This window comes from Streptomyces sp. NPDC001770 (genome assembly GCF_053596135.1).
The window spans coordinates 1-88,205 of record NZ_JBSFFN010000038.1; the positions used below are offsets into that span (position 1 = coordinate 1).

Sequence of the window (88,205 nt, forward strand, 5' to 3'; positions counted from 1 at the left end):
CGCATCGCCCGCAACACGCAGCTGCTCCTCCAGCAGGAGTCCGGCACCGGGCGGGTCATCGACCCGTGGGGCGGCAGCGCGTACGTGGAGAAGCTCACCCACGACCTGGCACGGCGGGCCTGGCAGCACATCGAGGAGGTCGAGGCGGCCGGCGGCATGGCGAAGGCCATCGACGCGGGCATCCCCAAGCTCCGCATCGAGGAGGCCGCCGCCCGGACCCAGGCGCGCATCGACTCGGGCCGCCAGCCCGTCATCGGCGTCAACAAGTACCGCGTGGCCACCGACGAGAAGATCGACGTCCTCAAGGTCGACAACTCCTCCGTACGCACCCAGCAGATCGAGAAGCTGCGCCGCCTGCGGGCGGAGCGGGACGAGACCGCCTGCCAGGACGCGCTGCGCGCGCTGACCGAGGCGGCGGGCCGTGCCCCGGGTCCGGACCTGGAGGGCAACCTGCTGGCGCTGGCGGTGGACGCGGCGCGTGCCATGGCGACCGTGGGCGAGATCTCGGACGCGCTGGAGAAGGTGTACGGACGCCACGCCGGGCAGATCCGTACGATCTCCGGGGTGTACCGCAAAGAGGCAGGAGAGTCCCCGTCGGTGGACCGCACCCGCGCGCTGGTCGACGCCTTCGAGGAGGCGGAGGGCCGCCGCCCGCGCATCCTGGTCGCGAAGATGGGCCAGGACGGCCACGACCGCGGCCAGAAGGTGATCGCGTCGGCCTTCGCCGACCTGGGCTTCGACGTGGACGTCGGCCCGCTCTTCCAGACGCCCGCCGAGGTGGCGCGGCAGGCGGTCGAGGCGGACGTGCACATCGTGGGCGTCTCGTCGCTGGCCGCCGGTCACCTCACGCTCGTCCCCGCGCTCCGGGAGGAGCTGGCGGCCGAGGGGCGCGAGGACATCATGATCGTGGTCGGCGGGGTGATCCCGCCGCAGGACATCGAGGCCCTGCACGAGGCGGGCGCCGCCTCGGTCTTCCCGCCGGGCACGGTCATCCCGGACGCCGCGTACGACCTGGTGCGGCGGCTCGGTGCCGCACTCGGGCACGAGCTGTGAGCCGCTGACCCGATGGCGCCGACGATCGACATCGAGAGTTACGCCAAGGGGGTGCTCGACGGGAAGCGCGCGTTCGTCGCGCGCGCGATCACCCTCGTCGAGTCCTCCCGCCCCGACCACCGGGTGCTCGCCCAGGAGTTGCTGAGCAGGCTGCTGCCGCACGCGGGCCGGGCCCGGCGGGTCGGGATCAGCGGGGTGCCGGGGGTCGGCAAGTCGACCTTCATCGACGCGCTCGGCACCCTGCTGACGGGGCTGGGGCACCGGGTCGCGGTGCTCGCGGTGGACCCGTCGTCCACCCGTACCGGCGGCTCCATCCTGGGCGACAAGACGCGGATGGAGCGCCTCGCGGTGGACCCGCACGCGTTCGTCCGCCCGTCGCCCTCCGCGGGCACGCTGGGCGGGGTGGCGAAGGCGACCCGCGAGTCCATGGTGGTGATGGAGGCGGCGGGTTACGACGTGGTGCTCGTGGAGACGGTCGGGGTCGGCCAGTCGGAGACCGCGGTGGCCCGCATGGTCGACACCTTCCTGCTGCTCACCCTGGCGCGTACGGGTGACCAGCTCCAGGGCATCAAGAAGGGCGTCCTGGAGCTGGCGGACGTCATCACGGTGAACAAGGCGGACGGCCCGCACGAGCGCGAGGCGCGCTCGGCCGCGCGCGAACTGGCGGGTGCCCTGCGGCTGATGCACCCCGCCGACGCGGCGTGGACCCCTCCGGTCCTCACCTGCAGCGCCCGTGAGGCGACGGGCCTGGACACGGTGTGGGAGAGCCTGGAGCAGCACCGCACGCTGCTGGACTCGACGGGGCGGCTGACGGCGAAGCGCAGCGAGCAGCAGGTGGACTGGACGTGGAGCATGGTCCGGGACGAGCTGCTGGAGAGCCTGCGCTCCCATCCGGACGTACGGGCGCGTGCGCCGGAGCTGGAACGGCGGGTCCGCGAGGGTGAGCTGACGGCCACACTCGCCGCCGAGGAGATCCTCACGGCGTTCCGGGGCGGCTCCGGGGGCCGGTGACGGTGGCCGTCCGACCCCGGACGAAGATCTGACGGGCCTGCGGGGGCGGCCTTCCGAGCCGTCGTGCGGACATGTGTCCGTGCGACGGCCCGGCGTTCCGGCCCCGCGCGTTCCGGCCCCGTCCGGAGAACGACCCCGTTCCCTCCGGCCGCTCGTCGTGGTACTCTCCGGAAAAGCACTCGTGTACGTCCCCATCGGGACGCCGGTGCCGGTTCCCCCTCACCGCTGTCGCACCTGTCGATTCACGACCCGCGATTCAGCTCTTCCCGAGCAGCTCTTCTTCTTTCTCCCCGTGTGCGTCGATCCGGTCCGCCACATCCGTGGCCCGCCGCCGCTACGCGATCCCCTCGTCGGGACACCGGTGCACGCGGTGCACGTCGAGGCGTGTACGTACCGCCTCCCGCCGCCCGCACCGGGCCCGCACCCCCTTCCGTCCCCGAAAGGACACTCCCATGACCACCACACTCGAACGCCCCGTATCCGCCCAGCACGCACCCGTCGCCGCCGCCGGTGTCCTCGACACCTCACAGGGCGGGCACGGGCTGCTGCGCGGGCCGCACGGCCACCCCTCACCCGGCGACGTCCGCGTCCCGCCCGCGCTGATCGGCCGGTACGGGCTGCGCACGGGCGACTTCGTGAAGGGCGGCTGCGACCGGCCGGGCACGCTCACCGTCGTCGATCGCGTCAACGGGCTGCCCCCGCAGGCCCTTCGCTCACGGCCGCACTTCCACGAGCTGACGCCGCTGCACCCCCGGGACCGGCTTCGCCTGGAGACCCGTGCGGGCGGGCCCGCACCGCGCCTGGTCGATCTGATCGCGCCGGTCGGCAAGGGGCAGCGCGGTCTGATCGTCGCCCCGCCGAAGACCGGCAAGACGGTGCTGCTCCAGCAGCTCGCGGCCGCCGTCGCGACGAACCACCCGGAGTGCCATCTCATGGTGGTGCTGCTCGACGAACGCCCCGAGGAGGTCACGGACATGCGCCGCTCCGTGCGGGGCGACGTGCTCGCCTCCACCTTCGACCGCCCGGCGAAGGAGCACATCGCACTGGCCGACCTCGCCGTGGAGCGCGGCAAGCGGCTCGTCGAGCAGGGGCAGGACGTCGTCATCCTCCTCGACTCACTCACCCGGCTCTGCCGCGCCCACAACAACGCGGCGGGCCCCGGCGGGCGCACGCTGAGCGGGGGCGTCGACGCGGCGGCGCTCCAAGGACCCAAGAAGCTCTTCGGCGCGGCGCGGCTGACCGAGGAGGGCGGCTCGCTGACCATCCTGGCGACGGCGCTGGTGGAGACCGGTTCGCGCGCGGACGACTTCTTCTTCGAAGAACTCAAGGGCACCGGCAACATGGAGCTCCGTCTGGACCGCGCGCTCGCCGACCGCCGTATCTTCCCGGCGGTGGACATCGCGCCCTCCGGTACGCGGCGCGAGGAACTGCTCCTCTCCGAGGCGGAGTTGACGGCGGTACGCGGACTGCGGCGCGCCCTGCACGGCCGGGACAGCCGGTCCGCGCTCGAGGCCGTACTGGACAAGGTCCGCCGGACGCCCGACAACGCGGCCTTCCTCCGCCAGGTGCACCAGACGGTCCCCGGCGCCTGAACACGCCCCGGTGCACGCCCGCTCGACGGGCCCGCCCTGGACCTGCGGCTGGACCGGCTGGAGCGGCTGGAGCACGGGCCTGGATGCCGCCGCTGGATGCCTGCGGCCACTTGACCTCATGTTCGCTTGAGGTTCTACGCTCAATCCCACCTGGCGCGTTACCCGGATGGGGGCAGATCGATGGAGTACTCGCACAGCGACGCCGAACTGGTCGAGCAGCCGATCGGCTACTGGAGCTGGGCCGCTCACAAAGCGGTCGTCACGAACATCCGCGCGGGGCTTGCGGAGTTCGGTGTCACCCAGCCCCAGTGGTGGGTTCTGAACCAGGTCGCCGCCGACGAGAACGGCCGGACCCGCGCGCAGGTGACGGCCGTCCTGCAGGGCTATTTGGACGTGGGAGCCTCACTCGCGAACGAGATCGACGGCCTCCTCGGCCGGCACCTGCTCACGCTCGACGGTGAAGACCGTCTACGACCGACCTCCGAGGGGGACGCGGTCCGGCGCCGGTGCGCCCAGCGCCAGACGGAGATGCGGAAGCAGGCCCACGACGGCATTACCGATGAGGAGTACGTGATCACCCTGAAGGTGCTGCAGCGGATGATCCACAACGTCGGAGGCGAGGCGTGGCACCACTGAGGGGCCGGTCCGCCACCGCTGTACCGTGTCGCCGTGATCCCGTGCGCCGCGGCCTTGCCGGCCGGGGCTCCGTTCACGGCTCCGACGGCGGACTCGGGCGCGCCGGACGACCGGACGGCAGGGAAGCCGGCGGCCCACCGATGCTGGAGACGGTGAGAACGTGCCCGCCTCCCTGCGCCCTGAGCAGTGGCGGCACCGCCTGAACGGCCGACGGGCGCCAAGGACGTTCGCGCCGAATTCCACCTTCACCCCGTCGAGGTCCAGTTCCCCGACCGCGCCCGGCTCCGGAACACGCAAGTCCGGCTGACACCCGGCCGGGACCTCGGCACACTGGAGCCCATGCGGTACGAGGAGAAGGCCAAGACAGCCGCGGCGAGGGCCTTGGCCGCGGTGTCCATCGTCATCTGCTCACCCGCGCTGCTGATCGCCGGAGCGCCGATCCGCCGCCGCTACCGCCGCCGCATCCTCCGGGACGGGGCCCCGCCGGTCCTGGACAAGGAGCGGGGACAGGCCAGCGTCCACCGGTTCGTGGTCACCGGCCCGCTTCTCGACCGGCTGTGCCGGCCCACGGAGTCACTCGCCCGTCCCGTATCGCGCCGAGGCCGACCGGCATGCGCGAAGAGAGCAGCCGGTGGTTGAGATCCGCATGGGGGCGTCCATGGGGCGCGGCCGGGGCGCCCTCACGGCGTGTCCCCTTCTTCCATCGCGGTGGGTCGTCCCGGAAGCGGCCAGGACTCCGCCCGGCCGGCCCGCATCGTCACGTCCGGCCGGGGCACGTGGATCCGAACACCGTTCGCTGTCCACCCACCCGTCGAAGCCGGACGACGAATGACATCCTTGAGAATCGGCTTTCCGGGAAACCACTCCCCCGCAGGAGGCACCCACCCATGACCCACCGTTCCGCCGTCGCCCTGGCCGGTCTGCTGGCCGGCGCGGGAGCGCTGCATCTCGCGGTGCCCCGCCCCTTCGACTCGCTCGTCCCGAGCGCGCTGCCGGGAAGCCCCCGCACCTGGACGTACGCGAGCGCCGGCGTCGAACTCGCCCTCGCGGCGGGCGTTCTCGCCCCGCGCACCCGTCGCGCCGCAGCTCTCGGGGCCGCCGCCTTCTTCGTGGGCGTACTGCCGGGCAACGTGAAGATGGCGGTCGACTGGCGCCACCGCCCGGCTCCGCAGCGCGCCGTCGCCTACGCGCGCGTCCCGCTCCAGGTGCCCCTGGTGCTGTGGGCCCGCCGGGTCGCCCGGGAGGCGTGAACCACCCGCCGGGACACCGGCACACCCGGCCCGGCCGTCGTGCCTGTCACGCCGTCACATGGGCGAGGAAGGCGGCGAGGTTCGCCGTGGTACGCGCGATCTTCTCCTCCAGGGTGAGCGACTCGCTCAGCCGGGCGCCGGGGCCCGCGTCCTTCTTGCCCCGGACGTACAGGGAGCAGGAGAGGTCGCTGCAGAGGTAGGCGCCCACCGAGTTGCCCTGCTGCCCCGCCTTGCCCGCCTTCGGCGCGACCATCAGGGAGACGCCGCCCGTGTGGGTGGTCAGGCACACGGAGCACATGCTCCGCCGCTGCCGGCCGGGCACCGCGCCGGGACAGCGCAGCACGATGGCCTTGGGGCGGCCCTCCGACTCCGTGACGAGGTAGGCCCGGTCGGGCGCCTGGGGGTCGCGCCAGCCGAGGAAGTCCAGATCGGCCCATGCGCGGTCCGCCAGATCGCGCGGAACCGCCAGACGCTTCGCCTCGCCCTTGCTGCAGTTCACGAACGCGGCGCGGATCTCTTGCTCAGTCAGCGGATTCATGAACGACATGCTAATTTGCCTAAAGTCTATAGGCAAATGATTATGCCGTTCAGGCAGAGACGTACAGGCAGAGAGGGCAGGCCATGGCACGCGCGGGACTCACCACGGAACGACTGGTCCGGGCGGGTGCGGAGCTGGCCGACACCGCAGGCTTCGACCAGGTGACCCTTTCGGCGCTCGCCCGGCAGTTCGACGTCAAGGTCGCGAGCCTCTACTCACACCTGAAGAACTCCCAGGAGCTCAGGACACGGATCGCCCTGCTCGCACTGGAGGAGATGGCCGACCGGGTCGCCGCGGCCCTGGCGGGGCGCGCCGGGCGGGACGCACTGGCCGCCTTCGGCAACGCCTACCGCGACTACGCCCGCGAACATCCCGGCCGCTACGCGGCGGCACAGCTCAGGCTCGACCCGGAGACGGCAGCCGCGAGCGCGGGGCCCCGGCACGCGCGGATGACACGGGCCATCCTGCGGGGCTACGACCTGACGGAGCCGGACCAGACACATGCAGTCCGTCTGCTGGGCAGCGTGTTCCACGGTTACGTCGGCCTGGAGTCGACCGGGGGCTTCAGCCACTCCGCTCCCGACTCCCAGGAGAGCTGGAACTGGGCCCTGGACCGGCTCGACGTACTCCTGCGGAACTGGACCGCCCCCTGAGCCGCGTTCGGCACCCGCCGTCCACCACCGACCTTCACCGTCCGCCACCCGACCGACAGGCTGAGATCCTTGAGCACTCCACCGAGCACCTCGCACCGCTGGATCACCACACCCCTCACCGCCGCACTCCTGCGGGGCGCACTCGATCTGGAGCACACCGCGCACGGCGTCCTCCCGCACCGGCTGCCGGCGTGGGCCCGCGCCCAGTACGCCGACCCCCAGCTGGCCTCGGCCGAGTCCCAGCCCTCCGGGGTCCGGCTGGCCTTCCGTACCCCGGCCACCGCCCTGGAGCTGGACACCCTGCCCACCAAGCGGGCCTACGCGGGTGCGCCGCCGCGCCCGGACGGGGTGTACGACCTGCTCATCGACGGCCGCCCGGCGGGCCGGGCCACCGCGTCCAACGGCAACACCGTGATCGTCGACATGGCCACCGGATCGGCCGAGCACCGGCCGGGACCGGTCGCCACGATCCGCTTCGACGAACTGCCCGAGGGCGACAAGGACGTCGAGATCTGGCTCCCGCACAACGAGACCACCGAGCTGGTCGCCCTGCGCACCGACGCCCCCGTCGAGCCGGCGCCCGACCGGGGCCGGCGGGTGTGGCTGCACCACGGGAGCTCGATCAGCCACGGTTCCGACGCGGCGAGCCCCAGCGCCATCTGGCCGGCGCTCGCCGCGCGCCTCGGCGGTGCGGAGCTGATCAATCTGGGGCTGGCCGGCAGCGCCCTGCTCGACCCGTTCACCGCGCGCGCCCTGCGGGACACCCCGGCCGACCTGATCAGCCTCAAGATCGGCATCAATCTGGTCAACACCGATGCGATGCGTCTGCGTGCCTTCACCCCCGCCGTCCACGGGTTCCTCGACACGATCCGCGAGGGCCACCCCACGACCCCGCTGCTGCTGGTCTCGCCGATCCTCTGCCCGATCCACGAGGACACCCCGGGCCCGAGCGCACCGGACCTCTCCCAGCTGAGCACCGGCCGGCTGAGGTTCGTCGCCATGGGAAACGCCGCCGAGACCGCGGCCGGAAAGCTGACGCTCACCGTCGTACGGGAGGAGCTGGCCCGGATCGTCGAACAGCGGTCCGCCGACGACCCGCATCTGTACTACCTCGACGGCCGCGCGCTCTACGGCTCCGCCGACACGGACGAGATGCCGCTGCCGGACCAGCTGCACCCCGATGCCGCGACCCACCGCCTCATGGGCGAGCGGTTCGCGGCGCTGGCCTTCGCGGGTGACGGACCGTTCGCGGGGCCGCGCACCTGACACCGGGTTCGCCACCCGGGCGTCGCACGGGGGCACGCGGGATTCGCCACCCGCGTGCCCCCGTGCCCCGAGCGCCCGTCGGCGGTGCCGGAACACGCGGGTGCGGCCGGCCCCGCCACACCAGGACCGGCCGCTCCTGCGGGTTCAGCCCGCGGCGCCCAGGACCGTCGAGACGAGGGCGCGGGCCTCGTCCTGGACCCGGCTCAGGTGGTCGGGGCCCTGGAAGCTCTCCGCGTACACCTTGTACACGTCCTCCGTGCCGGAGGGGCGGGCGGCGAACCAGGCGCTGTCGGTGCAGACCTTGAGCCCGCCGATGGCCGCACCGTTGCCCGGCGCCTCGGTGAGGACCGCGGTGATGGCCTCGCCCGCGAGGGTGTCGGCGGTGACCTGCTCGGGCGAGAGCTTGGCCAGGACAGCCTTCTCCTGGCGGGTGGCGGGAGCATCGACGCGCGCGTAGGCGGGGTCGCCGAAGCGGGTGGTGAGTTCCGCGTAGTGCTGCGACGGGGTGGAGCCGGTGACGGCGGTGATCTCGGAGGCCAGCAGGGCGAGCAGGATGCCGTCCTTGTCGGTGGTCCACACCTGGCCGTCGCGCCGCAGGAACGAGGCACCGGCGGACTCCTCGCCGCCGAAGCCGAGGCTGCCGTCGAAAAGTCCGTCGACGAACCACTTGAAGCCGACCGGCACCTCCACCAGCGGACGGCCGAGGTCGGCGGCGACCCGGTCGATCATCGAGGAGGAGACCAGCGTCTTGCCGATGCCGGTCCCGGCGGGCCAGCCGTCGCGGTGGGTGTAGAGGTACTGGATGGCGACGGCCAGATAGTGGTTCGGGTTCATCAGCCCGCCGTCCGGGGTGACGATGCCGTGCCGGTCGGCGTCGGCGTCGTTGCCGGTGGAGATGGCGTACGTGTCGCGCTGGGCGATGAGCGAGGCCATGGCGTACGGCGACGAGCAGTCCATCCGGATCTTGCCGTCCCAGTCCAGCGTCATGAAGCGCCAGGTGGGGTCGGCGAGCGGGTTGACCACCGTGAGGTCGATGCGGTGGGTCTCCGCGATGCGGCCCCAGTAGCCGACGGACGCGCCGCCGAGCGGGTCGGCTCCGATCCGGATGCCCGCGTCACGGATCGCGTCCAGGTTCAGTACGGACGGCAGGTCGTCGACGTACCCGCCCAGGAAGTCGTGGCGTCCGGTCGTCCCGGCGGCCAGCGCGCGGGCGTAGGGAACACGGCGCACCTCCTTCAGCCCGCCCGCGATGAGCTCGTTGGCGCGGTCCTGGATCCAGGAGGTGGCGTCCGAGCCCGCCGGTCCGCCGTTCGGCGGGTTGTACTTGAACCCGCCGTCGGCGGGCGGGTTGTGCGACGGGGTGACGACGATCCCGTCGGCCAGTCCGTCCGTCCGGCCCCGGTTGTACGTCAGGATCGCGTGCGAGACCGCCGGGGTCGGGGTGTAGCCGTCCTCGGAGTCGATGAGGACGGTGGCGCCATTGGCGGCGAGCACCTCCAGGGCGGTGACCCGGGCGGGCTCCGACAGCGCGTGGGTGTCCACGCCGAGGAAGAGCGGCCCGTCCGTGCCCTGCCGGGTGCGGTACTCGCAGATCGCCTGGGTGGTGGCGGCGATGTGGTCCTCGTTGAACGCGGTCGCGAGCGCGGAGCCGCGGTGCCCGGACGTGCCGAAGGCCACCCGCTGGCCGGGCTCGGCCGGATCGGGGTGGAGAGCGTAATAGGCCGTCACCAGCTTTGCCACGTCGACCAGGTCGTCGGAAGCTGCCGGTTCGCCGGCCCGTGCGTGCACCATCGGTTCTCCTCGTTCGTCGGTGGTGGTCGTCCGCCCTCCGGCCGGGGCGGTGTCCCGGCCGGAGGGCGGACGATCACCACGATTTGTACCCGATGACCGCCCTTCCCTCCCGCACTGGCGTCCGGTTTCCGTCGCCGGCGAACGCGACGTTCCTCACGCCCGCTCCCCCGCCGGCGCCCGCAGGGACAGTTCCGTACCCGGCCACCGCGACCTCAGCCACCGGTCGTGGCTGGCAACCACGACGGTCCCGGGGCCGGTGCCCAGCGCTTCCTCCAACTCGTCGGCGAGCCGGGGCGAGAGATGGTTGGTCGGCTCGTCGAGCAGCAGCAGGTCCGGCGGGTCGGCGACGAGCAGCGCGAGGGCGAGCCGACGGCGCTGACCGGCCGACAGCTCGCCGACCCTGCTGTCGAGATCCCGCGCGGCGAAGAGCCCCAGGGCGGCGAGCGGGACGCGTGCGGACCGTTCCTCGCCGAGCCCGAGGGCGTACGTCTCGGCGACGGTACGGCCGGGGTGCTCGAACACCGTGTCCTGGGCGAGCAGTCCGGTCCGGAGCCCCTCCCGGCGCCGCACCCGGCCCGCGGGGGCCACGAGTGCGCCCGCCAGCACCGCGAGGAGGGTCGACTTGCCCGCGCCGTTCGGGCCGGTGACCAGCAGGCGGTGGCCGGGGTGGAGGTCCAGGCGGTCGAGGGTGAGGCGTCCCGGCACCCGGACCTCCCGGAGGGTGAGCAGCGGGGCGTCGTCCGCGGGCGGGGCGACGGGTTCGGCGGCCGGCTGCTCGGGGGTACGGAAGCGCAACGGCTCCGGTGGCGCGGGGACCCGCTGCCGCTCCAGTTCGCCGAGCCGGCGGGCGGCGTTGCGCACCCGCCGGGCGATCTGGTTCTGGACGCGGCCCCCGGAGTGGCCGTACCCCATCTTCTCGTTGTCGCGCGGCCCCCGGTCCGGGGCGACACGGTGGGCCGTGACCTCCACCGCGCCGCGCAGCTCGGCGAGTTCCTTCTCCTCCTCCTCGAAGCGGCGCTGCCAGCTCTCCCGGGCGGCCCGCCGCAGGCCCTGGTAGGCGGTGTAGCCGCCGCCGTAGTGGACCGGCCCCCGGACGGCGGGGTCGAGGTCGATGAGATCCGTGCAGACGGCGTCGAGGAACGCCCGGTCGTGCCCCGCCACCACGACGGTTCCGGGCATCTCGCACAGCCGCCGCTCCAGGAACGCGGCGGCCTCGTCGTCCAGGTGGTTGGTGGGCTCGTCGAGGAGGAGTGCGGTGGGCCGGCGGATCAGCAGCGCCGCCAGGGCGAGCCGTCCGCGCTGGCCGCCGGAGAGGGAGCCGAGGGTGCGGTCGCGGGCCAGGGTCCCGATGCCGAGTCCGTCGAGGACGAGCCCGGCGCGCCGGTCGGCGTCCCACGCCTCGTGCTCCTCGGCCTGTTCCAGGCACTGCGCGTACCGGGCGAGGAGGTCGGCGTGGCCGGGGGCGCCCTCCGGTGCGGCGGCGATCTCCTGGGAGAGCAGGTCGAGTCGGGCGAGGTCCGCGCGGGACTCGGCGAGGGCGTCGTCCAGCACCTCGGTGAGGGTCGCGCCGCCCCCGTACGGCATCTCCTGGTGGAGGTGACCGAGGCCGGCGGGGCGGACGACGGTGCCGGAGTCGGCTTCGACCACCCCGGCGAGGACTCGTAGCAGGGTGGATTTACCGGCGCCGTTCTCCCCGATCAGGCCGATGCGGCGGCCGGGGGCGGCGGTGAGGGAGACGCCGTCGAGCACCCGGCGTCTTCCGAGCGTGACGACGAGGTCGTGGGCGAGCAGGGCGGGTCGGCTCATGGGATCACCTGGGTTCGGTCGGTCGCGGGGCCCGCAGGGCATGGCCTCGTGCGAGAGGCCCTGGCGCGCGGACGGGGAAACACCGGGCGGTCAGTGCGCGCCGGGTGCGTCCGCCTCCGTGAGTCGTCCGCCGGCCAGGCGCAGCCGCCGGTTCACCCCGATCTCCGCGAGGAAGCGCTCGTCGTGGCTGACGACCACGAAGGCCCCCTGGTAGGCGTCGAGCGCGCTCTCCAGCTGGCCGACGCTCACCAGGTCGAGGTTGTTGGTGGGTTCGTCCAGCAGCAGGAGTTGCGGCGCGGGTTCGGCGTAGAGGACGCAGGCGAGGGTGGCGCGCAGCCGCTCGCCGCCCGAGAGCGCCGGGACGGGAAGATGGGCACGCGGGCCCCTGAAGAGGAAGCGGGCCAGCAGGTTCATCCGCTCCGCCTCCGGCAGCGCGGGCGCGAAGGCCGCGAAGTTCTCGGCGACGGTACGCCCGGAGTCGAGGAGATCGAGGCGCTGGGAGAGGTAGGCGATGCGGCCGTCGGCCCGCCGCAGGGTCCCGCCCTCCGGCGCCTGATCGCCCTGGACGATCCGCAACAGGGTCGATTTGCCAGACCCGTTGGAGCCGGTGAGCGCGATGCGCTCGGGCCCGCGGATCTCGAGGTCCACTCCGTCCCCGGCGAACAGCTCCCGGTCGCCCCGGCGGACCCGGACGCCCTCGCCGAGGAAGACGGTCCGTCCGGCGGGTACACGGGTCTCGGGGAGTTCCAGGGTGATCCGCTGGTCGTCCCGCAGGGCGCGGCCCGCCTCGTCGAGCCGGGTCCGGGCGTCCCCGACGCGGGCGGCGTGCATGCCGTCCGCCTTGGCCGCAGACACCTGGGCGCTGCGCTTCAGTCCGCCCGCCACGATCTTGGGCAGCCCGGCGCTCCTGATGTTCCGGGCGGCGTTGCTGGAGCGGCGCTGGGCACGCTCGCGGGCCTGCTGCATCTCCCGCTTCTCCCGCTTCACCTCCTGCTCGGCGCTGCGGACGTTCTTCTCGGCGACCTCCCGCTCGGCGCGCACCATCTCCTCGTAGGCCGTGAAGTTCCCTCCGTGGAAACGGACTTCGCCCCGGTCGAGTTCGGCGATGCGGTCCATGCGGTCGAGCAGTCCGCGGTCGTGGCTGACCACGAGGAGGCAGCCGTTCCACTCCTCGATCACGGTGTAGAGCTTCTGGCGCGCGTCGAGGTCGAGGTTGTTGCTCGGTTCGTCCAGGAGGAGCACGTCGGGGCGCCGCAGGAGCTGAGCCGCGATCCCGAGCGAGACGATCCGGCCGCCGCTGAGGGTGTCCAGAGGCTGCGTCAGGTCGACGTCTTCGAGGCCGAGGCGGTCGAGTTGCGCCCGTGTGCGCTCCTCGATGTCCCAGTCGTCGCCGATCACCGCGAAGAGTTCCTCGCTCGTGTCGCCGGACTCGATGGCGTCGAGGGCGCGGATCACCGGGGCGACGCCGAGCACCTCAGCCACGGTGAGGCCGCCGGTGAGCGGCAGGTCCTGCGGGAGGTGGCCGAGCACTCCGTTCACGGAGACGGAGCCCCGGGCCGGCCGGTACTCACCGGCGATCAGCTTCAGCAGGGTGCTCTTGCCCGCGCCGTTCGGCGCGACGAGTCCGGTACGGCCGGCGCCCACGGTGAAGGAGAGGTCCTGGAAGACGGGGGTGCCGTCGGGCCAGGCGAAGGTGAGGTCGGAGCAGGTGAGGAACGATGCGGACATGGAGAAGTCCTTGCGACGTGATGCGGGCGCGCGTCGACGGCGGCCGCCCGGCGGCGAACAGGGGTGGGGGTACGACAACGGGGACCATCACAGCGGCGCGGACGCGCGCCTGCCGGTGGCCGATCACCTTCGGGTGTCACCCGGAGATGTCGTCGTCACCCTTCACAGCTGCTCTCCTTCATCGGTGATCACATCGCTGATCACGTGCCTTTCACGATAACAGCCGAGCCCGGCCGGGTCTCGGGAATTGTCGGCGGAGCGGAAGGAGCACCGCCGCACCCACGCACCCGGCCGTCCCAACCCCCGCACCCGGGCCGTCTCAGCAGGTCAGCGCGTCGGTCACCGGGACGGCAGCCTCCCCGGTACGGGCCGCCCGGCGCCCGGCCATCCGGCATCCGAGGCAGTCCGGGTGCCCCGCCCGGGCCCGGGTGTCACGTACGCGCCAGCTCCATTCCTCCGCGGGCCGCGGGCCACCGGGTTTGCCCCAGCCCGCCAGATGCAGCAGCCAGGTGACGACACCCGCAGCGACGGTCACCGCCCCGGCCAGCAGCACACCGGACGGAGAGGCCACGCAGACGGCGGCCCCGGCACCCGCGGCACCGACGATCGCGAGCGCCGTTCCGGTCCACCCCGCCAGGGTGTGGCCGAGGTCGACATCACCGTGTGCGCTCATCGCTTTCTCCGTCCAGGAAAATGGCAGCAGCAGGCTCCGCAGAGATATCTCATCTCACGAGCTAAGTAACTTAGATGCTAAGGAGAATGCTCGTGGAGGGCAAGCCCCGCCCCGATGCCTCGGCCGAGCAGGCGCTTCAGCGCATGGACCGGTTCGTCGCGCTGAGCCTCGTGGGCCAGAGCGACGTCGCCCAGTCGCTGGGGCTCAACGTCACGGATCTGACCTGCCTCGGGCACATCCTCGGGGCGGGCCCCGAGGCTCTGACCGCGGGCGACCTCGCCGAACGCGCCGATCTCACGACCGGCGCCATCACGGGCGTGCTCAACCGGCTGGAGCGCGCGGGCTTCGCCCGCCGACAGCCCGATCCCGGCGACCGCCGCCGGGTCCGGATCGTCGCCGACGAGTCCGCGGCGGGCCGGGTGGTAGCGGTGTACGAACCCTTCTACCGGCGGCTGACGGCCCTCTTCGCCGACTACTCGCCCGCGGAGACCGCGGTGCTGGCGGACTGGTTCGCCCGTGCCGCCGACGAGATGCGCGCCCATCTCGCGGAATTGCGGGGCTGAGGGCCTCCCGGCAGCGACGGAGCGCCGCCCCTGCGGACTCCCCCGGCTACCCCGGATACGCGGATCGGGTACGACCCCGGCCGTGACCCGCCGGACACCACGCGAGCCGCCCGCCGGCGAAGCCGTGCCGGCCCCCGTGGTGGGGCGGCACCGCTTCGCCGGCGGGCACTGGCATTCGTACCGCGGTCGCCTACAGCTGCGGGTAGATGTCCCCGCTGCTCAGTCCGGACTGCTGCTCGCTGCGGTCGCGCATCTTGCGGGCCTTGTCCGCGAGTCGCTGCCGCTCCTCGGGGTCCTTCGCCTTCTCGGCGGCATCGCTCAGCTGCTGGGCCTTGTCCCGCATCTGGCGGGCCAGCTTGGCGGGTTCGTCCGCTCCGCTCATCACCACTCCTCGTCCGCTGGGCATCCGACGCCCCCAGCGAAGCAGCAGGACGGGGCGGACGCATCTCGGCGGGCCGGTGCGGACCGGCTGCCGCCCTGCCGGGGGCTACTCCCCGGCGGTTTCCTCGGTTCCGGGGATCTCGGCCCGGGGAAGCCTGGTGGCGGTGTAATCCGCCACGGCGGCCTTCAGGCCGATGTCGTGCTGGGCGCGCTCGGAGAGGAACCACCGGTGCTCCAGCAGCTCGTGGTAGAGCTCGGCCGGGTCCATCGAGCCCCGGAGGTCGAGCGGGACGGCACGGACCGTGGGCCTGAACTGGTCGCGGACCCAGCGGTGCGCGAGGACCTCGGTACGCGCCCCGAGCGGGTCGCCGGGGGCGTAGTCGTCCTGGGTCGCCATCCAGCTCTCCAGGTCGTTGAGGAGCCGCCGCGCCTGGTTCTCCTCGGTGTCGAGCCCGGTCAGCCGCAGCAGCTGGCGCTGGTGGTGGCCGGCGTCGACGACCTTGGGCACGAAGGTGACGGTGTCGCCGTCCGGCGAGTTGACGATCTGCATCTCGGCGACGTCGAAGCCCATCTCGTTGAGCCGGCGCACCCGTCGCTCGATGTAGTGGTACTTGCCCGCCGGGTAGACGGAGGTACGGGTCAGCTCCTGCCACAAGGCGGTGTACCGCCGGGAGATCTCGGCGCCGAACGCGATCGGGTCCACCGAGGGGTGGAGCGCTCCGGCGGCCTCCAGGTCGAGCATCTCGCCGCTGATGTTGACGCGGGCGAGGTCGATGTCGTACTCCCGCTGGCCGTCGCTCAGCCGCTCGTGGGTCTCGCCGGTCTCGGCGTCCACGAGGTAGGCGGCGTAGGCACCCGCGTCACGCCGGAAGAGGGTGTTCGAGAGCGAGCAGTCGCCCCACGCGAATCCGACGAGGTGCAGCCGGACGAGGAGGACCGCGAGTGCGTCCATCAGCCGGTGCACGGTGGACGGGCGCATCGTGGTCTCGAACATCGAGCGGTAGGGCAGCGAGCCGTTGAGGTGCCGGGTGATCAGTACGGGCTCCAGCGGCTCCCCGTCGGCGCCGACCCGCCCGGTGACCACGGCGAGCGGGTCGACCGCGGGTATCCCGAGCCGGTCGAGGGTGCGGAGCTGGTCGTACTCGCGTACGGCGGGGCGCTCGGCGAGTTCCTTGACGGCGATCACGTCGGCTCCGGCGCGGGCGTAGCGCACCACGTGCCGGGAGATGCCGCGCGGCAGCGGTACGAGGTACCTCTCCGGCCACTCCTCCAGCGGCAGGTGCCACGGCAGCTCCAGGAGGAGTGCCGGGTGTTCCGGGTTGGTGGCGCTGATCTGCAAAGCCATGGCTCGCCTCGCTCGTACGGGTGCGGGGCCACCAGTGTGCGGGACGGCTTCCGGCGTACCGAGGGGCGGGGTCGTACGGTGGCCGCTCTAACAGTCCCCGTCTTCGGCGCCCGGGTGTGCCGTGTGGTCGGGGTGGCCCCGGGTCCGGCGGGCCTCCTTCAGCTCCGCCTCGTACAAGTGGACCCGTCCGGCGGCGAGTTCGTCGACCAGGCGCCGCTCGATCTCGGCGAAGGGCCGGTAGTACGTGCGGTCGTACTCCTCGACGATCTGGAAGGTCCAGCGGCCGGGGACGACGTTGCGGCCCACGATCTCCCGCTCGACCAGGTCCGCCGCCGGGTCGTGGCCGGCCTCGCGGAGCAGGCGTACCGCTTCGTCGAGCTGGAAGTCGGCGCCGCCGGTGAGCTGGTGGAACGTGTAGAGGGCGCCCCGGGCGCGCTCGGTGGTCTCCAGCGCCTCGGACAGTGCGCCCAGGGCACGGACGGTTCCGTCGCTCACCCCTTGGGGCCGGGTGTGGGAGGGGTCGGGGCGGTCGGCTCGCTCGTCGCTCATGCACGGTACCTGCCCGCACGGCGGTGTCCCGGCAGGGCATCGGGCGGGGCCTCCACCCGATCGGGCGAGCGAGACGGTGCAGGCCCCGCGCCGGGGACCGGGCGGGGCGCGGACCGTACCGACAGGGTGCCGCCGGCCTGGATCAGAGGGCGGTCATGACGTGCTTGATCCGGGTGTAGTCCTCGAAGCCGTACGCGGAGAGGTCCTTGCCGTAACCGGACTTCTTGAACCCGCCGTGCGGCATCTCGGCGACCAGTGCCATGTGGCTGTTGATCCAGACGCAGCCGAAGTCGAGGTTCTTCGACATCCGCATCGCGCGGGCGTGGTCCTTGGTCCACACCGAGGAGGCGAGCGCGTACTCGACGCCGTTGGCGAACTCCAGCGCCTGTGCCTCGTCGGTGAAGGACTGCACCGTCATGACGGGGCCGAAGACCTCGTTCTGGATGATCTCGTCGTCCTGGCGCAGGCCGGAGACGACGGTCGGCGCCCAGAAGTAGCCCTGGTCGCCGACGCGGTGGCCGCCCGCCTCGACGGTGGCGTGCGCCGGGAGGCGGTCGATGAACCCGCTGACCTGGGCGAGCTGGTTGGCATTGTTGAGGGGGCCGTAGAGCACGTCCTCGTCGTCCGGCAGGCCGGTCCTGGTGCCCTTGGCCGCCGCTGCCAGGGCCTCGACGAACGCGTCGTGCACCGACTCGTGCACCAGCACCCGGGTCGCCGCCGTGCAGTCCTGGCCGGCGTTGAAGAAGCCGCCGACGATCAGGTCCTCCACGGCCTTCTCCAGGTCCGCGTCCTCGAAGACGACCGCGGGGGCCTTGCCGCCGAGCTCCAGGTGGACGCGCTTGACGTCCTTGGCCGCCGAGGCGGCGACCTGCATGCCGGCCCGTACGGAACCGGTGATCGAGGCCATCGCCGGGGTCGGGTGCTCCACCATCATGCGGCCGGTCTCGCGGTCGCCGCAGACGACGTTGAAGACACCGGGCGGCAGATCCATCTCCGCCAGCACGCCACCGATGATCTCGGCGATCAGCACGGTCGACGCGGGGGTGGTGTCGGAGGGCTTGATGACGACGGCGTTGCCCGCGGCCAGGGCCGGGGCGAACTTCCAGACCGCCATCAGCAGCGGGTAGTTCCAGGGGGCGACCTGGGCGCAGACGCCGACCGGCTCGCGCCGGATGATGGAGGTCATGCCCTCCATGTACTCGCCGGCCGAGCGGCCCTCCAGCATCCGGGCGGCGCCCGCGAAGAAGCGGATCTGGTCGATGGCGGGGGCGAGTTCCTCGCTCCGGGTCAGGTGGAGCGGCTTGCCGGTGTCGCGGCTCTCGGCGGCGACGAGCTCGTCGGCCCGTGCCTCCATCGCGTCGGCGATCCGGAGCAGGGCGCGCTGGCGCACGGCGGGGGTGGTGTCGCGCCACACCGGGAACGCCGCCGCGGCGGCGGCCATGGCGGCGTCGACGTCGGCCTGGCCGGAGAGCGGCGAAGTCGCGTAGACGTCACCGGTGGTGGGGTCCACCACGTCGAGGGTGCGACCGTCCGCGGCGTCCATGGACGCGCCGTCGATGTAGTTGCGGAACGTGGTGCTCATGGAACGGGTTCTCCTGGTCAGACGGTGGTACGGGCGGACAGGTGCTCGTGGACGGCGGGCCAGCCGCCGTCGGCCGCGCGGGCGAAGACGATCGTCTCGCGCTCCAGCAGCGTCTCCTCGCCCGAGGAGGTGGCGATACGGGTCTCCACGTCGTGGCTGAAGACCGCGGTGTCCCCGAAGTACTGGATCAGCTGCTCGGTGGAGGTGCAGGCCAGCACACGGAAGTCGTCCTCTTCCACCCAGCGCTGCCACAGGGCACGGTACTCGGCCGTGGAGGCCAGCCGTTGCGGGGTGGTGTGGAAGACGAAGACCGCGTCCGGGGCGAAGGCGCCGAAGTAGTCGTCGAGGCGGCCTTCCGCGAAGGCCGCGACGAGTGCGTCGGCGGCGGCCCGTACGTCCTCCTGTCCGGTCTCGTGTCCGTCCTCGGGTCCGGGGGTGTCGCTCATGGTCGGCTCCTTGCCGTGGGGGGAGGCTCGGGTGGTCGGGGTGCGTGCCCGTGCGGTCAGCCCGCGGCGGCCGCGGTCGCCATCCGCTCCTCGGGGCCGCCGGTGATGGGCGGGACCTCCGTGTCGGCGGCGCGGACGAAGCGGGGGCCTGCGGGGCCGTAGACCGCGCGGGGCTCGGGGAAGAGGGTGAGCAGCGCGAGGTAGATCACCGCGGCGAGGACGAGGCCGACCGGCAGGGAGATGTCCGCGCCGGAGGCGAGGTCACCCAGGGGGCCGACGAACTGGCCGGGCAGGTTGGTGAAGAGGAGGGCGACCACGGCGGAGACCAGCCAGGACGCCATGCCGCGCCAGTTCCAGCCGTGGGCGAACCAGTACCGCCCGCCGCGCTGGCGGCGGTTGAAGACCTGGAGCGCGTCGGGGTCGTACCAGCCGCGCCGGGTGACGTAGCCCAGCGCCATGACGACCATCCACGGGGCGGTGCAGGTGATGATCAGCGTGGCGAAGGTGGAGATGGACTGGGCGAGGTTCAGTGCGAACCGGCCGACGAAGATGAAGGCGATGGAGAGCACGCCGATGAAGAAGGTGGCCTGGACGCGGCTGAACCGCGGGAAGACGCTGGAGAAGTCGAGGCCGGTGCCGTAGAGCGAGGTGGTGCCGGTGGAGAGGCCGCCGATGAGGGCGATCAGGCAGAGCGGCAGGAAGTACCAGCCCGGCGAGACCGCGAGCAGTCCGCCGACGTAGTTCGGGGCGGCCGGGTCGACGTATTTGGCGGCCTTGGCGGCGATGATCGACGCGGTGGCCAGGCCGAAGAGGAACGGCAGCAGGGTGGCGGTCTGGGCGAGGAACGCGGCGCCCATCACCCGGCGGCGGGGCGCTCCGGCCGGGATGTAGCGGGACCAGTCGCCGAGGAAGGCGCCGAAGGAGACCGGGTTGGAGAGCACGATCAGCGCCGCGCCGATGAACGAGGGCCAGAACAGCGGATCGGCGGTCGAGGCGAAGGAGCCCGCGTAGCCGGGGTCGAAGTCGCCCCAGAAGGCGAAGGCGCCGAGCACGAAGAGCGCGGAGGCGGCCAGCACGGCGATCTTGTTGACGAGCAGCATGAAGCGGAAGCCGTAGACGCAGACGGCCAGGACGAGTACGGCGAAGATCGCGTAGGCGATGCCGTACGAGACGTCGGACTCGGGGACGTGGACGAGCCGGTGCGCTCCGCCCACGAGGGCGTCGCCGGAGGACCAGACCGAGATCGAGAAGAAGGCGACGGCGGTCAGCAGCGAGAGGAAGGAGCCGACGACGCGTCCGTGCACGCCCAGGTGGGCGGAGGAGGAGACGGCGTTGTTGGTTCCGTTCGCCGGGCCGAAGAGGGCCATGGGCGCCAGCAGCAGCGCCCCGGCGACCAGGCCGAGGACGGTGGCGGCGAGGCCCTGCCAGAAGGAGAGGCCGAAGAGGATGGGGAAGGTGCCGAGGACGCACGTCGCGAACGTGTTGGCGCCGCCGAAGGCGAGACGGAACAGGTCGATCGGGCGGGCCGTGCGGTCCCCGTCCGGGATCCGCTCGACCCCATGGGTCTCGATTTCGGTGATCGAGCTGGTCACGGGCGTGTCACCTTCCGTTCGTGTCGTGCAGCAGTGACGAGCCCACAGTCTGGCCTCCCGTGTGATCGGCGACAATTGTGTCAGTCACAGAGCGATAGGCTCTTTTCTGTGGCAAGCGACAAACTCACCGTGGAAGATCTCCTCTCATTCCCCGCACTCCAGCTCTCCGTGAAGGCGGGCGGCTCGGGGCTCGGGCGGTCCGTATCCTGGGCGCACGCCAGCGAGCTGGACGATCCGACACCCTGGCTGCTGGGGTCCGAGCTGATCATGACGGCGGGCCTCGCGGTCCCGGCCGCGGCCGCCGCACAGCGCGCGTACCTCGAACGCCTGGACGATGCCGGGGTCTCCGGGCTGGCGCTCTCCGCTCAGCTGCACATGCCCGTCCTGCACGACGACTTCTTCCGGGCGGCCGAGGAACGGGGCTTCCCGGTGCTGGAGGTCCCCCTCTCCGTTCCCTTCATCGCGGTCGCGCAGGAGGTCGCGGCGGCGGTGCAGGAGGACGCCCGGCACCGCCTCGGCGCCCAGCTCCAGGTCTTCGGCTCGTTGCGCTGGCTGGTCGCGGAGGACCTCGACACCCCCACCCTGCTCCGCCGGCTCGAACGTCTCTCCGGCTACGACGTGTACCTCTGCACGCCCCAGGGCCGCCCGCTGCTGCCGGGCGTCCCGGTGCCGGACCCCTCGGTGCTGCCGGACTCCGTGGACGCGCCGCCGACCGTGCCGGGCGGCTTCGTGCTGCCCGTCCCGGCGCCCGGCGGTCCGGCCGGTTTCCTCGTCGCGTACGAGCGTGAGGGCGCCCAGCCCGCCGGGCTCGCGGTGGCCCAGCACATCGCCACGGTGGCCGCACTGCGCCTGGCGATGGTCCGCAACGAGCGCGAGACGCTCCGCCGGGAGGGCGCGGAGACCCTCGCCGAGCTGCTGCAGGAGGTGCTGGACCCGGAGGCCGCCCGCCGCCGGCTCGCCCGGCACGCGATCGAGGGGGAGACCGTCCTGATGGTGGTGCGCCACACCACCGACGAGGCTCTGCTGCACGTCCTGGAGGACCGGCCGCACCTCCTGCTCACCCGGGGCGAGGACCGCTATGTGCTCGGTGCGCCGGAACTCGCCGAAGCGGTGGGCACGCTGCCCATGGCGGCGACCGGGATGAGCCGCCCCTTCCGGCCGGGCGCGGCGCTGAAGGTGGCGCAGCGGGAGGCGGTCTGGGCCGCGTCGAAGGCGGCCGAGTCGGGTCGGCCCGTGGTCCGCTACGGCGACGACCTGACGGGCCGGTGGCTGCCGGACGACCCGGCGGTGCTGTCCGCGCTGGTCGAGAACGTGCTCGGCGAGGTTCTCCGGTACGACGCCGCCCACGACTCCCAGTTGCTCGTCTCGGTCCGTACGTGGATGGAGCGGGACCGGCGGACCGAGGCCGCCGCCGCGGCGCTGCACATCCACCCGAACACCCTGGCGTACCGGCTCCGCCGCTTCGGGACGCTGGCCGAACGTGACCTGGCGTCCACCGGGGCGCTGTCGGAAGTCTGGCTGGCGATCCAGGCGGCGGGCACGCTGGGGCTCGCGGACCGGGTGGTGTGATCCTTCCGCCGGGCCGTGAGCGGCGTCCCGTGGTGACGCCCGGGGAGATCGCCGGCTTCGCGGCGCGCGCGGTACCGGAGGATCTGCGCCCCGACGGTCCGGTGCTCGCAGAGGCGTTCGCGTGCCGCGCGGTGTGGGCGGTGGGCCCGGCGGGAAAGGCCGGGCCCGCCGCCCGCGATCAGGCCGCCCCGGCGCTCCCCTCCGCGGCGATCGTGACACGGGCGCTCCGGGTGACGCCGTCGACGGTCACCGCGAGGGTGACCGTGCCCGGCCGCAGGGCGGTCAGCGTGCCGGTGTCCGGGTCGAGGAGCGCGACGGGGCGGCCGCGGGCTCCGGCGGTGTCCCCGATCCGGAGGTTCGGGGAACCGGTCCAGTCGGCGCTCACCGGGAAGGCGACCGGTACCGTGCGCGCTCCCTGGGTGATCCGGGCGGACACCCCCGCCCGGCCGCCCGGTGCGAGCGCGGCGGGGGCGTCGAGGGTGAGTCCGTCGACGTGTGCCCGGGTCTGTACGGAGATCCAGTCGGGTCCGCCCGCCCAGGGCCGCTGCCGGGCCGCCGCCTGTTCGGCGGGGGTGACCCGGTCCGTACCGACCAGGCTCCAGCCGGTGAACCCGCCCCCGTCGGCCGGACCGGAGGGAGTCTTTCCCGAGTTGCCGTTGACGAGGTAGGGCACGCCGTCGACGTGCGAGGCGTCGAACACCCCGACGTGACCGCCGATGAAGGCGGCCCCCTTGCCGGTCGTACGGCGGAATCCGGCGAGCCACTCCTCCAGGAGGGCCGCCTCCTTGCGGTCGCTCAGCTGGCTGGCCCGCTGCACCGTGGGGTCGCGCGGGGGCACGTGCTCGATCAGTACGACGGAGCCGATGCCCGGATCAGCGGCCGCCGCGTCCAGCTGCTCGCGGAGCTCCCGGATCTGCGCGTAGCCGCCGCCCCGCAGGCTGAGGCTGGAGGTGTCGAGCGTGATGAAGCGGGTGCCGGCATGGTCGAACGTACGGTGGGCCGGGCCGAACCGGTCGGTGAAGGCGCCGATCGAGCCGCCCATCACCTCGTGGTTGCCCGGCACGTAGTACCAGGGCAGGTCGTCGCCGAGTTCCTCGTCCAGCATCCGGCGGGCGAAGTCGAGGTCGGCGGGCGAGCCCTCGTCGACCAGGTCGCCGTCGATCACCAGGAAGTCCGGGTGCGCGGCCTTGATCTCGCGCAGGGTGCGCCGGGCCTGGGCGACGATCGCGCTGTCGGGGTCGCGGGCGACGAACTGGGCGTCGGACATCACCGCGAACCGTGAGTCCCGGCCTTCCGTGTCGGCCGCCGTGTCGATCAGCGGGTCGGGCGCCGGCTCCCGGGCGGGCAGGTCGGCTGCCGGGACGACCTGGGCGACGAGGTCGTCGATGACGATCCCTCCGGTGTACTGCGCGCCGGCGGCGGTCTCGGCCAGGTAGAACCGGTACACCGACAGGGGCGTCGGGGCTCCGGCGGGCACGGCGAAAGTGACCTTCCGCCAGCCGGTCCAGGTGACGTAGGGGCCGCGGAGCAGCTGGTCCGTTCCGGCGGCGTCCTTGAGGTGGAGCGTGGGCCAGGCGCCCTTGCCGTCCCCGTTGATCCAGAGGGTGAAGGACTGGGGCCGGCCGGGCACCGCGACGGGCTGCGGCGGGGCGGCGTAGGCGGCGCGGGTCGCGGTGGACCGGGTGAAGTCGTAGTCAAGCCTCAGTCCGGTTCCGGTGTGCCCGTCGTCGGTGGCGGCCAGCGAGCCGCTCGCGCGGGCCTGGCTGAACTTCCAGGCGTCCGCGTCGTCGAAGCCGGAGACCGCCTGGTCCGCGAGGCCGACCGTGACGGCCAGCACGGTGGTGGTGCCGTGGACGGAGGCGGTGATCAGGCCGGCCGTTCCGCTGCCGGCGCGGGCGGTGACGGTGAAGGAGCCCCGCCCGTCGTCGTGGACGCCGAAGAGGGCGCGGTCGTAGTCGAGGGTGATGTCGCGGGGTTCGACGGGGGCGCTGTCGCCGTGGGCGTCGAAGCCGACGACGCCGAAGGTGCCGGTGGCGCCTTCCCCGGAGAGGCCGAGGCGCTCGGTGGTGGGGCTCGTGCGGGTCAGCTCGTCGAGCACGGTGAGCCGGGCCGATCCCCGGGCTCTGCCACGCTCGGCGAGGACCTCGGCCGTGCCGCCGCGCCGGGCGGTGAACACACCGCGCGCGTCGACGGTGCCCACACCGGGAGCGGCGGTGCGCCAGTGCGGGCTGCCGGCCGCCGGGCCGTACGTCTCGTCGTAACCGGCTGCGGTCAGGGCGCGGGTGAGGCCGGGGAAGACCCGGTCGGGGTGACCGCCGGCGACGGGGTCGTCGCCCGGGGCGGCGGCCGGGGGCGTGCGGGTCTCCACCCAGTAACCGGTGAGGGTGCCGCTGCCGTCCGGCGCGGTGAGGGCGAGGCCGTTGGGGACGGTGCGTTCGCTGCCGTCGGAGGGGCTGTTCTCCACCTGGAGGGCATCGCTGCCGGGTTCGCGCACCACCAGGGTGGAGGAGCCGCCGCCGTCCAGGTTGAGCGCGCTCCAGGCTCCGGCCTCGCGCATCATCCGGCCGAGTTCGGTGAGGGTCGCCCCGCCGCTGTCGGCCTGCCTGCCGTCCACGGTGATGACGTGCATGGTGCGGCCGTCCCGGGAGAATCCGACCGCGGTGCGGGGTGCGGCGGTGTTGTTGCCCTCGCCGTCGTGGTTCTGTTCCACGCCGTCCACGACGAGCAGTTCGCGCCCGCCGACGGCGGTGCGCGGCAGTGGCCCGTCGTCCGTGCGCGCCCGGTACGTCAGCTCGACCGGGTCGCCCGGCCGCAGCGCGGTCAGGAGTTCCGCTCCGGCCTCGCGTCCGACGAGGACGGTGGTGTCCTCGGGAACGGGGCCGCTGCCGGGCGTCGCGGAGACGGAGACCACCCTGCCGTCCCGTACGACGGCCTCGGCGACCGGCCGCGCCGAGGAGTTGACGGTCAGCGCGCGGTCGGCGTCGCCCCAGGCGGAGGTGTACACGCCGATGGATCCGGCGGGGACGTCGGCCGCGTTGCAGGCGCCGAGCGGGTGGTCGCCCGAGGGCAGGGTGAGCGTGCCCTCGAAGTACAGGTCCAGGACCCGCCCCGCGCCCGCGGGGCCGATGCCGACGGCGTGGGAGGAGCCGGCGGCCGGCGAGTGGTCGAGGGCCCCGTCCCGGACACCGGGTCCTACCGGTGCACCGGTCTCGTTGATGTCGAAGAAGTCGGCGTTGACGGCGGCGACGGTGCGGCGGCCCGCTCCGGCGTCGTGGCCGGCCGCCAGCTCGGAGACCGTACGCCGGTCGCTGACCTTCCCGGTGGAGAGGTAGTCGGCGCGGACGTCCTCGCTCAGGTCCACGGTGAGCGCGTCGACACGGAGCCATGTGGCGGCTTCGAGCCGGTCGTACGAGGTGAGGCCGACGCCGGGTGCGACGGGCCGGGAGGTGCGGGCGGTCCGGATGCCGTGGTCGTCGATGACGGGGGCGTCGGTGGCGGAACGCCCGGCGCCTGCCGGGGCGCGCGCGCCGGGCGGGGCCACCGGTCTCAGGATCTCGGCGGCGGTGTGCGGGTGGGGGTCGGGTGTCGTGTCGGCCGCCGCGGGGGCGACTGTCCCCACTACGGCCCCGCATACGGTGGCGAACAGCACGAGCGCCCGCGCGGAGCGGACGGCGGGCCCTGGACGTCGACGCACAAGTCCTCCTGCTGAGAGGCGGGTTGGACGGTTCATCAGCGCTTGTGGCGGACAGCATGCCGGGGGTGTACGAGCGGCGCCAGGGGGCGGGAGTGGCGGCGGGGACAACAGAGTACGGCGGGCGCGCGTCGTCCCCGGGTGCACGACGCGGCGTCGGCCGCCGTCGTACGGACGCTGCGACCGGCCGGTTTTCGGGCCGCCCGGTATGCCCGAACCGGTGGCGCGGGTTTCGCGATGTACGGAGAATTGACGACATGTCGATGAGCAAGCGCAGTGCGGGGGTCCTTCTCTACCGGACCGGGACCGGAACGGACGACGACGGGGTCGAGGTGCTGCTCGGCCATATGGGAGGCCCGTTCTGGGCGGGGCGTGAGGACGCCGCGTGGTCGATCCCGAAGGGCGAGTACGAGCCGGGCGAGGCGGCCGAGACGGCGGCCCGCCGGGAGTTCGAGGAGGAGGTGGGCCTGCCTCTGCCGGACGGTTTCTGGGTGCCGCTGGGCCAGTCCCGGCAGGCGAGCGGCAAGACGGTGACCATCTGGGCGGTGGAGGGCGAGGTGGACACCGCGAAGGCGGTGTACGGCACCTTCGCCATGGAGTGGCCGAGGGGCTCCGGGGTGATCCAGGAGTTCCCCGAGATCGACCGGGTCGCCTGGTGCACCCCCGAGCAGGCGGCCTCCCGCCTGGTGACGGGTCAGCGGGTCTTCGTGGAACGGCTGCTGGCCCACCTGGAGGCGTAGGTTCCGCCGGGCGGGCCGGGTCCGGCGGACCGTCGCCGGGACCGCCGCGGTACTACGCTCCGGCCGTCGCCCGGGAAGCCCCGGCGGGGCGTCCGTCGCGCAGTTCCAGCACGTCCCCGGTGAACCGGCCGCGGAAGGCCCGGTCGTGGGAGACCACGACGACCGCCCCCTCGTACACGGCGAGCGCGGCTTCCAGCTCCTCGACCAGGTCGAGGGCGACGTGGTTGGTCGGTTCGTCCAGGACGAGTACGTCGGCGGGGCGGGTCACCAGCCGGGCGAGGGCGAGTCTGCGCTGCTGGCCGACGGAGAGGTCGCACACCGCGACACCGAGGTCCTCGGCGCGGAACAGTCCGAGGGCGATCAGGTCCCCGGCGTACTCCTCGGGCAAGCCCGGCCGGCCTGCCGCGTAGGTGGCGAGGAGCGAACGGCGGGTCAGCCTGGCCGGCAGCTCCTGGGGGAGGTAGCCGACGCGGCCGCGCCGGGCGACCGTCCCGGAGTCGGGGGCGAGGTCGCCCGCGAGCACCCTGAGCAGGGTGGTCTTGCCCGCGCCGTTCGGGCCGGTGACCAGAAGACGCTGCCCGGGCAGCACGTCGAGGGCGGGCAGGCGCAGCCGCTCCCCCACCGAGACGGACTCGAGCGAGAGAAGCGGTGCCGGGGCGCCGATGGGGTCGGCGCCGCCCCCGGCTTCGGCGGCTTCGGCGGCTTCGGCGGCTTCGGCGGCTTCGGCGGCTTCGGCGGCTTCGGCGGCTTCGGCGGCTTCGGTGGCTTCGGTGGCTTCGGTGGCTTCGGTGGCGAGGATGAGCCCCGCCGTGAAGCGCAGGGGCTCCGGCGGCGGGGGTACGGGGGCAGCACGCAGAGCGTCACGGCGCGTCCGCGCGGCCCTGACCCGGCCGGAGAGTTTGGCGTCGTGCGAGCGGCGGTGCTTGCCGAAGCCCTCCGCCGGGTCCTTGCCGGTGGACCGGAGCCGCCGGCCCGCGGCTTCCACCAGCTCTTCGGTGCGGGCGAGTTCGGTGAGCCACTCCTGGTGTTCCTGAGCCCACCGGCGCCGCGCCGCGGCCTTCGCCGTCCGGTAGCCCTCCCAGCCGTCGCCATGGCGGGTGACGGTGCGCCGGTCGCGGTCCACCTCCAGGATGACGTTGGTGGTGGCCTCCAGGAACGCGCGGTCGTGGGTGACCACCACGAGGGTTCCCCGGTGGGCGCGCAGGTGGTCCTCCAGCCAGCGCACGGCGGGCACGTCGAGGTGGTTGGTCGGCTCGTCGAGCAGCAGCGACTCCGGTGCGGCGGCCAGCACACAGGCGAGGGCCAGCCGGGACTGCTCGCCGCCGGAGAGGGTGGCCAGGGGGCGGTCGCGTGGCAGGTGCGCGAGTCCGAGACCGTGCAGCGCCGCGTCGGTGCGGGCGTCGGCCTCGTACCCGCCCCTATCCTGATAGGCCGTCAGCAGCTCTCCGTAGGCGTCGAGTTCGTCCGCCGTGGGGGCGGGGCCCGACAGCCGGGCCTCGGCTACGCGCATCCGGTGTTCCAGGTCGCGGAGTTCGGCGAGGGCGGTGTCGACGGCGTCCTGCACGGTGTGGTGCGGGGCGAGGGCGAGGGTCTGAGCGAGGTGGCCGACACCGTCGGGGAACCGGGTGACGACCTCTCCGACGTCCGGGGCCTCGGCGTCGGACATGAGCCGGAGCAGGGTCGATTTGCCGGAGCCGTTCTCGCCGATGACGGCGACGTGTTCGCCGGACTTGACGGTGAGGGAGACGCCTTCCAGGACCGTCCGGTCGCCGTAGGCCAGCGTGACGTCCTGGAGGGTGATCTGCGAGCGGTCGCGTGATGCGGACATGGGTGTCGTTCCTGTGCTTTCGCTGAGGGAGGGCCCGGTGCGCCGCCCGGGGGCGGGCGTGCGGGGGCGTGGATTCCGGTCGGCGGGAGGCACCCGGGCAGCGCGCGCGGCGCGCCGCGCGGAGCTGCGGCGGTCCTCGCCGGAACGGATCAGCGGAAGTAGTGGTACGAACCCATGGTGCGAGTCTAGAGGAACGCCCGGACGGGCGTCTCCCGTGGAGTCCGCGCTGTCATCCCCCAGCCGTCCGACCAGTCGGCCACCGTCTGCGGCGAGGCAGTGCCGGAGGCCGACCGCAGTCCTTCGACGCCGAGGCGTACAAGCAGCGCAACGCGGTCGAGCGTTGTGTCGACCGGCTGAAGCAGTGGCGCGGCCTGGCCATGCGCACGGACAAGCTCGCCATCGCCCACCAGGCCGCACTCCACCTCGCCGCCATCCTCATCCGGGCACGCGGATGACCACGGAACACGAACTCAGACTCGTTCCAGTGGGCGGTGGGGGCGTGGCGGGGGCTCGACCTGGATGGAATCGTCGGGGCGGACGGTCCCTCCGTGGCGGACCACAGCCATGACGCCGCACTTGAACGTGAACTCGCCGGACAAGGGGTCCATGGCGAAGACCTCACCAAGCAGTCCCTTGCGGAAGTCGTTGATCTTCGAGCACGGGTTGCGCAGTCCGGTCACCTCGAGCACCGCCTGCTCCCCGAGATGGAGCAGGGCGCCGGTGGGCAGGCCCAACAGGTCCATCCCGCGCGTGGTGATGTTTTCGCCGAGCTGGCCCGCAGAGACCCTGAAGCCCTTGAGCGCGAGTTCGTCGAAGAGTTCCTCGTGCATCAGGTGGACCTGGCGCAGGTTGGGCAGGTGCGGCTCGTAGGTCATGCGGAACTGGTGGCGGATCGTCTCACCCGCGTGCACGTCTCCTTCCACTCCGAGCCCTGTGAGCAACCTGATGGAATCGCGAGTGGGCTTGCTGAACGAGTACCCCCCGTTACGGCTCACTGCGACCACCTGACCAGGCATCACGCCCTCCACCTGTCGTCGTTCCGCGGCTGGTCGATCATAGAGGCCGTGCAAGCAGCCGCGCGAGGGAGGCGTGCAGTGGGCGGACCTCGTCGGGCGGATGGGACATGTCCGGCTCCTGATCGGTACCGTCCCGTCACCGAACGCCAAAGGGACGGCTCCTAGCCCTGCCGGACGCCGTTCCGCCCGGGCAGCACGCCGGGGCGGGAGGCGCGCAGCATCAGCTGGTCGGCGAGGGCGAGCGTGGTCGGACCGACCACCGGGGTGGGAAGGGTGAGCAGCGTGGCGAATCCCATGGCCGCGGTATGACCGCGTGTACGGCCCGGTGGGCCCCCTCGCGATGATGCCGAAGCGGACATGCCGACGCGGGCCGTCGCCGTGGTTCGGCGGCCCGCGTCGGGTGGCTCGGTGCCCGTACGGCAGGCGTACGGGCCACCAAGAGGCCGGGTCCCGCCCTCCCGGGGGGAGGACGGGCGGGACCCGGGGTCTGTGTCAGCCGTTGGGCAGGATGACCGCCCGGCCGTTGATCTTGCCGTCGTGCAGGCGCTCGTAGGCGAGCGGCGCCTCGTCGATCGAGAACGTTTCGACGTGGACGTCGACGGCGCCGGCGTGTGCCAGCTCGACGACCTCGGCGAGCTCCTTGCGGGAACCCCAGTACGGCGCGGTGACCGAGGTGGCGAACGGCAGCACCCCGAAGCCGACGGGCAGGAGACCGCCGCCGATGCCGACGATGGTGACGTCGCTGTCGACGGAGGCGACCGCTCCGGCCGTCTTCACGGTCGCGTCGACGCCGACGAAGTCCAGCACGACCTTGGCGCCGACGCCGCCGGTGAGCTCGCGGACCTTGGCGGCGGCGTTCTCGTCGGACAGCACGGTCTCGTGGGCGCCGACCTTGCGCGCCAGCTCCAGCTTGTCCTCGGTGACGTCGAGGGCGACGACCTTGACGGCGGTCATCGCGCGCAGCAGCTGGATGGCGACGTGGCCGAGGCCGCCGGTGCCGATGACGACGGCCGTGGCGCCGGGCGTCAGCTTCGGCAGCGAGCGCTTGATCGCGTGGTAGGGCGTGAGGCCGGCGTCGGTCAGGGAGACGGTCTTGACCGGGTCGAGGTCGCCGATCTGGACCAGGTGGCGGGCGTTGTCGACGATCATGTACTCGGCCATGGCGCCGGGGTTGCCGAGTCCGGGCGGCATGATGCCGAGCTCGTCCGCGCGCAGGCAGTAGTTCTCACGGCCCTCGGCGCAGTTCACGCAGGTGCCGCAGCCCCAGGGGCCGTAGACGGCGACGTTGTCCCCGACGGAGACACCCTCGGCGCCGTCGCCCAGCTCCACCACGGTGCCGACGCCCTCGTGGCCGAGGGTGAGCGGCAGCGGGTAGGTGAGCTGGTCGGCGGGCCAGCTCATCACGGCGATGTCGGAGTGACAGACGCCGGCCGCGGTGACCTTCAGCAGGATCTGGCCCGGACCGGGCACGGGCTTCGGGATCTCGACGACCTCGGGTGCCGCGCCCACGGTGCGGTACTGGACTGCCTTCATGGTTCTTCCTCTGTTCTGTACCGGGCCCGCCGCCGGTTCCGGCCGGGTTTCGGCCGGTCCGCCGGTGGCGGACCCCCTTTGATCTGTGCCCCCGTCACCCCTGGTGTGTCCGGGGCGGGTGGTCAGGAGGCGGAGTAGCCGCCGTCGACCAGGTGGTAGCTGCCGTGGACGAAGGAGGCGCGGTCGGAGAGCAGGAACGCGGCGAGCTCGGCGACCTCCTCCGAGGTGCCCAGGCGGCCCGCGGGGTGGAGCGAGATCAGGTGGTCGCGGGCCGGGCCGTCGGTGTTGCGGAGCAGCGGGGTGTCGATGAAGCCCGGGCCCACGGCGTTGACGCGGATGTTCCGCGCCGCGTACTCCAGGGACGCCGTCTTGGTCAGGCCGACGACGCCGTGCTTGGCGGCGACGTACGCCGGGGACTGGGCGAAGCCGTTGGTGCCGAGGATGGAGGAGATGTTGACGATGGCGCCGCCGCCGGCCTTGAGCAGCTCGGGGATCTCGTAGCGCATCGAGTGGAAGACGCCGCTGAGGTTGGTGGCGACGACGCGGTTCCAGTCCTCGACCGCGTACTCACCGGTGGGGGCGGCGGGGCCGCCGATGCCGGCGTTGTTCACCGCGAGGTGCAGGGCGCCGAAGGTGTCGACGGCGAACCGGACACCGGCTTCGACGGAGGCGGGGTCGGTGACGTCCAGGCGGACGGCGGCGGCGCGGGCGCCGGTGGCCGTCAGCTCGGCGACGGCCTTTCGGGCGCTCTCCTCGTCGTAGTCGGCGACGACGACCGCCGCACCGCCGGCCGCGAGGCGCTGCGACAGGGCCAGGCCTATGCCGGAGGCGCCGCCGGTGACCAGCGCGACCTTGCCGGTGAACTCCGTCGCGTAGGAGGTGGAGAGGTCAGTGCTCATGATGAGGTGCTTCTTTCTGTGGTGCTGCGGTGCGCCGGACGCGTCCCGGTGGGGGCGGCCGGAGTCAGGAGGTCCGCGGAGAGGGCGTCGAACGCCTGGACCACGAGTTCGGGCAGGACGTCCGGGAGACCGCCGCGGACCCAGGCGGCCTGCGCCGCGAGGAGGGCTCCGGCTCCGGCCGCGACCGTCACGGCGGGACGGATGTCCTCGCGGCGGTCGACGCCGAGCCGGTCCGCCAGGATGGCGACCGACTCCTCCTGGGCATCCACCCTGATGTGGTGGTACGCCGCGTAGAGGGTCGGCTCCTCCTCCGCCAGGACCAGCAGCTCGAAGATCCGGGGGCGCAGGTGCCAGGGCCCGGCGGCGGTGTCGTCGAGCCAGTCGAGTACGGCACGCCGGTAGGCGGTGAGCGGGGGCTCGGCGGCGGGCCGGGCACGCAGCGCCTCGTTGATGCGGTCGCCGTCGCCGCGTACGGCGTCGAGGACCGCGTCCTCCTTGCTCCGGAAGTACCGGCTGAAGGTGCGCCGGTCGACGTCGGCCGCTTCCGCGATCTCCTCGACCGTCACGTTGCGCAGCCCCCGGTCGAGCACGAGCTCGAACGCGGCCCGGGCCAGCGCGTCCCGGGTCCGGCGGGCCTTGCGGCCCCGCCTCTCCGGTTCCCTCTGTTCCGTGCTCATGTCTGCACCGTACACCCAAAAATGTCTCAGCGGGACAAATGTCGTGGTGGGACTTTTTTATGGAGGTGGGGCGGCCGGGGACAGGGCACGGAACGGAACGCGGCGGGGCGCGGCGGGCCGGACGACCCGGGGCGGATACCGGTCGGCCGGCCAGGCCGCAGAAGCCTGCCGGACGAGCACCTGCGCGAGGGAAAGGGCAGCGAAAAGGGGCGCCGGCGAGCAGTTCCGCTCGCCGACGCCCCCTCCCTGGCGGCCCCACCGGGGCGGCAAGGGCGGTGTCAGACGCTCACGGCCGGGGCGGGCAGCTCCGACGGGGTCGTTGCGCCCCGGAACACGGTCGTGCGGCGGAGACGGAAGCCGAGGGACTCGTAGAGCCGGATCGCCCCGGTGTTCTCGGCCGCCGCGTGCAGGAACGGGGTGTCGCCGCGCTCGGTGACCGCATGGGCGACGGCCAGCACCAGCCGGCTCGCGAGGCCCTGGCCCCGCACGGAAGCGTCGGTGCAGACCGCGCTGATCTCGCTCCAGCCGGCCGGGCGCACCCGCTCCCCCGCCATCGCGACCAGCACCCCTCCGCGCCGGATGCCCAGGTACGTACCGAGCTCGACGGTTCGAGGGAGGAACGGCCCCGGGCGGGTGCGGGCGACCAGTTCCAGCATCTCCGGTACGTCCGCCGCGCCGAGCCGGACCGCCTCGGGGTACGCCTCCGGGCGCAGCCCCTCACCGGTCAGCTGCACACCGTCGGCCTCGAAGTCGATCTCCCAGTCCTGCGGCGGCGCCTGCTGGACGCCCATGAGCATCACCATGGCACCGGGGCCCGCGAGTGCGGCGGCGTCCGCCCAGTCCTTCGCGTCCGGCTCTTCCGGCAGTGCGAACCAGGGCGCCATGTCGGCGGGATAGCGGACGACGCGGCCGCGCCACTCGGCGAGGTGCGCCTGCGGGCCACTCAGCGCGGAGAGAGAAGGGTTGTCCAGCGGGTGAAGGGGATGGCCGGAGCTCACCTGCCGTGGGGCGGGGGCGCCCACCGGGCCGCTCCCCCTGCTCGCGGGGGCTCCGCGGTGATCGGTGACGTATGCCTCGGACATGCTTTCCTCGCTCCGGTGTTCCTCGGTGGGGCCGGCGCCGGACGGATGGCGCCGCATCTGGCGAAAAGCGCCTGCGGCGACCACGTATTCCCGGCTCCGGCGGCCGAGGCGTTCCGGGCTCCGGCGACCGCGTATTCCCGGCTCCTCCGGCGGCCGAGGCATTCCCGGCTCCGGACCGGCGGATCGCGCCGCCGGTCCGTCCGGTGGGCGGCCTCCCGGAGCTCCCGGAGCTCCCGGAAGGGGGGAGCCTGGCCGGTACGCCTCCCCCAGGCATCCGCCTGTGGCACCCTGGTGACGGCCGCCCCGCCGGGCTCCCCCGTACCGGTGGGGCGGCTCTGTGCGCCGACGTCCTCGACGTGCCCGGCGGACCGCCGCCACAACGGGCCGGGGGGACGGGGACCACGGACCGGGGGACGGGGACAGCGTCGAGAGCGGCGCGTGGCCGTCGGCATGGTGGATTCCTGGCCATTTCCGAACTCCTGTCCTGATCCCTTTCGCTGACGGCGCATGAGGCGTGAAGCCGGGGGAAGGTGCCAGTACCTGAGGGCATTCGAGCAGGGGAGCGTGACGGGATGACCGCACACACGGCACGGACGACCACGGTGGACAAGGCGGGGGTGACGGACGGGCTCCCGTGGATCGAGGATGCGGGGAAGGTCGCCCCCCAGGACGCACGTCAGCTCTCGCGGGTCTTCTTCGACCGCCTCCAGGAGCTGGAAGAGGGCACCCACGCGTACCAGTACGCACGGAACACGCTGATCGAGATGAATCTCTCCCTCGTCCGCTTCGCCGCCGGCCGGTTCCGCAACCGGGGCAGCGGGGACATGGAGGACATCATCCAGGTCGGCACCATCGGGCTGATCAAGGCCATCGACCGGTTCGACCTCTCGCGCGAAGTGGAGTTCACCTCCTTCGCGGTGCCGTACATCGTCGGCGAGATCAAGCGCTTCTTCCGTGACACCAGCTGGGCCGTACACGTGCCCCGGCGGCTTCAGGAACTGCGGGTCGACCTCGCCAAGGCCAAGGACGCCCTCGCCGTCGAACTGGACCGCGACCCGACGGTCCAGGAGCTCGCCGACCACCTGGAGCTGTCGCCGGAGGAGGTCACGGAGGGGATCGTCGCCTCGAACGGCTACACCGCCGGTTCGCTCGACATGCCCACCGACAGCGGCGAGTCGGGACGCCCGCACACCAACGGCCGGACCTTCGCCGACGTGCTGGGCGAGCCGGACTCCGCCATGGAGGGCGTGGAGAACCTCCAGGCGCTCGCCCCGCTCATGGGCCAACTGGACGCGCGGGAACGCCGGATCATCGACATGCGCTTCGGTCTGGAGATGACCCAGGCCGAGATCGGCGCCGAACTGGGCATCTCCCAGATGCACGTGTCCCGGTTGCTCAGCCGGATGCTGCGCAAGCTGCGCGACGGAATGCTGACCGAGGAGTGATCCGGCGGGGCGGGCACTGTCCGGGAGAGGACAGCACGGGGCGCGGCCTTCGGGTCGCGCCCTTCCTGCGTGTCGCTCCCCCGGGGCCCGGCGGCCGGGGACGGCGGTACGGTCAGTTCCCGGCCGGAGCGTCGACGGCGTGGTGGGCGGCGTCCAGGAGGGTCAGGTCCTCCTCGGTCAGCCGCAGGGCCCCGGCGGCCACATTCTCCTCCAGGTGTGCCGGATCGCCGGTGCCGGGAATGCCCAGCACGTGCGGGCCGCGGTGCAGCGTCCAGGCCAGCCGGACCTGCGCGGCACTTGCGCCGTGCGCCCGCGCGACCGCCGTCACCTCGTCGCGCTCCGGTGCCGCACCGGCCCCCGCGTCGCGGCCGGCACCGGCGATCGAGTAGAACGGCACGAACGCGATGCCTTGTCCTCCGCAGCTGTCGACGAAGGCGTCCTGGTCGGGGCGTACTCCGATGCCGTAGAGGTTCTGTACGCACACCACGGGGGCGATCTTCTGCGCCTCGACGAGGTGTTCGGGGGTCACGTTGGATATGCCCAGGTGCCTGATGAGCCCCTCCTCGCGCAAGCCGGCCAGCACGCCGAAGCGTTCGGCGATCGAATGGGTTCCCAGCACACGGAGGTTGACCACGTCGAGGTGGTCGCGGCCGAGCTGGCGCAGGTTCTCCTCGACCTGCTCGCGCAGGCGTTCCGGAGTGGCGTGGGGCAGCCACTCACCGGAGGGACCGCGACCGGGGCCCACCTTGGTGGTGATGACGAGGTCGTCCGGATACGGCCCCAGCGCCCGGTTGATCAGCTCGTTGGCGGAGCGCAGGCGCGAGAAGTAGAACGCGGCGGTGTCGATGTGGTTGACGCCGAGTTCGACGGCGCGGCGCAGCACGCGGATCGCCTGGTCACGGTCGCGCGGGGCGGCATCGGGGTCGAACGCCGCACCGGTCTGCGGCAGCCGCATGGTGCCGAAGCCGATCCGGTTGATCTTCCGGTCGCCGAGGGTCCAGGCGCCCGAGGCCGCTGCCGTGATGGTGGGTGAGGTCATGGCGTCATATTCGTCGTACGGCGGTGGCACGGGCAAACCTGTTCGGCCGTCTCCCGCTCCCCCGGCCCGCGCATGGCATCCGCTGCCCGACTGTTGCCACCGCATTGCAGGTTCATGGCAGGGCGGCCGAGCGCCTTCCCGGCACGCACGGCTCACCCTACGGTCCGTAACCGGCCCGCGGTGAAGCCGCGTCGGCACCACCTCTCCGCATTCCCCGAGGAGCGCCCATGGTTCACGCCCCGCTGTCCGAGTCCGCGTACGACCGGATGCGCGTGCGCCAGTGGGCGGACGGCAGGGCGCGGGCCGCCGGAATCGGCCGGCGGGATCTGCTGCGGCTGGCGGCCGCCGCCTCGGTGGCCGTTCCGCTGGCCTCGGCGGCGACTCCCGCGCAGGCGGCTGAGTCGCTGCCCGGTGTGGTGAAGCCGCTGCCCGCCGACCTGTTCACGATCCGGGGCACGAACGCGGAGACCAACTTCGCCGCGCTGCGCACGACGGGGCTGCTCACCCCCACGGACCGCTTCTTCGTACGGAACCACACCGCGACGCCCCGCATCGAGGCGGCCGACTGGAAACTCACCGTCTGGGGCGACGGGCTGACCGGCGGCCCGGTGGACTTCACGTACGACGCCCTGCGCGCCCTGCCGTCGGTCACCCGCACCACCTTCATCGAGTGCGCGGGCAACGCCCGCAGCTTCTACACCTCCCAGCAGAACCAGCAGGTCAGCGGCACGGCATGGACCCTCGGCGCGATCGGGACCGCGCGCTGGCGCGGGGTGCCGCTGCGGACCGTGCTGCGTCGTGCGGGCATCGGCCGGCACGCCGTCGACGTGCTGCCGCGCGGTCTGGACGCGGAGGTGGTGACCGACGGCGTGAACCTGGGGCGGGTGCGCCGGCCGCTGCCGGTGTCCAAGGCCCTGGACGACGTGCTGCTCGCCTACGAGATGAACGGCGAGCCGTTGCCGCCGGACCACGGATTCCCGGTGCGGCTGGTCGTGCCCTCGTGGGTGGGGGTCGCCAACATCAAGTGGGTGGGCGACATCGAGGTGAGCACCGAGCCGCTGGTCTCCCCGTGGAACACCACCCTCTACCGGCTGTTCGGACCCGGCTATCCCGCGGAGGGCAGCGCACCGCTGACCCGGCAGACCCTCAAGAGCGCCTTCGAGCTTCCGCTCGGCGCGTCCTTCACCGCGCGCCGGCGGGCGGGGCTGACGGGACGGTCCTGGTCGGGCGGCGCCCCGGTCCGGTCGGTGGAGATCAGCACGGACGGCGGGGTCCGCTGGCGGCGGGCCCGGCTGCGCGACGAACCGCGCGCGGGAAGCTGGGTGCGCTGGTCGGCGGAGTGGGTGCCGGACCGTACCGGGCCGGGCGTCCTGCTGGCGCGGGCCACGGACAGGTCGGGGCGGACCCAGCCGGAGACCGCCGCGTACAACACGCAGGGGTACCTCTTCGACGCCGTGGTACGCCACCCGGTGACGGTGGTCTGAGAGCGGGGGGAGGGGCCTACCGGAGCGGGGCCCCGCCGCCCGGCCGGCTGGGCTCGCGCGCGTCGCGCAGGTGGAGCAGCGCGCCGTCGAGTACGGCGGCGTGCACCGCCCTCGCCAGGCGTGCGCCCCAGCGCGACCGGGGACCGGCGAACGGTTCCGGGCCTTCGGCGCCCGGGGCGGGCACGGCGACGCAGACGGCGTCGGTGGGGGTTCCGGAGCAGTCCAGCCCGGCGTCCAGGAGCGCCTGCACCTTGGCCTCGGTGGCGGTGGCGACCGCGTTGACCAGGGCGGCGTCGCTGAGGGCGACCGGGAGGACGACGACGATGTTGACCGTTCCGGGTGGCGGCGGGCCGTCCGCGCCCGGCGCCGGGGCTGCCGCCCAGCCGCGTACGCCCAGGCCGCTGGTGACGGTGGCGGTCACGCCCCCGTCTTCCGCCTCGGTGTAGGCGCTCACGTCGGCGGCGGTCATGAGTCCGGTGCCGGGTCCGTCGAGTCCCTCCGCCGCCGCGATCTCCGCGAGGTGCCGGTCGGGGTCGAGCCTCGGGTACCCGCCGGGGACCTGGGCGTTGAGGATCCAGGCGCGGGTGCCGATGCCGCCGCCGAGGACCGCGCTGCTGCAGACCCGGCTGCCGGGGGCCAGCCGCCAGACCAGGTGGCCCAGCCGGTGGCCGTCCTCGTGCCGGGTGCGCAGGCGGCGGCGCGGGGCCGGGCGCGGGAGGGGTACGGAGACGATGGCGGTTCCCGGGGTGTGCGGCGGCCGGCCGTGGTGGCCGGCCGGTGCGGAGGCGATGGCCGGTCGGCGGTACGGACGACGACGGCCGGACGATCCTATGCGTGGCCCCGGTGCCGCCGGGCACCGGCCGTACGCCTTCCGGGCGGGCCGGTGTGCCGTCTGCCACCTGAGTCGTCACCCGTCTGGCCTAACGGGTGGCCCGGGTCGCCTTTCCCGGCGGTCGCGGGGCGGGGCAGGGGCGACGGCCCCTGTCCGCCGGGCCCCGGATGGCCGGTGGGTTGCAGGGGCCATCCGGGTGAGGCGCGATGGAACCGGGCGTGCCGCACCTGAGTGGACCCACCACAGGACGCGTCCGGGCGAGGAGGCATCGGTCATGGCAGCCGCTGACGGTTTCACGGATTCCGGAGAGCTCGACGGTCTCACCGTCTACGACAACGGGGGCGAGAAGGTCGGCAGTGTCGGCCGGGTGTACGTCGACGACGACACCGGCAAGCCCGACTGGGTCACGGTCAAGACCGGCATGTTCGGGATGAAGGAGAGCTTCGTTCCGCTCGCCGGGGCCCGTCGGGTCGGCGCGGACCTGCACGTGGCGCACCCGAAGGAGAGCGTCAAGGACGCTCCCCGGGTCGACGCGGACGCCCATCTCTCCGTCGCCGAGGAGGAGGAGCTCTACCGCCACTACGGACTCACGAGGAAGCCCAGGAGCACCGCAGGTACGGGCATGGGCGCGGACGGCCGGACGACGGCGGGCACGGGCGCGATGGGCGGCGCGGCCGGAGCGGCCGCGGGTGCCGGAGCGGCGGGCGCGGCCCGCACCTCCGGCACCGGCAAGGCGGCCGGCGGTACCGCGGGCATGACGGGCGCCGGCACGCACCGGGACACCGACGCCGCGGCCGGAGCACGGCCGCTGGCGGGCGCCGGTGCGAGGTCCGCCCCCGACATGTCCAAGGCCGACCTCGCCGGCCAGGAGGAACTCATCCGCTCCGAGGAGCAGCTGCGCGTCGGCACGGAGGAGTACGAGAGCGGGAAGGCCCGCCTGCACAAGTACGTCGTGACGGAGGAGGTCACCCGCACGGTGCCCGTCTCGCACGAGGAGGTTCGCGTGGTCCGGGAGCCGCTGGCGCCGGGCGAGAAGGTGACCGGGCAGACCGCCATAGGTGACCAGGACGTCGAGGTGACCCTGCACGCCGAGCGCGCGACCGTGCGCAAGGAGGCCGTGGCCGTGGAGCGGGTACGGCTGGAGAGGGACCGGGTGACCGAGCAGAAGGAGGTCTCCGCCGAGGTCCGCAAGGAGAAGATCGACTACGCGGACGGTACGGAATCCCGCACCGGCAAGGACATGGGCGGTGATTTCGGGCCGGGTGGACGCAGCTGACCTCCGGCCGCTCAGGCGGCGGACCGAGGCCACCACGGGCAGGGCGCGGGGGCGGAACCGCAGTGACGGTTCCGCCCGTGCGCCCTGCCCGTGCGCCCAGCCCGGATCAAGCCCCGGCGGCGGGCAGGAACCGCACGCTGGGCCGCCCCTGCGGGCCGTCCGGGGTGACCACGGACCGTACCCGGTAGACGTCCGCGATGAGCCGTTCGGTGATCACCTCGTGCGGGGTGCCCGCCGCGACCACCCGTCCGCCGTCCAGCACGGTGACCAGGTCGCAGAACATGGCGGCCAGGTTCAGGTCGTGCAGGGCGACGACGCAGGTGAGGGGCAGTGAGGACACCAGGGTCAGCAGCTCCAGCTGGTGCTGGATGTCCAGGTGGTTGGTGGGTTCGTCGAGGAGGAGCTCGCGGGGCTGCTGGGCGAGGGCGCGGGCGATCTGGACCCGCTGGCGTTCGCCGCCGGAGAGGGTGTGCCAGGACTGCCCGGCGCGGTCGTTCAGTCCGGTCCGTTCCAGGGCCCGCCGGACGGCCTCGTCGTCCGCCGGGCCCGGCGCGGACCAGGCACGGCGGTGCGGGATGCGCCCGAGGCGTACGACGTCGAGGACGCTCAGCTCGACCTGGGTCGCCGCGTGCTGGTCGACCACGGCGACCCGCCGGGCCACGGTGCGCCGGCTCGTCGTGGCCAGCGGTTCGCCGTCGAGCGTGACGAGGCCGCCCTCCGGCGGCAGGACGCCCGCGAGCACCCGCAACAGGGTTGATTTTCCGGAGCCGTTGGGGCCGATCAGGCCGACGGTGGCGCCGGGCGGCGGGGCGAGGGTCACCCCGTCGAGAACGAGACGGCCGCCGGCCGCCCGGCTCACCCGGTCGGCCCGCAGTCCCTCGGCGGGGGCGGTCATACGACTCTCCGGGTGCGGTGCAGGACCAGGACGAAGGCCGGTACCCCGATGAGCGCGGTAACCACGCCGACCGGCACCTCCTGGGGGTCCAGGACGGTCCTGGCCAGGGTGTCGACCCAGACCAGGAAGACGGCGCCGGCCAGCGCCGTGACGGGCAGCAGCCTGCGGTGTCCGGCACCCGCGAGTGCCCGGGCGGCGTGCGGCAGCACCAGGCCGACGAAGCCGATCGCCCCGGCCGAGCTGACCAGCGCGGCGGTGAGCAGCGCGGTGGTGCAGAGCAGCACGGTCCGGGTCCGCGCGACATGGACGCCGAGCGTGGCCGCGGCGTCCTGCCCGAAGGCGAAGGCGTCGAGCGTACGGGCGTGCCCCAGGCAGATCGCCAGGGTGAGTACCACCACGCCGGTGCAGAGCTGGACGTCCGTCCAGCCGACCCCGCTGAGCGAGCCGAGCAGCCAGAACAGCACCCCGCGCGTCTGCTCGGCGTCGGCGGCGGTCATCACGGTGAACGAGGTGAGCGCGGAGAAGAGCTGCATCACCGCGACGCCCGAGAGCACGACCCGGTCCGTGGTGCCGCCGAGGGTGTGGCTGAGGACGAGGACGAGCGCGAACGAGGCGAGCGCCCCGGCGAACGCGCCCGCCGAGAGGGAGACCGCTCCCCCGCCGACGCCCAGCACCACGACCACGACAGCGCCGGTGGAGGCCCCCGAGGAGACGCCGAGGACGAAGGGGTCGGCGAGCGGATTGCGGAGCAGGGACTGCATGACGGTCCCGCACACCGCGAGCCCGGCGCCGCAGACGGCCGCGAGCAGGGTGCGCGGCATCCTGAGGTCCCAGATGATGCCGTCCCGGATCGGGCTCAGCTCCGTGTCACCGAGGCCCAGGTGGGCGGCGACCACCGACCACACGTCGGCGACGGAGATACGGGCCGGGCCGATGGTGACGGCCACCGCGACGGAGGCAAGCAGCAGCACGGTTCCGCCGCCCCACAGGAGCGGTTCGGGCAGGGTCCGCAGGCCGGTGCGCCGCCCGTCCGGTACGGGACGGATGCTCGCGCCGGCCGTCACCGGGCGGGGGCCGGCCTGTGCCGGGGTGCGGGCGGCCGCCGGGTCGCCGTCGGCCGTCATCCGGCGAGGCCGAACTCGCGCAGCCCCACCGCGACGCGCTCGATGCCCTCCACCGTGCGGATGGTGGGGTTCATGGCCTGGCCGCTGAGCAGGACGTACCGCTTGTTCCGTACGGCGTCCATGTTCTTGGTGACCGGGTTGGACTCCAGGAACTCGATCTTCTTCGCGGCGCTCTCCGCCGTCTGCGACTTGCGGGTGAGGTCGCCGATGACGAGGACGTCCGGATCACGGTCGGCGACGGTCTCCCAGTTGATCTGGGGCCATTCCTCGTGGGTGTCGTCGAAGGCGTTCTTCGCGCCGAGTTCGGTGGTGATGATGCCGGGCGCCCCGCAGCAGCCCGCCAGGTACGGGGCCTCGGAGTTGGCGAACCAGTACATCAGGGTGGTGCCGGAGGCGTCGATGCCGTCGGTCGCCTTCGCCACGCGGGCCCGCAGGCCGGCGATGAGCTTCTCGCCGCGTTCCGGTACGCCGAACACCCGGGCCAGGTCGCGTATCTCGCCGTAGACGCTGTCCAGGGTGAGGGCGGTGGAGCGGGCGCCGTCGCCGTCGCCACTGTTGTCCTTGCCGGTGCAGTCGGAGGGCGAGACGTACGTGGGGACGCCCAGGCCCTCGAACTGCTCGCGGGGCGCGACCCCGCCCTTGCCGAGTGTGGACTCGAACGAGGCGCTGACGAAGTCGGGTTCCTGCTCCAGCACCTTCTCCGAGGAGGGGGCGTTGTCGGAGAGCCTCGGGACCTTCGCGTTGGCCTTCTCCAGGCCCTTCATCACGGGGTCGGTCCAGGTGGCGGTGGCCGCGAGCCGGTCGGCGAGGCCGAGGGAGAGCAGGATCTCCGTCGATCCCTGGTTGAGGGAGACCGCGTGGCGCGGGGCGGAGGCGACGGTGACGGTGCGTCCGCAGTTGCGGAGCGTCACCGGGTATCCGTCACCGGCCGCGCCGGCGCCGGCCGGTGCGTCGTCGTCGGCACCACCGCAGGCGGTCAGCAGCAGGAGCCCCGCCGTCAGCAGGGCAGCGGGACGGGCGGATCGGGCCATGGGGGGCACGAGGTACCTCGGCGTCTCTGGGCCCATGCGCGGGGCCCGTTGTACGGAAGACTGCGGCCCGTACGGGTCGCAGGGCGCCAGCAGGTCTTCGGACTCGGGTTCGTGCGGACGGGGCGCCTTCCCGGGACACCCGTGGGTCTCCCAGTGGCCGTGGCCCCGCCCGTCCCCCTCACCGCTGCGCGTCAGTTCCGGACTCTCACCGGATTCCCTGACCCCATCTGTGGAGTGCGACTGGCACTGGGAAGCTATCACGCCCCTCCGCGCCTGCCGGATGCCTGTTCGGTGCGGTACGGCCATCGCTGCGGGACAGCCATCGGGGCCGGGTACGACAGCGGGCGCCGCCGGAGGTCGTCCGGCGGCGCCCGCTGCTCAGGTTCCCGGGTCAGGGCAGCCGCAGCGCGATCACGGCGTTGTGGCCGCCGAACCCGAAGGAGTGGCTGACGGCCCGCCGGACCACGACGGGCCGGGGGGCCTTGGTGACACAGTCGATGTCGAACCCGGGTGCCGGCGCGTCCAGGTTGGCGATCGGCGGGACGAGCTGGTGCTGGAGGGTCAGCACGGTGAGCGCGGCCTCGATGGCGCCCGCCGCCCCCATGCAGTGACCGAGCACGCCCTTGGGCGCGGTGACCGGCGGCCGGTGCGGGTAGGCCCCGGCGATGAGTGCGGCCTCGGTGGCGTCGTTGAGCGGGGTCGCGGTGCCGTGCGCGTTGACGTGGTCGACGTCCTCGGCGCGCCAGTCGGCGTCCCGCAGGGCGGCGTCGACGGCCGCCCTGGCCACCTTGCCTGAGGGGTGCGGGCTGGTGGGGTGGTGGGCGTCGGTGGTCGCCCCCGTGCCCGCGATCAACGCCCTCGGTACCGCCCCCCTGGCCAGGGCGTCCTCGGCCCGCTCCAGCACCATGATGGCGGCCCCCTCGCCCATGACGAGACCCGCGCGGTCCTCGGCGAACGGGCGGCAGAGCCGCGACGGGTCGCCGTCCGGCAGGGCCGCCGCCCCGGACCGGGCCAGGCCGGTCATCGCCACCGGGAAGACGATCGACTCGGTCGCCCCGGCGACGGCGATGTCGCACTGGCCGCTCATCAGCATGTCCCGCGCCACGGACAGGGCGGTGACCCCGGACGAACAGGCCGTGCACGGAGCGAGGCTGGGGCCGGTGGCCCCCAGTTGGATCGCGATCTCCGCGGCGGGCATGTTGGGGATGGTGAGCAGGATGCCCGCGGGCGAGGACGCCTCGGCCCCCAGCCGGTCCAGCACCACGGCCTGCTCGGCGAGGCCCGCCGACCCGCCGCTGCTGGTGCCCACCACGACCGAGACCCGGGCGCCGTCCCAGCCGCCCGGGTCGAGACCGGCGTCGGCCACCGCCTCCCGGGCGGCGAGCACGGCGAACTTGACGTACTTGCCCATCCGGTAGGCGGTCCGGCCGCCGACGGCGTCGTCCAGGTCGATGCCGGTGACCGTGCAGGCGAAGTCGACCGCGCACCCGTCCAGTTCGGGAACCGTACGGGCCGATGACACTCCGGCGAGCACGCCCTCCCAGGTGGAGGCCGTGTCGTTGCCCGCCGGGGTGATCATGCCCAGTCCGGTGACGGCGATCTCGGGCCTCTTCATCGGGTGTTGCTCACCGGCTCCCCGCGACGGGATGCGGTGCGGATGAACTCCGAGATGTCCGCGAGGGTGGCGTCCCGGTGGAGGGTGTCGACGGGGGTGTGGATGCCGAGGGTTTCCTTGATGACGACGGCGAACTCCGCCACCGCGAGTGAGTCCATCTCCAGGCTGTCCATCGTGGACTCCGGGTGAATCTCGGCCGGGGGCACCTTGAACGTATCGGTCAGCACGCCGACAATCTTCGGATGAATGGCCTTCATGATCTTCCTCTTGTATTCGGCACATACCTGGGGGGTGGCGGGCGCGTTCAGTGGGCCCATCTCGGTAACTGGCTGAGCCTCATCTGGTTACGCCTTCCGGCGAACCGATTCCTCTACGCCCACCTGCGACTTCTCCCGCCCCGCCGAGACAACGAAGGCCGTTCCCCAGTACGCCAGCAGAACGGCCTTCACCCCCAGTGAGCCCATGGCCTCGCGTACCCGTCGGACGCGCCCCTGAGAGGCGGCCTCCGCACTCCCTCCCTCGCCGGCCGCCGAACGGCCTGCTCCGTCGGTCACCGCGCGGCCTCCCCTGCCGGGCGGGCGGGAGCCCGGTGCCAGGGGCCTTCGGGGTCGTCGTAGGCGTCGGCGTAGGCGGACCCCGCGATCGGCCGGCCGGCGAAGAGCTCGTCCGGCAGCGCGAAGGAGCGCACCAGCGCGGGGGCGTGCGCGGCGACGGTGGCAACGGTCTCCTCGTACAGATCGGGCAGGGAGCGAACCTGCTCGGCCGTCACCCGGCCGTCGGCCAGCAGTTCCCCGCTGCCCTGCCCGACCTGGCGCAGCAGGAACAACCGCTCGACCTCGGCGAGCCGTTCGCGCGCGGGCCCCGCGGGCAGGGTGGCGCCGGCCTCCGCGAACGCCTCGGCGGCCTGCCGGACCGCGTGCGCCCGCACACCGCGCAGGGCGGCTCCCGAGGCCGCGTTCCAGCGGCCGAGCGCGTTCCCGGGCGGGGCGGCGCCCATCCGCGACCGGGCCCGCGCGAAGCGGAGCGCCTCCAGCGCGGCGAGCAGCCCGCGCAGGAACGCCGGGTCCCGGAGGTCGCCGGGCGCCTCCCCCGTCTCCCCGTCGGCCGCGTGTTCCGGGGCCGCGAGCAGCATCTCGGCCGCCGCCTTGGCGTGCACGGCGAGGTTGTCCCCCTCGGCGGTGATGGTGCCCTCGATGCCGGTGACCAGCGCGGCGAGCCCGTTGTGCTCCAGCAGCCCCTGGGCTCCGCAGCGTTCGCGGCACTCCACGATCACGTCCCTGGCCTGCCAGGTGATCCACCCCTTGGCGACGGCCACCAGCCGCTCCGCGGCGCCCCGGTCCGCCGTGCCCGCCTCCCAGCGGTCGAGCGCCCGGCGGTGCAGCAGACTCATCGCGAACACCGTGGCCAACGCCTCGGCCAGCGGCCCGTGGTGGGTGCGGTGGGCATAGACGGGGACCGCATCGGAGCCGCGCGGGCCGGCGACCGTACGGTGCCCGGCGTAGCGCACGGCGACGGCGAGCGCGACGCGCGCGGAGCCGACCGCGCAGGCGCTCATGGCCAGCTTGCCCGGGGTGACCCTGGCGAGGGAGACGAGCAGGCGCCGCCGCCTGCTCGGGAGCGCGCTGGCGAACTCGCCGCCGCCCCCGACATGTCCCTGCGGCCCGGCGAGCAGCGCGGTACGGGGGACGAAGCAGTCGTCGAACGAGGTGAGGCAGTGGTCCACCGGCGACCCCATCCGGGCCGGCAGCCTGCGCACCCGTACGCCCGGGAGGGCCGCGACGGCGTCGGTGAGCGGGACAAGCAGGAGGAAGACGCCGTGGTCGGTCCCGTCGACGACGAGCCGGGCGGCGACCAGCCCGCTCTTGGGGCCGCCCACCGGGCTGGTGTTGGGCATGAACTTCTGCGCGCCCGCGTGCGGGGTGCGCAGTACGAAGCCGTCGCGCGGGGGGTCGTAGGTGGCGGTCGTCTCCACCTCCGTCGCGTCGTTGCCGTGCGCGACCTCCGTACAGAGGAAGGTGCCGATCTCGTCCATGTGCAGGGGACCGGAGAGATCGCGGCGGCCCTCGGGGTCGTGGTCGAGCAGGCTGCCGAGGAAGAGGTTGTAGTGAATCCCCGCCACCGTGGCGAGGGTGGGGTCGACCGGCCCGAGCCACTCGTGCATCGCGGTGAGGGAGCGTACGTCGGAGGCCAGCCGGGCCGCACTGTCGAGGGAGCGGTTGATCAGCCGCAACCGCTCGTAACTGATGACGAGTTGGTCCTCGGACGTGGCAGATGTGCCGCTCCGGAAAGCCTCGGTGGTGGTCAGCCGGCGCCAGAAGGCGTGCTCCCGGCGGAAGTCGGGGCCGAAGAGTACGGCGGTCAGGGCGTCCGTGACGGCAGGCGGCAGCGCCGCGGTCGGTTGAGGGGTCATGTTCGTTGAACGATCGTGGAAGGGCGAGGACACCCGCCGTCGTGCCGGTACCCGGTGCGTGCGCCCGGCCGGTGCACGCCCCGCGCACGCGGACCGGCCACGAGTGCCTCCGCCCGGAAGCCCGATCCGACGACCGGTCCTCCGTCGGGCGTCGGGCTCGGTCCGGGGCCCGGCGATCAGCCGTTGCGTGTCCGAGAGGATCGCTGGAGGATGCGGGACCGGAGTCGGGCCTCGACTGCTCGTACGAGGAGAAGCGGATGGCGGCATTCGGCCTGCCGGGAGTCAGGCCGTGCGGGAGCGACGCGAACGTGTGACGGGCCCGGTGGCGACCGGGAGCATGTGACACCGCACCAGGCGGGCCGGAGGTCTGCGTCCTGGTGAAACCGGCCTTCCGGGGCGGCGGCTGAGGCTCCATCGGCCGCCGGGAGTAGGTCCTGAGCCCCAGGCGTGCTCCGTCCGCGCCTGGCAGGGTCGTCCCTCATGGAGATCACGGAGAGCGCTGGATACATCCGTCGCGGGACGGCGGAGCGGGTGCGCGTCACGCTGGAGCGGCTCGCCACCGAGCGGGACGTATGGGTGTCGACGGCTCACCCCGTTCATGGGCCGCACCAGGTGCCGCTGTGGTTCCTGTGGGACGGGCGATCGGTGTGGATGTGCACCGGCGCCGCGTCGGCGACCGCGCGGAACGTCCGCGTGGAACCGCGCGTGCGCCTGTCCCTGCCGGACACCTCGGACGTGGTGCTTCTCCGGGGTGAGGCGGAGTGCTTCCCCGGCGACGAGGTGCCCCGGGACGCGGCGGAGGCGTTCGCCGACAAGTTCGGCTGGGATCCGCGCGGGGAGGAGGGCTCCTTCCTGTACGTACGCGTGGTCCCGAGGACCGTACGCGCCTGGCGTGGCGAACCGGAGCTGCGCGGGCGGGTGGTCATGCGCGACGGACCTGGCTGGAATGAGGCGGGTTCCCCACTGACGCACTGACGCGCCTCTGCCGGTGCGCGCCGCTCACCATCCGTCAGGCCCGCTGGAAGGCCAGCGCCACGTTGTGGCCGCCGAAGCCGAAGGAGTGGCTCACGGCGGTCTCGACGAGCTGGCCGCGCGGCTCCTTCACCACGCAGTCGAGCTCGAACGCGTCGGTCACCGAGTCGAGGTTGGCGATCGGCGGTACGAGCGCGTGCTCCAGCGTCAGCACGGTGGCGACGGCCTCGATGGCTCCGGCCGCCGCGAGGGTGTGTCCGACGACGCCCTTGGGGGCGGTGACCGTGGGCGCGTGCGGGAAGAGGCGGCCGATCAGGGCGGTCTCCATCGCGTCGTTGAGCAGGGTGGACGTGCCGTGGGCGTTGACGTGGTCGACGTCGCCGCGCGCCCAGCCGGCCTGCCGCAGTGCCTCCTCCACCGCGCGTTGCGCACCCCTGCCGTCCGGTTCGGGCGCCGTGGGGTGGTAGGCGTCCGTACTGGAACCGGCCCCGACGAGCAGCGCGCGGGTGCGCCCGCCCCTGGCCCGTGCATCGCCCTCGCGTTCGAGTACGAGCATGGCGGCGCCCTCGCCCATGACGAAGCCGTCCCGGTCCGCGGCGAAGGGGCGGGAGGCGCTCGCCGGGTCGTCGGACCGGGTGGAGAGGGCGCCCATCCGGGCGAACGCGGTGACGACGAGGGGGGTGAGGACGGATTCGGAGCCGCCGGCCACCACGATGTCGCACTGGCCGCTGTCCAGCAGATCGCGGGCGACGCTGATGGCCGTCGCTCCGGAGGCGCAGGCGGTGACGGGGGCGAGACTCGGACCGCGGGCGCCGAGCGCGATGGCCACTTCCCCGGCGGCGGCGTTCGGGATCATCATGGGGACCAGCAACGGTGACACGGCGTCCGGTCCGTCGTCGGCCAGTCTGCGGGCGTTGTCGACGAGGACCGAGACACCGCCCACGCCCACTCCGAGCACCACGCCGACCCGGCCGCCGTCCCAGCGCGCGGGGTCGTGCCCGGCGTCGGAGACCGCCTGCCGGGCGGCGACGAGGGCCAGTTTCACGAACCGTGCCATCCGCCACACGGAGCGTCCGCCGATCGCGCCGTCGAGGTCGACGGTGTCCACCGGGCAGGCGAAGTCGACGGGCAGTCCGGCGAGTTCGTCGCAGCGGCGGGCCATGGACCGGCCGGAGCAGAGCCCTGCCCAGAAGGAGTGCTCGTCCGCTCCGGCCGGGGTGACCACCCCGAGACCGGTGACGGCGACGACGGCACCGCCCGGGTTTCCGTGGTGCGCGCCGCGTGGCGCGGGGCGGCAGGCCGCTCTCGCCGACTCGGCGGACCGGTCCCGGGAAGTGGCCCTGGTGCTTTCGTCAGCAGACTGCGACATGCTCTGTTCCTTCCGTCGTGGTCGTCGGCAGGGCCCCCGGCCAGCGGAGTGCCGCGGAGCCCCAGGTGAGCCCGCCTCCGAACGCGGTGATCAGCACGTGGTCCCCCGCACGGAGGCGCCCCCGTTCCTCGGCGTCCGCCAGCGCCAGCGGGATGGAGGCGGCGCCGGTGTTGCCCACCCGGTCCAGATGGGTGACGCAGCGGTCCGGCCCGATGCCGACACGCTCGGCCACGGCGCTCATGATGCGGCCGTTGGCCTGGTGCGGCACGAAGTGGTCGACGTCGGCGGGGTCCCAGCCCACCGAGGTCAGCAGCGTCCGGCAGGACGCGGTCATCCGCAGCACGGCGTGTTCGTAGACCGTGCTGCCCCGCATCCGGAAGAAGGCGTCCTTCTCGGCGGGCGGTCCGACGGTGGCGCGGGCGCGGGCGCCGCCGCCCGGCACGGTGATCAGGTCGTGGCCCGTACCGTCGCTGCCCAGGTCGAAGGCGAGGAGTTCACCGGCGTCGCCGCTGTGTCCGGCGGCGACCAGCGCGGCCCCCGCCCCGTCGCCGAAGACCACTCCGGCCGACCGGTCCCCGGGGTCCAGCCAGGTGGAGTAGACGTCGGCGCCCACCAGGAGAATCCGGCGGTAGAGGCCCGAGGCGACCAGCCCGTGGCAGACGGCGAGTCCGTAGACGAAGCCGCTGCAGACGGCCGCGATGTCGAAGGCGGGGACCGTCCCCAGGCCGAGCCGGGCCGCGAGGGCGGGCGCCGTGCCCGGGCAGAGGTGGTCCGGGGTGGCCGTAGCGAGCACCAGCGCGTCCACCCGGCCGGGCGCGGCCCCGTCGACCAGCCGGCGGGCCGCCTCGTGCGCGAGATCCCCGGTGGAGAGCCCGGGACCGGCCCGGTGCCGGCTCACGATGCCCGTACGACGCCGCACCCACGCGTCGTCCACGCCCCACGCCGCGGGCAGCGCGTCATTGCCCACCGGCTTTCCCGGCACCCATCCCGCGACGCCTTCCAGCACCGCCGTACGTACGCCGCCACCGGCGCCCGTTGCCGCCCGTCCGCTCGTCACCCGTCGCCCCGCTCCCCTGATCGGCCCGTACCCTGTCATGCGAACGGCGCAACACACAGTGCGGATGCGTTCGACACCGCCGAACGGGTGACTGACGTTCACCTGTACGAGTGGAGATCGGCTCAACAGGTGGCGGAGTGCGGCTCGGTCACCATTCCCCCCGCCGGCCTGCCCCGGTCGTCTCCGCGGAACTCCCGGGCAGCCCGGCCGGGCGTGGGACGGAGCTTCAGGAACCGTCCCCATCTCCCGCCTCTCCGTACCGCCGTTCGAACTTGGCGACCTGTCCCTCCGCATCGACGACACGGGCATGGCCGGTATGGAAGGGGTGGCTCTCGGCGGAGATCTCGACGTCGACGACGGGGTAGCTCCGGCCGTCGTCCCAGTCGATGGTCTGCTCGCTGGACGCGGTGGACCGCGTGAGGAAGGCGTATCCGGCCGACCGGTCGCGGAACACGACGGGCCGGTAGTCGGGGTGCTTGTCCTGCTGCATGACTGGCTCCCGGGGGCGATGGAACGGATGGGCAGGCCCCGCCCTCTCCCCTTCCGGTGGAACGGGTGGGACGGATGCGGTTCCGACCACCTTCTCCAGCCCGGCCCCCGGACGCGATCCCTGACCGCCCGTACGGGGCGCGGGCCAGGCCGTTCACGGTTCGGGCGCCCGGCGCACACGGTCCCGGGGCGCGTCGCGGTCACCGGCCCGGAGCGGGCGGGGCCTGCCCCCCCGACGCCCCCCGCACCAAGATCATCCCCAGGCGGTGCGCAGGTCATCCACGCGCGGTCTCCCGGAGTTCATCTCACGCCGCTACGTTCTCGCGGGCACACCTCGTGACCCGGCCCCCGCTCGGGCGACTGCCGGGCCCATGGCGTGTGCGCACGACCGAACTCCTCTCCCCCCGGAGGCCCATGATGACGCTCACGACCGCCGAGTTGCCGCTCGCCGCTCCCCCACCGCTGGAACAGGCACTCCTGGAGCGGGAGTCCGCTGTACGGGCACTCACGGAAAGGGAGTTCGCGGCGCGGGAATCCACGGCGCGGGAATCCACGGAAGGCGAGCCCGGGAACGCGGCCGAGAACGCGGACTCCCCCGCGGTCGCCGCGCCGGCCGCCGAACTCCACCTCTCCCGGCGGCTGATGCTGCGCGGTGCCGCCGTCGCGCTCGGCGCGCTCGCCACCGGCTCCGCCGCCGGGGCGGCCGCGGCGCCCACCGCCGAGGCGGCCGAGTACGTCCTGCCCCAGGGCTACAACGGCGACATCTCGGACCTCAGGCACGTGGTGATCCTGATGCAGGAGAACCGCTCCTTCGACCACTACCTCGGCCAGCTCCCCGGCGTGCGCGGGCACGACGACAAGCAGGCGCTGACCTTCCAGGACGGCACGAGCGTCTTCCAGCAGCGGGCCGCGGACGGAACGGTCGTCGCGCCGTCCGCCTCCACCGCCACCTGGGGCGACAACCACAACTTCTACGGCGCGAACGAGGGCCGCTGGAACACCTGGGTGCAGGACAAGGGCGCGAGCTGCATGCGCTACTACACCCCCGGCCACATGCCGTGGATGTACTCGCTGGCGAGCCAGTACACCGTCTGCGACATGAACTTCTGCTCGCTGCACGGCCCGACCATCCCCAACCGCTACTACCTGATGACCGGTACCTCGCACGGCGAGACCTCCAACGCCGGGCAGAACGACTACAGCCGCGACTGGCTGACGGTGCCCGAGCAGCTCCAGCGGGCCGGCATCGACTGGCGGGTCTACAGCGACAACAGCGGCAACGGCCTCAAAGGCGCCCTGCAGAGCGGCTTCGTCGGCGACTACGGCTGCAACGTCACCAACAGCTTCCGGGCCTTCGACCCCCGCTCGGCCGGCCCCGAGGACCTGGAGCCGGGCACCGGCAGGATCTGGAAGGCCAACTCCTTCCTCTACTCCGGGGCCACCACCCCCGACGACGACTCCGACGCGAACCTCGACGCGGTCCTGCGCGATCTCGCCGCCGCCTGCGAGCCCGGCGCGGAGCACCCGCTGCCGGAGGTCTCGTGGGTGGTGATGCCGGCCGCGTGGAGCGAGCACCCCAACTTCGACACCGTGCACGGCGAGCGCTACATGGACAAGGTGCTCCGCACCCTCCAGAGCAACCCCGCCGTCTGGGACCACACCCTGGTGGTCATCACCTACGACGAGAACGACGGGAAGTTCGACCACGTCCTGCCGCCGCGCCCCGAGGCGGGCACGCCCGGCGAGTTCTCCGGCACCACACCGTACGGGTTCGGGCCGCGGGTGCCGATGCTGCTGGTCTCACCGTGGACACGCGGCGGATACGTCGCCTCCGAGGTCTTCGACCACACCTCGACCGTGAAGTTCCTGGAGACCTGGGCCGCCCACCTCGGCAAGCCCTTCACCTGCCCGAACATCACCGACTGGCGGCGCGCCGTCTCCGGCGACCTGACCAGCGCCATCGACTTCGCCCACCCGCAGCCCGGTCCCGCCGACATCGCCGACCCGGTGAACGGCACGCCCCCGCCGATGTCCCCGGACGGGATGAAACCGCGAGGGCTCTCCTTCCATCCGCACGCCACGCTCACCGAGAACCGCTCGGCGGGCACGGTGACCGCCACCATGACGTTGTCCGGCGGCCCGGACGGCAAGGCGGTCAGCCTCCAGGTCTTCCCCGACAGGTACCTGCCGTTCACCAACACCCCGTACACGGTCTCCGCCCCGGCGCCGCGCCTGCACACCTGGGACGCGAGGAAGACGGACGGGAAGTACGCCTTCTCCGTGTACGGCCCCGACGGTTTCGTGCGCTCCTTCGCCGGCCGGCTCGTCCCCGCGGCCCAGAAGAACATCGCGGTACCACGCGTCGAAGCCGAGCTGGTCCCCGGCACGGAGGCCGAGGTCCGCCTCACCCTGCGCAACGACGGCGCCCAGCCGGTCCGCTACACCCTCACCGCCCACGACTACCTCGGCGGCACCCAGAGCTACAGCGTCGCCGGCGGGGCCGCCACCACCGTCGGATGGCCGACGCGGCTCGGCTACTACGACGTCGTCATCACCGCCGACACCGGCACCGGCTGGACCCAGCGGTACGCCGGCCGCGTGGCGACGGTCCGGGGGGCGGGAGCATGAGACCGCGTACCCGCCACCACGCGGCCCGACTGGCCGCGCTGGTCCTGCTGCTCACCTCCACCACCCTGCTCGCGGGGCCGGCGGGAGCGGCAGCGCCCGCCCCGCACGCCGCCGCGACGGCGGCCACGGACGTGCCCGCCCCGGACGTCCTCGCCGTCGACTTCGCGGAGCGCACCCCCGCCGACCACGCTCAGGGGCTCGCGCCCGCCGTCAAGGGCGTACCGCAGATCACCAGGGACCCGGGCGCCGGAAAGCCGGTGGCCACCTTCGACGGCACCTCGGACGCGTACACCTATCCGTTCGCCGGCCAGTGGTCCAAGCTCACCGGCGGCTTCTCCGTCGGGTGCCGCTTCCGCTGGAACGGTGCGACGGTCCCGGCCACCGGGCAGAAGGCGATCTGCTCGAACGCCCAGTCCGGCGGGGCCGATCTCCAGATCGACAGCGGCCGGCTGGCCTTCTCGGTGAACGTCGGCGGCTACACGTACACCCGCGCCCCGATCGTCGCCGGCCGCTGGTACGACGCGGTGGCGACCTGGGACGGCCAGGACGTCAAGCTGTACGTGGACGGAGTGCTCGCCTCGGCCGCGGCGGCGGCGGGCGCGCTCACCGCCCCCGCGTCCGGCGCGCAGAACTGGACGCTGGGCGCCGACTCGGCTGCTGCCGGGGGCATCGAGTCCCCCGCGCCCGTCAGCATCGCCACCGCCGACGTGTGGGGCCGCGCGCTCACGGCCGGTCAGGTCGCCGCCTTCTCCGAGCGGAACAGCGCCCCGCCCTCCGGAGCGCCCGACTGCACCGCGTACCAGGACGGAGTCGCCGACGCCGCCGACGCCCCGGCCGGCACGGTCGTCCTGGACGAGGACTTCTCCGGGCCCGATCCGGCCGCCTGCTGGAACCGGGCCACCGGATCGGAGCCCTGGACGGTGGCCGGCGGACGGCTCACCGGCCGTTCACCGGTCGCCGGGGACCAGCCGGTGCTGACCTTCGGGCCGCACCTGGACGACTACCTCTTCGAGGCCACGGCCCGCTTCGACGGGGTGCTGCGGCCGGACGACCCGTGGTTCGCGCTGATCGCGGACACTCCCGCCAACGGGGTTCGCCCCTACCCGGCGTTCGCGGTCCGCAGCGGCACCACGGCGGCCGACGGCGTCCGTGCCTTCGTCCAGTCGCCCACCGCGGTCACGGCCCTCGCCGGTGCGCCCTCCGGCACCGGCCTGGGCACCGGCACCGAGGCGCGCCTCGCGCTGGAGGTGCACGGCACGACCGCCGATTTCCTTGTCGACGACCGGCTCGTCCTCGCGGGGGTGACGCTCCCCCGCACCGCCACGGGGGTGGTTGGCCTGGTCCTGGACTCCGCGACGGTCTCCTTCGACGACCTCCGGGTCACCAAGCTGGGCCCGCTGTCCACCACCGGCTTCATGACCGACATGTTCCGGCTGCCCGCCGCGCCCGTCTCCTCCGCCGTCCGCCGGCCGCTCGCCGGCCTGTGGCAGGCGGGCTGGACGCGGCCGGGCGGGGCCGGGGTGGCGTTCCGCAAGGTCTCCGGTGACCCCTGGCTGGACGTGAGCGCCGACGGCGTCGTCACCGGCGCCGTGCCCGCCGAGGTCCCGCAGGACGAGGGCGCGCTCACCGTCGAGGCCACCGACGGCACGACAACGGCCCGCATCCTCCTCCAGGTCCCGGTCGCGGCGGCCGGCGCGGCCCCGCAGTTGCAGAGCGCGTCGTGGAACGCCTGGGACGGCGGCAGCCACGTCACCGACGCGGTGGCCAAGAACGTCGCCGTGATCGCCACCCAGGGCATCACCCTGGCCGGGTTCCAGGACGGCGGCGCGGCGATGGCCCGCGAGGTCGGCGCCGCACTCGGCTGGAACGTCTACGCCTCCGGCGATCTGGGCATCGTCTCCGCCTACCCGATCGGCGACGCGGACCGGGTCGCCCCGACCGACGCCGCCCCGGCCGCGGCCGTCACCCTGGACGTGGCGGGTACTCCGGTACGGGTCTGGAACGCGCGCCTCGACGAGGCCGACTACGGCCCCTACCGCGCCTGCTTCGACGGGGCCACCGACCTCGCGGCGCACGAGCGGACCACCACGCGTTACGCCCAGGCCCGCGCCGTGGCCCAGAAGATGGCGGCCGACGTCTCCGGGGACGCCCCGGTGCTGCTCCTCGGCGACCTGGCCTCGCCCTCGTCCGCCGACTGGACGGACCACACCAGCGGCTCGCACTGCGGTGCCGGCGCCGTGGACTGGCCGGTTCCGGACGTCTTCGCCGGTATCGGTCTGACCGACTCGTTCCGCGTCGCCGCGCCCGACCCGGAGACCGACCCGGGAGACACCTGGTCCCCGGTCGTCTCCACCGGCCCCGACGGGAAGGAGGAGCCGCAGGACCGCGTCGACTACGTCTGGTACTCGGGTGACGCCCTGCACGTCGACGAGGCGCACGCGCTGACCGTCGGCTGGCCCTCCGAGGACGACGTGGCCGGCAACTCCTGGGCCTCCGACCACGCCGCCGCCGTCACGACCTTCACCCTCGGCGAAAGCGCCACGGCCCCCCTCCCGGAGCCTCCGGCCGTCTCGGTGGCCGACCGGACCGTCGCCTACCAGGCCGGCCACGGGCCCGCGGACGCCGCCGCGTTCCTCGCCGATGTGCACGCCGCCGCCGATCCGGCCGACGCGGTACTGAGGGCCGACCTCTCCGGCGTCGATTTCGGCACGCCCGGCTGGTACACCGCCCTGATCACCGCCGTGCACGGCCGCTCCACCTCGGACCCGGTGGCGGAGACCGTGCGCGTCGCGCCGCTGCCCGGCCTGGTCCTGTCCGCCACGACCGCCGCCTTCACCGTCGGCGACACCGTGGACGAGCCCGCCGTACTGGCGGCGCTGCAACCGGTCCTCGACGTCCCGGGCACGGTCCGCGTCGACCTGACGGCCGTCAGAACCCTGACGCCCGGCCGCTATCCGGTCACCGTGACCGCCACCGACGCGTGGGGCTTCACCACCACCCTGCCCGCCACCGTCGAGATCGCCGGCGCCCCGCCCACCGTCTGGAACCCCGACGGGACCTACGAAACCGGTTCCACCGTCACCTTCCGCGGCGCCCTCTACCAGGCGTCCTGGTGGACCCGGAACCAGACCCCCGGCGACCCGTACGGCCCCTGGCAGGAGATCGGCGCCACCGAGGACGGCACCGCCGTCTGGACTCCGTCCAGGATCTTCCGAACGGACGACGTGGCGGTCTACCGGGGAACGGTGTACCGGGCGAAGTGGTACACCCGCAACCAGGCCCCGGGAGACCCGAACGGGCTCTGGTCAAAAATTCATTGACAGCGCGTCAACCACGTGAATGCCGGAGCCCGGCCCGCCAGGGCCGGGCTCCGGCGTCTCCCCCCGGGCCGCCCTCAGCCCTCGTGTACGGACTCCAGCGCGTCGGCGACCGTCGAGAGGAAGCGGGCGTGCGCGTGCGGGCTGCACAGGGGTTCCGGGTTCCACGGCACGACGAGCGTTCCGGCGTCGAGCAGCTCGGCCCACTCCGGCTGGGCGCGGAGGCTTTCCAGGGGCGCCGCGTTGACGCGTACGTCCGTCAGCAGCACGTGCGGCGCGAGGGCGGCCACCTCCGCCCAAGGGGCCGTGTGCCAGTTGACGCCGGGGCCCGCGGGCGGGTCGACGAGGCCGACGCCCAGTTCGTCCAGGGCCGCCAGCTCGGGCCACTGGGCGGGGCGGGCGACGTACGCCTGGTCCAGGTCGGCCGGGGAGAGCGCCACCACCCGGACCGCGCCGGCGGATACGGAGGCGCGCAGCCGGGCCCGGGCGGCCTCCAGCTCCTCGTCCGCCCGGGGGAGTTCGTCCGCGCCCAGCGAGCGCGCCAGCTCGGCGAAGCGGTCGGACGTCCCGGCCAGCGTGCGCGACTGTCCGACGTCGATCACGACGACCGGGACCTGCTCCTCCAGGTGCTTGGCGGTGTCCGGGCCGAGTCCGTACACCTGGCCGCCGCCGTAGCTGACGGCCACCACCAGGTCGGGCGCGTCGCGCAGCAGGGTGTCCACGTCGAGCGCGGTACCCGCGCCCAGGTAGGCCACCTCGTCCACCGGGAGTTCCCCGCTCTTCGCCGGGTCGATCCCGGCGCCGTCGTGGCCCGAGCCGAAGACGCCGCGGGACCGGACGCCCAGGTCCCAGAGGGTGGCGCCCGCCTGGACGTACGCCAGCACCCGCGAAGGGGTCCGCTCGGCCCGGGACACCCGGCCCCGGTCGTCCGAGAAGCGCCACCCGCTCTGTTCCGTCACGTTCCCCACCCCTTGATGCGTGCTCTTCCGCCGGCCACCGGCCCCCTTCGCACAGATGTACCTGCCCAACTCCTCGCCGCCGCACCCCTCGGCCCCGGACCGGCGTCGCGACCCCCGCGGGGGCGCTCCGGTGCCGACGGGGAAGCCGCCTCGCGCTTCTTCACGCGGGCGGAAACCCGGTTTCGCCCTGCTTCGATCAAGAAACACTCCTTGCGACCGGCACGCCCCGCCCCGGACGGAAGAATGCGCCCATGCCCGCGACCGCTCTCAAGGCAGCCCTGGCCCTGCCCCTCGTCGCCGCGCTCGGCCTCGCCCCTTCCGCGCGCGGAACGGCCCCCGGGACCGCGCCGGACAGCCCTCGCGAGGTGACCGGACGGCCGACCGCCTCCTGCCCGGTGGTCGACGTACTCACCGTGTACACGCCGAAGGCAGCGGCGGCGGTCGGCGGTGTGCACCGGGTGCCGGTGTCGGCGCAGGAGATCGCCACGCGGATGAACGAGTCCCTGCTCGCGAGCGGGGTCTGCGGCTCCATCCGGATCGTGCACCCGTACACGGCGAAGGGGTACGAGGGCTCCGACGAGTTCGACGCGGCGTACGAAGGGCTCCGCGAGGGCACCGATCCCGCACTCGGGCCGACCGCGCGGCAGCGCCGCGACCGGCACGGGGCGGACCTGGTGACGCTCGTGGTGGACGCGTCCGGACGGGGCGGCGGCACGGGGGACTACACCCCCCGGCTCACCGCCGACTCGGACGCGTACGCCTACGCGGTCGTGGACGTCCAGGGCATCGCGCTCGACTCGGCGAGCCACGAGATCGGCCACAACCTGGGTCTGGCCCACGACCGTACGACGCTCGCAGATGGGGCCGAGGGGGCCATGGAGGTCAGCAGCACCCGCCCGTACAACACCGGCTGGGTCACCGAGGACCGCGAGTACTACACGATCATGGCCTACCGCGCTGCCTGCGGTGAGCACTGCCGCCGCATCAGCCGCTTCTCCAGCGCCCGGGGCACCTGGAAAGGCCGCCGCCTCGGGGACGCGGCCAACGACAGCGCCCGGGTACTGCGGGAGACGATGCCGGTCGTCGCCGGGTACCGCGACGCCCCGTGAGGCGACCCGCCGGACACGGCGGCGGGCCGCGCGGCCAGGACGGCTACTGGAGTCCGGCGCTGTCGGTGCTCCGGCCGAGGTAGGTCAGCGGCCCGGGGTCGGGCACGTCGATCCCGTGGAATCCGAGCCGGTCGTAGAAGATCCTGGCCGGCTTGTTGGCCGTCAGCATCGAGAGGTACACGTCGGCGACCCCCTTGGCCCGCAGCGCGTCGAGGAACGTGCGCATCAGTTCCCGCCCGTGGCCCTTGCGCTGCCACGGCGGCAGCAGGTCGATGTGCAGATGGGCCGGGTACGCGGCGACCTGCGGACCGAGCATGTGCTCGGGGCGGTGCAGGAGCGCGATCATCTCCTCGGTGGGCGTGGTGGGCGGCTTGTCGGAGGCCGGGAAGCGGCCGGCCACCAGCGGGAGCCAGCGCTCCCGGAAGGCGGTGGCGAAGGCCGTGGTGTCGGCCGTGCCCAGCACGTATCCGACCGCCCGTCCCGAGCCGTCGTCCAGCACGAAGGCGAGATCGGGTTCGAGGTACGCGTACGGCGCGGCGAACAGGCTGGGCATCAACTCCTGATCGGCGTAGATGTGCCGGGAGTCACCGCCGTTGTCGGCCGTCCGGACACAGATGCCGGCGAGCGCGGCACGGTCACCGGGGCGGTAGGAGCGTATGTACGCGGGCTGTCCCATGGCCGGGAGCATGCCACCTTGGGAGCGCTCCCACAAGGTCCGTCCGGGCACGCGGGACGGATCGGGCGGCGCCCCGCACCGCCCGGTCAGCCCCCTCCGCCGGCCCCCTCGGCCGCCGCCTCGCCGCCCCCTTGCGAGGGGACCGTCGGCAGCGCTTCCCGGGCCTTCCGTTCCGCGGCCAGCTCGACGTTGAACTGGGCTCCGGCCAGCAGGGCCAGGTTGGTGAACCAGACCCAGATGAGGAAGACGACGAGCCCCGCGAGGGAGCCGTACAACCGGCTGTAGGCGGCGACGTGCGTGGCGTAGAGCGCGAACCCCGCGGAGGCGACGAGCCAGAGCACGGCCGCGAGCACTCCGCCGGGCAGCCCCTGCCGTGTGCCGCGCACCGAGCGCGGTCCCGTCCGGAAGAGGACCGTGATGAGACAGGTGACCAGCACCAGCAGGACCGGCCACTTGAGGAACCACCACAGGGCCTGTCCCGCCTCGGCGAGCCCGAGCCTGCGGGCCGCCCAGCGGGCGAGCGGTCCGGTGAGCACCAGCACGAACGCGCTGGTCAGCATCAGCAGGAGCAGGCCGATCGCGGAGGCGACGATGGTGTGCGCGTTGCGCAGCGCCGGACGGGTGTCGCGCTCGTGGTGCATGGCGTGCAGGGCGCGGCGGAAGACCGCGAGGTAGCTGGAGGCCGACCAGACGGCGCTGACGCTGCCGGTGGCGACCAGCACCCAGCCCGCGGCGCGCTGCTCGGTGGCGGCCAGCAGCGGCTGGCGCAGGGCCGCACCGGACTCCGCCGGGGCGAAGGCCGTGATGTCCGTGATCAGCGCGGCGGTGGCGTCGGGGCTGGCCAGGCCGATGACGGAGACGGTGACCAGCAGGGCGGGCAGCAGGGCGAGGATGGCGTAGTACGTCTGAGCGGCGGCCCAGTCGGATATGTCGTCGTTCCACAGCGAGACGGGGGTCCGTCGCAACGCGGCGGACCAGGCGGCGGCGCGGCCGTCGGCCGGGTGGGCGTCGACCGCCTCGCGGGCAGGGGCAACGGACTTGCGGAACACGCGTCGCTCCGGGGGACGTGGACGGGATGGGGCACGCCGGACGCCCGTGCTGGTCGCACGGTCACGCCGCGTGTGCCGTCCTTTGTCTCATGCCTCGGTTTCGCGGGAGTACACCGCCACCCCGGATGCCCCGGTCCGGCCGGTGCCGGGGCGACGACGCGGGGCAGCCGTCCGGCCGTCAGTCGTTGACGGCCGTGAGGAGGACCACCGCGTCCTCCAGCGCCAGCAGCCCGTGCCGCTCCCTGGGGATCGGCCCCAGACCGCCGGCCATCAGCTCCACGTCGCCGGAGGGCGCGGTGATGCGGACCGCACCGCGGAGCACCAGGAGGGAGGCGGCGAGCGGAGCGTTGTGCTCGTCCAGCGCGGAGCCGGAGGTGAGGGCGATCACCGTCTGGCGCAGCGGAGGCTGCTGGAGCAGGCGGTGCGCGCTGCGCCCGTGGGGGGAGCTGCGCGCCGCGGCGAGGTGCTCGTCCGCGAGGGCGTTGAGGTCGTTCATACCGCCACTCTGCCGCAGCGCCCGCGGGCCCGCCGCCGGAGCGTGGCGTACAACGAGCCTCGCCGGGGCGGTCGGGCCCACCCCGTAGACTCGGCGGATGGCTAAGTATTTCGACGTGCATCCCGAGAACCCTCAGCGACGCACGATCAGCACGGTGGCCGATCTCATCCGTTCGGACGCCCTGGTCGCGTACCCCACGGACTCCTGCTACGCCCTCGGGTGCCGGCTGGGCAGCCGGGAGGGGATCAACCGCATCCGGTCGATCCGGCATCTCGACGACCGCCACCACTTCACCCTGGTGTGCGAGAACTTCGCCCAGCTGGGCCAGTTCGTCCAGATCGACAACGACGTCTTCCGCGCGATCAAGGCGGCGACGCCCGGCAGCTACACCTTCATCCTGCCCGCGACGAAGGAGGTGCCGCGCCAGCTGCTGCACCCGAAGAAGAAGACCGTGGGCGTCCGCATCCCCGACCATGCCGTGGTCCAGGCCCTGCTGAGCGAGCTCGGTGAACCGCTGCTCTCCAGCACGCTGCTGCTTCCCGACGAGGAGGAGCCGCTGACGCAGGGGTGGGAGATCAAGGAGCGGCTCGACCACGAGGTGGACGCGGTGGTGGACTCCGGCGACTGCGGGACGGAACCGACCACGGTCATCGACTTCTCGGACGGAGAGGTCACGGTCGTGCGCAAGGGGGCGGGAGACACGACCCGGTTCGAGTGAGTCTCTCCGCGTCGTCCGTCGCGTGGGCCCGTACCCGCTCGTGTCGTGGAGGCTGCCGTACGGGCTCGTGTGCACGGCACGGGCCCGACGTGAACAGCGTGGGACGGCACGGGCGACGCGTGGGGCCCGCTTACCGGCCCCCACGGCTCTTCCGGCGCCCTCGGCTCAGCCGAGCAGTGCACCGCCCGGGGTGGGCAGCGTTCCGCCCGACGTGAGGAGTTCGCCCGCCCGGCCGACCTCGTGGTCGGGCCGGCGCACCCAGCGTCCGACCGCGCACTCCGCCGTGATACCGGGGCCGAATCCGGCGATGAGGCCCTGCGCGTCGTCGTCCGCGCCGCCGTCCTCGAAGAGCCGGGCCAGCGCGTCGAAGACCACGGAACTCGCGATGTTCCCCCGCTCGGTGAGGGTGGCCCTGCTGTAGCGGAACATCCCCGGCGGCAGCTGGAGGAAGTGGCAGAGGTCGTCGAGGATGCGCGGGCCGCCCGCGTGCACGATGAAGAAGTCCATGGCCTGCACCGACCATCCGTGCAGGTCGACCAGGTTCTGGAGCACCGGGGCGAGCATCTCCATGGTGCCGGGGACCCGCCGGTCGAGCAGGAAGTGGAATCCGGTGTCGCGGACCGCGTAGGAGATCCAGTCCTCGGTGCCGGGCACCAGGTGCGAGGCGTTGCGTTCGAGTCGCATTCCGGCGCCGCCCTCGCCCCGGACGACGACCGCCGAGACTGCGTCGCCGAACAGGCCGTTGGAGAGCAGGGATCCGACGCCGATGTCGGTGGGCTGGTAGCAGAGCGAGCAGAACTCGCAGGACACGATGAGGACGTTGGACTGCGGATAGGCCCGGCAGAAGTCGTGGGCCCGGTTGATGGCCGCCCCGCCGGCGGCGCAGCCGAGCTGGGCGATCGGCAACTGCCGGGTCTCCGACCGGAAGCCCATGGTGTTGATCAGCCAGGCCGTCAGCGACGGCATCATGAAGCCCGTGCAGGAGACGTAGACGATGAGGTCGATCTCGGCCGCCTCGACCTCGGCGTACTCCAGTGCCCGGCCCACGACTTCGGGGACCCTCTTCTTGGCCTCGGCCTCGTACACCCTGTTGCGCACCTCGAAGCCGGGGTGGCGCAGCGTCTCCTCGATCGGCTGGACGAGGTGGCGGGTCTGCACTCCGGTGTTCCGGATGAGCCTCAGGACCAGGTCGCGCTGGGGGTGGCCGTCGTGGGTCTCGCGGGCGAGGTCCAGGGTCTGCTGCATCGTGATGACGTGTTCGGGCACAGCGATGGCCGGGCGGCACAGGGTCGCCATGGGTTCTCCTCGTGTCTGGGAGCGGAGGCTCACGTCACCATGTGACGGGCAGGGCGAGCGGGTAGCGCCAGATCGACGTGGTGTTCCAGCGGATGTCCTCCACCGGTGCGTCGAGGCGCAGGTGCGGGAACCGGCGGAGCAGCGACGAGAACGCGGTCTCCAGTTCCATCGTGGCGAGCGGGGCTCCCAGGCAGTGGTGGGCTCCCCAGCCGAAGGTCATGTGGGGGATGGACGGCCGGTCGGGGTCCAGGTCGTCGGGGCGCTCGAACTTCTCGGCGTCGCGGTTGGCGGTCAGGTAGGACACGTGCACCACGTCACCGGCGGAGATGCAGACGCCACCGAGTTCCACGTCCACCAGGGCGACCCGGGGGATGCCGACGCCCTTGCGGAACGGGATGTGGCGCAGGAGTTCCTCCAGGGTGCGGGGCAGGCGCTCCGGGGAGTCGCGCAGGGTCCGGGTGAGTTCGGGGCGGACGAGCAGCGAGTAGGCGATGTTGCCGAGTTGGTAGGTGGTGGTGTCCTGTCCGGTGATGAGCAGGACCATGGCCATGACGGTCAGTTCGTCGTCACCGAGGAGTTCGTCGCCGTCGCGTGCGGTGGCGAGGGTGGAGATGAGGTCCTCGCCGGGCGACCGGCGGCGGCGGGCGGTGAGTTCGCCGAAGTAGGCGCGGAGTTCCGCCTTGGCGCGGACGGCGTCCTCCTTGCCGGCGGCTCCGACATTCATCATGGTGAGGGCGTGGGAGCGGAGCCAGGGCCGGTCCGGCTCGGGGATGTCGAGCACTTCGCAGATGGTGACGAGTGGCAGGGGCGCGGCGACCGCCGCCATGAAGTCGGCCGGGGTTCCGCCGTCCTCCATCGTGTCGAGCAGCTGGTCGACGATGCGCTGGGTGCCGACGCGCATGGCGTCGATGCGGCGGGCGGTGAAGCTCTTGGCCACCAGGCTCCGGAGCCTGCTGCTGGCCGGCGGGTCCATGAGGTTGATGGCCTCGTCCTGGACGATGGGTTCGGGGGTCATCCGGGGGAAGTCCCGTCCCGTCACCGCGCTGCGGCTGAAGCGCCGGTCGGTGGTGACCGTGCGGACGTCCTCGTACCGGGTGACCAGCCAGGCGTCCCCTTCTCCGTACGGCATCCGGATGCGGGACACCGGCGCGGTGGTCAGCAACTCCTTGAGCTGGGGGTCGAACTCCAGCTGGTGCGCGAAGTCGAAGGGGCAGCTGCGTACGGTTTCCGTGCTCTCCACCGAGGTTCTCCCAGGGACCGGGCCGGCTGATGGGTGGTCAGATCCGCCCCCCGACCAGGACCGGACCCCGGCTTTATTCCCGTCACTCTGTGAAACATGTTAGCCACGCTGTGTAGTCAGCCGATCAGGGGGTGCGTGGGCGGCGCACGGGACCGAAGGGCGCATGGCCGGTGACCCGCACGAATGAATTTGCGCCCGCGTGCGCGCCTCGCTGGTAGGGCTCACTGGGCCGCGTCCGAACCAGGGCACGGCCGGAACCAGCACATCGAGCACGTGGAAGAGGCGCGACCATGACAGACATCGACGACCGTTCGACCGCCGGCCCGAACCCCCTCCCCGGACGCCGGGGGTTCGTACTGACGGGGGTCGGTCTCGCCGGGGCGGTGGCGGGTGCGCCGGACGCCTTCGCGGCACCGGTCCGGCGGCCGGAAGCGGCGGACGAGGTGGCACGGAAGGCCGCGGTGCCGTTCCACGGACCGCACCAGTCGGGCATCGTGACACCGCAGCAGGCGTTCGTCGCGTTCGTCGCCTTCGACGTGCTCGCCACGGACCGGAGCGGACTGGCCGACGTCTTCGACGTGTTGACGAAGCGGGCGAGGGCCCTCACCGCGGCCTCCGCACAGGGTGGCCCCGACGACCGTCTGACCATCACGGTCGGCGTCGGGGCGCCCCTCTTCGACGGCCGCTTCGGCCTGCGGTCGCGCCGGCCCGCGGGGTTGCGGACCATGCCCGCGTTCCCCGGGGACGACCTCGACCCGGACGCCTGCCACGGGGACCTGTCGGTCCAGGTCTGCGCGGAGCACCCCGACGCCGTCCTGGGGGTGATGCGTGATCTGCAGCTGGCGCTGCGGGGGTCGGCCGCCCCGAGGTGGCGGAGCGACGGGTTTCTCAACCCGCCCCGGCCGAGCGGCGCGCCGCGCAGCATCGTCGGATTCAAGGACGGCATCTCCCACCCGGACACGACGTCCGAGCGGGAGATGGACCGGGTGCTGTGGCTGGGTTCGCGCAGCGGGGCGCCCGCCTGGGCCTGGGGCGGCTGCTACCAGGTACTGCGGACGACCCGGCTGCGGGTCGAGGCGTGGGACCGGCTGCCGGTGTCCGAGCAGGAGCGCGCCTTCGGCCGGAACAAGGCGACGGGTGCTCCGCTGACCGGCACCAAGGAGACGGACCTTCCCGACTACCGGTCGGACCCGGACGGCCGGAAGATCTCCTTCGACTCGCACATCCGCCGGGCGAACCCGAGGACGCCCGAGACGGCCGACTCGCTCCCGCTGCGCCGCAGTTACAACTTCGACCGCGGCCTGGCGCCCGATGGTGCGCTCGACGTGGGGCTGAACTTCTGCTGCTACCAGCAGGACATCGGGCGGCAGTTCGAGGCGGTGCAGCGGCGCCTGGACGGCGAACCCCTCGCGGACTTCACCGTCACGCGGGGCGGCGGCTACTTCCTCGTGCTGCCCGGCGTGAAGGACGCGAAGGACAGGCTCGGGGCGAGCCTGCTGGCCGACTGAGGTCTCCTCGGGGGGAGATACGGAGGGCCCGGGGAGCGCGACGGCGCCTCCCCGGGCCCTTCCTTGTCAGAACCCTTTACGCGCCTGACATGCACCGGTAATTTCCTGGGCGCAAGAGATTGCAGAAAGATTCTGACAGCCATTGCCGTCGGAATCCTTCCGCTCGCCCGAACCCCGAGGCGCGTCCGGGTTCTCCGGCGGGATCTCGGCCGATGCCCGTACCGGGCACCGGCGTTGTCGGCAGCCGCGGCCTCCCCCGCCACGGCCTCCCCCTGGAGACATGATGAAACGCTCCCCCCTACGGCTGCTGAGACGCCCCGTGGCGGCGGCCGCGACGGCGACCGCGCTGCTGGGCCTGCTCACCGCGATGCCCGCGCCGGAACAGGTGTCCGCGACGCCGGTCGCCGCCACCGAGAACTCGGCGACCGTCTTCTACTGGACGAAGACGAAGAACTGGCCGGCCTACAGGCTTCACTGGGCTCCCGACGGGGGTTCGTGGACCACCGTGCCGGGGACAACGATGACTGCCGCCTGTACGGACTGGGTGAAGCTGACCGTCCCGCTCGGCAGCGCCACCGGCCTGGCCGCCACCTTCAACAACGGCAGTGGCGTCTGGGACAACAACTCCGGCAACAACTACGCGCTGGGCACCGGGAACATCACCGTCAAGGACGGCGTGGTGGCCCACAGCGACCCGTGCGCGGACAGCGGTACGACTCCGAGCCCCTCCCCCACCGGGACGAACAGCGCGGAGGTCTACTACTCCACCGCGACGGTGGGCTGGACCACCACCAACCTCCACTACCAGCCGGCGGGCGGCGCGTGGACGACCGTCCCCGGGGTGGGCATGGAGGCGGCCTGCACCGGGTGGGTCAGACGGACCGTCGACCTCGGCACGGCCACCGGGCTCAACGCCACGTTCAACAACGGCAACGGCGTCTGGGACAACAACAACGGGGCCAACTACGCGCTCACCGGTGGACGTTCCACGGTGAAGGACCACAAGGTCACCCCGAACGCGGCCGACCCGTGCGCCGCCGCGGTGCCCGACACCACGGCGCCCACCGCTCCGACGAAGGCGGCCGCCGCCGCGGACGGCGTGTCGGTCGTCCTCTCCTGGGAACCCTCCACGGACAACGTTGGGGTCACGAAGTATCAGGTCACCCGCACCGGTGGGACGAAGGGCACCCTGGTGGCGGACACCGGCTCCACGGTGTTCTCCGACACCGGACTGGAGGAGCGGACCGCGTACAGCTACACCGTCAAGGCGGTGGACGCGGCCGGCAACGTCTCGGCGGCCTCGGCGGCGGCGGCCGCCACCACCGGCGACAAGCCGCCGACCGCGGCCTCGGGGCAGCCGCTCGGCACCGACCCCCGCAAGGACCCGATCTACTTCGTCCTGACCGCCCGCTTCAATGACGGTGACAGCACGAACAACCGGGGTGGCAGCCAGGACGTGAAGTCCGGCAACGCGGCCAACAACGACCCCATGTTCCGGGGCGACTTCAAGGGCCTGGTCAAGAAGCTCGACTACATCAAGGGGCTGGGCTTCTCGGCCATCTGGATCACGCCCGTGGTGCTCAACCGCTCGGACTACGACTACCACGGCTACCACGGCTACGACTTCTACAGGGTCGACCCGCGCCTGGAGTCCGCCGGAGCCTCGTACCAGGACCTCATCAACGCGGCGCACGCCAAGGGGATGAAGATCTACCAGGACGTCGTCTACAACCACTCCTCGCGGTGGGGCGCCAAGGGGCTGTTCACGCCGACGGTCTACGGCGTGCGGGACTCCCAGTGGAGCTGGTACTACGACGAGAAGAACGAGGGCTTCGAGTACGACGGGCTGACCGTCGAGACGAAGTCGGGCAAGTCCTACTACAACGGCGACCTGTGGTCCACCGCCGAGCCGTCGGGCAACACCTGCCTCAACTGGGGCAAACCCACCGGGAGTACGTCCGCCGAGGGTTACAAGGTCTACAACTGCCAGTGGCCGAACGCCACTTCCGGGATGTTCCCGACCGTGTACTACCACAACTGCTGGATCGGCAACTGGGAGGGCGAGGACTCGCGCAGCTGCTGGCTCCACGAGGACCTCGCGGACTTCAACACCGAGAGCGCCCCGGTGCAGAACTACCTGATCGGCGCCTACGACAAGTACATCGACATGGGCGTCGACGGCTTCCGGATCGACACCGCCGTGCACATCCCGCGCACCACCTGGAACCGCCGCTTCCTGCCGGCGATCCAGGAACGTGTCACCTCGCGGTTCGGTGCCGAGGCCGCGAAGAACTTCTTCGTCTTCGGCGAGGTCGGCGCCTTCGTCAACGACAAGTGGAACCGGGGCTCGGTCAACCACTCCGCGCAGTTCTACACCTGGAAGGAGCGCAAGGAGTACAGCGCGGACGACGCCGCCGCCTCCCTGGAGATGTACACCTACGAGGAGCAGCTGGGCACCGGGCAGCAGCCGGTCTCCGACAACGCCTTCCTGAAGGGGAACGCCTACCACACGCCGGACCACAGCCAGTTCTCCGGGATGAACGTCATCGACATGCGGATGCACATGAACTTCGGTGACGCCAACAACGCCTACAGCAACGGCAAGGACTCGGACGACAGTTACAACGACGCCACCTACAACGTCGTCTACGTCGACAGTCACGACTACGGGCCCAACAAGAGCAGTGAGCGGTACGCGGGCGGCACGGACGCGTGGGCGGAGAACATGGCCCTGATGTGGACGTTCCGCGGCATCCCGACGCTGTACTACGGCTCCGAGGTCGAGTTCCAGGCGGGCAAGAAGATCGACTGCGGGCCCACCTGCCCGCTGGCGACGACCGGGCGGGCGTACTTCGGCGACCGCATCGCCGGTGACGTGACGGCCTCGGACTTCAGCAAGGTCTCCTCGGCGAGCGGCACGGTCGCCGACACCCTCGCACAGCCGCTGGTCAAGCACGTGCAGCGGCTCAACCAGATCCGGCGGGCCGTTCCGGCGCTCCAGATGGGCCAGTACTCCACGGAGGGCATCAGCGGCTCGATGGCGTACAAGCGCCGGTACACCGACGCGGCGAGCGGGGTCGACTCCTTCGCCCTGGTGACCGTCACCGGGGGCGCTTCGTACACCGGGATCCCGAACGGCACCTACAAGGACGCCGTGACCGGGGACGTCCGGACGGTGTCCGACGGCACGCTCACGGTGGCCGCGCCCGGCAAGGGCAACCTCCGGGTGTACGTGCTCGACCTGGGCGGCAGGAACGCCGCTCCCGGGCAGGTCGGCACCGCCGGTCCGTACCTGAAGTAGTGCGCCGGTGGGCGCCGGTGCGGGCCCGTCCGCGGGGCCCGCACCGGCGCTCTCGCGTGTGCGGGGCGTGGAGCGGCCGGGTGGTTACCGGCCGGCGATCAGGTGCGGGAAGCGCCATTCCGTGCGGGTGCGGAGCGTCTGGCCGGGGCGCAGGACCGTGGTGGGGTAGCCGGCGTGGTTGGGCGAGTCGGGCAGGTGCTGGGTCTCCAGGCAGACCGCGCCGTGGCGGTCGTGCACGCGGCCCTCGCCGTCGGTGAAGGTGCCGTCCAGCAGGTTGCCCGTGTAGACCTGGATACCGGGTTCCGTGGTCCACACCTCCATCACGCGGGAGGCGTCGGGCGCGGTGAGCCGGGCGGCGCGGCGCAGCCCGTCGACGCCGGGGGCCTCGTCGCGCAGGACCCAGCAGTGGTCGAATCCGCCGGCCGAGGCGAGCTGGTCGTGCGGGAGGGCGAGGCGCTCGCGCAGTACCTGGGGGGAGGTGAGGTCGAACGGGGTGCCGCGCACCTCGGCCGGGTCTCCCTCGGGAATGCCCTCGGGGTCCACGGGGAGGTAGTGGTCGGCGTCGACCTCCAGGGTGTGCCCGAGGATGTCGTCGTCGCCCAGGTTGAAGTAGGCGTGCTGGGTGAGGTTGACGACGGTCGCCCGGTCGGTGGTGGCGGTGCAGTCGAGCGAGAAGGTGCCCGAGGCGTCGACGGCGTAGGTGGCACGGACGTCGAGGGCGCCGGGGAAGCCCATGTCGCCGTCGGGGCTGTGCAGGCGCAGGTCGACGAAGGCGGCGTCGCCGTCCTCCCTGCCGGAGGCCTCCCACATTCTGGTGTTGAAGCCTTCGGGTCCGCCGTGCAGCGCGTGGCCGCGGTCGTTGACGGGGATCTCGTGGGTGGTGCCGTCGAGCGCGAAGCTGCCGTGTGCGATGCGGTTGGCGTAACGGCCCACGAGCGCCCCGAAGTAGGGGTGGTCCTTCGCGTATTCGTCCATTGTCGAAAGGGATCTGACGATCTGTCGACTCTCGCCGTGGGTGTCCGGCACGGTGAGACGGTGCAGGACGCCCCCGTAGGTGAGGACTTCGGCCCGCACTCCGGTGCCGGAATCCAGCGTCCAGAGGTCTGCTTCGGCGTTCCCGGGAGCGGAGCCGAAGGGGGTGCGGTGCGCGGTGGGGCGGGGCATCGGCGTTCCTTGGTGGAAGCGGCCGGCCGGTGCGGGTGGGCGCAGCGGTCGGCCGGAGGGACGGCGGCCGACGGCCGTCGTGGACGGGTGGGTGGCCGCGCGGCCCGGCGCGAGCCGGCAGGGCGGCCCGCGCCGCCGGGGCTCGGTACCCCGGCGCGCGCCGGTGGATCGCCCCGGCCGGGCGGCCGTTCAGGCAGCCGGGGCGGGCGGCCGGGGGACCGTCGACTCGCGGACGACGAGCCGGTAGCCGGGGCGTGGGCGCCGCGGTTCGGTCACCGGTTCGCCCGCGAGCCGCTCGACGAGGCTGTCGACGGCGAGGCGGGCGATGGCCTCCTTGTCGGGGGCGATGGTGGTGAGGGTGGTGGTGCCGTAACTGCTTTCCTCGATGTCGTCGAAGCCGACGAAGGCGATGTCGTCCGGGACGGACAGCCCGCGCGCGGTGACGGTGCGCATGGCCCCGATCGCGATCAGGTCGTTGTAGGCGAAGACCGCGTCGGGCCGTTCGCCCCGGTCGAGCAGGGATGCCATCGCGATGGCGCCGTCCTCACGCCCGAATCCGTCCGTGACCACGACCAGCGCTTCGTCCGGTTCGATGCCGGCGGCCGTCAGCTCCTCGCGCCAGCCGCGCAACCGGAGGTGCGCGGGCTGGCGTTCACGGCCGGTGCGGGATCCGAGGAAGGCGATCCTGTTGCGTCCGTGGTCGAGGAGGTGGCGTACCGCGGTGCGGGCTGCGGCGACGTTGTCGATCGCGATGTGGTCGTAGGGCGCTTCGTACTCCCGCTCCCCCAGCAGGACCAGGGGTGCGGTCTCCTCGCGTGCCATCAGGTCCTCGGTCTCCAGATGGATCGGGCTCATGATGAGCCCGTCGATCACGTGTGACCGGAATCCCTGGCTGACCAGCAGTTCCTTCTCGCGGAGCCCTGCCGTGTGGTCGACCAGCACGGTGTAGTCGTGTCGGGCGGCGGCGTCGACGACGGCTCCGGCCAGTTCGGCGAAGTACGGGTTGCCGAACTCGGGGACCGCCAGCGCGATGATGCCCGTACGGCCCTTGCGCAGGTGGCGGGCGGTGAGGTTCGGCCGGTAGCCGAGCTCATCGATCGCCTGCTGCACTTTGGCCCGCATCTTCGGGGTGACGTGCTGGTAGTTGTTGACCACATTGGACACGGTCTTGATCGACACGCCCGCCCGCTGCGCTACGTCCTTGAGGCTGACGCCCACGGCACTCCTTCACTCGGTCCGGCTATGAGAGTTGGCTCCGCTCACGTGGTTCTGCGGTTGCGCGACAGATAGCGCTGCGCCACCACGACAACGATAAGGAAGCCGCCGCTGACCACCGACTGGTAGGAGGAGTTGAGGGTACCGATCTGGTTGATCAGATTCTGGATGACGGCGAGCAGCAGCACGCCCCAGAGGGTTCCGCTGATCGATCCGGCGCCGCCGACCAGCAGCGTTCCGCCGATGACGACGGCGGAGATCGCGTCGAGCTCCATGCCCACGCCGACGATGGTGACGCCGGAGGTGAGCCGTGCCGCGCTCAGCGCGCCGGCGAGGCCGGCGAGCAGACCGCTCAGCGTGTAGACGATGATCTTCGTCCGGGCGACGGGAAGGCCCATCAGGGTCGCGGCGTCGCTGCTGCCGCCCACGGCGAAGATCGACTGTCCGAACGAGGTGCGCTGGAGAACGAGTCCGCCGATCCCGAAGAGCGCGAGGGCGATCAGGAGCGGGTACCCGAAGCCCCAGACCGCGCCCTGTCCCAGCTCGGCGAAGGCCGAGTCCTTCGGTACGAGGTAGGTGGTGCCGCCCTCGTCGGTGAGGGAGAGCAGCAGACCGCGGGCGCCGAGCAGGGTGGCGAGGGTGACGATGAAGGGGGCCATCCCGGCACGGGCGATGAGGAACCCGTTGAGCAGGCCGATCGCGGAGCAGACCACGAGCGGTACGAGCAGCGCGGGCAGGAATCCGTACTGCGAGGCCCAGGCGGCGAGGACGCCGCCGAGGGCGAAGACGGAGCCGACCGAGAGGTCGATGCCGCCGGTGATGATGACCATGGTCATGCCGAGGGCGATCACGGCGGGGAAGGACGCCTGCACGGTGACACCGCGGACGTTGTCCAGGCTGTGGAACGCCGGGTACTTGATGGAGGCGCCGACGATCACCAGGATCAGCACGGCGAGGACGCCCTGGCGCTGGAGGAGGTCGAGGACGCGCTGTCCCGTGGTGGGGCCGGTGGAGCCGGCACCCTTCTGGAGACGGGGCTCGGGCGCCTTGGCCGGAGCGGGGGTCGCGTGCGGGGCCGTGGTCCGGGCCACCGGGGCGGAGGAGGTTTCGTTCATCGGGACCGGCGCTCCCGGGCGACGTAGACGGCGGCGATGATGATGGCAGCCTGGGCGATCTGGGCGGTGGAGTCGGGCAGGTCGTGCTTGACGAGGGTGGCGCGCAGGAGCTGCATCAGCAGGGCTCCGGCGACGGTGCCGAGCACGCGGACGGAACCGCCGGTGAGCGGGGTTCCGCCGACCACGACGGCGGTGATGGCGGAGAGCTCCATCAGGGTGCCGAGCGAGGACGGGTCGCTGGCGGTGAGCCGGGCCGTGGCCAGCACGCCGGCCAGGGCGGCCAGCACGCCGCAGAGCACGTAGACGCCGATGAGGACGCGCTTGACGGGCAGTCCTGCGAGTCCGGCGGCGGCGCGGTTGCCGCCGATGGCGACGACCTGGCGGCCGAAGGTGGTGCGCCCGATCAGGAAGGCCACGGCGACGGCGAGGACGCCGGCGATGAGCACGACCAGCGGAATGCCGAGGAAGGAGTCGGTGCCGAGCGCGAGCAGATCGGGGTTCTCGATCTGCTTGAGCTGGCCGTCCGCCATCACCAGGGCGAGGCCGCGGCCGCCCACGAAGAGCGCGAGGGTGGCGACGATGGGCTGGAGCCCTACCAGGGAGACGAGCGATCCGTTGACCGCACCGACGACCGCTCCGGCGAGCAGGGCGATGCCGAGCGCCGGTACCAGGCCGTACCCGAGGTAGAGCGGCAGGAGCGCCGCGGCCAGTGCCATGGTGGAGCCGACGGAGAGGTCGACGCCCTCGGTGCCGATGACCAGGGCCATGCCCAGGGCGACGATCACGATCGGGGCGACCTGGACGAGCTGCGTGCGCAGGTTGTCGGTCGTCAGGAAGTGGTCGGTGAAGAGCGCGTTGAAGAGCAGCAGCACGGCGACGGCCGCGTAGACGCCGTACTCCTGCCACCACGCGGGGGTGCGCAGCCGGGCCAGCGGGTTCGCTGCGGGCGGGGCCAGGGTGGCCTGGGTCATCGGGGTTCCTCCTGTGCGACCGGGGTCTTCTCCGGCGTGGCCGGCGCGTTCGTGGGCGACGCGTCCGGGGCGTGGTCGGCGAGCACTTCGAGCAGCCGGCTCTCGGCCACCTCATCGCCGGCGAGCTCGCCCGCCACGGCTCCGCCGCGCAGGACGACGATGCGGTCGGCGCCCTCGATGAGCTCCTCGATGTCGGAGGAGATGAGCAGAACCGCCAGGCCCTCGCCCGCGAGTTCGTCGATGAGGCTCTGGACCTCGGCCTTGGCGCCGACGTCGATGCCGCGGGTGGGCTCGTCGAGGAGCAGGACCTTGGGCTCCAGGCAGAGCCAGCGGGCGATCAGCACCTTCTGCTGGTTGCCGCCGGAGAGTTCACCGACCTTCTGCTCGGGGCTGGAGCACTTGATGCGCAGGCGCTTCATGAAGATCTCGACGACGCGGTCCTGCTTGGCGCGGGAGACGACTCCGGCCCGGGAGAGGCGGGGCATCGCGGCGAGCACGATGTTCTCGCGCACCGACAGACCGGGGATGATGCCCTCGGCCTTGCGGTCCTCGGGGAGGAGGCTGATCCCGGCCCTGATGGCGGCGGCCGGGGTCAGCCGGCCGAGGCTCTTGCCGTCGACGGTGATGTTCCCCGCGTCGACGGGCAGTGCACCGGAGAGGGCCTTCGCCGTCTCGCTGCGGCCGGAGCCGAGGAGGCCGCCGAGTCCGAGGACCTCGCCGCCGTACAACTCCAGGGATATGTCGTCGAGATGGTGGCGGCTGGAGACGCCGGACGCGGTGAGGACCGGCGTACGGGTGGTGTCGTGGCCGCCCTCGGTGAAGTTGGTGAGGCCCGACCGCTTGACCTCGGCCATGTCACGGCCGAGCATCATCGACACGAGCTGCATCCGGTTGAGGTCGGCGAGGTCGCCGGTGTGGATGTGGCGGCCGTCGCGCAGCACGGTGACCCGGTCGCAGATCCGGTAGAGCTCGTCCATGCGGTGGCTGACGTAGAGGACGGCGATGCCGCGCTCGCGGAGGTTGGCGATGACCCGGAAGAGCGTCTCGACCTCGCGGGGCTCCAGCGAGGAGGTGGGCTCGTCCATGATGACGACCTGGGCGTTGACCGAGACGGCGCGCGCGAGCGCGACCATCTGCTGGGTGCCGATGCCGAGGGTGTTCAGCGGACGCTTGGGGTCGACGCGGACGCCGAAGCCGTCGAGCAGCTCGGTCGTCTCGCGGTGCATCCGGCCGAAGTCGATCATCCCGACGCGGTTCTTGGGCTCGCGTCCGAGGAAGATGTTCCGCGCCACGCTCATCAGCGGGACGAGGTTCACCTCCTGGTAGATGGTGGAGATGCCGGCCTGCTGGGCCTCGAAGGGCCGGGCGAAGCGGACGGCTCCGCCGTTCATCCGGAGTTCGCCGCCGTCGGGCCGGTAGACCCCTGTGAGCACCTTGATGAGGGTGGACTTGCCGGCACCGTTCTCACCGACCAGGGCATGGGTCTCCCCAGCCCGCAGGGAGAACGACACGTCGTCCAGGGCGACGACGCCGGGGAACCGCTTGCTGACGCCGCGGGCTTCGAGGACCGTGCCGGCTTCCTGGGCGGGGCCCGGAGCGGATGCGACGGGCTCGGGCGGCTGGGTTACTGCTTCGGGTGGTGCCATGAATCCTGGCCTTCCAAGTTCCAAGGTGCCGAAAGGGCGGGCACGGGGGTGGAGGGTCCCCCGTACCGGTTGGCGACGGAGGGAACTCCCGGCCGCCGTGGCACGGTTCGCGCCACGGCGGTCGCGGGAGAGCCTCAGGTGGTGTCCGGCTGGACGACGGATCAGTACGCGCCGCCGACCGACGCCTTGGCGTTGGTCTCGTCGTACGCGCGGTCCGAGATGATGACGTTCTCGGGGATCTCCTCGCCGCCGTAGAACTTCTGGGCGGTCTGGAACGCCAGCGGGCCGAAGCGCGGGTTGGACTCGATCACGGCGTTGTAGTCACCGTTGACGACGGCCTGGACGGCGTTGCGGGTGCCGTCGACCGACACGATCTTGACGTCCTTGCCCGGCTTCTTGCCGGCGGCCTTGAGCGCGGTGACGGCGCCGAGGCCCATCTCGTCGTTCTCGGCGTAGACGGCGGTGATCTCGGGCTTCGACTGGATCAGCTGCTCCATGACCTGCTGGCCCTTGTCACGGGCGAACTCGCCGGTCTGCTGGGCCACGATCTCCAGTCCCGGGGCCTTCGCCGCGAGCTCGTCCACGAAGCCCTTGGTACGGTCGGTGGTGACGCCGTTGCCGGAGGTGCCGAGGAGGATGGCGACCTTGCCCTTGCCTCCGGTCGTCTTGATCATCGCGTCGGCGGCGCGCTTGCCCTGCTCCACGAAGTCCGAGCCGAGGAAGGCCACGTAGTCCTTGCAGGCGCCGGCGTTGAGCTTGCGGTCGATGGTGAGGACCGGGACCTTCTTCGCCGCGGCGGCCTTCAGCGCGGGCTCCAGGCCGTCCGAGTTGAGCGGGGCGACGATGAGGAACTGCGCACCCTGGGAGAGCATGTCCTGGATGTCGCTGATCTGCTTCGACAGCTGCGACTGGGCGTTGGTGGTGAGCAGCTTCTTCACGCCGACCTTGGCCGCCTCGTCCTTGATGGACTGGGTCTCGGCGATACGGAACGGGTTGGCCTCCTTCTCCGACTGGGAGAAGCCGACGATCGCGTTCTTGAGGTCGAGCTTGGGCGCCCCGTAGGTCTGGAGGGAGCAGCCGGAGCCGGAGGTGCTGTCGGGGGCCGTGGTGGCTGCCTGGGCGGCCTGGCCCGTGTCGGAGGAGGAGGCGGTGTCGTTGGTCTCCGACTTCGAGCAGCCGGCCGCGGTGAGCATTGCGGTGGCGGCGAGCACGCAGGCCGCGGCGAGGGTACGGGATCGGCGCTGGATCATCATGCGCGGGACGCTCCTTGGGCGGGATGACGGCACGCGGAACCACGTGCGGTCGGGCTGTTTCTGATGAAGCATCAGCTCATTCGCGGCTGATGCCGGTTGCCTGTCCTCGACGTGTTCCGTGGGTACGGACCGGGGTCGGGAGGGGCGGCGCGGCCTGTCGGCGGCTCGGTTTACAACGTTATATATGCGGCTTCGGCGCGACGGCAAGAGCGCGACGGATGCGTTTCCAAAATGTGTCGTGGGGCGAGGGACGGGGCCTTTGCCCGGCTCGCGCGCACCCGCGCACCACCGCCGTATGCGGGCGCGCGACAGCACCGCTGCGGACCGTTGAGGGGTCAACACCGGTGGAAAACCGTTAGGTTCAAGAGGGCGGGGGCGGACGCACGGAAGCGGTCCGCCCCGCAGGGAAGGTGGCCCGCCGGCGCCATGGACGCGCCGGCGGGCCACCGTCGGATCAGACCTTCGGAGCGTGAGCGGCGTACAGCGCGCTCACGTCGGCGGCGCCGAGCGCCTTGTCGAAGACCTGGACCTGGTCGACCGAACCGTTCCAGAAGTCGGTCGGGTTGCCGTTCCACTTGGCACGGCCCAGGGAGAGCGGACCGGTGCTCACGTCACCGGCACCGCCGGCCGGGGCGCTCGCGGCGAGCTTGCCGTCGAGGTAGATCGAGATGGTGTCGCCCTGGCGCACGCCCACCAGGTGGTACCACTTGCCCAGTTCGGGGGTGGTCACCGCGCGGGCACGGTTGCCGCCCGGCAGGGAGAAGGCGAACGCGCCCTGTCCGTACTGGAGGTAGAACGGGTTCTCGGTGCGCCGGCCGTCCTGGCTGACCGCCGAGGCGTAGTTGCCGGGCAGCTGGTCCAGCGTGACCCACGCGGAGACCGAGTAGTCCTTCGTGGTGTCCACGACCGGACCGGCGGTCTGCGCGTACTGGGCGTCGCCCGAGAACTTCAGCGCGGAGCCCGAGACACCCTGCGTCCACGAGGCGCCACCGGTCAGGGTGAGCGAAGCGTGGTTCGGGCCGCTGTCGGCGGCCTTGGTGCCCTTGTTCTCGTCCAGGTTCCAGGCGGCCCCGCCCTTCACCTCGTCGCGCTTGCCGGCAGCGGCACCGGCCGCGATGACCTTCTGGTTGACCGCGCGCACTGCCGCGATGTCGACCTTGGGCTCACGACGGTCGTACGTCCAGAGGCCGTTCAGCTCGTGCTCCAGGTCGGTGACCTGGGTGTAGACGGAGCCGGAGAGCTCGGCGCCGGCCGCTTCGAGGTAGTACTTCTCGGTGTTCTCGACGTACTTGGCGGTGAGCGCGGCCTTGTCGCTGACCCCGCTGTAGATCACGGTCGGGGTGCCCGGCCACATGTGTCCGGGAGAGCGCAGCGTGAAGCCACCGTGCTCGCCGTCCATCGCCGCCCGGGTGGCGTCCGGGAAGGCGGGGTCGGTGTTGCCGTAGTCGTGGTGGTCGATGATGTCGCCGGCGCCCGAGTCACCCTTCGAGTTGCAGCAGTTGACGCCGCTGTGGGCGTTCACGACGCGCGAGGGGTCGGCGGCCTTGACGGCCTCGGTGAGCTTGCCGGTCGCGGTGCGGTCCCACTCGCCCCAGCCCTCGTTGAAGACGATCCAGCCACCGATGGAGGGGTAGTTGTGCAGCTGCTTCATCTCCTCCTGGGCCTGGGAGACGAAGGCCTGCTGGCCGGCTTCGTTGTTGATGCTGGCGGAGACGAAGTCCTGCCAGACGAGGAGTCCGAGCTGGTCGGCGTGGTAGTACCAGCGGGGAGACTCGACCTTGATGTGCTTGCGCACGGCGTTGAAGCCGAGGTCCTTCTGCGCCTTCAGGTCGAAGACGAGGGCGTCGTCGCTGGGCTGGGTGTAGAGACCGTCGGGGTAGAAGCCCTGGTCCAGCTGGGCGAGCGAGAAGAACGGCTTCCCGTTGAGGGTGAGCTTCTGGTAGCCGCCCACCTTCTCGACCTTGAGCGAGCGCATACCGAAGTAGCTGCCCACCTTGTCGGTGGCACGGCCGTCGGTCAGCGTGACGTCGAGGTCGTAGAGGTACGGGTCGTCGGGCGACCAGAGGTGCTCCTTGGCCACCGGCAGGCTGAGCTCACGGTTGGCGGGACCGCTGACGGTACCGACGACCTTGCCCTTCTTGTCCCGGGCGACCGCCGTGATACGGGCGTTGGCGGAAGCGTCGCCGGAGTTGACGGTGACGGCGAGCCGGCCCTTGTCGATGTCCGGGGTGGTGGTCAGCGAGTCGATGGAGGCGGTGGAGACCGGCTCCATCCAGACCGTCTGCCAGATGCCGGAGGTGGCGGTGTACTCGATGCCGCCGGGGTTGGAGGACTGCTTGCCCTTGGGCTGGTTGTCCCCGGTGGTGTCGGTGACGGCGACCACGATCTCCTGCTGACCGGTGCCCTTGAGGGCGTCGGTGATGTCAGCGTCGAAGGCGGTGTAGCCGCCGGTGTGCTCGGCGACCTTCTTGCCATTGACGAAGACGGTCGCGTTGTAGTCGACCGCGCCGAAGTTGAGCTTCAGCCGCTTGTCCTTGCCGGACTTGCCCACCTTCCAGTTCTTGGGCACCGTCACGAGCTTGCGGTAGAACATGTGGTCCTCGTGGCGCTCCAGACCGGAGAGCTGGGACTCCACCGCGAACGGCACGGTGATCTTCTCGCCGAGCTTCTTGCCGAAGACGGGCTGCTCGCCCGCGGCGGCGCCGGCGAACTCCCAGGTGCCGTTGAGGTTCTTCCACTGGTCGCGGACCTGCTGCGGCCGGGGGTACTCGGGCAGCGGGTTGTTGCGGTCGAGCTTGTCGCCCCAGACCGTGGTGAGACGCTTGGTCGACAGGTTCTTGGCGTTGCGGCTGATGTCGGGGACGGTTTCGCCGCCCACCGTGAGCCCACCCTCGGTGCCGTAGGTGACCTTGACCTGCTGGCCCTTCTGGATGGCCTCGGACAGGGTCACGATGAGCGAGTTGCCCTTGCCGGACGCCTTGACGACCGACTTGACCGGCATCGGCGTGGTGTCCGCCTCGACGACGAGGTGGTCCTTCACGGCGGCGATGTTGCCGACCTTGTCGTCGAACGTGGCCTGGAGGCGCTTGCCGTCCTCGGCCACGGTCAGGGCGACCGGGTAGACCTCGTAGTCCGCGGGCGGGGTGAACGCCGACTCGGGGATGATCTGCTTGGCGAGCGCCGGGCTCGACCAGCGCAGGAACATGTTGGCGCCGCCGACGTCCTGGAACATCTCCAGCTTGAAGTCGTGCTGCTCGCCCGCGACCAGGTGAACCGGCTTGCTCGTCTGCTCGACGTCCCAGTCGCCCACCCAGTGGTCGATGACCGGAACGCCGTCGATCAACAGCCGGAAGCCGTTGTCGCCGCTCGCTGCGAAGGTGTAGTCACCGGTCGCCGGGACCTGGATCTGGCCAGTCCAGCGCGCGGTGGTGTTCTCGGTCTGACCCGTGGCCGACTGGAAAGCACCCGTGAGATCCCCGAAGTTGACCTCCGGGTCCAGGGCGGTGGCGCCGAGCTTGGCGAAGTCCCGCGCCCCGGGGGCGGACATCGCGTAGTACTCACCCTTGAGCCCGTGGACCAGAGTGGCCGGGTTCTCGGATACGAACGTCGGTGCCGTGGCACCGGACGACGAGTGGGCGGCAGGTGCCGCGGCAGCCGCCGGAACCATGGTGATGCCGAGGGGCATCGCCAGGGCCGCCGTACAGGCGAGCGTCGTCAAAGCCGCACGTCGGCGCGGTAGTTGTCGTCTCATGGCATCGTCCTCACGAAGGAGCTGAGTGCCTCGAACGAGCGAGGCACAGCACATGGTCGATCATTGAGCCACAGCCCCCAGCCCTGTCACAACGGTCGTGCACAGAAAATTTTCAACGATAGAAATTCGTGACCTGAGGGCGTACCGTTCACACGACGGAAACGCGCCCAACCGACCCGCGGAACACGGGGCGTTGCACGGAGAGTCGGCCGAAGGCGCTTCAACTCGGCCTCACCGTCGGCGCGGGGACCCCTTCTTCTCCCTCGCGAACGCAGCCCGCAAGGAGCTTTTGAGCCAATCCCTTGTCTGGGTGGCCGCCCGGCGATCCGGATCCCCCCGCCTTGGTGGCCCGGCGATCCGGATCCCCCCGCCTTGGTGGCCCGGCAATCCGGATCCCCTGCCTGAGGGGCGCCCGGCGATCCCCACCCGGCCGCGCACAACCCAAAGGTGTTGCGACGTGCGGCGGATGCCCTTCCTGTCCACGGGGACACGCGAGCCCGCCGACGCCGAGCCCGGGTCCCGCCGCGCGGCCGGAGGGCGCGAGCCTGTCGGCGGAGCGCGCCCACTCACCGGTCGGCCACGCAACGGCTCCGTCCGGGCCTGGTGTGAGCAGCCGTCACACGGGCCCGATGTGAGCAGCCGTCACCCGCCGAGCCGGCACAGCGTCCGCAACAAGCGTCGAAACTTTCGGTCGTGCTGGCTCCGCTCCGACGCGCTCACACCTGCTTTCTCCGCGCTCTCCAGAAGGTTGATGCCGACATACATCCATGACCTGCTGACATACCCGGCAGACGCCGAAGAAGCCACTTCGAAGCTTTCGCCACCGCGACCGAAACCATTGACAGCCCATGGAGCCGCGTCAACACTGATCGCCGACCCGGAACCCTGCCCCGCCGACCCGGTCGGCCCAACCGAACTCCGCACAGCAGAACCGGACTTGACGCTCCCACCGCGCACCGCGTCCACGGCCGTCCGACACGGTCCGGCCGTCGCCGCCTTCCCCCACGGAGGAACACATGCGAACCCCCTCGGTCCTCTCGCCGCGCTCCCTGGCCGCCGGCCTCGCGGCGGTCATGACGACGGTGACCACCGTCGCCGCCCTCACGACAGCCGTCTCCCCGTCCTACGCCGCCACGTGCAACGGGTACGTCGGGCTCACCTTCGACGACGGCCCATCGAACGACCACACACCCGCCGTGCTCAACGCCCTCAAGCAGAACGGGCTGCGGGCGACCATGTTCAACGAGGGCCAGTTCGCGGCCTCCTACCCGGCCCAGGTGAAGGCGGAGGTCGACGCCGGCATGTGGGTCGGCAACCACAGCTACACCCACCCGCACCTGATCCAGCAGACCCAGGCGCAGGTGGACTCGGAGGTCTCCCGGACCCAGCAGGCCATTGCGGCGGCAGGCGGCGGAACTCCGAAACTTTTCCGCCCTCCGTACGGCGAGACCAACGCGACACTTCAGGCCGTCGAGGCCAAGTACGGCCTGACGCAGGTGATCTGGGACGTCGACTCGCAGGACTGGAACGGCGCGAGCACCGACGCGATCGTCCAGGCGGCCGGGCGCCTCACCAACGGCCAGGTCATCCTCATGCACGAGTGGCCCGCCGCCACCCTCGCGGCGATCCCGCGCATCGCCCAGGGGCTGGCGGCCCGCGGCCTGTGCGCGGGGATGATCTCGCCGCAGACGGGACGCGCCGTGGCCCCGGACGGAGGTTCCACCGGTGGGGGCGGAACCGGTGGCGGCGGCACCGGCGGCTGCTCCGCGACCCTGTCCGCGGGCCAGCAGTGGAGCGACCGCTACAACCTCAACGTCTCGGTCACCGGCTCCGCCAACTGGACCGTCACCATGAATGTTCCGTCCCCCGAGAAGATCATCGCGACGTGGAACATCACGGCCGCGTACCCCAGCGCCCAGGTACTGACCGCCAAGCCCAACGGCAGCGGCAACAACTGGGGCGTGACGATCCAGACCAACGGCGCCACGACCTGGCCGACGGTCTCCTGCAGCGCGGGCTGAGGCCCGAGAGGCCCGGACGGCCGTCCGGGCGGGTACGGCGAGGCAGGAACGGCCGCCCCGTGACCGCACGGCGAGGCGGGCAACCGGACGGCCGTCCCGTACGGGAACGACGAAGGCGGGTACCGGACCGCCGTCCGGCACCCGCCTCGCCGGGTCGCACCGGCCCGAAGGCCGGTGCGCCCCGTCGACTACCCCGGAATCAGCCGGAGAAGTTCGTCACCGTGGACGGAACGGTGTCCGTCCCGAACGCGGGGGCACCCGTGTCGTTGATGACGTGGTTGTAGCGCCCGGCCCCACCGAGCGAGACGGTCAGGATGCTGTGGAACTTCACGCCGGACTTCACGGGAACCTGGAAGCCCCGGTCCGTCTCGATGCTCGTCAGGGTGAAGGCGCAGTAGCTTCCCACGCCCCATGCCTCGTGGGTGTTGACGGCGGGATCGACCTTGTAGGCCGCGTACCCCTTGCTGCTGCCGTCCATCCACTCGGCCTGGCTCGGAACGTCGTACGCCTTCTCGTTCTGGAAGAAGATCGTGCGTCCCCGCTCACCGAACCACTCGACGTCGTACTTCTTGAAGTGCTCGACGAAGAGCCCGGTGGCGAGCACGTCGTCGCCGTGGACCAGCAGGCCGTTGTCGGAGGCATTGACATTCCAGCCGACGCCGGAGCCGTGGTCGGCCCGCCAGATCCAGGTGTGGTCGATGATCGTGTCGTCGCTGTAGATCTCGACCGCGGTCGTGGCCTTGCCCGCGAACTGGCCGCCCACCCGCACGAACACGTCCTGCATCGAGGTCGGGTTGTTGGCGTGGTCGGTGTGGACGCCCGACTTGCCGATCTCCAGCAGGGTGGGCGAGTTGGTGGTACCCGCGTCGATCAGGAAGCCGGCCAGCTTGACGCCGTCGACGTCGGCGACCTTCATCGCGGTGACGCCGTTGTCCGGGACGATGGTGGCGAGGCCGAGGCCCAGGACCACCGTGTCGGCGCGATTGACCTCGATGGTGCGGTCGAGGTGGTAGACGCCCGGGGTGAAGAGCAGGTGGAGGCCCTGCGCGAGCGCCTGGTTGATGGTGGCGGCGGAGACGCCCGGCTTGGCCACGTAGAACTGGTCGAGGCCGATCGACGTGCCGGGGGTCGAGCCGTTGGCCCAGCTCACACCGCGGGCGTTGACCCGCTTGGAGGGCACGAACACCTTGTAGGCGGAGCCGTCGAGATAGAGGTAGGGCTTCTCACGGCTGACCGGGGTGGTCTCCAGGGTCGTGTACCGGGGCTCCGGGAAGGAGGTCGCCGGTGCACCCTCGGTGCCCGAGAAGACCATGTTCCAGACCGAGTTGGTCCAGCCGCCGATGGAGCTGTCGCGGGTGTACCACTGCTGCTGCGAGTACGGGCCGACCGTGCCGTCGATCTTGGAGTCGGCGATGTACCCGCCGCTCGCCCAACCGTAGCCGGACGGTGCGAGGTTGAGCCCGCCCTTGACGTGCATCCGGCGGAACGGCGCGGCCTGGGCGACCGCCCAGCGGTTGGTGCCGTCGTACGGGGCGATGGAGAGGTTCTCCGTGGAGCGCCAGAAGTTCTGCGTCGCGTTGCCGTTGAACCATCCGGCATCGACACTGACTCCCTTGACGGTCACGTCGTCGGGGTTGCGCCCGAGGCCGAGGACCGAGGTGTAGAAGCCGGTGTTGACGTTGACGTCGTAGCTGCCGGGCTTGAAGGCCAGCGCGTAGCGCCCCTCGCCGAACTGCGCCGACTCCTGCTGCTGGTAGATCGTGTCGATCTGCTGCTGGATGGTGGCGGCCGACATGGACGGGTCGAAGACCTTGACGTTGGGGCCGAGGTCACCGCCGCCCTGGATCGGCGTCGTGGAACCGTCCTGCACGTGGACGGCCGCCTCCCAGAGGGAGTAGCCGTACGCGGTCCCCCGGGCGGTGCCCGCGATGCGGAGGTATCGGCCCGAACCCTGCACCTGGTAGGACGAGGTGCCGCCGGTGGCGCCGGTGACCTTCTTCAGGTCGGTGAAGGTGGTGCCGTCGGTGGACGCCTGGATGGCGAAGTCCTTGCCGTAGGCCGCCTCCCAGGAGAGGTCCACCTGGCAGATGTTCTTGACCGCGCCGAGGTCGACCTGGATCCACTGGGGATCGGTCGCCAGGCTGGACCAGCGGGTGGCGCCGTTGCCGTCGAAGGCGGAGGAGGCCGGGGTGCCGGCGCCCTCCACGGAAGAGGCGGTGGCCGTGCGGTTCAGCGCCGCGTTGGCCGTACCGCACTGGCCCGAGCCCGTACCCGGGTCCGTGGTCCCCGACGCGGAGCCGTAGACCTGGAACTCCCAGAGGGAGTAGCCGTAACCCGTCGCCCGCACGGTGCCCTGGACCCGTACGTAGCGGCCGGTACCGCTGACGTCGAGCGTGTCGATGCCGCCGTCCCCGTCCGTCACCGTGCGCAGGTCGGTCCAGTTCGAACCGTCCCCGGAGACCTGGATGCGGTACCCCTTCGCGTACGCGGCCTCCCAGTTCAGCACCACCTTGCTGATGCTGGACGACGTGCCGAGGTCCACCTGGAGCCACTGGTTGTCCGATGCTGCGGATGACCAGCGGGTGCCGGTATCACCGTCGACCGCCTTCGCGGCCGTGGTGCCGCCGTTCTCCTCGGAGGACGCCGTCACGGTCCTGCCCTGCGACAGCAGGACCGGCGTGTCCGCGCCGAATGCCGGAGCTCCCAGGACGGGAATGGCGAGGATGCCCGCCACCACTGCCGCCGCGGCTCGGCCTGGTCTGAATCTCATTTGTCGCTGCTCCTTCTCGGAACGCACACCGCAGCCCGCCGACCGGCGGACCACCCTATGGGAGAGCGCTCTCTCACCCAGCCGCACACCCCGCCCGTCAGAGTGCGTGAAGGTTCATCAGAACTGATGCAGAAAGAAGAACTCTGAGAGAGCGCTCTCCCGGCGCATACCGTAGGAGGAGGCCCCTGGACCGTCAATAGATGCAGCAGAGATCGGCCGGCGGCTTCGGACGGAGCGGGCGGGCAGGCCGCCGCAGACCTCCCCCCACCTGGCGAAACCCCGTGCGGGACATTGGAGTTGACGCTACGCCGACCTCCGGGAAGTGGAGGCAGCACCGCCCCGAAGGACGCCTCTCCGTTCACCCTCGCAAGGTTTCGGAGCCGGGCAGGGGCCTGGCGTGAAGCCCGGCGTGAGGCCCGGCGGCAGGCCGGCCACGGGGCCGAGCGGGGCCCGCCCGGCCCCAGCGGATGATCGGGATTCCGGGGACCTTCATCCACGGCAATCTCCACGGAGATCTCCACGGCCGGAACATCCTGCGCGCCGAGCGGTGGACCGCAATGGACGTCAACGCGGAGGCGGCGAACCTCGACTGCGGGCGCGTCCACCGCTGGGCCCGGTGGTGGCACGCGGCCACCGCCACCCGCCCGGCGAACCACCTGCCCGTCGGTCCGCCCGGCCGGCCCTCCGTCCGTCTACCCGTCTGCCCGTCTGTCCGTCCGGCCGACCGGCCGACCGGCCGGCCGACCGGCCGACCGGCCGACCGGCCGACCGGCCGGAACAGAACGCGGGTGGCCCCGGTGACGTCGCGTCACCGGGGCCACCCGCAGACCGGCAGTGGGTCAAGAATCCGTCCCGTCAAGAATTGCGGGACGCATTCACCAGCGGTACCAGCGTCCCTTCCGGCCGCTGGAAGCCGGGCGCACGAAGAAGCCCAGCAGCCACACCACCAGTACGATCACGGCGATCCACCACAATGCATTCAGTGCGAATCCGGCACCGAAGAGAACAAGAACAAGAAGCAGGACAAGAAGAAGCGGGACCATGATTATCAACCTCCGACCATCCATGTGCCCGCCCTTCCGAGGGACACACCTCTCTCGCCCGGGAGGCTTCCCGCAGTCGGTGCGCACCCGCGTCCGGGCCGCCGTGACCAGCCGCGACACACTCCCGCGCGGCCGAGCCACCACGCGCGCGAAGAGACTTCACGCGCTCTGCACATTTCCGCACACTCTCCGCAACCGATTGGCGGGCTCCATCCTTGAACCCTTTCCTTCGGGGTACGAGAGAAGAGACCACCGAATTCTCTTGACGGGGTAATTCATATGCACCATCAAGTTCTGACCAAAGATTCGACTTCCCGTGGCGCACGTGTCGAATTCGTCTGCAAGCCGCAGCGTGCCGCCGAGGCCCGGGACGCGATCGCCGCCTTCCTCGAACAGCTCGATCCGCCGCCCCGGGCCGATACGGTCCAGAACCTGCTCCTGCTCGTGTCGGAGCTGGTGACCAACGCGATCCGTCACGCGGGTGGCGTCTGTGCGCTCCGGTTCGCCGCCGATCGCCGGGTCCTGCAGGTCCGCGTCTCCGACCGCAGTTCCGCCCACCCCCAGGACCGCACGCCCGACCTCACGGGCCGCACCGGCGGCTTCGGCTGGCCCATGATCCGGCGTCTCGCCCACGATGTGCAGGTGCGGACCCGGGAGGGCGGCGGGAAGGTCGTCGTGGCGACGGTAGGCCGCTGAGGCGCGTACGCGAGGACCCGCCGCCCCGTGGGCCGCACGGCCGTACCACCGCATGCGTGGGCGGCGGAACGCGCGGGCAGTCTCGGCCCATGCCCGACGACACCGCGAGCGCACCTGGGCTCGGCAACACCACGAGCACACCCCTGCTTGCCACCACCGCACGCGCACGCGTGCCCGACAACGCCACATGCGCACCCACGAACGAGGTTCCCGACCGTCGGCCGCTCGCCGTCGACGCCAACGGTCAGGCGCTGGTCTCCTTCATCCCTGGCCCCGAGCACGCACTCACCACGGCGCACCACCCCATACCCGCGGCGCTCCTGGCGCTCTGGTGCGGCGGCAGGGTGCTGCTCGTCCACGACCGGTACCGGAATTCCTGGGAGCTGCCGGGCGGCATGGTCGAGCCGGAGGAGACACCCCGCGCGGCAGCACTGCGCGAGCTGGTCGAGGAGTCGGGGCAGATACCGGACGGCCCGGTACGGTTCGTCGGGCTCGCGCACTTCCTGCTGGGGCCGGAACGGCGCACCGAATTCCTGGCCCTGTACACGGGGCGGATCGACCGTCCCCGCCCGTTCGAGGCCAACGACGAGATCGGCGCAGTGCACTGGTGGCACCCCGACGAGCCGCTTCTCGAGCGGGCTCAGCCGCTCGACGCGTATCTGGCCCGCCTCTGCCGGCCTCACGCGCAACCCGGGTAGTCCGGTCCCCTAAGGTGCCGGTGGTACGGCGAGGATGTCGCCGACCTCCGCGTCCGACCGCGAGAACAGGGCGGTCGACGGCTTGCAGTACGGATCGTGCTCGTACGGGCACCGAGGAACTGCGGCGGATCAGCCCGTCCGGGCGGCCGCAGACGACAGTCATCCGCCTGAATCCGAGTCAGCGCTCAACAGGCCCTCCCTTCCGACCAGTCGTCCGGACCCAGCGGAGGGGGAAGGTGTCGCCGCGCGTCACAGGGAGCGCGCTCACGGGGCAGCACGCCTCCCCGGTGGCACCCGAGGAGGTGCTGCATCCTTGAACCAGCCGTCGGGCGGCGACGGGAAGACCGCCCGACCGCACGACCCCACGTCCGCGACAGCGAGGAACCGAAATACCATGTCCGATGCTCTGGTGGCCTTTCTCCAGGCCCGTCTCGTCGAGCGCGAAACGGCGGCACGCGCGGCCGGTGGCGGGGGCGACGACTTCTCGTGGCGGGCCCTGGGCACGGGCGTGTACTCCGCCGCCGCCTCCCTCGCGGACGACGACGCCCAGCCGGTCGCCACGACCGGCCCGGAAGTCGGCGGGTCGGACGAGGATGCGGCGCGCGCCGGACACATCGCACTGCACGACCCGGCGCACGCCCTGAGGGAGATCGAAGCGGTACGGCGACTCCTGAAGCGGTACGAGGAGCCCGAGTCGACCGCCTCGCTGCCGGACCCGGCCAACCGCCTCCCGGCCGGCATGGAGCGCATGGCCGTCCTGCTGGCCGTGCGTCACCTGGCGCTGCCCTACTCCGGCCACCCGGACTATCTGGTCGCCTGGCGTCCGTGAACGCGTGACGCTCCCCTCCACACCGTGCCGGCGCCGGGGCGTGGCGCACTGGATCAGCGACGGCGCCGCTCACTCCACGACTCGTCCTCGATCAAGGAGACTTCACCGGTCGGCCGATCACGACCGGGCGAAGGGGGCGGCCGCACACGGCCGGGCGGCCGTTCTCCTGGGACGGCGCACCGCACCCGGCCGTTCGGACCGAAGGAGC

70 protein-coding genes, 1 pseudogene and 1 riboswitch are annotated in these 88,205 nt (G+C 72.2%); of the genes and pseudogenes, 26 read left to right on the top strand and 45 right to left on the bottom strand.

Going from position 1 to position 88,205, the window contains the following annotated elements; all coding sequences use genetic code 11:
- The 6 genes from ACWCSV_RS28305 to ACWCSV_RS28330 all read left to right on the top strand — a co-directional run.
- Positions 1–1,053 (top strand): methylmalonyl-CoA mutase family protein (locus tag ACWCSV_RS28305; protein ID WP_451146959.1); only part of this gene is annotated, 1,053 nt, incomplete at its 5' end.
- Positions 1,054–1,065: 12 nt separating this feature from the next.
- Positions 1,066–2,064 carry a methylmalonyl Co-A mutase-associated GTPase MeaB gene (gene meaB / locus ACWCSV_RS28310; protein ID WP_451146961.1) on the top strand — a complete coding sequence of 333 codons (999 nt, stop codon included), beginning with the start codon at positions 1,066–1,068 and terminating at the stop codon, positions 2,062–2,064.
- Positions 2,065–2,516: 452 nt separating this feature from the next.
- Positions 2,517–3,656, top strand: a complete 1,140-nt coding sequence (gene rho / locus ACWCSV_RS28315) for a transcription termination factor Rho (RefSeq protein WP_451146963.1) — start codon at positions 2,517–2,519, stop codon at positions 3,654–3,656.
- A 180-nt stretch (positions 3,657–3,836) separates the two neighbouring features.
- The gene (locus ACWCSV_RS28320) at positions 3,837–4,292 is read left to right on the top strand and encodes a MarR family winged helix-turn-helix transcriptional regulator (RefSeq protein ID WP_451146965.1); all 456 of its coding nucleotides are present in this window, start codon (positions 3,837–3,839) and stop codon (positions 4,290–4,292) included.
- Positions 4,293–4,631: 339 nt separating this feature from the next.
- Positions 4,632–4,931, top strand: a complete 300-nt coding sequence (locus ACWCSV_RS28325) for a hypothetical protein (protein ID WP_451146967.1) — start codon at positions 4,632–4,634, stop codon at positions 4,929–4,931.
- A gap of 248 nt (positions 4,932–5,179) precedes the next feature.
- Positions 5,180–5,542, top strand: a complete 363-nt coding sequence (locus tag ACWCSV_RS28330) for a DoxX family protein (RefSeq protein WP_451146969.1) — start codon at positions 5,180–5,182, stop codon at positions 5,540–5,542.
- 46 nt (positions 5,543–5,588) lie between these two features.
- Here ACWCSV_RS28330 and ACWCSV_RS28335 read toward each other — a convergent pair whose 3' ends face one another.
- On the bottom strand, positions 5,589–6,080 hold the full coding sequence (locus tag ACWCSV_RS28335) for an FBP domain-containing protein (protein ID WP_451146971.1): 492 nt from the start codon (positions 6,078–6,080) through the stop codon (positions 5,589–5,591).
- 83 nt (positions 6,081–6,163) lie between these two features.
- Here ACWCSV_RS28335 and ACWCSV_RS28340 point away from each other — a divergent pair, with 83 nt between their 5' ends.
- Positions 6,164–6,733, top strand: coding sequence for a TetR/AcrR family transcriptional regulator (locus tag ACWCSV_RS28340; protein WP_451146973.1), 570 nt, complete (start codon positions 6,164–6,166; stop codon positions 6,731–6,733).
- Positions 6,734–6,802: 69 nt separating this feature from the next.
- Complete coding sequence (locus ACWCSV_RS28345; protein ID WP_451146975.1) at positions 6,803–7,999, top strand: GDSL-type esterase/lipase family protein; 1,197 nt, start codon at positions 6,803–6,805, stop codon at positions 7,997–7,999.
- Positions 8,000–8,143: 144 nt separating this feature from the next.
- Here the strand turns inward: ACWCSV_RS28345 and pgm are convergent, their stop codons facing one another.
- The 4 genes from pgm to ACWCSV_RS28365 all read right to left on the bottom strand — a co-directional run bounded on the left by pgm (position 8,144) and on the right by ACWCSV_RS28365 (position 13,997).
- Positions 8,144–9,790 (bottom strand): phosphoglucomutase (alpha-D-glucose-1,6-bisphosphate-dependent), encoded by a 1,647-nt coding sequence (pgm, locus tag ACWCSV_RS28350; RefSeq protein WP_451146977.1) that lies wholly within the window; start codon positions 9,788–9,790, stop codon positions 8,144–8,146.
- A gap of 153 nt (positions 9,791–9,943) precedes the next feature.
- A complete protein-coding gene (locus ACWCSV_RS28355) occupies positions 9,944–11,596 on the bottom strand; it encodes an ABC-F family ATP-binding cassette domain-containing protein (RefSeq protein WP_451146979.1) in 1,653 nt (550 codons plus the stop codon).
- A gap of 90 nt (positions 11,597–11,686) precedes the next feature.
- Entirely contained in the window at positions 11,687–13,324 is a 1,638-nt protein-coding gene (locus tag ACWCSV_RS28360) for an ABC-F family ATP-binding cassette domain-containing protein (protein WP_451146981.1), read from the bottom strand.
- Positions 13,325–13,643: 319 nt separating this feature from the next.
- Positions 13,644–13,997, bottom strand: coding sequence for an HGxxPAAW family protein (locus ACWCSV_RS28365; protein WP_451146983.1), 354 nt, complete (start codon positions 13,995–13,997; stop codon positions 13,644–13,646).
- A 92-nt stretch (positions 13,998–14,089) separates the two neighbouring features.
- On the opposite strand from ACWCSV_RS28365, the gene ACWCSV_RS28370 reads away from it, so the two are divergent.
- Positions 14,090–14,560 (top strand): MarR family transcriptional regulator, encoded by a 471-nt coding sequence (locus tag ACWCSV_RS28370; protein ID WP_451146985.1) that lies wholly within the window; start codon positions 14,090–14,092, stop codon positions 14,558–14,560.
- Between the two features lie 190 nt (positions 14,561–14,750).
- Here ACWCSV_RS28370 and ACWCSV_RS28375 read toward each other — a convergent pair whose 3' ends face one another.
- The 6 genes from ACWCSV_RS28375 to ACWCSV_RS28400 form a co-directional block, all read right to left on the bottom strand.
- Positions 14,751–14,942: a DUF6381 family protein gene (locus ACWCSV_RS28375; RefSeq protein WP_451146987.1), complete on the bottom strand. Its 192-nt coding sequence runs from the start codon at positions 14,940–14,942 to the stop codon at positions 14,751–14,753.
- A gap of 105 nt (positions 14,943–15,047) precedes the next feature.
- Complete coding sequence (locus ACWCSV_RS28380) at positions 15,048–16,286, bottom strand: DUF4032 domain-containing protein (protein ID WP_451146989.1); 1,239 nt, start codon at positions 16,284–16,286, stop codon at positions 15,048–15,050.
- A gap of 87 nt (positions 16,287–16,373) precedes the next feature.
- A complete protein-coding gene (locus tag ACWCSV_RS28385) occupies positions 16,374–16,835 on the bottom strand; it encodes a hypothetical protein (protein WP_451146991.1) in 462 nt (153 codons plus the stop codon).
- 142 nt (positions 16,836–16,977) lie between these two features.
- Complete coding sequence (locus ACWCSV_RS28390; RefSeq protein WP_451146993.1) at positions 16,978–18,417, bottom strand: gamma-aminobutyraldehyde dehydrogenase; 1,440 nt, start codon at positions 18,415–18,417, stop codon at positions 16,978–16,980.
- A gap of 17 nt (positions 18,418–18,434) precedes the next feature.
- The gene (locus ACWCSV_RS28395; RefSeq protein ID WP_451146995.1) at positions 18,435–18,863 is read right to left on the bottom strand and encodes a YybH family protein; all 429 of its coding nucleotides are present in this window, start codon (positions 18,861–18,863) and stop codon (positions 18,435–18,437) included.
- A 56-nt stretch (positions 18,864–18,919) separates the two neighbouring features.
- Complete coding sequence (locus ACWCSV_RS28400) at positions 18,920–20,455, bottom strand: purine-cytosine permease family protein (RefSeq protein WP_451146997.1); 1,536 nt, start codon at positions 20,453–20,455, stop codon at positions 18,920–18,922.
- A 108-nt stretch (positions 20,456–20,563) separates the two neighbouring features.
- Here ACWCSV_RS28400 and ACWCSV_RS28405 point away from each other — a divergent pair, with 108 nt between their 5' ends.
- Positions 20,564–22,024, top strand: a complete 1,461-nt coding sequence (locus ACWCSV_RS28405; RefSeq protein WP_451146999.1) for a PucR family transcriptional regulator — start codon at positions 20,564–20,566, stop codon at positions 22,022–22,024.
- Between the two features lie 178 nt (positions 22,025–22,202).
- Here the strand turns inward: ACWCSV_RS28405 and ACWCSV_RS28410 are convergent, their stop codons facing one another.
- The gene (locus tag ACWCSV_RS28410) at positions 22,203–25,754 is read right to left on the bottom strand and encodes a phosphodiester glycosidase family protein (RefSeq protein WP_451147001.1); all 3,552 of its coding nucleotides are present in this window, start codon (positions 25,752–25,754) and stop codon (positions 22,203–22,205) included.
- A 218-nt stretch (positions 25,755–25,972) separates the two neighbouring features.
- Here ACWCSV_RS28410 and ACWCSV_RS28415 point away from each other — a divergent pair, with 218 nt between their 5' ends.
- Positions 25,973–26,455: an NUDIX domain-containing protein gene (locus ACWCSV_RS28415; RefSeq protein ID WP_451147003.1), complete on the top strand. Its 483-nt coding sequence runs from the start codon at positions 25,973–25,975 to the stop codon at positions 26,453–26,455.
- A gap of 52 nt (positions 26,456–26,507) precedes the next feature.
- On the opposite strand, the gene ACWCSV_RS28420 is transcribed toward ACWCSV_RS28415, so the two are convergent.
- Positions 26,508–28,283 (bottom strand): ABC-F family ATP-binding cassette domain-containing protein, encoded by a 1,776-nt coding sequence (locus ACWCSV_RS28420; protein ID WP_451147005.1) that lies wholly within the window; start codon positions 28,281–28,283, stop codon positions 26,508–26,510.
- A 213-nt stretch (positions 28,284–28,496) separates the two neighbouring features.
- Here ACWCSV_RS28420 and ACWCSV_RS28425 point away from each other — a divergent pair.
- A pseudogene (locus ACWCSV_RS28425) lies at positions 28,497–28,738 on the top strand (IS5/IS1182 family transposase); the annotation flags it as partial.
- A 15-nt stretch (positions 28,739–28,753) separates the two neighbouring features.
- Here ACWCSV_RS28425 and ACWCSV_RS28430 read toward each other — a convergent pair.
- The 6 genes from ACWCSV_RS28430 to ACWCSV_RS28455 form a co-directional block, all read right to left on the bottom strand.
- Positions 28,754–29,299, bottom strand: coding sequence for an MOSC domain-containing protein (locus ACWCSV_RS28430; RefSeq protein ID WP_451147085.1), 546 nt, complete (start codon positions 29,297–29,299; stop codon positions 28,754–28,756).
- Positions 29,300–29,460: 161 nt separating this feature from the next.
- Entirely contained in the window at positions 29,461–29,595 is a 135-nt protein-coding gene (locus tag ACWCSV_RS28435; RefSeq protein WP_451147007.1) for a hypothetical protein, read from the bottom strand.
- 196 nt (positions 29,596–29,791) lie between these two features.
- Entirely contained in the window at positions 29,792–30,832 is a 1,041-nt protein-coding gene (locus ACWCSV_RS28440; protein WP_451147009.1) for an NAD(P)-dependent alcohol dehydrogenase, read from the bottom strand.
- Between the two features lie 122 nt (positions 30,833–30,954).
- Complete coding sequence (locus tag ACWCSV_RS28445; RefSeq protein ID WP_451147011.1) at positions 30,955–31,731, bottom strand: SDR family NAD(P)-dependent oxidoreductase; 777 nt, start codon at positions 31,729–31,731, stop codon at positions 30,955–30,957.
- Positions 31,728–32,408, bottom strand: coding sequence for a TetR family transcriptional regulator (locus tag ACWCSV_RS28450; RefSeq protein ID WP_451147013.1), 681 nt, complete (start codon positions 32,406–32,408; stop codon positions 31,728–31,730). Before ACWCSV_RS28450 ends, ACWCSV_RS28445 begins: the two co-directional genes overlap by 4 nt.
- Before the next feature lie 278 nt (positions 32,409–32,686).
- Positions 32,687–33,490: a GNAT family N-acetyltransferase gene (locus tag ACWCSV_RS28455; RefSeq protein ID WP_451147015.1), complete on the bottom strand. Its 804-nt coding sequence runs from the start codon at positions 33,488–33,490 to the stop codon at positions 32,687–32,689.
- A 572-nt stretch (positions 33,491–34,062) separates the two neighbouring features.
- Between ACWCSV_RS28455 and ACWCSV_RS28460 the strand changes: the two genes are divergently transcribed.
- Positions 34,063–34,935 (top strand): RNA polymerase sigma factor SigF, encoded by an 873-nt coding sequence (locus tag ACWCSV_RS28460; protein WP_451147017.1) that lies wholly within the window; start codon positions 34,063–34,065, stop codon positions 34,933–34,935.
- 112 nt (positions 34,936–35,047) lie between these two features.
- Here the strand turns inward: ACWCSV_RS28460 and ACWCSV_RS28465 are convergent, their stop codons facing one another.
- A complete protein-coding gene (locus ACWCSV_RS28465) occupies positions 35,048–35,974 on the bottom strand; it encodes an oxidoreductase (protein ID WP_451147019.1) in 927 nt (308 codons plus the stop codon).
- Positions 35,975–36,201: 227 nt separating this feature from the next.
- On the opposite strand from ACWCSV_RS28465, the gene ACWCSV_RS28470 reads away from it, so the two are divergent.
- A complete protein-coding gene (locus ACWCSV_RS28470; protein ID WP_451147021.1) occupies positions 36,202–37,458 on the top strand; it encodes a sulfite oxidase in 1,257 nt (418 codons plus the stop codon).
- Between the two features lie 16 nt (positions 37,459–37,474).
- Here the strand turns inward: ACWCSV_RS28470 and ACWCSV_RS28475 are convergent, their stop codons facing one another.
- Positions 37,475–38,149, bottom strand: coding sequence for an adenosylcobinamide amidohydrolase (locus ACWCSV_RS28475; RefSeq protein ID WP_451147087.1), 675 nt, complete (start codon positions 38,147–38,149; stop codon positions 37,475–37,477).
- A gap of 415 nt (positions 38,150–38,564) precedes the next feature.
- Between ACWCSV_RS28475 and ACWCSV_RS28480 the strand changes: the two genes are divergently transcribed.
- Positions 38,565–39,566 (top strand): PRC and DUF2382 domain-containing protein, encoded by a 1,002-nt coding sequence (locus ACWCSV_RS28480; protein WP_451147023.1) that lies wholly within the window; start codon positions 38,565–38,567, stop codon positions 39,564–39,566.
- A 106-nt stretch (positions 39,567–39,672) separates the two neighbouring features.
- Here ACWCSV_RS28480 and ACWCSV_RS28485 read toward each other — a convergent pair whose 3' ends face one another.
- The 6 genes from ACWCSV_RS28485 to ACWCSV_RS28510 all read right to left on the bottom strand — a co-directional run bounded on the left by ACWCSV_RS28485 (position 39,673) and on the right by ACWCSV_RS28510 (position 46,641).
- Positions 39,673–40,461: an ABC transporter ATP-binding protein gene (locus tag ACWCSV_RS28485; RefSeq protein ID WP_451147025.1), complete on the bottom strand. Its 789-nt coding sequence runs from the start codon at positions 40,459–40,461 to the stop codon at positions 39,673–39,675.
- Entirely contained in the window at positions 40,458–41,585 is a 1,128-nt protein-coding gene (locus ACWCSV_RS28490) for a FecCD family ABC transporter permease (protein ID WP_451147027.1), read from the bottom strand. Before ACWCSV_RS28490 ends, ACWCSV_RS28485 begins: the two co-directional genes overlap by 4 nt.
- Entirely contained in the window at positions 41,582–42,616 is a 1,035-nt protein-coding gene (locus ACWCSV_RS28495; RefSeq protein ID WP_451147029.1) for an ABC transporter substrate-binding protein, read from the bottom strand. The genes ACWCSV_RS28490 and ACWCSV_RS28495 overlap by 4 nt, the downstream gene beginning before the upstream one ends.
- A gap of 71 nt (positions 42,617–42,687) precedes the next feature.
- Positions 42,688–42,876, bottom strand: a riboswitch (cobalamin riboswitch).
- A gap of 131 nt (positions 42,877–43,007) precedes the next feature.
- Positions 43,008–44,231, bottom strand: a complete 1,224-nt coding sequence (locus ACWCSV_RS28500) for a beta-ketoacyl-[acyl-carrier-protein] synthase family protein (RefSeq protein WP_451147031.1) — start codon at positions 44,229–44,231, stop codon at positions 43,008–43,010.
- Positions 44,228–44,488 carry an acyl carrier protein gene (locus ACWCSV_RS28505; RefSeq protein ID WP_451147033.1) on the bottom strand — a complete coding sequence of 87 codons (261 nt, stop codon included), beginning with the start codon at positions 44,486–44,488 and terminating at the stop codon, positions 44,228–44,230. Before ACWCSV_RS28505 ends, ACWCSV_RS28500 begins: the two co-directional genes overlap by 4 nt.
- Positions 44,489–44,781: 293 nt before the next feature.
- Complete coding sequence (locus tag ACWCSV_RS28510; protein WP_451147035.1) at positions 44,782–46,641, bottom strand: acyl-CoA dehydrogenase family protein; 1,860 nt, start codon at positions 46,639–46,641, stop codon at positions 44,782–44,784.
- 480 nt (positions 46,642–47,121) lie between these two features.
- Here ACWCSV_RS28510 and ACWCSV_RS28515 point away from each other — a divergent pair, with 480 nt between their 5' ends.
- Positions 47,122–47,616 (top strand): pyridoxamine 5'-phosphate oxidase family protein, encoded by a 495-nt coding sequence (locus ACWCSV_RS28515; protein WP_451147037.1) that lies wholly within the window; start codon positions 47,122–47,124, stop codon positions 47,614–47,616.
- A 34-nt stretch (positions 47,617–47,650) separates the two neighbouring features.
- Here ACWCSV_RS28515 and ACWCSV_RS28520 read toward each other — a convergent pair whose 3' ends face one another.
- The 3 genes from ACWCSV_RS28520 to ACWCSV_RS28530 form a co-directional block, all read right to left on the bottom strand.
- Positions 47,651–48,982 (bottom strand): beta-ketoacyl-[acyl-carrier-protein] synthase family protein, encoded by a 1,332-nt coding sequence (locus ACWCSV_RS28520; RefSeq protein WP_451147039.1) that lies wholly within the window; start codon positions 48,980–48,982, stop codon positions 47,651–47,653.
- Complete coding sequence (locus ACWCSV_RS28525) at positions 48,966–50,039, bottom strand: beta-ketoacyl-ACP synthase 3 (protein ID WP_451147041.1); 1,074 nt, start codon at positions 50,037–50,039, stop codon at positions 48,966–48,968. The genes ACWCSV_RS28520 and ACWCSV_RS28525 overlap by 17 nt, the downstream gene beginning before the upstream one ends.
- A gap of 226 nt (positions 50,040–50,265) precedes the next feature.
- Positions 50,266–50,529 (bottom strand): type B 50S ribosomal protein L31, encoded by a 264-nt coding sequence (locus tag ACWCSV_RS28530; protein ID WP_451147043.1) that lies wholly within the window; start codon positions 50,527–50,529, stop codon positions 50,266–50,268.
- Positions 50,530–50,945: 416 nt separating this feature from the next.
- Between ACWCSV_RS28530 and ACWCSV_RS28535 the strand changes: the two genes are divergently transcribed.
- Together ACWCSV_RS28535 and ACWCSV_RS28540 are read left to right on the top strand one after the other, a co-directional pair.
- Complete coding sequence (locus ACWCSV_RS28535) at positions 50,946–53,156, top strand: alkaline phosphatase family protein (protein WP_451147045.1); 2,211 nt, start codon at positions 50,946–50,948, stop codon at positions 53,154–53,156.
- Positions 53,153–56,476, top strand: a complete 3,324-nt coding sequence (locus ACWCSV_RS28540) for a LamG-like jellyroll fold domain-containing protein (protein WP_451147047.1) — start codon at positions 53,153–53,155, stop codon at positions 56,474–56,476. The genes ACWCSV_RS28535 and ACWCSV_RS28540 overlap by 4 nt, the downstream gene beginning before the upstream one ends.
- A 74-nt stretch (positions 56,477–56,550) precedes the next feature.
- Here the strand turns inward: ACWCSV_RS28540 and ACWCSV_RS28545 are convergent, their stop codons facing one another.
- Complete coding sequence (locus tag ACWCSV_RS28545) at positions 56,551–57,432, bottom strand: ABC transporter substrate-binding protein (RefSeq protein WP_451147049.1); 882 nt, start codon at positions 57,430–57,432, stop codon at positions 56,551–56,553.
- A 251-nt stretch (positions 57,433–57,683) separates the two neighbouring features.
- Here ACWCSV_RS28545 and ACWCSV_RS28550 point away from each other — a divergent pair, with 251 nt between their 5' ends.
- Positions 57,684–58,541, top strand: coding sequence for a M12 family metallo-peptidase (locus tag ACWCSV_RS28550; protein WP_451147051.1), 858 nt, complete (start codon positions 57,684–57,686; stop codon positions 58,539–58,541).
- Positions 58,542–58,584: 43 nt separating this feature from the next.
- Here the strand turns inward: ACWCSV_RS28550 and ACWCSV_RS28555 are convergent, their stop codons facing one another.
- The 3 genes from ACWCSV_RS28555 to ACWCSV_RS28565 form a co-directional block, all read right to left on the bottom strand.
- Entirely contained in the window at positions 58,585–59,217 is a 633-nt protein-coding gene (locus ACWCSV_RS28555; protein WP_451147053.1) for a GNAT family N-acetyltransferase, read from the bottom strand.
- Between the two features lie 86 nt (positions 59,218–59,303).
- The gene (locus tag ACWCSV_RS28560) at positions 59,304–60,266 is read right to left on the bottom strand and encodes a YihY/virulence factor BrkB family protein (protein ID WP_451147055.1); all 963 of its coding nucleotides are present in this window, start codon (positions 60,264–60,266) and stop codon (positions 59,304–59,306) included.
- Positions 60,267–60,444: 178 nt separating this feature from the next.
- Entirely contained in the window at positions 60,445–60,762 is a 318-nt protein-coding gene (locus ACWCSV_RS28565; protein WP_451147057.1) for a cupin, read from the bottom strand.
- 97 nt (positions 60,763–60,859) lie between these two features.
- Between ACWCSV_RS28565 and ACWCSV_RS28570 the strand changes: the two genes are divergently transcribed.
- Positions 60,860–61,480, top strand: coding sequence for an L-threonylcarbamoyladenylate synthase (locus tag ACWCSV_RS28570; protein ID WP_450778401.1), 621 nt, complete (start codon positions 60,860–60,862; stop codon positions 61,478–61,480).
- Between the two features lie 165 nt (positions 61,481–61,645).
- Here the strand turns inward: ACWCSV_RS28570 and ACWCSV_RS28575 are convergent, their stop codons facing one another.
- Both ACWCSV_RS28575 and ACWCSV_RS28580 read right to left on the bottom strand, forming a co-directional pair.
- Positions 61,646–62,809, bottom strand: coding sequence for a type III polyketide synthase (locus ACWCSV_RS28575; protein WP_451147059.1), 1,164 nt, complete (start codon positions 62,807–62,809; stop codon positions 61,646–61,648).
- A gap of 1 nt (position 62,810) precedes the next feature.
- Positions 62,811–64,016, bottom strand: coding sequence for a cytochrome P450 (locus ACWCSV_RS28580; protein WP_451147061.1), 1,206 nt, complete (start codon positions 64,014–64,016; stop codon positions 62,811–62,813).
- Positions 64,017–64,306: 290 nt separating this feature from the next.
- Here ACWCSV_RS28580 and ACWCSV_RS28585 point away from each other — a divergent pair, with 290 nt between their 5' ends.
- Positions 64,307–65,524 (top strand): Dyp-type peroxidase, encoded by a 1,218-nt coding sequence (locus ACWCSV_RS28585; RefSeq protein WP_451147063.1) that lies wholly within the window; start codon positions 64,307–64,309, stop codon positions 65,522–65,524.
- Between the two features lie 283 nt (positions 65,525–65,807).
- Positions 65,808–68,825: a carbohydrate binding domain-containing protein gene (locus tag ACWCSV_RS28590; protein WP_451147065.1), complete on the top strand. Its 3,018-nt coding sequence runs from the start codon at positions 65,808–65,810 to the stop codon at positions 68,823–68,825.
- A gap of 84 nt (positions 68,826–68,909) precedes the next feature.
- Here the strand turns inward: ACWCSV_RS28590 and ACWCSV_RS28595 are convergent, their stop codons facing one another.
- The 7 genes from ACWCSV_RS28595 to ACWCSV_RS28625 form a co-directional block, all read right to left on the bottom strand.
- Positions 68,910–69,989: an aldose epimerase family protein gene (locus tag ACWCSV_RS28595; protein ID WP_451147067.1), complete on the bottom strand. Its 1,080-nt coding sequence runs from the start codon at positions 69,987–69,989 to the stop codon at positions 68,910–68,912.
- A 189-nt stretch (positions 69,990–70,178) separates the two neighbouring features.
- Positions 70,179–71,207, bottom strand: a complete 1,029-nt coding sequence (locus tag ACWCSV_RS28600) for a LacI family DNA-binding transcriptional regulator (protein WP_451015268.1) — start codon at positions 71,205–71,207, stop codon at positions 70,179–70,181.
- A gap of 41 nt (positions 71,208–71,248) precedes the next feature.
- The gene (locus ACWCSV_RS28605) at positions 71,249–72,319 is read right to left on the bottom strand and encodes an ABC transporter permease (protein WP_450778389.1); all 1,071 of its coding nucleotides are present in this window, start codon (positions 72,317–72,319) and stop codon (positions 71,249–71,251) included.
- Positions 72,316–73,290, bottom strand: a complete 975-nt coding sequence (locus ACWCSV_RS28610) for an ABC transporter permease (protein WP_451015269.1) — start codon at positions 73,288–73,290, stop codon at positions 72,316–72,318. Before ACWCSV_RS28610 ends, ACWCSV_RS28605 begins: the two co-directional genes overlap by 4 nt.
- Positions 73,287–74,936 (bottom strand): sugar ABC transporter ATP-binding protein, encoded by a 1,650-nt coding sequence (locus ACWCSV_RS28615; protein WP_451147069.1) that lies wholly within the window; start codon positions 74,934–74,936, stop codon positions 73,287–73,289. Before ACWCSV_RS28615 ends, ACWCSV_RS28610 begins: the two co-directional genes overlap by 4 nt.
- A 161-nt stretch (positions 74,937–75,097) precedes the next feature.
- A complete protein-coding gene (locus tag ACWCSV_RS28620) occupies positions 75,098–76,189 on the bottom strand; it encodes an ABC transporter substrate-binding protein (protein WP_450778383.1) in 1,092 nt (363 codons plus the stop codon).
- 454 nt (positions 76,190–76,643) lie between these two features.
- Positions 76,644–79,940, bottom strand: coding sequence for a LamG-like jellyroll fold domain-containing protein (locus ACWCSV_RS28625; RefSeq protein WP_451147071.1), 3,297 nt, complete (start codon positions 79,938–79,940; stop codon positions 76,644–76,646).
- Positions 79,941–80,956: 1,016 nt separating this feature from the next.
- Here ACWCSV_RS28625 and ACWCSV_RS28630 point away from each other — a divergent pair.
- Positions 80,957–81,961, top strand: coding sequence for a polysaccharide deacetylase family protein (locus tag ACWCSV_RS28630; protein WP_451147073.1), 1,005 nt, complete (start codon positions 80,957–80,959; stop codon positions 81,959–81,961).
- 199 nt (positions 81,962–82,160) lie between these two features.
- Here the strand turns inward: ACWCSV_RS28630 and ACWCSV_RS28635 are convergent, their stop codons facing one another.
- The gene (locus ACWCSV_RS28635; protein ID WP_451147075.1) at positions 82,161–84,731 is read right to left on the bottom strand and encodes a discoidin domain-containing protein; all 2,571 of its coding nucleotides are present in this window, start codon (positions 84,729–84,731) and stop codon (positions 82,161–82,163) included.
- Positions 84,732–85,606: 875 nt separating this feature from the next.
- Positions 85,607–85,774, bottom strand: a complete 168-nt coding sequence (locus ACWCSV_RS28640) for a DUF5670 family protein (protein WP_451147077.1) — start codon at positions 85,772–85,774, stop codon at positions 85,607–85,609.
- Positions 85,775–86,053: 279 nt separating this feature from the next.
- Here ACWCSV_RS28640 and ACWCSV_RS28645 point away from each other — a divergent pair, with 279 nt between their 5' ends.
- The 3 genes from ACWCSV_RS28645 to ACWCSV_RS28655 all read left to right on the top strand — a co-directional run bounded on the left by ACWCSV_RS28645 (position 86,054) and on the right by ACWCSV_RS28655 (position 87,997).
- The gene (locus ACWCSV_RS28645; protein ID WP_451147079.1) at positions 86,054–86,470 is read left to right on the top strand and encodes an ATP-binding protein; all 417 of its coding nucleotides are present in this window, start codon (positions 86,054–86,056) and stop codon (positions 86,468–86,470) included.
- Between the two features lie 89 nt (positions 86,471–86,559).
- The gene (locus ACWCSV_RS28650; RefSeq protein WP_451147081.1) at positions 86,560–87,168 is read left to right on the top strand and encodes an NUDIX hydrolase; all 609 of its coding nucleotides are present in this window, start codon (positions 86,560–86,562) and stop codon (positions 87,166–87,168) included.
- A gap of 394 nt (positions 87,169–87,562) precedes the next feature.
- Complete coding sequence (locus tag ACWCSV_RS28655) at positions 87,563–87,997, top strand: DUF6221 family protein (RefSeq protein ID WP_451147083.1); 435 nt, start codon at positions 87,563–87,565, stop codon at positions 87,995–87,997.
- Positions 87,998–88,205 lie beyond the last annotated feature (208 nt).

Bases quoted from the DNA above. Each gene is read 5' to 3' on its own strand.
- meaB (WP_451146961.1), top strand. From the start codon at position 1,066: ATGGCGCCGACGATCGACATCGAGAGTTACGCCAAGGGGGTGCTCGAC.
- rho (WP_451146963.1), top strand. From the start codon at position 2,517: ATGACCACCACACTCGAACGCCCCGTATCCGCCCAGCACGCACCCGTC.
- ACWCSV_RS28320 (WP_451146965.1), top strand. From the start codon at position 3,837: ATGGAGTACTCGCACAGCGACGCCGAACTGGTCGAGCAGCCGATCGGC.
- ACWCSV_RS28325 (WP_451146967.1), top strand. From the start codon at position 4,632: ATGCGGTACGAGGAGAAGGCCAAGACAGCCGCGGCGAGGGCCTTGGCC.
- ACWCSV_RS28330 (WP_451146969.1), top strand. From the start codon at position 5,180: ATGACCCACCGTTCCGCCGTCGCCCTGGCCGGTCTGCTGGCCGGCGCG.
- ACWCSV_RS28335 (WP_451146971.1), bottom strand. From the start codon at position 6,080: ATGAATCCGCTGACTGAGCAAGAGATCCGCGCCGCGTTCGTGAACTGC.
- ACWCSV_RS28340 (WP_451146973.1), top strand. From the start codon at position 6,164: ATGGCACGCGCGGGACTCACCACGGAACGACTGGTCCGGGCGGGTGCG.
- pgm (WP_451146977.1), bottom strand. From the start codon at position 9,790: ATGGTGCACGCACGGGCCGGCGAACCGGCAGCTTCCGACGACCTGGTC.
- ACWCSV_RS28355 (WP_451146979.1), bottom strand. From the start codon at position 11,596: ATGAGCCGACCCGCCCTGCTCGCCCACGACCTCGTCGTCACGCTCGGA.
- ACWCSV_RS28360 (WP_451146981.1), bottom strand. From the start codon at position 13,324: ATGTCCGCATCGTTCCTCACCTGCTCCGACCTCACCTTCGCCTGGCCC.
- ACWCSV_RS28365 (WP_451146983.1), bottom strand. From the start codon at position 13,997: ATGAGCGCACACGGTGATGTCGACCTCGGCCACACCCTGGCGGGGTGG.
- ACWCSV_RS28375 (WP_451146987.1), bottom strand. From the start codon at position 14,942: ATGAGCGGAGCGGACGAACCCGCCAAGCTGGCCCGCCAGATGCGGGAC.
- ACWCSV_RS28380 (WP_451146989.1), bottom strand. From the start codon at position 16,286: ATGGCTTTGCAGATCAGCGCCACCAACCCGGAACACCCGGCACTCCTC.
- ACWCSV_RS28385 (WP_451146991.1), bottom strand. From the start codon at position 16,835: ATGAGCGACGAGCGAGCCGACCGCCCCGACCCCTCCCACACCCGGCCC.
- ACWCSV_RS28390 (WP_451146993.1), bottom strand. From the start codon at position 18,417: ATGAGCACCACGTTCCGCAACTACATCGACGGCGCGTCCATGGACGCC.
- ACWCSV_RS28395 (WP_451146995.1), bottom strand. From the start codon at position 18,863: ATGAGCGACACCCCCGGACCCGAGGACGGACACGAGACCGGACAGGAG.
- ACWCSV_RS28410 (WP_451147001.1), bottom strand. From the start codon at position 25,754: ATGAACCGTCCAACCCGCCTCTCAGCAGGAGGACTTGTGCGTCGACGT.
- ACWCSV_RS28415 (WP_451147003.1), top strand. From the start codon at position 25,973: ATGTCGATGAGCAAGCGCAGTGCGGGGGTCCTTCTCTACCGGACCGGG.
- ACWCSV_RS28420 (WP_451147005.1), bottom strand. From the start codon at position 28,283: ATGTCCGCATCACGCGACCGCTCGCAGATCACCCTCCAGGACGTCACG.
- ACWCSV_RS28430 (WP_451147085.1), bottom strand. From the start codon at position 29,299: ATGCCTGGTCAGGTGGTCGCAGTGAGCCGTAACGGGGGGTACTCGTTC.
- ACWCSV_RS28435 (WP_451147007.1), bottom strand. From the start codon at position 29,595: ATGGGATTCGCCACGCTGCTCACCCTTCCCACCCCGGTGGTCGGTCCG.
- ACWCSV_RS28440 (WP_451147009.1), bottom strand. From the start codon at position 30,832: ATGAAGGCAGTCCAGTACCGCACCGTGGGCGCGGCACCCGAGGTCGTC.
- ACWCSV_RS28445 (WP_451147011.1), bottom strand. From the start codon at position 31,731: ATGAGCACTGACCTCTCCACCTCCTACGCGACGGAGTTCACCGGCAAG.
- ACWCSV_RS28450 (WP_451147013.1), bottom strand. From the start codon at position 32,408: ATGAGCACGGAACAGAGGGAACCGGAGAGGCGGGGCCGCAAGGCCCGC.
- ACWCSV_RS28455 (WP_451147015.1), bottom strand. From the start codon at position 33,490: ATGTCCGAGGCATACGTCACCGATCACCGCGGAGCCCCCGCGAGCAGG.
- ACWCSV_RS28460 (WP_451147017.1), top strand. From the start codon at position 34,063: ATGACCGCACACACGGCACGGACGACCACGGTGGACAAGGCGGGGGTG.
- ACWCSV_RS28465 (WP_451147019.1), bottom strand. From the start codon at position 35,974: ATGACCTCACCCACCATCACGGCAGCGGCCTCGGGCGCCTGGACCCTC.
- ACWCSV_RS28470 (WP_451147021.1), top strand. From the start codon at position 36,202: ATGGTTCACGCCCCGCTGTCCGAGTCCGCGTACGACCGGATGCGCGTG.
- ACWCSV_RS28480 (WP_451147023.1), top strand. From the start codon at position 38,565: ATGGCAGCCGCTGACGGTTTCACGGATTCCGGAGAGCTCGACGGTCTC.
- ACWCSV_RS28485 (WP_451147025.1), bottom strand. From the start codon at position 40,461: ATGACCGCCCCCGCCGAGGGACTGCGGGCCGACCGGGTGAGCCGGGCG.
- ACWCSV_RS28490 (WP_451147027.1), bottom strand. From the start codon at position 41,585: ATGACGGCCGACGGCGACCCGGCGGCCGCCCGCACCCCGGCACAGGCC.
- ACWCSV_RS28495 (WP_451147029.1), bottom strand. From the start codon at position 42,616: ATGGCCCGATCCGCCCGTCCCGCTGCCCTGCTGACGGCGGGGCTCCTG.
- ACWCSV_RS28500 (WP_451147031.1), bottom strand. From the start codon at position 44,231: ATGAAGAGGCCCGAGATCGCCGTCACCGGACTGGGCATGATCACCCCG.
- ACWCSV_RS28505 (WP_451147033.1), bottom strand. From the start codon at position 44,488: ATGAAGGCCATTCATCCGAAGATTGTCGGCGTGCTGACCGATACGTTC.
- ACWCSV_RS28510 (WP_451147035.1), bottom strand. From the start codon at position 46,641: ATGACCCCTCAACCGACCGCGGCGCTGCCGCCTGCCGTCACGGACGCC.
- ACWCSV_RS28515 (WP_451147037.1), top strand. From the start codon at position 47,122: ATGGAGATCACGGAGAGCGCTGGATACATCCGTCGCGGGACGGCGGAG.
- ACWCSV_RS28520 (WP_451147039.1), bottom strand. From the start codon at position 48,982: ATGTCGCAGTCTGCTGACGAAAGCACCAGGGCCACTTCCCGGGACCGG.
- ACWCSV_RS28530 (WP_451147043.1), bottom strand. From the start codon at position 50,529: ATGCAGCAGGACAAGCACCCCGACTACCGGCCCGTCGTGTTCCGCGAC.
- ACWCSV_RS28535 (WP_451147045.1), top strand. From the start codon at position 50,946: ATGACGCTCACGACCGCCGAGTTGCCGCTCGCCGCTCCCCCACCGCTG.
- ACWCSV_RS28540 (WP_451147047.1), top strand. From the start codon at position 53,153: ATGAGACCGCGTACCCGCCACCACGCGGCCCGACTGGCCGCGCTGGTC.
- ACWCSV_RS28550 (WP_451147051.1), top strand. From the start codon at position 57,684: ATGCCCGCGACCGCTCTCAAGGCAGCCCTGGCCCTGCCCCTCGTCGCC.
- ACWCSV_RS28555 (WP_451147053.1), bottom strand. From the start codon at position 59,217: ATGGGACAGCCCGCGTACATACGCTCCTACCGCCCCGGTGACCGTGCC.
- ACWCSV_RS28565 (WP_451147057.1), bottom strand. From the start codon at position 60,762: ATGAACGACCTCAACGCCCTCGCGGACGAGCACCTCGCCGCGGCGCGC.
- ACWCSV_RS28570 (WP_450778401.1), top strand. From the start codon at position 60,860: ATGGCTAAGTATTTCGACGTGCATCCCGAGAACCCTCAGCGACGCACG.
- ACWCSV_RS28585 (WP_451147063.1), top strand. From the start codon at position 64,307: ATGACAGACATCGACGACCGTTCGACCGCCGGCCCGAACCCCCTCCCC.
- ACWCSV_RS28590 (WP_451147065.1), top strand. From the start codon at position 65,808: ATGAAACGCTCCCCCCTACGGCTGCTGAGACGCCCCGTGGCGGCGGCC.
- ACWCSV_RS28595 (WP_451147067.1), bottom strand. From the start codon at position 69,989: ATGCCCCGCCCCACCGCGCACCGCACCCCCTTCGGCTCCGCTCCCGGG.
- ACWCSV_RS28605 (WP_450778389.1), bottom strand. From the start codon at position 72,319: ATGAACGAAACCTCCTCCGCCCCGGTGGCCCGGACCACGGCCCCGCAC.
- ACWCSV_RS28610 (WP_451015269.1), bottom strand. From the start codon at position 73,290: ATGACCCAGGCCACCCTGGCCCCGCCCGCAGCGAACCCGCTGGCCCGG.
- ACWCSV_RS28615 (WP_451147069.1), bottom strand. From the start codon at position 74,936: ATGGCACCACCCGAAGCAGTAACCCAGCCGCCCGAGCCCGTCGCATCC.
- ACWCSV_RS28620 (WP_450778383.1), bottom strand. From the start codon at position 76,189: ATGATGATCCAGCGCCGATCCCGTACCCTCGCCGCGGCCTGCGTGCTC.
- ACWCSV_RS28625 (WP_451147071.1), bottom strand. From the start codon at position 79,940: ATGAGACGACAACTACCGCGCCGACGTGCGGCTTTGACGACGCTCGCC.
- ACWCSV_RS28630 (WP_451147073.1), top strand. From the start codon at position 80,957: ATGCGAACCCCCTCGGTCCTCTCGCCGCGCTCCCTGGCCGCCGGCCTC.
- ACWCSV_RS28635 (WP_451147075.1), bottom strand. From the start codon at position 84,731: ATGAGATTCAGACCAGGCCGAGCCGCGGCGGCAGTGGTGGCGGGCATC.
- ACWCSV_RS28640 (WP_451147077.1), bottom strand. From the start codon at position 85,774: ATGGTCCCGCTTCTTCTTGTCCTGCTTCTTGTTCTTGTTCTCTTCGGT.
- ACWCSV_RS28645 (WP_451147079.1), top strand. From the start codon at position 86,054: ATGCACCATCAAGTTCTGACCAAAGATTCGACTTCCCGTGGCGCACGT.
- ACWCSV_RS28650 (WP_451147081.1), top strand. From the start codon at position 86,560: ATGCCCGACGACACCGCGAGCGCACCTGGGCTCGGCAACACCACGAGC.
- ACWCSV_RS28655 (WP_451147083.1), top strand. From the start codon at position 87,563: ATGTCCGATGCTCTGGTGGCCTTTCTCCAGGCCCGTCTCGTCGAGCGC.